Below are 115,343 nucleotides of genomic sequence, written 5' to 3' on the forward strand. Positions count from 1 at the left end.
ATGCTGTGTTTATCGCTATCCTCAGGCTCGGCAACAACAAGTACGCTGCCTGTCGGCAATGCTTCCATTAATCGTTCGAACGATGAGAACGCACGGCACCCGTATTCAGCCGCCAACTCCTGGGCATTCACTTCATCATCGTCATAAATACCGAAGATCTCTGCTTGCCCTGCTTTCAACAAATGCTGCGCATACCGCTTACTTGTTTTACCAGTCCCCACTATAGCTGCTTGTATCATATTCGGCCTCCTTAACTTGAGCCCATGCAAGCTCACACTCCACGTTCTTTATCACTTACAGGGATACAGCTTCCCCGGTATCCGACGAAAGGTAGATTGCATCAAGAATCTCCTGCACAACCAGCGCCTGCTCCGGCTTGACGACCGGTTCGCTGTCATTCAAGATCGCTTCGATCCATAGACGCGCCTCAAGCTCTGCCGGACTTTCTTCAACGGTCTTGTAGAAGGGAACTCCCGCATCCTGCAGATGGATCCGAGTCGTATACAGCTTCCCGTATTTTTCTCCATTGATAGTTAATCCGTCCCACATATCAGCACCGGCTGCTGTTCCGCATAAGGTTACTTTCCCTGCCCCTTCGTGCACAATGTTTAAAGCCCAGCTAGCCTCAAGCGTCACTGTTGCCCCGTTCTCCATCGTAATCAATGCCAATGCGGAATCTTCAACGGAAAATTTCGCTGGGTCCCATGATCCGTAAGGATTAGCTGCATGAGCCTGTTTGCCGAGCTGATGGAATGCTTTCCCCAGCACTGTCTTAGGCTTATAGTTATTCATCAGCCATAACGCCAAGTCCAGCGCATGAGTGCCGATATCGATCAGTGGTCCGCCCCCCTGTTTTTCCTTATCCAGAAAGGCGCCCCATGTCGGGACACCACGCCGGCGCAACGCATGGGCCTTGGCCATATAGATGTGTCCTAGATCTCCATTTCGGCACACCTGGTACAAATATTGAGAATCGGGCCGGTACCGGTTGTTATAGCTGATTGTAAGCTTCTTGCCCGATCGTTTAGCTGCCTCCACCATTCTCTTGGCATCTTCTGTCGTTCTGGCCATAGGCTTTTCACACATCACATGCTTGCCTGCGTCCAAGGCCGCTATAGCTATCTCTGCATGTGAATCGTTAGCGGTGCAGACGTGCACGACATCAATTGTCCGGTCCTCCAGCAGCTGACGATAATCCGTATATACTTGGGCATCCGTCGACCCGAATGCAGAAGAGGCTTGACGGGCCTTAGCTTCTGTTCGATTTGCGAATGCTGCCAGACTGACTTGAGGTAGTTTGGCCAGACTCGGCATATGTTTTGCATGCGCGATCCCGCCACAGCCAATTATGCCGACTCTCAATTCCTTCTCCATTCCCTAATCACTCCTCTGCTTCCTAAATAGGAAAGGCAACCAATTCGAATCGAATCGGTTGCTATCCCCTATTCCACTTTAATAAATCGGGGTTACAGCTTTATTTTAAGATTCCTGAATTCTACATATCCTCCGTGATCCTGAAGGCCGATATGCCCTAGACGCGGTTGATCCTTCCAGGCGTACTTAAATTTATTATCCGAACCATCCGGATTTTTACCAGGGCTAGACCATTGGTCTATATCCGCTTCAACAACCGGAACGCTGTTCAAAGTAATTTGGATATCATTACGATCACACCGGATTATTAGACGATTCCATTCCCCTGCCGGACGAACGGCATTGGAAGAAGGAGCAACCAGATCGTATAATGCGCCTGCGCTATTTCTGACCATGTTATCCTGATCGTATGTATCTAAAATCTGCACCTCAAGACCCGTGTTTACCGGATCCGTAAGATCCGACCATCGAAAAAAAACACCGCTGTTGACGTTAGGTGCTGTTCTGTATTCCAAGTCGAGAATAAAGTTCTCGAATTTTTCTAGAGTATACAAGTATCCGCTTCTTTCGCCCTTACACACTAAATTTCCGTCCTTGACAATCCATCCTGCAGTATTAAGAGTTGAAGCCCACCCATTTAGAGACTCTCCGTCAAACAATAGTCGATAACCTGCTTTACTTTCATCACTTGTTAAGGCATTCATACTGTATCTCCTCTCAAATTTTTATTGCTGCTTCATCTCAGCCATTTTTTTCTCCGCATTGCTCTGGGCCTCTCTCAGTATGGTGTTTACGTCCTTACCGCTCTGAGCCATATCCTTTGCAGCGTTTTGTATGATCTTTTTTAATTCGACATCATAATCCGTAATAGGGACGCTGGCTGCCTGCTTTAATTTAGTAACCGCTTGCGTATTTTTACCTTGAAAGCTTTTTAGATCAGCGGCAAACTGGCTTTTAATTTTATCATCGTTTAGGATAGTTAATCGGCCATTTCGATTTAGCAAGGTTTGCACTTCATCCCCCACAAGCGTATTGATCACTTGAAATACTGCATCTTTATGCGCCGTCTTTGGAGAAACCATCAGAACCGGCATATTGGCAGGCCGTCCAATGTTCGGGAACTCGGAGTAAACAGGCTGAGTGACAATATCCCAGTTAAGATTTTGTCCTTGCTGCGTCGCATCCTCCAACATTCCAACAACACCATTGCCCCAAGAGGGGAGAAGCGCAACATTTCTGTTCTTAAAGAAAGCGTTGCTGCCATATGTGTACACATTGTTGGGACCGATAAATCCGGGAACCTCATAGAACGACTTAAGTAAAGCGAATAACTTCTGGTAGCCTGGGGAATTCAGAACAGGCATATCCTGCTTATCGTTTACATAAGGAAGAGCATACTGTTCCTTCATTTGGTCGACAGGACCCGGATCTATACCTATATACTGTACTCCCTGCTCTAGTCTTGTAAGCTTCCTCCCTGTATCGAGCATTTCATTCCATGTCATCAAATCTTTCGGGTACGGCACGCCGAATTTGTCAAAAATGTCCTTATTATAAAGCGTTATGCCATAGTTGGCTGAAAGCGGGAGAGCAAAAAGCTGGTCCTTGCTGCCAAATTGCTGAATGGCTTCCATCGCGCCGGCATCAAACCGATTGAGATCCAATTTATTTTTCTTAGCTAATTCGGAAATATCCATTGTCATGCCCAAGCGGTTGAACATCCCAATGTAAATGTTGCTCACAAGCAGGAGATCGGGAAAATTGCCTGCTGCAATGAGCTGTTCCGGTGTATTGTTATCCCCATTTCTCGTGATAAGCTCCAACGAAATATTGGGATATTTCTTCTTAATGGGCTCAACAAAATACTTTTGAAATTCGGAGTCAGTCATGTTGGCGCTGTATCCATACACCTTCAAATTTATCGGTTCTTTGGAGTCCAATGAAGTTTCGGAGCTTGGCTCTTTACTCGAACAGCCTGCCAAAGTCATGATGAAAAAGCATATCAGGAGGAAAAGAACTGTAATTTTTTTCATATTAAGTTCACCTCTACTATGTTTTTTTCAATAGACTATTTCCTTGTCGATTTTTTAACAGTTAGGCCTGAAACCATAATTTTTAGTTTATTTCCGTTAGTTCCAATTCGACAGTGGCTCCGTTTTGGCATCGGATGTGCAAGGATGTCTTGTCCTTATCAGCGCTTACTTCAATTCCAGTAACATCACGTGGAAGCTCTTTTCCTTTCATGGTCCACCGTCCCTTAAGCTCCACGCACGTAATTGTTTCCATGCCCGCTGTCCATGCAGTTACATCGTCCATGCGTTGATTTTTCAACTTAGGCAGACGCAAGTCCGGATCCGCCAAGCTGAGGAGCAGGGATTGTTCACGCCTTTTTTCCATGACGATTACCGGAGCGCTCGAACTATGGAACACGCCAAAATTCATTTTCTCGGTTTCGTCAAATAGAACGTAACCAATGGACTGCAGCTTGTTATGTAGTACGACATGTGCCTTTTCATCTTTTTGCAGCACTTTGTAGTGTGGCGTAGCAGCATAGCTTCTGACCGCTTCCGGTGTCGATTGCACAAGAATGGCATATTCATAGCCGAGGCTTTGCGGTTGTATCCCATGATCGATCCATGCCGTCGTATAGAAGCCTTCCGTCTCCATCAATCCACTTGAATCCCTTGATTTCTGAGCGGCTCGTTCAATTTGAAGACCGCCCGCATCAGGCACCACATAGCCGTTACCATAGGGGTCAATCATCCAAGACGTTTCCCCGTATGAACCAATGAATAGCCACGGGAGCTCTGTAATTTGCTTATCATTTATATAGAACGGATTCGCAGCATCACTCATATGGGATTGGAACAACGTCGTTTCCACATGATTGCGCGGATCCTCGCAGCAAATGCCAGAGCCAAGCGAAATGATATCTTTGCCAAAATAAAATACGGTTTTGACAGCGCGGAAGCTAGGATCAAACACGGTGTCGTGCAGCTTCATCGCGAAGATCCCTTCCATCCCCTCGCTGGAAACGCCTCCGACAAATGTTTCATCCGTAAACGATCGTGTGCCTTCTGTAAATGAACGTGCTCCAGGTCGAGAGCCGAGCGTTTCCAGTTCTTCAAGAGAGAGATGCCGGGAAGTCGTACCTGGCCATCTGGACCAATCCCATCCACGGTTTAGTGCATAACCGCTGCCCTCTGCGCTTGGCGATTCACCGTCTGCAAATATTTGAATCGCGCCATAACTTATATATCGTCCGTAAACATTTTCTCCAGGCATAACCTTATGTACCGACATCGAAGGTTTGGCACTATGTGCTTCGAAATCGACAACGTACTGACTCCACCCTTTGGTAGAAACCATCCAATGATCCCGGCGCAGCACTGCGAGTGCCGATGAAGGCTTCATCCAAAAGCCCGTTGGACTTGTTTCCGGAGCAAAGCCTGCTTGCGACAGCTTCACCGCGAACTGCAAGCCACCGAGAGTATCCATATATTCGACGCCTTTGCTATCAGCCTGCGCGAACATCTTTCTTACGCATTTAGCTTCCGGGTCCCACAATCTCATGAATGCTCCAGCTAGTTCAATGTCTATCGTTTCTCCCGCGAAAGCTAGCAATGCTAAAGCCGGCAGCATTTCATGGGTGAACGCCCCTTTGTCCGGGAACCTTCCGCTTATTCCGGTCGGCACATCGTACTTGTTCGTCACGATTCGCATCGTTAAGAGGGCCTGTTTTAGATTGCTGACCGATTTCTCATCAAGCGCATAGGGAGTTCCATGAAGCAGATATGCCATCAACGCGCCCGTATGAAGAGCATTAGGTGCATAAGCTGACGTATATACCATGCGATGGTGAAAGCCCATATAATCGTGTTTGATCGTCCCCGCGAATCCAGGCGCAATGGCGAGAGCATTGTTCATCCACAGCAGCAGCCCCTTCATGTGCCGTACTTTCTCTGGAGAATCTTCCATACATAAGACAACAAGCAGCTTATACACAAAACGGGTACGCACTTCGTCAGCCGTCGTTTCGGTGTAGTCCTCTCCAGGAAAACCGTAGGTTTTACCGAAATTGGTAAACCAATGCATAGAGGCGTATTCTCGATCCAGTCTCCCTGTTCGTTTTAACTCCTCCCTCATCAGGAATACAGAATGAAAATACCCGTTGTTTCTGTTGGTTTCGTGATCAAGCGTTTCCAGTCCGCTGCCTGCGGCCCAGCCCTGATCGTGAAAATAATCGAATAAATCCAGCGCCTTCTGTTTGCTTTCTTCATTACCATTCAACCTATAATCAAGCACAACCGGCAGAAAAATAGTCCGGGCTACATCTTTCCCAAACTCGGGACCGTGCGACGAACGGCTGGAAAAAAGCGGTGCTCCTGTCACATAGCCGTCTTTATCTCGCTTGATGTCCAACCTCTGATACCGCTCCACACCTTCGCGGATGAAAGCTTGAAGGGATTCATAACGTATGCGAAGCGGTTCACACGCAAGATCAACCTTTTCACCCAGTACCCAATGCTCATAACGTTTGGAGATAAGCGCAAACGCAGCCGCTTGTTCCTGCGTCAGCTCTGTTTCCTCCGGCAATCTAGGCTGCAAACGACTGAAATAGTAACTGCGGTCCCATGTGCCTCCCTTTCCCCCATTTGCCTTCTGTCTTAGAGAGGGTATCTGCCAGTCCGAAGAACGTGAGGCAGGAATCGATGCAACAAATTCGATAACGTCCAGAAAGAAAGTTCCGCTCTCTTCCTCCTGCGGTGGAATGAGCTCCATCACTTCCAACTGCTCGACATCTTGGTTCTCGCGGTCGGGCTCGAACCCGCCATCCTCTCGAAAATGGATGTTAAAGCCTCTCCAGCCGGCAAACCCTACCCCAATCTCAAAGGAGCACCGGAATAGACCTTGACTTATTTCACGTTCAGATCCAAGACGGAACGTGAGCTTACCGATTAATGCCTTTTCATTATAAATCCAAAATTTGACTCCGCCGTTCATACTTTTGCATGCTTCTTCCAGATGGTCTGGCCTGGTTACTACAAGCCTTCCTCCCTGATTCCACTGCCATCTCAAAGAGTGAGATCCGTGTTTGTAATGAGCTTGGGAAAGAGCGAGCGTTCCAGCTCCAACTGTATTCCAGTGATTAGGCACCGAATTCCCTTCAAAAGATTCGGCATAGATGAAAGAGCCGTCATCTCCATAAATTTCTATCTTGGATAACCCGTCGTTCATATTTGCACCTTCCATCCAAATGAATGAATTGAAAAAAGAGTACTGCCTTAACTAAAATAAACAGGCTTGCCGGTCTCCGCCGATTTGTACAAAGCCTCCAAAATTTGCGATACGACAAGCGCCTGCTCCGGTTTGACGACCGGTTCTTTATCCGCAATAATACTATCGATCCATGTCCTCATTTCCAGATCGAGCGTCTGGCTGCGAATTTCTTTAGCAGTCATACCTGAACCATCTACTAGTATTTGCTGTTCATTCAGACTCCCTTCGCTTTCTCCGTTAATCCACAGACCGTCCCACATGTCGGCACCGCCCTTGCTTCCGCATAATGTTACCTTGTTCGTGGCTTCATGACGGACATTTAATACCCAGCTTGACTCCAGCATAACCGTAGCGCCATTCTCCATAACAATCATGCCGAAGGCGGAATCCTCTACGGTAAAGCTGCGGGGATCCCATCCCCCGGTTCTTGCCGTTTCCTCCATTTGGGACAGCATGTTATAGGCCGTACCTACAACCATGCGAGGCTTATAATTATCCATCAACCATAAAGTCAAGTCCAACGCATGCGTACCGATGTCGATAAGCGGACCTCCCCCTTGCTTTTCTTTATCGAGAAAAACTTTGCGGTTCGGAACACCGCGCCTGCGAATCGCATGAGCTTTGGCAAAATAGATGTCACCCAGGCTCCCGCTCCGGCAAATGTTATAGAGCTGCTGGCTATCTGGACGAAATCGGTTATTGTAGCCGATGGTCAGCTTTTTTCCCGTTTGCCTCGCAACCTCGAGCATGTGTACCGCTTCCTCCGCTGTCTTGGCCATAGGCTTTTCGCACATTACGTGCTTGCCCGCTCTAAGTGCTGCAATCGCAATCTCGGCATGGGTATCATTGTTCGTGCAAATATGAACGACGTCTATGGAAGGGTTCGCAAGAAGCTCCGTGAAATCCGAGTAGACGTTACTTCCAGCCTTTCCAAATTTGTCGGATGCCTTCTGAGCATTTTCTCTAAATACATCACAGAAAGCAGCTAGCTCTACGGTATCAATTTGAGACAATGCGGGCATATGCTTGTTCGTTGCATTCCCGCCGCAACCGATAATACCGACCTTTAACGTTGTAGACATTGACCTTCATCCTCTCTTCTTCTCGCGGTCATCGACCTCACTTAGTCAATTCTCCGAGTCCGCTTTACTACGAATCAAATCATCCCGTACTTCAGTCCCCCAAATAATTCACTTTGATGGTGTCTGCAGAGCCCAAGTCTCATGACCTATTATGTCGCAGAAATCGAGCAACCCCTCTGTACGTTGATAATGCTTTCAAGCCCGTAGCCGATCCCGCAATGATGGTATATCCCCCCCAATAAATAATGTTCATGACTGAATTCATTCCCTGAACGCAATCCAATGCTAAAGCTGAATTCCATGTATGCGGTTACTTTTTTCTGTTGTCCACTACGTTGATCGCTTTGGCGTCTTTGTCTTTGCGCAGCGAGGACAACCTGCCGGATTTGTTAGTTATACCTGCGTTTCGCAAGTCGCACGTGTTGAAATCACTTATCCTATGTATCCAACTATAATGCCGCCCTTATGTTTAGTCAAGATTTAAACTATCTAAATTATTTAACTATTCATATATAAGATTATCAATTGCAAAAAAACAGATATATCAAGCGTTTGTTGATGATATTTGCCTTTTGCTAATACCAATGATTATCTGAGATCATATTGTTATTACAACTAAATATAAACTAACTAAAGGAGAGCCTAAGACCGCTATCCTGCAGACACTTAGAATGCATGGCTCCATTTTGCTTATTAGTAATTACAAATAATTGAATTCGCATTCAAACGAAACTAATAAGCAGCCAGACGCCGGTTGATTCCGACGACTGGCTGCTTATTAATTTTGATCCCTATCTCACAGATTGGGGTCAGTCCTCTCATTTACCTCTTTTTTATATAAATTCTCTAAACTGTTCATACATTCCTATGGAAACGGATGCGGATAGGGGTTCAACTCCTCCAACGATAGCTTGTGATCGGCATAACCCAGCCGCATCGGTACTTCCAACACTCTATTCAGACCCGCCAAGCGGGTAAGCGTATGTCCGAACGTCATTGGCAGCATTCCCGGTATCAACACTTTGAAGCAGTATAGCTCATTGCGAAGCGTCTCGCTCGCAGACTGGTTGACTACAATAACATCCAGCTCCAAGCTGCTAAACACTGCAAGAACTTGCTTCAGATCATCCGTTAAATCGTCATTACTCACTACAGGCCCGAATTCTTCAGCAAAAGTCCGCAGAGGACGCTGTTCGTCTAACAAGAATCCTAGTCGTTCCTCCGCTTGTGGCAAACTATACAACAAGGAATGATCCTCCATAAATTGCAACAAGAAAGAATCATGAAACATAGCTTCAGCATCATCTCGACGTTCTTCCCAAAGTTCCTCAACCCTTGTTATCGTCCCGGCCAGCTCATACACGGCGCTCTTGGCTGCAAGGATAGGATCCAGATGGGCTCCCGCGGCGCACACAAGGTTCAATGTCTGATTTGCTCCCCCCTTTGCTATAGCCCATATGCTTGGAATGCCGTTTTCCATCGTCGTATTGTATAGCAGCACCTCATAACCTGTTACAGCTTTTAAACGTTCGATCATCGTCAGCAGTTCCTTGTCACCCGACGAACGGTAATCAAGCCGTGGAACGGGCAGCTTGGCGTACCAGGTCAACAAGAATGAATCACGCTCTACGATCTCCAAAATGCCGTGCAAGATTGCTTCTTCCCGACTCCCGCCTAACGCGCAGCCATTAGAAGTCTCATATACAAAGCCTCCTCCGTAGCCCAGGCTGTAATAAGCCAGCAACTCGGGAACCAGAATCGGACGTTCCTGCAGCAGTGAGTATCCCCACACCCAAGGAATTTCGGCATTAGGATCAAACGGCAGATAGGGAAAATCCGGCTGATCCATGTGCTCCTGCGCGTGGAGCCCTACCTTCGACGGATCCATGGCATCATCCTTCAAGTTAACGAAGCTGTCATGCACAACCGTTCGTTTTCCTCGGGGTGCAATCCCGCAAAATCTCTCCAATCCTTCGAGGATGGCAGCCAGCTCGCTGTCTGCAAATGAATGCGAATGACCTCCTGTCACTTCATTCCACATAGGCAAAGGAAGATTCACAACCGCACATGCAAAAGTGGACAGGAAGCTCAGCTCTCTGCCGTTGAAGAGCCCAGTCCGGCTGTCCCAATAATCCTTAATCAGAACCTTCTGTAAATCACTCATCGAGCGGCTGCGATAAATGTCCCTCTTGTGTTTCTTGCAAGATCCAAGTGTTATATGGGCCGCTTCCTTCGAATCCTCCGGCCATTGACCGCAAACCGGACAAGATTGGTCAGGAAGGATGTAGTGAATTGTGGTATTTAGATTTATCAGGTTAACTAAATAGATGTGGCTCTCGGAATACGGTTTATCTCCTTGGAGCACCTTAGCTGCTTCTGCTGAGACTATATATGCAATATGCCGCAATGCCAATGGATGTACCTCGGGAGCCTGTGCTGGGAGAGGATCGAGGGAGATGAGTCTCATGATCTGATCATCCATATTTTCACTGGTTTCCATCGACATGGAGAGCCTATTTTCCGCACACTGGGAGCATCCGGCTGTCCCGGGAAAGACTAGCGGCCCAATCACTCCTTCTCCATCGGACACATAGCAGCCCAGCCATGGAATCCTAAGCGGCCGCAGGATCTCTTCAGCTTGGAGATGAGTTGAGGAGTCCCCTCCTAGCACCAATACCAGTCCCGCGGGCGGTAAAGCCTCACCGAAAGCGGATCTGCGAACTATCGGGAATCCTAACAAATACTTGCTCACCGTATCCGCCAACAGCCCCTCACCGATAATAATGACGGTATTCATAGGGCTACCTCCTCACCGAGCAGTACAGCAACGACTTCAAGCGGCCCTTCATTCAGAGCGGGCTCGCACCGCATGTCGAAGATCTCCAGCTGTTTATGGTGCTGCCTTAAGGTATTTACCGCTGAGAGCATTCTAGATGCGTGACTTATAGAAGCTGCAGAAGTAATGGTGATGCGTTGCGGCTTATCGTCGCTCCAAATCATAGCACTATCCGGAACGATTTTCGTTTTCATCAAAGCATTTTGCAGTGCTTGGCGAAGCGCTAAGGTCTTATCAAGGCCTACGCAGCCATACCAGGAATGATCCGAGAGGACCCATATGACCGGAAATCCATACAGCGGTTCTCCGAATGCGATGAAAGTCTCTCCTTCCTTTATATTCAGAGCTTGCAAATAGTACCGGCAGTGGACATCTTCGATTTGGACAATTTCCATGCGGGAGAGAACCCTTTCTTGATAGAGGGTCCGTCTTTCCAGCTCTTTGGTCAAACAAGCGATCAGTCCTCGCCCCGTCGCTTCGGCGAACGTGAATCCGGCTCCGATGCTGATGTCCTCCTGCTGCCTAGAGGAGAGCCCAGGTATCCATAGCGGGGTCATGCGAGCGGTATAGGATTCCATTCCTGCAAGCGCGGACTCCCGCCGGGCCTCTACATGCGTCAGTGCGCTGCTGACAATGGCTGGAAGAAGCCGCGCAAAGCCTTCCGATAACGGGTCTACAGGCTGCACGAGACATTGTGCAAGCGGGAGCTGCTCCAATGCTCCTTCCTCCCAAACATGGAAAATGCCCGACACCTTGGAGGTCAGCCCATTGAACCACGAAAACCATTGTTCAGCATCAGGCTCCTGGTCGGATCCGAGGTTTAGCTCCAGGTCTGTCGCCATACGGGCCGCTTCGTGCCCCGATAAGAAAGGATGCGGAAGAACCGAATGCCAACTTCCCTCCAGAGTGAGCGGATTCAATATATAGCAATGATTGTTGCTTTTCGGCTCGCTCTCTCCAATAAACCACTTATGGCACTCATAGACGATAAGATTGGATAAGAGGGTTGCAGTTGTCCTATAGAATGGGTACGATTCCCACTCAGGTGGGAATATAGACGCGTGAACGCGCCGCCATGCACACTCCCCGCTTCCGTTTCCGTCCGGCTGAAGCAGCGGCCCAACCATGCCTATTCCTCGTAGATCCATTGCAGGAAGCAGCGGTTTCTTTTCGGCTATGCAGGCGCTCTGAAGCTTTTCAAGCTCCTCCAGACCACCATGCTGAGCAGCATACAAAATAAATGAGAACGGCTTAATCACAGTGTTCCAATTCACTTCGCCGCCCTCCGCTTCGGCAAGGATAATATCCAGAGATGTTTCCGGATTGCTCGGGAGCGCCTGTTCCCATGCCGCCTTAAGCTGCTCCGCATCTGCAAGAGATGTGTTGATTGCCAATATGGAAAGTTTCGATAAACGTGATTCATACCATGCATTAACCAGCGCGACCAAGATAGTTCCGGAACCGACGGCCAGTACCCCTGCATCTTGAGAAGACATTTGTCTACCTCCATCTATGACATAACACGGTTTGAGAACTCGCTCATGGTGATATCCGCAAACCCTAAATCTACATAAAAATATGTCTACACGCTTTGTTTTATTACGCATCAAAGCAAAACTACTTTATATGCTTAAGCAGCAAGTCCGTAAAAAGCGTGAATTCAAAAGAAGCTATAAGCAAAGATTATATACTGGGAATAAGAGCTAGACGCAACTGGTTACTGTTTAGATAACGGAATGATCTGGTGCATATGAAGATGAGGAAATTTCTGCTAAATTAGTATATGAACGGAATCGTTGGAACGACGGACGGTCCCTAATTTCGAACAATTTTCGACTTAGCCCAATCCATGATCGGCACAAACACATACAATACCTTACAACTCGGGAGGGAGGAAATCACAATGGGATTAGGAGTAGCAGGTAGTTGTGGAGGTTTGTTTACTTCTGCGGCTATTATTCTAGTGCTTTTCATTCTGCTTGTAATTATTACTCGTGGATTTCTTTACTAATTGGCACACACTAACGCCCGGCTATTAAATAGTCTGGGCGTTTTTTAAACTGACAAGTATACGATTCCAGCGAATAGTCCTGGCATTGAATAGGCCACCTCCATGCTGTATCGCACGAAGAATGCAGAGATGTCCCGCACTGCCATCTTCGACTGTTCAATAGTGTATGTGGGCAGTGGCCTATCCGTGCCTGTACGTCATAAAGCGATCGCTGCCATTTGATGGATGACGTTAACTTTCACTCATGGCTGTGCCAAGTGACGGCAATCAACAAGTCCGTAATTTCCGTGGAGTCGAGATAAAGCTTCAGCGCATCGACAGGCGATTGCGGCAGAGCTTCCTCTAGCAACGCCCCTTTCAACAACTTTCCTTGAGGCATTTCCAATTTCCCTAATTGATCGTCCACAGTCTTATCGGCGCTTCTGAAAATATTGAATGCGTCCGCCGCCCCGCCTGCCAATAGTTCAACCTTCGCCACCTTATCCAGCCGATTTTGGCACCAATAAGGATAATGCTCCTTGCGGAATGGAATGGCCAGCTCGTATCTCTTGTTTTCTACCGGTTTTTGATTTTGAAACTTCGCCCATTCCGTAGGGAACTCATGTCTGATCGAGAACAGACGAACGCAGCCTGCCGCCGCATTCGTTTTGATCTCCTCATTGATGGCCTCCTTAGCAGCAACGCGCAGCGGTTCGCCTCCCTCGCGTGCTGTGTACCGGATATGCATAATGACATCGCTGATGGTGCTGTAATCGAACTGGCACAATTCATCCTTGCTAGGGTCGGCGGGCAGCTGCAGCTGCCATTCGCTTATGACGCCGGCTTTCTCGAACGGCAAATAACGGTCGTCCCGCAAATTCACCTCGAACATCCCGCTGTCATTCTGTGCGGAACTCGTCACGATAGACTGTGTGCTGCCAAAATAATCGCTGAACCGGTCGTCATCGGCAGCCTGATCACGGACATATTGATTGTCCCGCAAGCTCGAGGATTTGCGGATGGTACTCTTCTGAAGCGTCAACGTACAATTCACGCTCGAATAGGGGCCAGTCACGCAAGGGATGCTCAGTGCCACGCTCTTGATCCGTCTGAAGTAGTGGCCGGGACCGTCCATGTCGAATAACGATTCGGGCAGCTTCACGGTACACTGTCCGGTCGTCCGCAGCTGCACTAATGCCATCGGTTTGACCATTAGTAAGCTGACATGCTTCGTCAATTCATACTCCCGCTGATTCATCTCATGATATGCCGCTTCCATCCGTTTCAAATCAAGCTGCAGCTTCTCTCCTGCGAGCAGTCCTTCCTTGCCTGACATGTATCCGTACTGCAGGAACGTTAGCTCCGGTTTGCCCAGCTCATGCTGCAGGGCGCGTTCGGCTTTCTTGGCTGCAGCGTATGCGAATTTGTAGGCTTGCGAATACAAACCGCGAATCTCCCGTTTCATCCACGTGTAGAACGACACGGTGGTCTTTTTTAACTCCTCTTCGTTTTTTTCGTTTTTCAGGAAATTCTCGATGGCGGCAGTATTGTTCATTTGTTCCATATGATGGTTATACTCTTGCTTGGCTATATACTCGCGGATTTCCGCTGCGCGGATCTGGCTGACGATTTGATTCATTTCCCCGACGGCAATATTGCTCTGGTTCTCCCATTCTTGCTGCCTCCGGTCATAGACCGCAATCTTGGCAGCCATCCCCGCTTCATAATTAAGGCGATCCGACATCGATTGGGCTAATTCGGCAGCGAACTGAAGGTTTCTGGCAAGAGCTGTACCTCCGATCGTGGCGTGCCCGCCAATTCCCCAGAAGTGAAAGTCGAAATTAAAGTCAGGAATATTGGAAGCTGCAGGTGCTGCAGTTAATGCGAGTTTGGAGAACTCATACAGCATTCTGGCAGTACTTAATTTCTCCAGCTCTTCCATCTCGCGCCGGCTGACAATCGTCCCGCCCGATTCACTCAAGTCCTCCGCATTATCAATCCGTACATCGCGCCGCCCATATTCAGGATCCTGTTCATTGCGGATATACCCTTCTTGGGTTGCCTCGATCGGCACCAATTGCGGAAGCTTCTTCTCAATATCCTCTCTCTTGTTACCCAGCAAGAGCTCCAAATAAATGTATCGTTCTTTCACGTTCTTAAGCGATACTTCCAGACTTTCGCGGTTCTTAGCTGCCTCCCGCCATTGATTAAACTTCACTTTTTCGGCCAAGCCTAGAATGCCGGACTCATGCTGGGCCCGCAGCAGCGCCAGCTTCTCATTATCTTCCTTCTCAATCGCCGCGAGCAGGTTGTTGCCAAGAGATATAACGATCTGACATATATCTAAGGCCATCTGATAGTTGATACGAAAGCATACCAACGGCAGCGGCTGATTGATTCCTGCGATAACCGAACCGACATCCAGTCCGGAAGCAGCCGCCCGCGCCAGCAGCGCAGGGTCGATCGGCGGATCGAACAGCGGCAGCTGGCAGAAGACGCCTTGCAAGTTCAAGCTATTGCGAATCTTGAACAGACGATCGGCTACAGTATCCCAGTACCCCATCAGCTTGTCATTGCGCGGAACGCAGAAATAAAGGGAAGTCCCAATACTTTGCAACGAGGCATATGAATCGCCAGCCCCGCCCGTCATTGGGAACGGTGCCAAATCGAATGGAAGCTCGCTCTCCATCTGTACCAGCGTATTGTCGAACTCATCCCACTTCCCGCGCCTGTCGGCATAGGTGAGCGGCTTAAGCGATCCTTTGCGAGGAACGGCCTGAGGCCGTACCCCTAAGATGAGAGACGCCAGTACATAGGGCTGAAGCGCTTCTGTCACTGCTTCGGCAGAATCAGCACCGCCGAACAAATAGTCGCCCCAGTCGATCAGATTATCCAGATACGCCATCACCGCCTTGTACATGTACGCCGTATGACGGTAACGCGCGACGAGATGAGGCCGGAATGGGGCATCCTTCCACGCGTTGATGTTATTGATCGTGTCCTGCTGCAGCGTATAATCGGCTCCCGACGACAGGTTGACCAAGATGTCTTCGATCTGTTTCACTTCCGTGCTTTGGAACGGCTTTACTTTCCAGAAACGTTCCGGCGTCGTGCCGTCGCTATCGTCCGTAGGGTCGAATATATAATGGAACCACCTCTGGGCTTCTTCGAACCGCTGGTTTTTGCTCAGATGAATCGCTATCGCGAGCGGAATATGATAGAACAATTCCCAGTTGTATACCGAGTAGGCGCCGCTGGAAGAGAAATCGAGATCGCGCACGGGATAGGGCTGCTCAACTAGATTCGCCGGCGAATATTGCGCCGCTGTGAATAGCTCGCGGAATAAAGTCGGTTTCGGTTTGCCGCCTAGCGGTTTAACGCTCGTCCCAATTGGCACCGTAACGGCTTGAGGCGCTGCAAGCTTGCGCACGATCCCATCCTCGCCTAGGATGATGGCCGCAGCGGGTAAAGTTACGATAGCTGCCGAAGCTAACGTGGTTTCTGTTCCGTTATCCAAGTCACGGAATAGTGTGCCGCCTTCGACTCTTACACGCGTGCCTCGATGGTCATCGCGAGCGATAACGCTGCCAGGCAGAATAGCAGCTTGGCCGCCGTCAAGATCGATCTTAACGCCATCCGGCAAAGCGACCGTTATGTTGAATGGAAGCGTAATTTCCTCATCATCTTGACCCGGTAAAGGAAGCTGCAGGACAAGTCCGGCCGGCAGCATCGCTTGAAAGCTGTTCGGCAGCGTTTCGTAGGTGCCATCGTTATTCGCACTTAATTTATAATCGGTATCAGCCGCTTGCAGACCGTGGACCGATTTCTCGATCAGCCGCGTTTTCAATTCTTCAATATAGCTGTGGAAGTGCGGGTAGAACCGGTAACGAAGCGACCGCGTCCTGGTAACGATATGGCGCTCGCCTGTTTCCTCGGCTCCATTCCTCTGCGCATCCAAACGTACGAAATCGAGATATTGAACCGAACCGTGAAATGTACTTAATGCCCAATTGCCATACTTCATTACACGCCGCCTCCTCTGCTGAAGTTCAGGTTTATTCCGCCGATTTGGGTAATAACATGGGTCACTTCTCGAACGTCACGGATGCGGCCTGCCGCGCCAATCAGGTTGCCTCCATACTGAACGGCAGTACCGGATTGGGTAAGTACGTCGGTGTTAGGCATGACAGCATAGCGGGCTGATTGATCAACCGGATCGATTCGAATCGAGCTGTCTTTGAGCCGGAATACTTCATGGTTGTACAATTTAGGCGGAATAACCGGACTAACCGCTCTCGGAAGATGCAGCAGCATATCGTCCCACTTCGGTTTCTGTGTTGACCTGGGAATCGTGTATCCTTCCCACTTATCGATGGTCGTCTCGGTAAGCGTCGGTTCCACGAAGAACGTATACAAGTCATCGGCGAATACGAATGGGCTAATAAGCGAAGCGAACTCTTCATTCGGATGTTTCATCGCATTACTCGTGGGCAACAACGTGAAGCTGCTGCCGCCATTGGATAAAATCGTTTGCGTCGCGCGTGAAGATTGATTCTTGCCATCTATCGTCTCAACCTGTTGGATGAAAGTGACGGTCAATGCGCCAGATCCTTTGAACCGGTTGTACGAGGTGCCCCCTGTGGCATAGGGAACGGCAGGACTATCCGCTGCATACGGTCCGAACTGCGGAATGCTGTTTTTGCTCACGACACGGAAGGCAAAGGTCTTGGCTGGCATGAGGTTGTGCAGTCTAATCACGATATTGCCATCTGCCTCCGGATCTGGACTTGGTTCTTTCGTTATTGTCGTAAATACGGCGCTTGGATCGAACCTCGAGGTTAGCTTCAGGTTCTCCATATCCTTAATAAATCCGCTGGATTGACGTGCTGACCATGTGCCTTGAAAATATTCTGACCAGCTTAATTCAAGGTTCAGAACTCTCGTCGATGACTTAGGCGACATTCCGTCTAATTCCGCTAATTTTGCATCGGCAAGCGATATATCTTTTTTGGCAGCGTCGACCGCTTGCTCTTTCTCTTCAGCGCTTACCGTTATTTTGATCCAGAACAAATGCAGCCGCCCCCGCCACATCACCACCGCAAAATGCTCACAGCTGCTGTCGATATCGGCATTGACGGGCTCCCACGGCGTCCACATTTGATTCGAATACTGTCGGTAGAAATATTCATGCGGACTTGAATAGGTGCGGCCGATGACATGCATGACCGGCGTTCCCCCCGCTCTCTCCTGCGCGTACATCGTCACAATCTCAAGCCGCGCCAATTTGCCCAGCTTGTCCAAGTACGTATACAATGCATCTTCTGCCAGCTGATTCGTCACATCGCCCTGCAGCAGACTGCTCTCTAGCTCCTTGTACAAATACGTTTTGTCGTCGCGCCACTCCGGTTCAAGCCAATTTTCCGGGAACAAGAAAATTTTACGGTTCGCCTCCCACACCCGATAGCTTTTCGTCCATGACCAATGCTCCTTGTTCAGCACGATAGGATGCACCCATGGCTCAAGATTTAAGAAGCAGCGTTGAATGAACGTCTGGAGCGACGAGATCGCAAGCCGCAGCCGCGACGTCTGTACGACCGGTTCAGTGCCGGGATCGATCAGAAAATATTCGAACAGCTTCTCGGTGCTGTCCAACTTCAACAGATGCATCGTATGGGCAACAAGAGCATCACGCTGCCGCTGCCGCAGCGGATCGAAAATTGGTTTGGCAACTTGCTGCCATACTTCCGGAGAGAAGCGCGACTTGATTACGCTGCGTACATGGATAGCGGCCTCATAATCCGGTTTCGGAGTGAGCCATTTCTTCATCGTATGAAGCGGCACACCGAACTTCTCCACAAGCTGCAGTGCTTTCCACAGACGTCCTACCCGTTCCACATCGGCGAAATGCGCACTCTCGCTCATATTCAGTTCTGCCGACACGCTTTCGACCGTTTCCTTCTTTCTCCGCGTCATGGCTGCGATTCGTTCCATCAGCGCCGGTGCTTGCTCATTCTTTACGTGCTCGAATAAGGCGATCAAATCATCGCTTCCGCCTGACATTTCGCGCTTGAGCCGTGCATAGTCCATCAACCGGTTGATTCCTCTGTACAGCGATGCCGCTAATTCAGAATCGTTCGATTCTCTAGCAGGCAGCTTGCGCCAATCCGCCCCGCCGAAGCCTTCGCGATTCGCGGCAATATAGCGGATCTCTCGTGCGCTTAACCCTATTCCTTGCGCCAATTGGAGCCCTTTTCTAAGCATCGTGCATGCCTGCTGAGCTGCTTCTGCCGCTGACTGCGGAATGACGATATATTGGCTGATGGCATCTTTGGCCGTCGTCTCGCCTTTGACGAGCAATTGGAAAGCGCCTTTTTGCAGGCTTGCATCGCAAGTGAATGCATACGAATTTCCCGCCTTCAACTCAATATCCGCGTACTGGACGTCGCCGTCGTCCGCTGCTGTAAATTTCAGTATAGGATCTGACAGATGATGAAACCGAAGGACGGCCTCTGCGCCCTGCTTCCCTAACACTGCATAAAAGCGGTACATGCCATTAAGAGGTACCTCCAATAAACCCGTCCACTTCCCATGCTGAAGCCTATCCGATTCCGTGACTTCCACCGTTCGGGTTACGAGCGGCGAAGCCGAAGGGGGGGAGAACTCGACCGACATGCCCGGAACCGCCAATCGCTCGAACGCCGCTAGCAGCGGCTCCGTAGTCGAATCCGGCAGAGCCAGAAAACCGCTATTCGTTAGCAGCTCTTCAACGAGCTGCGGATCGCCGCCTGACTGCGCGGTCATCGCCCTCAGAACAGCTTGGCGCACCAGCTTTGCCAGCATGAATGGCATGATTCGCTGGAGCAGCTTCATTCTTTTCTCGTCCCGGGATGCCTCTACACCTTCACCGAAGTAATCTTCAAACGTGAACAGCACGTCAAAATTGGTTCTAAAAAACGATTCAAACGCAGCTCCCGTAAGCTCAAAACCAGGCTGCTCCTGCCAAAATGCCATAAATTTCTCGACCGCATCCGGAACGAAGACAAGAGCCAGCTTCTGTCTTAGATCGTTGTCGTTCACACTGCCCGCTTGATCAGGAACCGCAAACTGAAAGGCAATCGTACGCAGCTCGGATGCCAAGGAGCGAATCCAATTCAAGTCCACACTGCCGTTCTCCTTATAAGGGCCTAGCGGATCATAATGATGGCGGATTAAATAGTCGGCATCCGCAATCGTCAGCTGGCTGCTTTGCAGCTGTTGTACGCCTTTCACAAACTCAAGGGTAAGAGCAAGCGGATATTCATTGTCGCTGTCGCCCAGAAGCACCGGCTTCAATAACTCGAATGGATTCAAACCGCTCATCGCTTTCAACGCGATCAACTCCGCAATGGAGATGCCCAGCGATTGGGCCAACAGCCCATACCGGTAAAGCAGAGAAATATTCGTCAGCGTAAGCTTCGCTTGCTGTAAGTCACGCTCCTCCTCCTTGCCGCCGTCTTGCAGGATAAGCGCAACTTCGTCCGTCGTCAAATTCAAGGCGGAGAGCAGTGTCGGCAAGTGATTGGCTATCAACACATCGTTGCTGCTAAGATAGTTGCCGAGCGGATCGTCATAGACGGCATCTTCCTTTAATACCGTGCGAGTAAGGAATAATTGCGAATAGAGCGATCGTGTTCCATTCGTTGGCATGGCGCTCCACAAGGTCAGCAGTTTGACACGTCCGTTCTTCCCAACGCGGAGCAATTCCGCAAGCTGCTGAAGATGTGCGATGTAAACCAGTGCGGTCTTCATGACGCTGCCTAAAATTTGGTCATCAATTATTCCATCTTCCGGCCATTGACAGAAAGCGCATAGGGCAAGATCGGTTTCCTCCATCGTCCAGCCCAGCTTCTTCCATAGGCGAACGAACAGATTCATCTTGATATAGTCCATGCCGCTCACCTCTTCCGTCGGCCGGCCGGCATAACCAATCGTCGTCTGGTCGAAGCTCCCTCCTGTTTTCGGGTCATTCAATATGAGTATGTGGTCGAACTCGTGCCGATTCCATGCCTCGATCAGCCACTGCTTCGCATCGAAATTCGAATGAAATTGCGTAAGCCGCTTCTCCAATTCGCTGACTTCTTCTGCAGCTAGAGGCGGGTAGTCGGGATGCTTCATGTAGCTATAGAAGTGGGAAAGCTCGATATCCAACGCACGCAGCTTCGCTAAACGATTCAGATGAGGATTGATGAAAGCTGTCATCATAAGCTCGGTGAGCTCTTTGTACGTGAGGCCCAATCGGCGGGCTGCCGTTTTGGCCGATCTCAGCTCTGCGAGCACGGCGTCTTCGGTATCCGTCGCCTCATCGTAACCGTACATGGCTGGCCAGGCGTCTGTATCAGGTTTGGTGTACAGATCAACCTCTGCGGACGTAAGTTTCAAATATTCCATCAGAACAGCCGCTCGGCCATAAGGATGAGAATCGACTGTCGGAACGAACAATTGATCACTCGGACGAAAAGTATCTAGCATTTCCCAGAACGGGGTTTTGAAATAATCGCTAAATTTCCTTACGGTTTCAAGCCACAAATCGAACGGCATCGTTAGCGGATACTGCACGGTTCGTAACGTATTATAGGCTGCTCGATACGCCGCCGTATTCATGTTGTTCGGCTCAGCCAGCAGATCGGACGATTCAGCGTCGCCGGTATCGCGCATAGCATTCTCATCCAGCCTGCCATAGGCAACATAATACTCCAGAATCTCGTTCACGAGGTCGATGTAAGGCAAAGCCGTATTCGTGTTCTCGCATGTCAGTTTCAGGTGAGGCAAATCGGGACGCCGCAGCGTCAGGGCATCGTACGGCTTCAGGTAGCCGTAATCGTCGGTATAGGATTGGCCGTTATGATTGTCCTTCCATGTATTCAGCGTATGGTTCCATTCTTCTTCGGGAGGGTCTATGAAGCGGAACAAGTCTACCACATATGCAGCAGGGCTGAGGACGGAACGGCAATGATCGCACTCGCAATAATCGAGAGAGTCGAAGAGCGATTCCATCGTCGGATAGTCCTTGAGCAGCGATTTCACTCTATTTTTTGCTTCCTCATGCTGCGCAAGCGTACCGGAGATCGCTGGCATCGGGGCGATGCTGTCGATCATTTTGCCCATGGAATAGAAGTTGAAGGTCGTCGAGGTAATTTGTGCGCTTTTATCCCATATTGTTTCCGTTGCGATGCGCGAACCGAAAGAAGGCGAATATTTCTCTATGAATTGAGCCCTCGGGATGGAAGCGACCTGCCGTGCGGATGTAAAGTTGAGCTTCAATAACGTCACCATCGCCTCGTCGTTCGGAGACATCTGGTACACGCGCGCCAGCAGCTTTAACCCTAGCTCGGCAATATGCTGCTTGTCTTCTTCGAGGCCTTCGTATACCGTATCGCGATTCTTCTTCAGGAATTGAACGACTGGCGTACTTCCGAGACGGAACCCCATGTTAGCAGCATTTTTTAACAGGATAAGAACCGGCTCTTTCACTTCCGTATGCTTCTGGCCAAGCAACAGCTCTTCTTTCTCCAGCATGCGGCAGATGACGTGAATCGGGAACGATTCACGCACTTTGGAAGCCATATTGTCGGCATAGGCGGAAGCGCGGTCGTTTACATTGTCCTGCTTGAAAGCCGAAGGGATGAGACTTGCCAACTTCGCCGAATCGACATGCTGTTCTTCATTCAGCGACATCCCTTCGAGCCGTGCAATCCACCCTTGCGCCGTATACAGATCTTGCTCGACCATCAATGGCAGCTTATCGATGGAATCAAACTCCCGCTGCAAAGCTTCCGTAAGCGGCGCATTGTTCAATGTCAGGTAGGCGAGCTTGCCTTGCAGCTTCAGATCCGCAACGGGTATGCCCTTCTTCCCTGCCTCCGTCCATAAGGTCAGATCGTCGCCTTCATGCTTCCAGAGCAGCTTCATAAATTCGTCTTTATGCCCCGGATCGATTTGTACTTTATCCAGCATCTCATTCACATTCGACAAGGTCCCAGGAACGACCGCCGTACGCCGCTTATCTAGCGCGAACGATTCGAATGCGCTGATCGCCTCGGTTGTTTGCCCGTCGGTAAGCGATATGATCCCGCCTTCATTAGCGCTTCGCAGTGCCAGTGCAAACGCCTCGGGAGGAACTAGCGACAGCGCTTCGGGGTCATGCGGCATCCCCGCACGTACCGCTCCGTATAAGGCATCGTGCCCAATGCCGGTAACATTGTGCAATTGTGCTGTTATGGCAGCCGACACGATAAGGCGTGCATCCCATTCCGTGCTTTGATGCAGCATACCAATATCTTGTTGATCCTCATTCTCCTGCGCAGCTGCAAGAGTGGCTATGTTGACGCCTTTCACTTTCGACAGGTCAGCCGTAAGCAGTGCGAATTCGTTCGCTTGCGACTTAATGGTTGACGGAGCGACCAGGTTGATCACCTCGCCGCGCTCCGCATTCATCTTCGGATTGGAAAGCCGGACTTCACGGCTCTGTTCATCGAGCGATCGAATTTCGAGATTGGCAGCTCCTTCTTCAATTTCATAGGGCAGGGCATAAAATCCCCGATCGTCCGTCTCGATTTCTCCCAATACGTCCTCATGATCGCCGAACCCCTTATTCACGATGCGCAGCTTGATCTTCGCGGCAGGCAATCCGTTCTCCAGCAGGATGCGGCCTTCGACCCTCCTTGGATTCGACGAACTGCTTACCGCGATGGAAAGCGCGTTGCGTGTCGCATCGTCGTATATACCGGTGCGGACAAGGTTATATTTGGCCTGCAGCTGGGTTATGGCAACGCGCGTGCCGACTCCGAACAGGCCGCTTTCGGTCTCATTGGAAGGCAATTCAACACCGGCTTGCGCCAACTGGACATGGAGAGCCTTCACCGTCTCTCCTCGCATATTGAAGGAGAGAAGCGGCGATTTCCGAAGCTTTTCTTCAATGCTAGCCAGATGGTCCGTGCCGATGTTAATAGCTTTAAGCATCTGCCCTTGTTCATTAAGAGCTTCAACGACCCTCGTCCAGCCCTCCTCCCCCAGCATCCCAAGCTGACGCAGGACTGAATTCATATCGTTGGAAGTGACTTCGTCAACGGTGCCTATCGACTGAACATTCAGATCTCGCTTTTTCTGAAATAGAGTGACCCCATATTTAGTCATACTCTCGAATGTTTGCTCTTTGCGCTCACGCTGCAATACTTCGATTACCGCGCGCTGCTCCTCCTCAGTTTCGCCAAAGATGATACGCCTTTCAAAGAAAAGCAGCAGCGCGTCCTGTAAATCGGCCACTTCAGGCCCTTGCTTTCCCGGTTCAACGGGGACGATCATGTTCATGGTTTTCCTCCTATCCTTGAAAAGGAAGCTCTCATCAAGAGCCAGAATGATAGCTTTGGTTTATTGCTGGAATAAATGCTTCACCGAACCCGATGCATTCGGGTCTCAACGCCTAATTCGTTCGCATCTTCAGTCAGTAGATCAAATTGCTCCGCTTGTTCATTGGTCATCGCTTCAGGCGGAATAGCCACATCAAATACTCTTTTGGTATCCGTACCGACAACCACTTTGTTGCCTCCTTTTTCCCATACGCCCTCCCCAATTGCCGCTACCTCTCCAATACGTTTCATTAAAGTGGTATATATTCTTCTTGGATTTTTAGTATAGCCTTTGGTCATAAAGTCTAGTGACTTCGTTTGACCTACCTCCGCTACTGGTGCATCCGGTCCCTCAGGTCCATAAACGGCTCTATCAAAATCATCGAAGGATCCATTGATTTTTTTGCCGGGCAACTCAAGTTCTGATTCAATGACCCGCCCTCTAGCGACACTTCCGAGTTCCCATACACCCCTCCCTTTTTCGGTTGGGGCAGTTACTTGCTGTGTTGTCGGCTTAGATGCAGGCTTTGATGTTCCGCCCTGTGGTTTTGCTCTTTTGGCGTTGGCGACGCCCGCACTGACTACAGGAAGAAGACTTTCCGCTTGATCAGCGATTGCACCAACATGATCGACTGTTTCTGGCGAAGCTCCTGCTGCATATGCTACCGTTCTGGCTACACCGCCAATTGGAGTACCGGGGTTGAAATTTTCAAGTTTTTCTGCAACTACCGTCGCCCGTTCTTGCGCATCCGTTGCTTGACGACCGCTAGGTTGTAAGTACACCGTATGATCCTGAGGAGGCAATGCTTTTGCAAGATCTTTGGGAGACATTCTCTCCATGGCATCGAAAATTTGTAAACGTCTATTCCAACCATATTTGGCGATCATATCGCCATTTTTTAAAGACATTGCATCTTTGACCTCATCAATAGTTACACCAGCCGTATTGTAAGGATCATTCGCTTGTTCTATCCGTTCCTTCTCCACTCGTTCTCTCTCATCTTCCATTAATAAGTTAAGCACGGAGTTACTGCCGGAGGTGTCTATGAATGCAACTGGATTATTCCTTCCGTACCTATAAATATTACTACCATCCCCGATTCCTATCGGATCGCAACTCACCCACCGCCCCAGCCAAGACGCATAATATCTGGCCCCGTGGTAATTAAACCCCGTCTCATCGTCCCGCTCTTTGCCTGTAAAGCCGTAGCGCTTCAAATTCACCTCCACAGCACTTCGCCCTGCGCAATAAGCGGTGCTCCCATAAGGGGTGTACTCTTCGTAGGTGATGACTGCCGCATTTTGATCCAATTCCAAGCAGGCCGAACCGAGATGGTTCCCGAGCTGATAGCGGACAAGCGGCTTGAGGGCGGCGACGGCTGACCCATCGTCGATCGTCTGGGTTTCGATCAATGCGACCCGCAGCTTATCGTCCATCACATGCAGTGATTCCCGCTCCAGCACTACAACCCCATCGCCTTCATATTCGCGATACAGCTCGAACCCGCCTAGATAGATACGCTGCTTATGAAGAGCGCCGGACTGCGTTTCCGTTACCTTGCGGACCCGCATTCCCGCGGAGTCATACACATAATACGTAGTCGAAGGCACTCGTTCGGGAATCGGATCGCCGTTCATGACCGTACCGGTTGTTGAGCTTAGTTGGTCCTTGAAGTCCCAATTCATCTGCGGCAAATGTGGCATCGACGCCATGCTGCCGTGCAGATCATATCCATATTTGGCGCTGTAATAATCAGCCTCGTCGGCATCGGCAGCTAGATACTTAGGAAGGTCAGCAGGATCGCCGGGCAAGCGGGTCGCCAGCAAGCGGTTGCTGTCCGCCGCGTATTGATAACGCCGGTTCCATAACACTTGGCCGGGCTGTTCCAGATTACGCCCGCTATGATGCAGCATCTGCATGATGTTGCCGACCTCGTCGTACAGATACGTTTCTACATAGTTCTGCAAATCGGTACAGTCATTTAGAATCGCCGATCCTCGGCGGGAGCCGTCATCCCAATCGTATTGCCCGCCATTGCCTCGATGCTCGCGGCCGGTGGCCGCAATCAGCCGGTACAGCGCGTCATAGCGGTATTCCGAACCCGGCCGTACACATTGGTTGCTGTGAAATACTCGGTCGTTCGCTTCATCGCGAATTTGCATGATGTTGCCAACCGGATCGTACGTATACCGCAAGTCCTGCACCACTTCGCCGCCACTCGCGCGAGTCGCGCGAGTCGTCCGCAACCGCCGCACACGGAACGTGCTCTCTTCATACTCATAGATCGTATCTGTTCCGTTGCCGTATTGAATACGAAGTCGCTGTCCCTTAGCGTTGTATTCCAGATTGGTCACGACATGCTGATCTGCCATATCCGGATCCAGCAGCGCCGTTGGCTCGGCAGTTTGGTTAAGCCACACATCCACCCGGTCTAGAAGACCGGCTTCATTGAATAGGGGCTGTATAGTATGAATCCGCTGCGGATTCGCCGTACTGTACGGAACGATCCATTGTGAAGGCCGATTAAGCGCGTCATACCGTGTTCGGGCAACGAAGTGCTCCGCTTCCAGCGGCGGATCGTGCGCCCAATCCGGTACGGCTTTGTAATCGGCCGTCAGCTTCTGCAGCGTATGAAGCGGGTTGCCTTTAAAGTCATAAGCATCGGTTATGACAGCTCCAGCGGTATCGTAATGCTCCATCAGCATGCCGCACAGATTGCGCTCCCTGCGCTCGTCAGCATCGGGCCACTGTTCGCCATAAATCCATTTCTCGAATTGAATCTCCCGCAATGGATCGACCGGATCCGCACCGGTGACAAAGGAACAAATCGGCCGATGCAGCTTGTCATACTGGAATCGGGTGATAAACCCTCTGCTATTCCAAGCGAACATCGGCTTGCCTGCCGCATCATTCAACATCCATCGGTCACCCGCGTCCATGCTGTGCTGATAGAGGATATTGCCTGTGATGTCGTAACTCGGCACGAAGCCTTGCAGTATGAAGTTACGTTCGTCATGGAACAAATAAGAGCCTTCCGGCTGAGCCGGTGTGACGTACTGCATCACCCGATTGCCGCGTGAATCTTGTATCCACAACGGCTTGCCCTCGGCATCGAGTCTTGTAAACGTGACATATTTCTCGTCAGCAAGCGCATCCGAAGGACCGACACGGTTGTGAACGATCGAGACGACCTCCCGCCCGAGGCTATCGAGCACAATGACCGAAGGCGTATTCGCATGATCGGTTGCCATTCGGGCTGCGCGCCGCTCCTCGACGGATGCGGTCAATGCGCTCTTGCGTTTGTACCACGCATTGCCAGTTTCTAGCACGGTATCGTTGGCATCAAATTGCTTCTGATACCACGGCGTAAATTCAGCACGGCTGTAAGCACCGTCCGGCGACTCGGTACGAATGAGCCTTCCGAGCGCATCATAGTACATGACGGGAGTTACGCCGATTTCCGCCGGTTCTTCGAATCGGTGTCCCGTCGCCGCCTGGCAAAAATAGGGCTCATACTGCTTCACCGGCTTGCCTTTGTTGTTCAGAATCGTCTTGCCGCTAGCGACCCACCGCAGTGGTCCGCCTGGATCTTCCGGCTCCGCTTGCACTTTCTTCACGATCACGCTGCCTGCGCCATCCGAATACTCCCATACACATTGCACCGGGCTGTCCGGGACATCAGCATAGTGCCTCTCCCGCACAATGCCGCAGGCGCATGGAGGATGCTGCCCCCACAGCAATTGTCCGTTTTCGTCCAGGGTCTCTCCAAAATAATACAGATGTCTAGCGCTAGCACTGCTAAGCCATTGCCTTGCAGCGGCATCGTCGTAGTCATCCTGAACGAACCAATGCTGCATGCTTTCCAAATCCGGATTGAGAAGGTTATCGTCCTCTTCAAGGCCGCTCAAGTGATCCGCTTCGGCTCCTTTGCCCATGACGGCCATCGCAGCCGGCATTCCCAGTATGTCATAGATCACTTCCGACATATTGCCGTTCGGATCTTTCATCTGCCGTGGGGTCAGCAGACGATAATCGAACTTCGTTACTTCGGTACGGTTGCCCATAACATCGGTACTGGCTTGAATGTACAAATCTCGATTGTCATAGGATAGAGTGGTCGTATAGCCAAAAGGATCGATGTAGCGCTCCGGCAAATAAAAGTGCGCAGATGCATCATCGTGAAATCCCGCAATGCCAGAGCACATCCAATACTGTCCGCTGGCTTGTATGCCGAACCGCTCATGGAGCTTATCTCCGCTCAAATATCCGCTAATGCTCATGTCCGCCAACGCCTCTTGAACGTTCGGTTTGAAGCGGTCATCGTGCACCAATTCCAATAGGACATCGGTAAGCGCCAGTTTGTAATTCTCATAAGGCAATGCCAATTCATTCATCCGTCCTAGCGGTAGAGGCTTGTCCAAGGTCGTGTCGAAGTACAACGTGCGCGTATGCTCCACAAGCCGTTTTTGAAGGGCAATACCGTCTGGCATTTGATGATAGGGAATTGCCGTAACGGCCGTTCCGCTATCCTGATAGTTCTCGCTCAGCATGTAGTCGCGCAGTTCCTTCAATGTTAAGTAGCGGAAGGATGAACCGACGCCAGCTTGGAAGTCTGCACCGGTCAGCTCATATGTCATCGCTTCGTATGGCAGCCGTAACCGATAGTTATCCTTATCGGGGCGAGCCGGATCTATTCGGGGAATATCATTGGTGTAATAGGTTTCGATATAAGACATATGCATTTCTAACTGTACTCTGCGAATCAGGTCTGTTGCATCGTCCCGCAAAAGATGATCTTCATCGGTAAACTTGCCGTGACGGGGATACACGACGGTAATGGCTTGCTGGATGTTGCCATATTGATCGGTGCTTAAGTTAAGCGTGTGTACGACGCGAGGATCGGGAGTCAGCTCATCCGGCTGCAGATCAAGCTCGTAGTGATAGGTTACCGCTTCGCTTTCCGTAACATGGAACACGGCGTGCGGATTGGCCGCTTTCGGCTGAACACGATGAATATGGCAATTGTGATTAGCGGCTGTAAATAATTTAACCGGCTTATGAATATGATCCGCCCAGCTGTCAACGTCAAGCTCATAGACTTCTTGGCGCAGCATCATGCCCTTGCAAGCGCGGAACGCTTCGCGCCACTCGTCTGCCGTAAGATCAGCAGCATCGAGATCGGGCTCCGGCAGTTCATTTTCCCGGAAAGTGCCTAGCACTCGCTTCCCCTGCCGTTCTTTCTCTAACCATGTTGGAAAATATTCGTCTTTGTAGTGGCCTAACACATCTCGCTGGTCTAGATACACGCCAGTATGAAACCAAGTGACGGTCTGGACTGGCGGCTGATAAAGCGTTAGATCATCCGTAATGTACGGACTGTCTATGTTGCCCGCCGCGAACGTACCGAACTCCTCCGTATCGATCTGGTCGACCCGGCCGAATCCGCGAAATTCACGGTCATGTCCGTCATAGTATCCGTGATGATAACGATACGTCGATGAGAAAGCGGTGTTGCGCCATTGATCACGCACCGTCACCTTCTCTACGCAGTGTACCGGGAACGGAAGCTTTGTGATCCAGGGCTTGCCTTCCTGCTTGTCCTGCAAGTAAAACTTCGTCGATGGCGCATACGTCACGGACGTCTCTAAACCTAGATGATTCGCCGTTTTGGTCAGCAGATGAGGCTTTTGTCCGCCCATCAAGTCCATATACCGCAGCGAACTCCGCGCATCGCCTGGAAGCCGTGATGACCAGACCAGACATGCGGTGCCATTGCCGAGCAGATCGAGGGCTTGTACGTCGGCAAGATGATCGAGCTTAGGGAAGGCGGAGATGATCGTCGCGTCGCTCCAGCTGTTGCCGGAATGGTTAAAATACACATGTACCCCATCATGCGACAAATACAAAATATCCGTCGTGCCCGATCCGTCGATATCGGCCAGCCGGATTCGCTTCGGATCGAACTGGTCGAAAGAATCCAACTGAAGGGCATGATCCATCGTAACCTTCGAGCCAAACCGGCCATAGCCAAGGTTAGGCCAATAGCTGACGGTGCCGCACTTCGTAATCCGTACAATATCGCTCAGTCCGTCGCCTGACATATCGGCCAAATAAATGAACTCGTCGCAATCGGCGAATACCATATGCGGCCCCTTCTCTTCGTCCCAGTGCTTGCTCACGCGCCGCGCCGAGCCAAAGCCCTCCTCTCCCAAAGACGGATACCACACGAATGCGCCATGCTCGCTGATCAGAATGTCGGCATGTCCGTCGCCGGTAACGTCAATGAATTTGAGGTTAGGGTCGCTCCAGTCGACATGTGGCAAAGCGGCAATCGGGGTAAAAGAAGTCCATTGTCCATCCGTTGTCCGTTCATAAAATCCCGGCGTCTCGCTTGCCCACTGGACCAGATCGGGACGGCCGTCGCCAGCCAGATCGAGGAATTGAGCACGGCCCGCTAACGATGCCGCAGGCTTCGACCATACAAGCTCCAATGGCGCCAGTTTCGCCGCTACATGCGTATCTTCCAATATGCCATCGCTATGAATCGGGCTGAGATTGCGTTTGTAGAACCAGGCATCGGCCTGTTCGGTCAAGACGCCAGGCAATCCTTCGCCGTCAAGATCAATCCATTGATAGAGGGCGCCATCGATACCGGTCGGCAAGTTTTCCAAGCTCTCGTCGTCCAACTCCCGTACTTCTGTCTGAATAACGGCATCACTGTAGGTGAACTGGAGCGGAGGAAATTGGCGGGAGCGATAATCTCCATTCTGTCTGCGCTCATAGACACGCTGCGCCACTTCGGCAAGCTTCGTATAAACCGGTGCGCGTCTGCTGGAAGCATCCTTCTCGTATTCATATGTCAATTCGGTCGAACGGACCAGTCCGTCGTATCCCTTCGCATCGGCAGGAGCATGCGGATCGTCCGGAAAGTGATGAAACATAAGCACACGCTGACAGAGGCGGTAATTCCGCATTTCGAATGCTGGCCGATACGTCGAGAAAGGGTCTGGCCGAGGCACCCAATGCTTGGTTTCTTCAGGCGCCGGATTGTCTTGGTCGTGCTCGCCATAGTCGAAGACGACTTCAAAATACCATTGATCATCGGCGGGCTGCTCCGGCCAAGGTTGATCCTCCACAAGCTTAGGAATCCACGGCACGTGATTTCCGTAACGGATTCGCTTGATATATCGATTCGCGGTCCGCCGGGAGTCCCCGCCATTACCGCGATTGCGCTCATGAGCTTGCTGCAAATCGACGTTCGTGCCGTCTTCTTGTTTATACTGATAGGTCATGACATTCCCTTTGCCATCATAGCTCATGCAGATCAGCCAACTGAATATTCGTGTCGGATTGTGGGGGTCAGAGCTTTCGGGGTCTATACTCTCGGGATCATAAATACGTGAATGGTTGTCTCTTCCGTACCAGGAGGTGATATTGTCTTTCGTGATCGTGCGCCAAAAAATATCGCTGGGCTTCCCGGCATTCGTCCATCGTTCGATGCGTGCGAACAGCCCTTCCACCCGCGGGCGGTACAGCTGAATATGATAGGCCGTTCCGCCAATCGTGCGAGGCTCCGAATGGTCTGACACCCACTCATTAGCCTGATTGGGGCTTAACAAGGGAACGAGTTCTTCGGCGCCTGACAGGATAAACACGTCTGATTCTTGCGCATCAACATAACGCGGCAGACCTTTATCCGTCGTCCTAGCGATTGATGGCATAGAGAGACTCCAGCCAAGACCAAAAGGTCCGTTGCCGGCGCCTGAGTCATAGGAGAGCGCCAGCTGCGGACCGAAGCCGGACCGGCCGGGACTGACAGCAATCGGCACGCTCATAGAGCCGGTGCCCGTCACCGGATTAGCCGCGAACTTCTCGCCTATTCCTCGGATGGCTCCTCCTCCCTTAGGCAGCGATATGGCAGGGCTCTTCAACAGATGCTCGCTTGGAGGTTGTCCTTCTTTCATGTCTGATGCCAATAGCCGTCACCCTTTCGACATGGAACAATATCTCAATTCAATTTCTAGTATAAGCCCCGTTCGCTGCGAAGAATGTCGATACGTTGATCCTAATAAATTATTTATATTTGATATATTTAATGATTCCATAAGGTACGACAGATGATCAATGCTGGTATCGACGTCTTGGTTGTTTATTATGTTGTCGTACCCGTTAGCGCAAGGATGTAGCTTGTTGAGAAGGCCCTCACACATAAAAAAGCACCTCCCAAGGGAGGTGTTCTATAACTTATTTATATTGAATATACCTTAATCCATTTTACTGCTGAGTTATTTTTGCCGGTTCGTTTCAATGTTTTTCGATATTTGTTCTTCCGCTTCTCTCAGTGCTGAGTTAATATCTTTCTCTCCTTTGGCGACAGGAATGATGGCATTGGACATATAACCTTCCGCGAACGAATCGTATCTGCTGACTGGAAGCGCTATTGCAGGGGTCGCTTTAAAGGCAGCTTTCACATTTTTTCCTTGCAAGTAAGGCAAGTTTTTGCCGAACTCTTGCTCAATGTTACTTGATTTCAATACCGGCAGCCGCGCGTTACGTGCTACTTCCGTTTGAACCTCGTCGGATAGAATTGTGGAGATGACTTGAAACGCTTGATCTTTGTATTTGCTCTGCGCCGTGACGTGAAGAATCCACTCATCGACCTGCATGCCGGTGTTAGGGCGTTCTTTGAATGACGGGTACTGGACCAAATCCCAGTTCAAATCCTGGGCATCCTTCAAGATCGGCAGGTTGTTATTGGAAGCCAGCATAGCGAGAGTCCGTTCTTTCATAAACTGATCCGTACCTCCGCCAGCCAAACGGGGTGTATTGTTTCCGGGAATGTCGTAGATGCTTTTGAGCAACTCGAATATTTTTTTCCAATTATCATTGTTCACGGTCGGCTTCTCCGCTACAGGATCGATAAAGCCGTATGACAGCACGGAAGCCACTCGGGTCGTTTTATCCGGCTCCAAGCCCCGATACTGCACACCGCCCTCCATGCGTGTCACTTGCTTGGCCAGCTCTCGGGCATCCTCCCACGTCATGCCGTCCTTCGGGTACGGAACGCCGAATTTGTCGAAAATATCTTTATTATAATAGAGACCACTGAAATGCATTGTCCATGGAAGACCGATTAAGTTATTTTGCCGGCTTGCCGACTTCACTGATTCTACTGCGACCGGGTTCAACCTGGAGAGGTCGAAATTGAATTTTTTGATCAGCGGTTCAATATTATCTTCCATCCCGGTTCCTACAAACCGGTAAATGAGAGGTGAGGCCGTCATCACTAAATCCGGTATGTTGCCGGCGGCCATCAGCTTATCAAAACCGTTCTCCGGCTTGGACAAATCGATGGGCTCGATCGTAATGTGCGGGTAGCGCTTTTTCACCGGCTCCTCGACATACTTCTGGAACTCTCCAGGTCCAAGCCATCCCATACTCAGCGCGAATTTAATCGTAACGGGCTCGGTCGAAACTTGAGGCGGAGCGTCAGTCTCACCGGCCGGTTTAACGTTATTTCCGCTGCTGCAAGCGGTTGCAAACAATAATAGTGAAAGTGCGGCCATTCGATTCATTTTCATATCGGTTTCCCCCATTCATTATTGTTGAGGCAAAGTTACTCGCAATAGAAATAATAGCGCTTACATTTATCGGTCCATTTAGCCACAAATCCAGTCCGTATGATGGGGAAATTAGTTCGGAAGCATCCCGGAATCACCTCCACAGTAGACTGTGACGATGTGGGATACGCAGTCCCCCTTACTTCCTCCACTAGACAATGTGCCCATGTCCCTCGAACGGATAGTCGATCGTAATACGTCCCGTCTGGCAATCGCCAATGCCGCTGTAAAGATCAGCCTTGCCGTCCGAACGCATCACAATTCCCGAAGTAAAGACGCAGTCGACCAATTGTGGAGCCTTGGCAGGTCCCGGCGGATAGCAGGTACGACTTCCGATCAAATGAAGGTCTGAAGACTCACGGGTGGTTGGATCGAAGACGAAGGCCATGTTCAGGTACACCTTCACTTCCCCGCCGTTCTCATCCTCATCCTTGTAGCAGATGTGGCCGATGACGCCAATTTTGCCGTTGTCGAGCAGATAAGCCTGATTAACACCTCCCCATTCTCCTTCCCCAAAGATGCCATAGATGTAAGGTGCGTTCTCGATGACGTCCTTAGTCAGCTCTTCCATTCTGTCAACGACCGTGAAGCCAATCATGGACTCACTCCCGTATTTGCCTCTCATCCCTGCACTGCGCGGACGAGAGAAGACGCCAATCTTGCCGTCCGACAACGGAACAAGGCGAATATCCTTCATTTTGTTAGGTCCGGTAGTGAAGTAGTATAAATTGTGGAGATCGGTCCCCCGATAGAAATAACCGAAAAACGTGCTGTATTTTCCGGACTGATATTGTACATGGGTCCCGCCCATGACAAGCTCATCACCGATCTCCGTGATGTAAGGGTCTTCCAGCGTATAAATCATGCTATCCTTCACCACGGTCCATTCATCCTGTCCCGTCTCCTCGAACAGTCTGACCCAAGAGCGGGCCCATTCCTCTCGACGCTCTATCCGCCCGAACAAATACCGCTTCCCATCCCGTATGAACGGGATCGAAACATTGTAGACATCAAAACCGTCCACACCATGAAACACCAATGTCACACTCTCATAAATTTTTTTTGTCTGTTCAAATTCAATTCTTTGCATCTTCCGGTTCAACGTTTTCCCTCCTGATATAAGCACTCACTTTCTTAATTTATGGTAAAATAAATGAAGAATAAAAGCCTAACGCGTTTTTCGATAATTATCCCATTTTTTCTGAGGGGACTGCTATGATGTCACAATTCCCAAGATATTTAAAAGACTATTCTACTAAGGACAGCCCGTTCCAGTTCGAGCTCCTAATTAATAGGCTGAAGAAAGGCTACCCTTCCCACCGGCAGGATTACCTGGAATTTTCTTACGTCAAGAGCGGGACCGGCTGGGAAACGATCAATGGGGTCAAGCATCGGATGGAGGCGGGGACGTTTTCTTTTTTGCTGCCGTATCAAATTCATGAATTGTTTACCGATCAGGGATCGGAGCTAATTCTGTACAATTGTCGATTCAGTATGGAATTGCTCATGGAATCGAATCAAGAAGACTTGATGAACGGCATGGTCAATGGTTCCGAAGGGATGCCTTCTTTCGTTCAGTTCGAGGGGAAAGAGAAAACGCGGACGGACAATCTGCTTGAGGAGATGATGGAGGAATACTCCGGCAGCGACCTATGGCGGAACAGCTATTTGCAGGTTAAGCTGAAGGAGCTTCTCATTCGGTTCGACCGCTATCGGAGGAAGAATGGAATAACACCGAACGGGGAGCCTGCCTCGGTCAAATCAGCAGGAGCCGTCTGGCCGATCATCCACTATATAAACAGCAACTATCAGGAGGGATTGACGCTAGGCGGAATTGCCAAGCAGTTCTCATTGAGCATCTCCCGGGTCAGTGAAATAATCAAACAAGCTACAGGCCAATCGTACGTTCATTTCCTTCAGGATCTTCGCATCCGGCATGCGTGCAGCCTTCTCGTTTCAACCGAGATGAGCGTATCCGAAATCGCACTGGAAGTCGGCTACGGATCGTATAATACGTTCTCACGGATTTTCCGGGACATCAAGGGGATATCACCGTCTGAATATCGTAAAATGAAGACGCTAAAGTCAGAAACGGCACCTTAAATCACCTCGTATGCTCGCGATCCGTCTTGTGTAGAGGACGCACCAATATAAGGGGCGTCCGGCAGCTCTGTTGTTTCACTTGACTTCCTTGTAAGCTTTCTCAGGGATCGGCTCCGCCCACATTTGGTCAACTACTTTTCAAAGTGTTCCCATCGGCTTTTTCAAAATGGCTTAACGACCATAAGCACCAATATGGCAATCATCAGCAGCTGTGCTGCCGTCTCGATTGGTACGATTTTTTTGATCAACAGTCCGAACTCGGCGGGTATTTCATTACTCTGGTCTTGACTTTCAGATATGATCTTTATGATCTTTTTCATACGCGGTTCGATCCATCCGTCGATCATGACGACCATGAGCAGCGATAAAAGGATGGATATATTCAGCCACATTTGAGATAACCCCATCTTGGTTATGATCATAAGCCAAACCCCGGTTAAAACAAGTACGGCTCCGCCAATTTTAGGCATTATGGCAAGCTTGGTCGTTATACCAAAAGCAAAGTGCAGCTGACCGACGGATCTAGCGGATCTTCGAATGATGGGTAACACGAAAGCGGGGCCAATTATGGAGATCGAAGCCAATATATGCAAAACGAGCAGTAATCCTAACAAACTTATTCTCCCCCTTCTCCTCAGCGCACCGTAATATTGCTTTGATAGGCTAGACCGACCCTTTTTCTTTTAAACGCTCCTCCGAGCTCAAGATGGTCCAACATACATATTGCGACATCGTCATAAGTAACATTCAGCTCTTGAAGTCTGCTGAACAAGTGACCGGCTATATCTGCCTCGGAGTATTCCTTGATCGTCTCCGGAACCGAAACGGGCAAGGTTTCCGTTGTTACATGTAGATGAACCGGATCTGGATGCTCTCTCGAATCGATCATTGTTCCCGGACACATAATGGACCAATCGAGTTGAGTCTGTTGTAGCCTTTCGAAATTCCGGTTGTGATTTCTATACTCCGGCGGGAAACCGGGTAAATTGTTGCCGATAAGATCCGTATATGGAATGTCCAGCAGGCCGGCTCCTCCCATTATCCATACCCGCCCAGAGAAACTAGGCTGAAGTTCACATTGGCTTATAATGTTATCGACGAGACGTACAAACTCTTCTCCTTGGCCCGCATGGCCGGCTGCAATAATAGCGGCATCTTGATCCGCGAGCGCCTCACCAACGCTAACCGGGTCCATAATATCGTCCACGATCACCTTCACATGCTTTGCGGAATGCTCACCTAATTGATCATAAAGCTTCTCAGAATTTCGCACAAATGCGGTCATTTCATGTCCCATTTTTATCCCTTGTACCAGCACTCTTTTCCCTGTATTCCCCGTAGCTCCAAAAACGATAATTTTCATTGTTCTTTCCTCCTCTTAATTAGACACTAATATTTGGTTAACTCAAGCTTAGCATCGCTTCAAAATTATGTTAAGAACCCACTTTAAAGTAGGGTACTTACTTAAAAGTAAGCATGACAGAAAGGGATACCATAATTATTTGTGGAGGTCGGGAGGACAGGTGGAAAATTCTAAAGATAGATTTGGGGACATTTCTACATGATAAGGAGTGTTACTATCTCAACCCCGATAATGAGTTCTATCAGGAGTGGGACTGTGGATAAACAAAAGCTGCCCGGAATCCCGTGGCAGCTTTTGCTTTGAGTTGATTGAATTAGTGTATTAGTTCATTGAACCAGCTTTATGACGCTGACTCTTCATGTTTCCGCTTGTTATGATTTTCTCCCCAAGCACACATGACTTCTGCTACAGGAATCAATGTTCTGCCATATTCACTAAGAGAATATTCTACTTTGGGAGGGATAGCAGGGTAAACCGTTCTATCGACTATGCCTTCTCGTTCCAAGTCTCGGAGATGTTGTGAAAGCATTTTTTGTGAAACATCAGGTATAAGCTTTTCCAAATCGTTGAATCTCTTTTTGGATTCAATCAAATGCCATAAAATCATCGGCTTCCATTTGCCGCCTAAAACATGAATGAGTGTCTCAATTGGACATTCAAGCTGATGAATCATTGATAGATCATCCCCTTACTTTTAAGCAAGTGCATTACCTAAAATTAACATAACAAAATTTTACGATAGCGCTACAATCAAGTCAATCATTGAAACTAAAAAGGATAAACCGCACCTAATGGGCGGACCCTTCAATTTCCATTTGTTCCTCATCGTTTGGCTTATAATAATACCAAAACAACGCTACTGAAGCAATGCAGATGAAGGAGCTGACCATAAACCCTGAACGGATGCCGAACCAGCCGGCGTACAGTCCGCCTAACAGTGAACCCACTGTGCGGCTGATGGCGTTCATCGTCAAAGAATTCATCATTTGGCCGCTTGCTTTCAACTCTTTTGGCACATGGGTGCTCACGTACTCGGCGAGACATAAGTAAAACAGCATGAACGTCCCGCCGTGCAATACCCACGTTGCCAAATAGACGGCCGGGCTTAGGGAGACGCTGAACAGCATCCACCGTACGGCAAGGATAATCCCGGAGCAGAGCAAAATCTTAAAGATCCCGAACCTTCGGTAAAGGGGTTGAAAAAACAGCATGAACGGAAACTGGCTGACCGAACCTATACTGACCCCAAGGCCGATCAGCGCCGTGCTCAGCCCCTGCTCCTTACTGTAGACGGCTTGAAACGTCGTAAAAAAGCCCAGTGTACAGTTTACCACCAGCGTGTACAAGTAGATCAGAACCAGCTTTCTGCTGGTGAACAGCTGTTTCAGCTCCACCTTCGCCTTGTGCTGATGGCCTTCCACCTTAGGGATGCCCCAAGCCAGCAAGAAGGCGACGAACACGAGCCCAGAGAACAACGGGAACATATAATGCAGGTTACGGTCCAGCAGCCAGCCGGCAATAACCGCCATCAAAGCATAACCTATGGATCCTGCTGTGCGGATGCGTGAAAAGTTAAATCCTGACTTGCGGGAAATCTCCAGCGTAATCGTGTCGCCGAGCGGGTTGATTACGCATTGGACGGCGCCGAACACAATTGTGCACGCGAATAGTAACCAAAATTGATTGCCTGCCGCAGGCAGCGTCCAGACGAGGACAGAGGTCAGCAGCAGGGCCACAAGAAGCAGATGGTTTTTCGATGCCGCTCTGTCGGCGGCCAATCCCCAGCGTGGCTGAGCGATCATCGCGGTAATCGCTCCTGCGGTCGAGAGCAGACCAATCTGGAAATGGTCGAGCCGGATGTCGTTGTAATAGATCGGAATATAGTTACTGAAGGCGCCTAGCGCCATAAATACCAGCGAATAATACACGGACATGTACACGTACGTTGATTTTCCGGCCATCGGATTTTTCGCCTTCCCCTGATTTAGTCGGTAATGCCATTACACGAAATTTACCGTGCTTTTATAGTAGCATCTTACATATTCAAACGCGTACCACGCAGCTGCTTCATAAATCATTTTATTTGGTATTTCCTCTTCCTGAAACACTAGATTCATATGATTGTCCAGGGTGTCCCTAATTCCGCTAATAATTTCATGGATGGAGTCTATATAGGGCAAATAATCAATTAACAATTCTTGCGCTTTTTCATTACCTTCATGAATAACTACCATCGCCTCGTCTTCTGTTATCTGATAGCATTCTTTCAGAATATCTTTGATTCCATCCAATAACTCGGTGTATTCGTCCTCTTTTAGAGTCGCTAAAACGAAAGTCATTCTATGCCCACCTCCAAAGGTATGTGATCCTTATTCTTTGCAAGCAACATTGTCACCAATAATTACTACATCGTATAATTAGAGGGTATCGACATTATTATCATAGCTTATTTTTTGGTCAAAAAAGTTATATTCTTCAGTCACAAAATATCACTCAAATGATAATTTAGAATAGATGGCTGGATGGTGATCGTCATTGAAACACACAAATCAAATGGATGAACGTGCACAAGTATTTCATGTTCTAAATAACCGGGGGATACGACTTAAATATAGGGCGGTGTCCTCAGAGTGTCCCCCTATTACTTACCATTATCATAAAGGGATTGAGGTCTTATTTGTCCATCAAGGAAAAGGAACCCTGACCCTCAACCGCAAGATTTATAAATTAGAGGCTGGATGCGTAGTGATTTTACAACCCTTCCAGCTTCACCGTATTCAATTTGATGCCAATCCTCAAAATCCATATGTACGAACGGTTTTAACCTTTGAGCCCTCTATCGTTGCACCTCATCTCAAAAACTTTTCTGTGCTTTCTCGTTTTTTTGAGCAGGTATGGAAGGAGCAAATGTCCAATCAGGTGTTCCGTGATGAGCGCGACTCGACTTATATGTTAGGCGTTCTTGAACGATTTAATGAATTGGTTTCGGGGTGGAACGAAAAGGATGAAGACCACGAGACTGCGTCCATGTTGATTCTCAACATTCTAGACTATCTAATCTCACTACATATTGGGGGATTTGGAGGAGTCGCACGTCCGGATAGCCATGCTGAAAAAATAATGAATTGGGTGGAAGAGCATTATTCGGAACCTTTTGACTTGATTGAATTAGCAAAGGAACTCCATCTTTCCAAGAATCATGTCTCTCGGTTATTTCGGGCCGAAACAGGGGGAAGCATCACCGAATATGTGATCGCTCGAAGAATAAGACAAGCTTGCTGGTTGTTAAAAACAGAATCAAAATCTATAGAACAGATCGGTTCTTTGGTTGGAATACCTAATTTCCCTTACTTTTGTAGGATTTTTAAAAAGATAACAGGCTTTACTCCCATTCAATATCGTAAAAGCCAGTTAAATTAATCAGATTCTTCACACGGGAAGTTGGCCCCATTCATTCAAGGTAATGGCGGAGATGATTGACGGTATTTCTTGCGATAGGCAAGCGGCGTCCACCCCACCTCACGTTTGAACTGACTTATGAAATGCGTGACGCTTTCAATGCCAGCCCGTTCAGATATCTCCGTAATGGACAGATCCGAGTCCTTCAGCATTCGCTTTGTTTCTCTGATCCGTACATGAATGACATACTTGTTAGGCGCAAACCCGGTGTATTTCTTGAATTCATGAGCGAGGTGATATTTGCTGACAGCGAAAAGTTTGGACAATTGGGCGAGCGTAATCCCCTCTGTATAATGGGTGTCGATATAATCAACCGCACGACGGATATACATAGGCATCATCCCGGGGGCTGTGGCTTCTTCCAGCTCACCGCTTAGGAGCAGGAGCTCCGTCAATATATGTGTAATCAGGTGAGAGCTGACCGCCTCTGTCCTGCTGTCTTCTTGCCTTTGCTGCTCCAGCAGCTGTTCCATAATAAGCGGTATCGGAGAACGGTTCTCAATGCGATGCACCGGTCCCTCGCCTTTCGTGATGTGATCGAAGTAGCTTGAGCTGGAGCAGCCGTTAAAGCGGAACCAGATCGCATGCCACTGCTCGTACCGGTTCGAGAAGCTGAAGAGTGTGCTCGTGCAGTCAATGAACAATACGTGCCCCGGCAGAAGCGTGTATTCGATCCCACGGTAAGTCACCGCACCATGACCCGAGTAGGTGTATAGAATCATAAATGAAGGTATAGGGCATTGGTTAAGCGAGGGATCGGGTCTTTGGTGAAAGCTTCCGATTTCATGCATATAATAGAACATCGTCTTGGCTCTGGCGCTTGGCGATACTACCAAGCGGATCGCTGATGTATCATTATTGCGATTGCGTCCAAGATACTCCATCGTCCGATCCCCCTCCAGCTTATTAGCTTTGGCGATACTGCCGACTTGCCATTGTCCTTAGACTACGGTCACCCCGTCTGGAACGACTAGATGAATATTTTCATTGTCATACTCAAAGTGGATTTCTCCTGCAGGAATTCTAAAGCTGAGTTTGATTTGCGTTAGGGAGCCGGGCAAATGCGGAGTAAAGCTAATCTTCGTCCAGCCCGGCTCGGCCGGCTTCAGACCGATGATTTCCTCGATCAACAGAGGAATCGGTGCGCTTGCCCACGGATGGCATAAGCTTGTGTTCCACTTCAGCTCCTTCGACCAGGCTTCAAAGCAGGTTGTAGCGCCCTCTTTGACCATATTGCCCCACGAATGCAGATCCTCGGAGACGATCAGCTCATACAACAGCTCATAAGCGCCGGCGGCTGCCAAGGCTTCCAGAACGAAGTAAGCCATATAGACGCCGCAGCTTAACCGCTTCTCGGCAATGAGCCGCACGATCTGCTCCTTCGACTGCTCCGGCGCGAGACCGAACAGCAGCGGCAGTACATTCGCATGCAGCGAGGTGTGTGCGGATCCTTCTGCGTCGACGAACAGCCTCTTCTCCGGATCATGGAATACGCGCAGGAACGCCTCGCGAAATGATGCCGAATCGTCCTCAGCGGGCAGCTGCAGCGCCTCCCGGATGTCCTTCATAGCCTGCATCGCGCCGTAATAGTAGGCGTTGATGACATTATGGCAGCCAACTATGCTGCCCTTTTTGAGGGGAAAATCATACCCGTCCCGCAGGTTCTCCGGCCAGTCCACGAGGTTCCATTTGTCGTTGACCGAATCGAGCAGACCGTCCTCTCTTTGATATTGTGCAAAATGCAGCATCAATCGTTCGGCTGCAGGATACATTGCCTGCAAAAACGGCCTGTCTCCGCTTTGCTTGTAATATTGAAGCAGCTGCATGGGCCATTGTAGAGAGAAGTCTGCTATCTCTTGCATCAGGTGCCCCGGAGCTACCGCCATGAATCCCGGACAGACGGCCGCGGACAAAATCGCAAAGTCCTGAATCGCCTTGCGGAACATGGCCAAGTCTCCGGATAAATAGGCATGTGCATGGGTGATGATCGTGTTGTCACCCAAATACTGGCCTTTTTCCCTGGAAGGGCAATCCACGTAATTTTCCTGAGTGCCGTATTTTACCCCGTTCTTGCATATCGCCCAGATTGAATTGAGCAGCGGATCGGACGATTCGAACCTGCATGCCTCTTCATCCAGCGGGTAATGGCGAACGACAGCGGCCATAGAGTCCGGTAGTGTTGCCACACTCGGCTCCGCCAGCACTTCGACGTAACGAAACGCTTTGTAATCGTACTGCTCCAGCTCATCTACTTCTCCCGATAACGTCCAGGTCTCGTTATAAGTGCAGTTGCACCTCATCTTGTAGCGCACTCTCGAATCGGTCAGCTCCTCGCCGCAGCGTATTTCTACTGTCTGGCCAGCACTTCCCTGTGCTCTCATCGTAAACTGACCGGTAATTTCGGTGCCGAAATCAAGCAGCACTCCGCCTTCGACAGGCTGAATCATCACCGGCGCTTTCTTGTATACGCTTAATACTGGCGTTGGCTGCAGGACGAGCCTATGGTCATCGTCTTCACGAACGCTGACGCCTAACCACGCGGAATCGTCGAAGCCGCGCTCGCGCCAGCCCTTCGCCTGAAGGCGGCTGTCTATATTTTCAAGAAATTGCGTATTGTACCCGATCACACTTGTCGGGCCATATTCCTCCGCCAGCCGGTATCGCCAAGAGGCGTCCGTCTGCACTGCAAGCTCCCCATCGACGCGGACCTCCGCAATAAGTCCCTGCCGGTAGTCTCCGCTGTTGTAGGAGCGACTAATCAGTCCGTGATAATATACATGAACCGCAATGACATTCTCCCCTTGCTGAAGATAAGGTGCGATATCAAAGCGATTGTAGAAATAGTGATAATAGTTTCCTTGGGCAGGTCCTTGGCCTACAAAGTGCCCGTTGACATACAATTTGTAATAATCGTCGGCTGTCAGATCGATATAGCATTCCCCGGCGCATTCATCCAGCTCGAGGGTTTTTCTAACCAGCATATGTACATTCTGCAGCTCCGCCAGATGAACATATCCTGGATTGTCAACGTTTTCCTTGTGATACACGTTAAGCGGACTTAGCTCTTGAAACCGCTGGTCCATTATCCAATGGGCAACCCAATGCTTTTCCAATTCCAATTCCATCATCCCTCTCCCAGGAGCTTGCCGATTATTCCTGACTTCATCTTAGCCGATTCGCGAAACAAATTCTTGGGCTATTTTTCTAAAGTTAGAGGGAAATTGACGCCGATCTGCCGCTCCATCTACAATAAAGTTGGATGCTGTATGAAGGGGGTTGCCCGAAATGTTTTTATATTCAAAAGAGCAGTTTTTGGAATGCGAGGAATTTCCATTCGCGATTCTGCCGTTCCTGACCATGCCGACGAGGGCTTTACAGCCTCACTATCATGATTTTATAGAGCTCGTGTATGTAGCCGAGGGGCATGGAGAGCACCTGTACAAAGGGAATTCCTATCCCCTCTCCAAGGGCGATACGTTCGTCATTGCTCCCGGAGTTGAGCACGACTATCGAGTCATCGGCAATGTCCCGCTGAAGGTGTACAATATCATGTTTATGCCGTCCTTCCTGACGTCGGAGCTGGAAGCGCTGTCAGCGGTCACTCCCTTCCTCGATTTCTTTTATGTCGAGCCGTTTCTCCGGGAAAACCTCGATTTCGATTCCCACTTGAAGCTCTCGCTTCTGGAAGGGCATGAAATGAAGCAGCGCATAGACCGGATCTTCAAAGAATACGACGAGAAAGCGCTCGGCTACCGGATCTCCATCAAAGCGCAGCTGATTGACTTGCTCATATACCTCAGCCGCTGCTACGACCAGAGAGTCGTCAAGCCGGTGTTCCATAACAATGAATCCAAAGCGATCCGCCAGCTGTGTGAATTTCTGGAGCTGCACTATGCCCAGCCGATCCAGCTGGAGCAGGTATGCCGGATGTGCGGTATGAGCCAGACGACTTTCACAAGCAAATTCAAGCAGATGGTCGGCAAAACATTCACCGAGTACCGCAACGAAGTGCGGATTCGTGCCTCGCTGAAACCGCTCCGCGAGACCGAAGAGAAAATCATCGAGATCGCCGAAAGCGTAGGCATCCGCGACGTAAGCCACTTCAATCACCTGTTCAAGCAGCACTTGCTGATGACCCCGCGAGAATACCGGATCAAGCACCGGACATAAATGGTCCCCTCGATGCCTTGGATGGTCGAGGGGACATTTTGCTTGCTCTTTATTTTTTCAGCTTCGCTTCTTCGATAGCTTTATTGCCCTTCTCTTGTGCCGTGCGGAATGCCGTATTCAGATCGATCTCTCCAAAAATAACTCTAATCACCTCGCCGTTAAGCGCATTGATGACCCGGTCGTCGTATAACGACTTCTCATGCGGAACGGCGAATTGGTTATGATATACGGCATTCTTCATATTTTTATTTTTGAAAGCCGACTCCTGTCCGAACACTTTCTTGACCTCTTCACTTTTCAGCACCGGAATATTGCCCTTCTTCGACTCGATGACGGCATGCTCATCCGATGTTACATATTTCAGCACTTCCATAGCGGCGTCCTTATTCTTGCTGGAGGAGGTGATAAAGAAATAGTTCGGGTAAGGCTGCGAGCCTATTCCGGGCTTGTCGCTGAAGGTGGGCAGAGCGGCCATATCCCAGTTCAATGTCTCGAATTCCTTCACCGCATACTGCAGTCCGAAGTTCATGACATACATTGCCAGATTCTGCTCCTTGGCAAAATCGTTTGTAGACAGCATTCCTTTCTTCTGCGCTACAAATTCTTTATAGGAAGGGTCTTGCACGATAGGATCGATAATGATTGTTTGTATGTAAGGCTTCCATATCGAGTTATCGATGGCTGCTTGCTCCGTCTTCTTGTCAATGATATTTAACGATAGAGAGTTCATCCGCATCGAGTGTGTTACGGTGGCCGCGAAGCCGGCATACTGCTTGCCGTTATCGTTCTTGGTCACTTGCTTGGAGAGAGACAGCAGTTGATCCCACGTCATCCCGTCCTTCGGGTAGGGAACGCCGAACTTATCGAATATATCCTTATTATAATAAAGGACCAGTCCCCCGCCGTTGACCGGAAGACCGTACAGACCGCCCAACTGCTTGGCCGCATCGATAAAAGTTGGCTCGAAACGGTTCAAATCGACATTATGCTTTTTGACGAGCTCGGAAATGTCGTAATGGAAATTATTTTGAACAAGGTTGCCGGGCGCTCCGCCAATTGAATCGAAAATGATATCAATCGGCTGGCCTGCCGTGATCAGCTCGGGAAGAGAACTTCCCTTTTGATTCATAATATATTGAATTTGGTAATTGGGGAATTTCTTCCTGATGTAGTCGCCCCATCGGTTGTTAAACTCCTCTTCGGTATTCCCGGCGGCTCCGTAAATGACCAGTTCTGCCTTGTCGTTGCTGCTATCCGCCTTGGGGGTATCTTGCTTTGGTTCGCGTTCACCAGCATTTGTACCGGTACCGTTACTGCAAGCGGACAAGATGACAGTCAGCGCCATCGCGCCCAGCAAGGGAAGTGTGTATCTCTTCATAACCTATGACCTCCTTAAAAATAAACGAATGAAAGGGTTTTCATTACTGGATAGGGATAGTTCGTTTTTCCATTGTATGTTAAAGAAGGAGAAAAAAATTATGCAATCTTGTGTAATAATTACCTGAATTTGCTGAGTTTTCTGATAAGCGAGTTATAGAGAAATTTATCTCTTTTCCGCTGATGCCTAATAATGCTGAGAAATGGTTACAGATCGGGGTGGGAATGATGATTCGCGGATATCGCTCTTTTCGCCGTGCAATATCTGTGGCATCCTCACATGATGGGGCATGCCCATCGGAATGGGATCAAGTTCTTGTCATTGCATTTTGATAAGAACTTGTTCCCATAAAACACAAAAGCCGCGATTTACGCGGCAATTAATGAGATATTGTTCTTGTCAGTCGACACTCTCTCTTTGGTGCTTGGTTGTAACATCCAATCCTTTTAGCCTACTATCAGGCGAAAAGCGCCGACCGCCCCCAGCAGCAGGATGATCATTTGAAACCACTTCTGAGGGATGAGCGGTACGAGTTTAATCCCTAGGTATGCCCCGGCCGCGATTGCCGGAATGACCCATACAGCGACAGAGGCGGAGCTCCAAGTGATCATGCCTAGCTGAATATAAAATGGAGTTTTAATTAGATTGACAGCTAGAAAAAACCAAGCCCCTGTCCCGACAATCTCCTGCTTCGACAATTTCTTGACCATGAGATATATCGCCATCACAACCCCTGAGACGTTACCGATCATGGTAGCAAAGCCGGCAACCGCACCCATCAGGGCAGTAAACCACACCGATCGGGGCAGACTTTCTTCCCACCTGAAGCCCCACTTGTCTCTAAACAGCTGCAGTAGAATAAGAGCACCAATGATAGTGCCAAGCAGTACCTGAAGATGACGGTCCGTCGTAAACAATAAGACCACATACCCTGCTCCAAGCCCTACCAGCACCCAAGGCGCCAGCGAGAGCATCAGCCTCCACTTGACGTCCCTGCGATAATAGGTAACTGCTATGATATCCGCCAGTATCAAGATCGGCAGCAATAAACCGACGGCATCCTTGGCCGGTAGCACCTGGCTCATAAGCATCACGTTCAAGATGTTCATTGTGGACACTCCGGTTTTCGCGAATCCTGCGCAGATACCGACCGTGATCAACAGCGCAATCATTCCGCCATTTAGCGCAAGCACTCCTGCTCCCCGCCCTTCCCGTCACCCTGTCTGCAGACGCAACGGCACCTGTGACTTACAAGCTTTTGAACTTGCGCACCTGCTCCGTAATGGCAATTTCGGTAGGCAGCCGCTCGATGCTGGAAGCGCCGAAGAAACCGGACACACCGCGGGTCCGCTTAAGCACATACCCGGCATCCTCCGGCTCGGAAATCGGCCCGCCGTGACAGATCACCAAGATATCCGGCTTTACCGATTTCCCCGCATCATGAATTCGCTGTACGAGGTCGACGGATTCATCCAGCGTAAGTGCAGTAGCAGCTCCGATGCTTCCTTTCGTTGTCAGGCCGACGTGCGCCACGAGGACGTCCGCCCCGGCTTCGGCCATCTTGATGGCCTCCTCTTCATTAAAGACATAAGGAGTTGTCAGCAGATCCAGCTCATGCGCTTTTCGTATCATTTCGACCTCGAGGTCATAGCCCATGCCGGTTTCCTCGAGATTTTGACGGAAGACACCATCCATCAATCCGACAGTTGGAAAGTTTTGGACCCCGGAGAAGCCCATAGCCTTCAATTGCATTAAATACACATCCATGATTCTGAATGGATCTGTTCCGCATACACCGGCCAGCACCGGAGTATCACGCACGATCGGCAGCACCTCGGCCCCCATATCAACCACGATTTGATTGGCATCCCCGTATGGCAGCAGACCGGCCAGAGAGCCTCTGCCTGCCATTCGGTACCTTCCCGAGTTATAAATAATAATTAAATCGACTCCGCCGGCCTCGGCGCACTTTGCCGATAAACCGGTTCCTGCACCGGCACCTACAATAAATCGCCCTTGCTCCACTTGGGAACGCAGTCGCTTCAATATGTCCTGTCTTGCAATGGCCATCGTCTAATCCCCTTCTGATCCTAATTAATTATTTGCTCAAGATCCTTTAACAGGCTGCTGCATCAATTGCAGCAGCTGGTCCGCTATGATATCGGCTACAGCCGGATGGTTGATATCGTGCTCCAGTTCTATCAGCAGGATGTCGCTTCGTAAATTTTGTTTAATGCCATCATATAAGGCTTGGCGTTGTTCCTTTCCCTCAAAAGGCTTGGAGTCCATATCCAATAATGAAACGCCTGCCTTTGGAAAAACAACGACTGTAGGCGCACTGCCTGCATTCAGCTTGGTTGCAAGAATACGCCCCAGCTCCGAGTTCTCCGAAACCGTAGTTCTCATCAAAGTCGTCGTAGGATTATGCTGATAAAATAACCGGTCCTTGAACCGATCCGGTACCGTCTCCGGAGGACCAAAATTAACCATATCAAGAGCACCCACAGATACTACCTGTGGTATTCCTGCAGCACCAGACGCTTCTAACCGATTCGGTCCTGCTGTAAAGATACCTCCGACCAGTTCGTCGGCCAGCTCGGTAGTCGTGATATCTGCGACTCCTTGAATATAGCCGGCCTTGACCAGTTCCTCCATGGCTTGACCCCCGGTTCCCGTGGCATGGAAAACAAGCAGATCAAAGCCATTCGCCTCCAGCTTCTCCCTGACGCGGGTTGCACAAGGCGTCGTTACACCGAACATCGTGATTCCAATGGTTGTCTTATTCTCGCTTTCCGCCAGCTCCTGTTCCGACTCCTGCTGCTGAATCATTCCGGCCAGCGCATAAGCCGCATTGCTCAAGATACGGCGAGACAATCGATTCATACCGGCAATATCGATTACAGAATACATCATCATAATATCCTTCACGCCTACGTAGGGTCTTGTATTCCCAGAAGCGACCGTCGAAACCAGCAGTTTGGGTACACCGATAGGCAGCGCCTGCATCGCCGAAGCCGCAACCGTCGTACCTGCTGTCCCGCCCATTCCGAAGATGCCGCCTACAAGCCCCTGAGCCTCTAGAGCGGTAACGACTTCGGCGGCTCCGCGCGTCATCACTGCAACTGCCGTCCCCCGGTCATTCAGACGGCGAAGCTCCTCAATCGAGGCTCCGCCTGCTCTAGCTACTTCGTTGGCCGTTACATCCGGCTGGAACAACAATGGTTCGCCAAGAATCCCGGTGTCCACCACATAGGTTGCTACACCACAAGCTTCCAACGTCGTTTTGACAAAAAGGTACTCCTGTCCCTTCGTATCCAGGGCTCCGATCAGAATCGCTTTTTTCCTCATATCCTCAGCTCCTTATGGCTCTGTTATTGCGAGGTCAAGCGCTCGGTCAGCTTACCGCTTGCCGCAAGCCATTCCTGATAAAGGCGCAGCATGCCTGCATCCCTTCCATCACTTCTCCGCCGCTTTCCTCATCTGCAGAGATCCAACCGTTATAACCAATATTATTTATTGCTTCGAAGATCGGCGAGAAATCTATAGCGCCTTGACCTAATACACGCCATTCCCCTTGCTCAAAATCCTTTAAATGAAAGTTATCGATGATGTGCCCGAAGCTGCGGATCACCTCCGCCACATCATGAATGCCGGACTTCACCAGATGGGCCGTATCCACGGTCAGCCCTACCGATTGATCGCGTGCTTGCTCAAAAAAGACATCCAAATCTTCCCGGTGCATGACCGGGTTATCATAGTGGTGATGAAGCGACAGCTTCACTCCATACTGCTGCTGTGATTCCAATCCGAGCTCAGACAAAATATCGGCATACCTCCGGATATCATCCGCTGTAACGGCTGCTCTGGAGAGCCCATGGCAGTAAACAATCCGCTCCGTACCGATCTTGGAGGCAAATCGGAAAATGCTGCGAAGCTGGTCAATTCCGGACGCATCCAGACGTCCGCCGGTTATGAGTGCAGAGCCGAGTCCAGACGGATTTCCCCACATTTCCTTAAATACCTCCGGCTGCTCCAAATACGCCGCATACTGTCCACCCTTTAGCTGAAGTCCATCATAGCCTGCTGCGCCATAGTTCCGAATCAGCAGTGTCTGTTCCTCGATGGAGGCTGTAGGTCTTGAAAACGCTAATTTGATTGCCATGGTTTTCCTCCCTTTCTGAAATGAACCCGAGAAAGCGTTGAACTTCCTCGGGTGACAATCTTCCTTATTCTCCGATGGTTTGACGGTCAGGAGCGGAGTAAGTAATAATCATTCGGCATGGCTCCCAGCTGGTGGTCGTCGCATTGTGAGGTACATTGCGGGGGATCCGCAGCATCATGCCCGGCTCCAAATGGTAAGTCTCATCCCCTAAAGTGTGGTCGCATTCACCGGAGAGGACAAAGATGATTTCCTCACAATTCGGATGCACGTGCCTCGGGTTGGATTGACCGGCATTAATGTACACCATGCCAAAGGTCATTTCGCTGGCAGGATCTATTTCCTGGCCGCACAGCCATTGAATCTTGCCCCAGCTTTCATTCAGTAATCGTTCCGCTTGCTGCTTTCTTAAATCGGATATGGTTGCCATTCACTCATTCTCCTTTTTTTATGTTTACTTAGCTGCTAAACGCTCTTTGTATGCGGCGTTCATCTCTTGGATAATTTTCTGGTAGTTAGGATCCTGCTTCAAATCCGCGACGAACTTATCCCAAGCATCGATACCCGCCTTACCCATAATTACCTGAATTTTTAAATCGGCAATTTTTTTGTTATAGTCGGCGCCCAGCTTGTTATTTGTTTCCGACACAAGACCGATATCGCGAATAGGTACGCTGATTTTGGATTTGGCATCGATAATTTTCTTGTTTTTCTCGAAAATTTCTTTAGGCATCCCGGGCGCATACGCATACATGTATGGGTCGTGCTTCATAAACAGCTTACCGAACGATCCTGTTCCCAGGTTATCTTTGACCGCTTGCTCATTAGTCACGAAGAAGCCGTCTTCATTCTTATAGTGGACGCCTTCGATGCCATATTGGGATAAAGTGCTGCCTTCCGCGGAGGCACCATAATCAAGCAAGGACAGAAGCTTGCGCATCTTAGCCTCGGGAACCTTCTTCGGTATGGCGAAGACTCCGATAAATCCGCTGTTCTGCTGCTGGAAGGGTCCTGCTCCCGCTTCCAAGGAAACAATCGGCTCCCAGTTCACCTTCGGATCCCGCTTCCATTGATCATAGGTCCAGCGCCACATGGCTTCGATCGTTTCCGTCGTTACGCCAACTCGGCCGGATGTTGCCAGATCAACCCACTGTTCGTTTTTCATGACTGAAAAATCGGGCGGTATCAGCTTTTCGTCGAACAGCTTTTTCCGGAATAGTATCGATTCTCTCATCTCAGGTGTAAAGGTAATATCGATAAGCCCGCCGTCCTTCTCCTTCCACTTGCTGCTGGAGCCTGTATAAATGAACTCGATCTGGTCGTGAGTCCTCATCGTATAACCGAACGTATCCTTCTTCCCGTCCGGCTCCTTCTCTTTGAACACCTTCATTACCTGATATAACTCGTCAAGCGTGGTTGGCATTTTCAATCCCAGCTTCTCCACCCAGTCTTTACGGATGAAAAATGTGGTACCTCCCTCCAAGGGACGCACAATGGGCACTACATAGTTCTTGCCGCCGATTTTTTGGTTATCCCACATGCTTTTTGGTGAATCCATAAGGTTCTTATAGTCTTTCAAATAAGGGGTCAGATCCCAGAATGCCCCTTGCTTCACCATCGTCTGAAATTGGGCTTGATTGATACTTGGTAAACGGATCATATCCGGGAGATCGCCTGAAGCCAATAGGACATTAAGCTTATCATCAAACACCGTATCCGATACCCAAGTGATGTTCAGCTTCGTATTGGTTCGTTTCTCAAATTCCTTCGTGACGGGGTTCTCCGGCGACGGCGGCTGAGCGATCGAAAAGTTACTGAAAATGTTCAGCTCCATCGGCGCTTCCGTCTTACCGTCACCCGGCCGAGGCTCACTTCCTGTACCTCCATCCGAGCATGCCGTTGCAAGCAAAGTCATTACAGACAGCGTGGCAATGAGTCCATGCTTCTTTGACCCTGTGTTCATTTCATGACCCCCTAGTTAATAATAACCGCGGTCAGCCTTTGACCGAGCCAAGCATAACGCCTTTAGCGAAATGCTTTTGTAAAAACGGATATACTGCCAGAATGGGGAGCGTCGCGATGACAACGGCAGCCATTTTAATGGTTTGCTTGGGAAGCTGATTCTCCGACACCATTTCAGCTGCAGCCGCCCCGCCTGTGGATGTTTCGGAATCGACGATCATCATCCTCAAAACCACTTGAAGAGGTGCCTTGGTGTAATCATTAATAAACAAGATGGCGTTGAAAAACGTATTCCAATAGCCGACGGCATAAAACAAGCCGAAAGCCGCCAAGGCCGGCGCTGACAGCGGGAGCACGATACGGAAAAAGGTGCTTAGATCGTTGCAGCCGTCAATCATCGCCGCATCCTCCAGCTCGGCGGGAATGCTATCAAAAAAGCTTTTCATTAATATCACATTCCACCCGCTGACCAGCACTGGAATAATCAGCGACCACACGCTGTTGATCATACCCAGATCACGGACAATTAAGTAATTGGGAATAATGCCCGGATTGAACAGAATGGTCAATAAGATCATCAGCATCATGAGTTTTCTGCCCCGCAGCCGTTTGCGGGACATGCCGAAAGCCATGGCGGAAGTAAAGATCAAGCTAAGCCCGGTTCCGACAGAAGCCAGGAATAAGTTGACCAGTGTGGCGTTTTTGAACATATCGGTATCCAATAAATACTTGTAGGCTGCGAGCGACCAGCTTTCCGGAAACAGCACAAACCCGCTTTTCTGCATATATTCTATTGGATCCGTGAACGAAACGATAAACACATAATAGAGAGGAAAGATCGTGAGTAAGCCTATGATAAGGAGCACAGCGGTATTCAAGCCGTTAAAGATCCGATCCCCCAAGCTTAGCTTCATTAGTAGACACCTTCCTCGCCCATACGTTTAGCCAATCGATTCGCCAAAATGACCAACACCAGTCCAACTACGGATTTGAATAAGCCGACTGCGGTACTATAGCTAAACTGGCCGCTCTGGATCCCATTCCGGTACACATAAGTTTCGAATACATCCGCATACTGGGATACCGCCCCGTTATTCATCAGAAACACCTGCTCGAAGCCTACATCCATAATATGACCCAGTCTTAAGATCAGCAGAACCAGGATGACACTCCGGATTCCCGGTAAGGTGACATGCCAAACCTGCAGCCACCGGTTTGCCCCATCTATCTTGGCTGCTTCGTACAGCTGTGGATCCACAGCAGTGATTGCCGCTAAAATGATGATCGTACCCCAGCCGGTTTCTTTCCAAATATTTTGAGCGACCAGCACACCCCAGAACGTATCGGTATTGGTGAGAAAGTCGTATTTGGGAAAGCCCATCCAGTTGAAAATCATATTGACGACCCCGGAAGTCTGCGACAGCAGCAGAAACGAAATCCCCACAATAATAACCCACGACAAAAAGTGCGGCAGATATACGATGGATTGAATAACCCCTTTAAACACCCGATTACTCACTTCGTTAAGCATTAAAGACAAGATGATCGGTAACGGAAAGAAGAAGACAAGGTTCAATAAGCTGATGACCATCGTATTGCGAAATAAGATAATAAAGTCCGGATTGGAGAAAAAACGAACGAAATGCTCAAGCCCGACCCATTCGCTTTTCCATATCCCCGCGTAGGGAGAATATTCCTGGAAGGCGATAACAATCCCCCACATGGGTAAATACTTAAAAATCAGGAAAAAGATAATTCCGGGAAGCACCAGCAAATACAAGTACTTATCGCGCTTGATATCCGATAAAATCGTCCGCGGTTTTCTTTTCTGATCAACATTGATAGATGATTGCAAAGCAGTAGATTGTGAGTGTGTATCCATATGCACTACCTTCCACTTTACTTATTTAGATCATGCTTGATAGCGTCATACTTGAACGCTTTGCTTCTGATTCAGGTAGACAATCCGCTGTTCATTAGCTGATACGTAAGCGGCATCGAGAACGGTAATCGTCTTCAGGTTGTCTCTCGAGCTGTTCGGTGCTTCCGTGCCGGTCTCGATGGACACAAGTAATTGGTTCAGCCCCTCATAGGTCGCCACCTCGCGAGATACATGATTTTCCCATGTCACTTCAGGTGTCTTCTCCCCCTTGCGGTATAAACTCGCGGAAGTATGTCCGGCGACAATCGTTCCGGTTTCACCGATGACGATCAGCTCGCCTCGATTGAAGGCTGAAGAAAAGCTCTGAACATAGGTCGCCACCGCACCATTCTCATATACGACTTGAACCGTCGCATCCGTCTCCCCCTTGCATTGAACGGCTGAAGAGGAACGGTTCTGGCACACGACCGATAAGGCATCACTGCCCAAAATTTTCCGGAAGCCATCAAACCAATGGATCCCCATAACCGACATGGCATGTCGTTCACAATCCAGGCGCCAGCCTGCATCCTGTCTGAAGAATAGGTTCGTAAACAAGAGCGATGTCACATTACCGATAAGTCCATCCGCAATCTTTCCTTGAAGCAGCTCAAACGGAAAGTGACGTCTGAAGTTTTGGTTGACGGAAATGGGCACGCCATGCTTCTCCGCCTTCTCTGTAATTTCCTTTGCTTCCTCAAGCGTATCGGAGAACGGTTTTTCTACAAATACCGGTAAGCCAGCCTCAATCAGAGGAAATAGAATTTGTTTGCGGATCGATGTCGGCGTGCACACCACGGCTACGTCAATCCCGCTGTTCTCGATAAAGTCCTGTACCTCTGTAAATCGCTGCGGCACTCCGTATTTATCCGCTTTGGCGTGAAGCGCTTCTTCGTTTGGATCGCAAAGCGCTGTAATTTCAATGCGCTCAGGATGTTCCTTATACCCTACGAAATGAAGTTCAGTGACGCCGCCCGCTCCGATAATTCCCACTTTGTACTTTTTCATCTTCACATTTCGCTCCTTTAGTTTCTTGGATTATGTTCACAACTAAAAAAACAAATAACGTGGTTGTAACCGCTGTCATATTTATCCTAGAAATCTCAAAAGCATCATCCCTTCCTTACACACAGAATCCTGTTCAACAATATTTCTTTAACTTAAACTAGGTGATTATTATTCAACGTTGTTGAATAAAAGTTTACATCAGCTTAACCTATTTTGCAATTCATTTTTTTTGAAAAGAACAACAAAAAAAGCGGAACAGTATCACCTGCTCCACCTCAATGTAAATGTTCTACTCATTAATAATTTAATCCCTAGCCGTTATTAGATCTAGATTGAGTAAATACAGCAATGTATTTGACCTCTTCTGTCATAGGAAACAATGCGTGCTTCTCAATGGAATCAAAATAGAGGCTGTCTCCCGGCTTCAAGCTATATTCTACATTGCCTACCTTATACTTCATCTCACCTTCTAAGATAAAAATAAACTCTTCACCGTTGTGACTATAAACGTTTTTATTGTCTTGCTCCGACTTTCGGGAAACGAATAAAAACGGCTGCATCAGCTTTTCGCTGCGTTCAACGGCAAATGTAAAAAAGGAGTAGCCCTTATCGGTTTTGACAAGCTTGGAATGGCTCATTTCCTTGGGGGTGTATATAGTGCCCGTCCGCTCCTGATCATCCAGTAATATGGATACTCTCGTTCCAAGTGCTTCAGCTATTTTCACTAACGTGGAGATGGGGGGAATCGTTTTGCCATTTTCGATTTTAGACAACAAGCTTTTTGAAAATCCGCAGGCATTAGCAATATCTAATAGACTTCTATTTTGTTCAATACGAAGCTTTTTAATTTTACTTCCAAGGTCCATCATATGCCTTTTCTCCTAGGTTAATATAATTCAACTTCGTTTATCATAACTACATCCTATTGAATAAGTCAAGAAATTAACCTGCCTGGTCTTTATTATCCTTCCAAATCATCCACGGCAACGTCCGATTAAAACTGTTGTCAAAACGAATACAGTTATGATATGTTGATACAAAATAGAGAGAAGAGTTCCGGATATGGAATGAAGAATAGGAGAAACTGATACGATGACTAGCAAGAATAGCCAGACTACCGTTAGATTAGCTCTGCTGCTTGGTTTATTTTCAACACTCGGGCCTTTTACCATCGACATGTATTTGCCCGCTTTTCCTCAAATTGTTGAGCGTTTCGGTACGACAGCTTCCCTCGTCCAGCTCAGCTTAACAGCCTGTTTATTGGGACTAGGCATCGGCCAACTGGTCATGGGTTCGCTTAGCGACGTCTATGGAAGGCGCAAGCCGCTGCTCATTTCCATGGTAATCTATGTTGTGGCAGCTTTAGCTTGTGCGATCTCACCGAATATTTGGCTGCTGATCCTGTCTCGACTCGTGCAGGGGTTTGTTGCGTCGGCGGGTATCGTCATCTCCCGTGCAATTGCTCGCGATTTGTTTAGTGGTCACGAGCTCACCAAATTTTTCTCGCTTCTCTTGCTTGTCGGGAATTTGGGCCCGCTTGTGGCACCGGTAACGGGAAGCGGTGTTCTAGCGCTCACAAGCTGGGTCGGTGTATTTATCGCTTTGGCGCTGCTGGGAACTTACCTCCTTGCCATGACCAAATGGAGTCTCCAAGAGACGCTGCCTATCGAGCGCCGCAGTCCCAGCGATTTTACTCAGCAACTGCGAAACTATGGATCGCTTTTGCGTGATCGCTCATTTACGGGCTATATGCTCGCGCAGGGGATCATGATCGCGGGGGTATTCGCGTACGTTTCCGGAACTCCTTTTATTTATCAAAATATTTACGGAGTTTCCCCTACGGTATTTGCTCTGTTGTTCGGATCAAATGGCATCTCCCTGATTATCGGCTCGCAGTTGGTCGGTCGAATGGCTTCCCGCGTGTCAGAACAGACCTTCCTGCTGTTCGGTCTATGGCTTGCCGGCGCTGCCAGCATCGCTGTCTTATTGGTTGCGATGTTCCACGGGCCGCTGTACGCACTCGTAATTCCGCTCGTTTTCTTCGTAGCGGCCATCGGGATTACATCCACGGCAGCTTTTCCACTTGCGATGAGAGCCAGGGCCATATGGCTGGTAGTGCGGCTGCACTGATGGGCGTTATCCCCTTTTTGCTTGGTGCGGTCGTTTCTCCGCTAGTCGGCATTGCCGGGGAAAACACGGCTGTTCCGCTCGGTGTCATTATTTTGACAACAAGTGCAGCAGCGATGCTGTCCTACTTCCTTTTAGTTAAACGAAGTTCGAATAAAAAGCAGAATGCTATGAGTAAAGATGTAGTGGAGCAATTCTGAAACAATGATAAATGAACCGAAACAGCCAAACCTTGAAGCGAGGTGTTTGGCTGTTTTTGTACATAGGTCCAAGAATCAAGCCGATTTCTCACAGCCACAACCGACAGATGTGAATTCGCCAGGGACAATGTTTATACGTCCGACATCAGATATAACATTTAAGAAAACTTCTCTGCAGCTTATGCTCATAAAAAACCCGGCCTGATGAGCAGACCGGGTTATTCTTGTTCTCAAGTTATTTGCTCACCTTAACAGTCAGCTTGGCACTGGTTGTAACGCCTGAGGCATTTAGAAGCTCAACGTAATACACATATTCGCCTGGCGTACGGCCTGACAATTCTGTCACGGCACTCTGTGCATTCGGCGTCGCTTCTTTCAGCTTTTTCGTGTCGATCAGGTTTCCGTTCTCATAGAGGCGGTACTCGGAGCCGTTCGTTCCCCACCACATATTCATCGTAATCTTGTAGTTCCCGTCGTTATCCCAGTTGTCATGGGACAATACCGGCTTGCCCGGCATAGCGTCGGTCACTTTGACTACTAGCGGTTGGCAGGACGTTTTGCCAAAAGAGTTTATCAGCTCGCACGTATACGTATAAGTGCCGTTCGATTTTCCGGAAATATCCGTCCTGACCGTTTGTGCGCCTGGGGAAGCATCGGTTAAAGTTGTGCTGTTAATTATAACGCCGTTCTCATACAGCTTGAACTCGGTGCCGTTATTTCCCCACCACATGTTCATTGTGACGGAATAACTGCCGTCCTTCAATCCGTTGTCCTGCCCGTTGTTGTCGGACAATACCGGCGCCCCTGGAGCTCCGTTCGAAAGCGGCTTGGTTACCGTGATCGTCACTGAATTGGAGCCGACCGTCTTCCCGTCAAGCGTCACGCTCGCTTTCACTTGCGCCCGTCCTTCTTGCACAGCCCTGATACTGCCTTGCTCATCTACGGAAACAGATGCGTTATCGCTCGAATAGACGACAATCGCTTTGGTCAAATCGGCTGGCGCGCCGCTGCTCATAAGGCCGCTGATTTGGGAAGTTGTTGTTTCGGCAGGATTCAGCGTCGTTTTGTATACGGCAAGCGTGACCTGGCTTAGTGACGCGCTGGCGTTGACTTTGAACGTATCGCTGTTCTCCGCGCTGTTACCGGCGGCATCCGTGACGCTATACTGAACCGTATGAACGCCTACGCCAAGGTCCGCCGCTTTCACAGGCTGACCAATAGCAATTTCCTTTCCATCCAACAGCAGCTTCTGAACCGCAACTCCGGACAGAGCATCCGTACTGGTCAAGGCAAAAAGAAGGGTATCGGTTTCTATCACATCTTTAACCGGTTGGCCGGATTGCGTCAGTACGACGGAAGGTGCCGTTTTATCCAATTTCACTTGGATCGACTTGCTGGCCTCCGCATTGCCCGCAGCATCGGTGGAAAAATAGGAGATTGTATTGAGTCCTTCCGTCTGGACGGCAACAGGCTCCGTATAAACGGTTGCAGCCCCGCTGTTCGTGGAATATTGCGTCACAATCGTGCCCGGACGATCATCCAATGCCGTCAGCGTTACCGTTACATCCTGATTATGCCAGCCGGTTGCGTTCGGAGCGGCGGACAGCGAAGCCGTCGTTATGGGCGGCGTAGTGTCGGCAAGCTGCGAAAAGTCGCTTAGTCCTCTCGGCTTCAGTTGGTAGACGCCTTTGAAAATAGCTGCAACGCCTTTAATATGAACGGTCTGGCCGTCTTGATAAGGAAAGTCTTCCAGCTTGATGCCAGTGCGAACGTCAACCCGCACATGGTTGCTTACCCCATCCTTCACCGCATCAAATTCGAAAGAGCCTGCGGGTGCCGCGCTCACAATATTGCGAATCGTGACATCTCGCAGCTCGATCAATTGCCCTTGATTCGCATCGTTCACCGCGGATGTCTGTACAGGAGCGGGAAGCGGCGCCGTTCCCCTCTTCTCGATCGCCACAGGATCAGTCAGCTCCAGCTCGGAGTTATACAAGGCCAAGGGCGCAGTTATTTTAATCGTATCGCCTTGATGGAAGCCGCTCAGGCTCTGGAACACATAGATGCCGCCGGTTTGATCCTGCAAATAAAACGCCTGGCCGCCGAAAGCACCCGGCTCCGTCGTCACGACGCCCTCAATTGTGACTACGGTGCCTGCCGCTTTGCCGCGTGCTTCCGCGATCGAAATTCTCGCAGGGATCGGATCTTCTTCGCTCGGCAGCGGCTCTGCCGGAACATTCGCGAGCGATACGGTTTTGGTGATAAGATTGTTGCCGTTTTGTCTCAATCTGAGGTTAGCCGAACCGCTTGTTCCCGGCTTGATTCGAACTGTCAAATCTTTGTAAGCATGGCCTTTGCTGTTCGCAGTCAAACTGAACGTTTGACTGTAGCCGTATGCGGTAGGCCATGTGCCGTCGGCGTTTTGTACCATGGCCACCTGAGTGCCGCCCGTCAGGTAAATGCCTGCGCTAAAGCCGGTTACCGTCGCATTGGCCGGGAGATTATCCGCAACGGCGCGGATCTGGAACTCCTGTACATTCGGAAGCTGCGCTTGATGTACGAAGCTGTAAATCGCGTTAGCGCTCGTTGTCGGACCTCCGTACGAGCCTGGCTTGAAAGTCGAGCTGTCCCACCATTTGTAGCCGGCTGCAGGCGCCGCCCACGGCTCCGGCTGAGGTTCCGTCGACAACTCCGGCTTTTCGAATGGAAGCAGCGCCGTAGGCTGGTCAAGGTGCAGCCCGCTCACCTGATCCAGGCTTGTGTAGCTTTCCTTTTTGGATAGCCAGTTCACGATATTCACTAGCAGTATCGCATCGTCCTGCTCTTTAAACCCGTCGTAGGTCGTTTTCTTCGCGCCGTTTTCCTCGCGCAAATATTTAGGCGTGGCGTCCTCAACCGGCGAGGAATCGCCGATAAACGCAGCTTTGCCCAGACCCAGCTTGGATACGGCGGCATAAGGTCCTTCGGCAACGCCTCCGCCGTTATATACGCCCTGATCCACAGCGTTAGGCCACGCTTCCTGAGTAGTCGGCAAATATACGATCCCTTTGGCTTTGGCAGGATCGATAATGGCCAGCGTCGAGCCCGCATGCATGGCTACGTTCGAAACGCCGGTCGTAATGCCGAATGCCTGGTCAGGAGCTACGATTTGGTTGGCCGTAATATCGCCCAGCGCATTGTAGCGGAAGCGAATGCCGAACTTCTCGCCTAGCCAGTCGGAGCTGACAATGCCTTGCATTGCCGCGGAGCTTTTTTCCTCAGTGCTCATGCTTTTGGCCGGATCTTCCCAAGCTCCGCGCCGATAGCCGTTTATCGCTTCGCTGCCGTCCCAGCGGTTCTTATTACGGTCCGCATTGTAGTGGTCGCCAATGAAAAATAAGCTTCCCCCGTCCTTCACGTATTGCTCCATAGCCGCTTGCTCGGTTTGCTTGAAAGGAATATTCGGTTCCGCAATGACAAAAACATCATAGGGCTTCAAATCATCGTAGGTGAACGGCGCCGCTTTGCGCAGCTCCTTCACATAATAGCCGTTGTTGGCCAGAGCATTGCCGAAATCGGAAAATCCTCCGTCAATGACCCAGTCTGCCGCACCCGCTGTCTGAGCATGAGTGTTGTCGAAAAGCACTTTTTTGCCGGCATTCTCGTTTACGACCTTCGCATCGATGAAAGGGGCCGGATCCGACGGTCCCTCGGCTAACGCAACAGGTCCGTTTCCGAACCATCCAGCTTGCACGGGGAGCACCAATGACAATACAAGCGCCGATTTCAACACGACAGATTTAAATATCTTTAAATTTCCCACAAAATACCTCCTGTGCATGTAATATACAATCGCATAACTATTTCATCATATCATTTTCATCTTTCGAGAAATGATAGTTTTTTGTAAAAAATAGGCATTTAGTAGGGATTACGCGAAAAAATGGTGCTAAAGGAGCGTGCTGCCTTAACCGCGGCTGATTTCAACGTCTAATGATAGATAGGAAGTGTAGTCTCCAGGTCCGGGTATCCCGCAAATTGAAAAAACCCCGAAAGGCGCGGCGAAATGACGGACCATTGCTCTAGCAAAAAAAAAACACGCCTCATTCAGCGTGTTGAACCTTCTTTTCACTATCAAAGAGCTGTGCCTCTTGTAGGCACAAACAGCCCCGACATATCGGCACCCTCCAATTCAAGCAATTTCACCTTTTTATGAACACCCCCGGCGTATCCCGTCAAGCTGCCGTTTGAACCTACAACTCGATGGCAGGGAATGATGATTGAAATCGGATTATGCCCCACTGCTCCACCTACTGCTTGGCTTGACATGCTTTCCTTGTTCAACTTTGCCGCCATTTTTTTTGCAATGTCGCCATAGGTAATCACCTCGCCGTAAGGTATTTCACATAGAATGCTCCATACCTCTTGACGGAACCCGCTGCCAATGGGACAGAGCGGCAATTCTGAAATGTCGGGCTTCTCGCCCGCAAAGTATTTGTCGAGCCATTTTTTTACGGTATCGAATAACGGCATGTCGCCACGCTCTATCATATCTTCAGGTATAGTAGCCCCGTGATACTTTTGCCCCTCAATCCATGCGCCAACAAGAACACTTCCATCAGCTGCAAGTGTAATGATTCCTACGGGTGACGGATAGGTTGTCTGATAATACATGTTCCTGCCTCCTTAAAGCGTGTTCCAAAGGTTGATGGTGGCATAACTGCGCCACGGCCGCCATGCTTCCGCCATTTTCAGTAATTCCTTTGATGTGTAGGGCTGTAATGCTTTTTTGACGCCCGCATCGGTTTCAAGGAAAGCGTCCGGCCATTCCATAGCCCGCATAGCAATGTACTGCGCTGTCCAGCTTCCGATGCCGCGAATCGCCATCAGCTTTTTCATCTCTTCCTCCGGCTGGGCCGGGAGGTCAAAATCAATTTCCCCCTGCACGAATGCTCGTGCCAGTTCATAAATCGTATTTGACCGTACAGCGGTAACACCTAACACTCCGAAGCAATCTTCAATCGCTCCGCCTAAAGACAATAGATCTTCGGGTAAAGGAAAGATATGGGTCAAGCCCTCAATCGCGGTTTGTATAGGCGCGCCGTAAGTTTGGACAATCCTTGACGCCAATGTGCTTGCCGATTTCACTGTAATTTGCTGTCCCAGCACCGCCCGTACTGCCATTTCGAACGCATTGAAGCACCCCGGCAGACGGGCTCCCAAAACACAAAGACCGGGTCGAATATCGTTCATTACCCGAAGTGTTTCATACACCGCACCCGGGTCGCAATATAAGTCAAACAGATGTCGTATCCGTGCTAATACTTGCGGCAGTACCGGCAGTAATGTTTCACTCACGGTAACGCTTAATGCATACTTTTTAGGATCATGCCCCACCCGCACCCAACCATACACAGGCTTTCCATCTGCGTTTACCACATGCACGGTACGCATGTATTCACCGTTTTTTACAACTTCAATTCCTGCTATTGTGCGTCCGGCCAGAAAATGCAGCATTTCGTCCCAAGAATAAGGCGGACGGTAGCTCAATGATAAAGTAATGTTGTCTTTATGCTTTTTTTCTTCAGCAGTCCGTTTTCGTAAGGCCGTGGGCGAAAGCTTGTACTGTTTCTTAAAAAGGCCGTTGAAACGACGCAAGCTGCCAAAGCCCGCCGCCATCGCAACTTCCAGTACCGGCAAATCTGTGTCTGTTAGCAGGTTTTTGGCAAGGAGCAATCTGCATGTTTGCAAATACTGAACCGGCGACACATGGTACTCTGCTGTAAAAACGCGCCGCAAATGTCGGTCCGTACAACCAAGTCGCCCGGCTATTTCTTCTAAACTTTGCCCGCTTCCGCTGCATTCTTCTAACATTCTTGCTGCTCGATAAACTAAATTAGCGGTAGCGTCGGTGATTGAAGTGCCAGGAGCAAGCTCCGGCCTGCATATAAGGCATGGGCGGTATCCCGCTTGCTCCGCTGCCGCTGCGGTGGCATAAAAAGTGCAGTTTTCCGGCTTTGGTTGCTTAGCCCGGCACACAGGACGGCAATAAATTCCCGTAGACGATACGCCTACAAAAAAGCGTCCGTCGAACCGTGCGTCTTTTGCCTTGAACGCTGCATACAGAGCATCTTTGTTATCTGTCACCTGGTCCCTCCTTTCCTGACCTGGTTTTATTATATCATGTTGTACGAAAAGGTCTGGCCATTTTCGGACATGGTTTTTGAGGTGACAGATTGACGATAACGCCCCGATGAGTTCTGTTTATTAAGCATAAGTGTCAGAGGTTTAGTTGGCATTTTGGAAGAGACAAATCCCCGCTGACCCTAGAGGCTGGCGGGGATATTAATTATCCGATGAATGAAGAAGATATTGACAATATTCAAGAGGTTTCAAAAAAATGGCTGCATCTGTGTCTGCAGCCTCAATCGAGCTATCGTATCTTTTTGACTAGAACTAAACTTCATCGGATACTTATTTGTCGGGGTACATTGACAGATGACACTATTCTAAGTCATTTCGGGGATGCGCATGAATCGGCGGATATAAGAATTGATTCTCTTTTATCGGATCATGATCATCAGGGTTTTCGCTTTCAACTGGCATCTCAGCCGCAGTCATATCCGACGTAGCTTCAAAGCTCGCGAAGTCTTCGACTTCATCAAACTGGTTGTTTTCAGTCATTTCAAGCCTCCTTAAGGTTGATTTCATTACTAGGCAATTATTCGTTTTATATTGACTTTTTATTCAGGAATTTATGGAAGTAATGTCCCGCATCCAGATGGACCGAGGAAGACCTATGTTGGCAACCTTTGGATCGGTTTTCGCGTCATCTGTCCAATCCCAAACCTGAAGGTTCGTTGAGATAAGCAATTCTATTCCAAGAAAAAGCAAACCAGAATCCTTAAGTTCCTACATTGTAAATTTTTGCTGAGAGCTGCATAATAGGACTCGTCGAACCAAGGAAATGCTGCGCGATCCATGTAATAAGGTGGCCGACGTCGCCAGACGGGAAGGCTATCAGAAAGTACGTCATAATTCGCAAATTATTTCGCAAAAAGTATGACCTGACGCAAACGGATTATCGCAGCAGCAGGAGCACAAAGACTGTTGAGATTTCTCGCATCGGGCACAAATTTTGAAGGTGGGGATGCTGTGTCCATTGTACAATCTCGTATTTACTGTTGTGAATGTTGCAGAATTGTACCTGAAGACAATGTGATGTACTTTTTTAAAACAGATTACAAGCGCATTTCAGGTTATGTTTATCATGTAGGTGCATGTTCGAGTTGTTGCGGAAAGAAGCTAAATAATCCAATAAAAGATGTTACAAAAACTACTGTAGAGCTAAGTGTATAATTCACTCCAGAACAGCTTGAAGTTTCCCTTGAAACGGACCTGATAGAAGTCGCCCGAAATATTGGACTCGACGTATTGGAGAACGTCCCATCGCCCCTAAATTATTGTTAGACAATCAAATTGTCGAAGTATGATATACATCTTTGAAGCGTATATTACGAGGTGATCCAATGTACTATTGCATCCAGTGTAAAGAACTCCACTTGCGTTCTGAATCAGAACAAATCCTAATTTTTAATTCAGGGTTCCATTACATTGATTCAACTCTTTATAATGCAGGAGTTTGTAATCTTGAAAGAAAGTGTACCTGTAATGTTTTCGAAAAGGAATTAGCTACAGCTTAAGTTCAAATTGGATCGTTTAAACCAAAGAAACCACTTCATTGTCAGGAGTGGTTTCTTCTTCATATACTTGGTCAAACTGTACTTTGTGTTTAGTTACATTATGGAGGACTTGTACCCTTTAAATCTCAGTCTAATGGTTTATTTTCTTTTAACACTTATATATGTCCGCCCTTCAGCTTGCGGTTGCCTATACAGCATTCGACAATTTTAACCGCTTACAAATTACAAGTAAATACATTAAACTAGTAAATAAGTGAAAAAAAGGTGTCCATTAGTTTATTCACAATTTGGCCCAAGAAGCAAGAGTTGTCGATATTTGCACTGAGCTGCATGCCGTGGAACGTTGATGTTCATTTCGGGGACGAGATGCATCCATCAAGGCGATGTGACAAGCGGACTTGTCAAGCAGCGGTTTGAGGTTTATGTTCAGCTTGCTGTTCGCTGTGCTCAACACTTAAAAGGAGGGATTTTTTTGAACCGAATTAGGATCACCTCAAAAGGAATTGAGAAAACGCTTCGCAAGTTTAATTATCTTCGAGCGATTTCCGAATACATATGGAACGGATTTGATGCACGCGCGACGTCTGTAGATGTTCAGCTTCAAAAGAACCTAATGGGCGGTATCGACCAAATCACTATTGCGGATAACGGATATGGTATAGATCGTGATGCGCTGGAGCGCAAGTTTACTCCTTTTTACGAATCGGAGAAGCAGTTCGATCCCGGCAAACGTCTTCGCGTAACCTCAGCCATGCATGGAAAAAACGGCATCGGCCGTTTAACGTTTCATCGTTTCGCTTCCGATGCTTTGTGGAGCACTACGTATGAGGACGGGGCTTCCTACAAGACGTACACGATTCATGTTCGTTCGGACCGTATGGATTCTTATGAGGCTACTGGGGCAGTTCCGGCGAATGATGTTCAAGGCACAGGGACAACCGTAACCTTCCACAACATCATAAAAGAATTCGTTTACGAAGAGCTGATAGCTTATTTGTGCAGAGAGTTCGGGTGGTTCCTTGAGTTGAATTCGGACAAGGGCTTCGATTTAAAAGTGGACGGAAGCCCGCTGGACTATTCCAGCCTTATTAGAGAAAAGGAATGGCGCGAAATCGTGCATAAACCGACCCAAACGGTATTTCATCTGAAATATATTCAGTGGAATGACCGAATCAATCACGAGCATTCCAAAATCTATTTCATAGATTCGACGCTGACAGAAAAACATAAGCAGCCAACAACCTTTAATAATAAAAGTGACTCCTTTTATCACAGCGTTTATATTCAAAGTTCGTTTTTTGACCATTTTGATTTTGATACCGAGCCGGACAGCGAACAGCTGGAATTCGGTTTCGGCGCAAACAAACGAAGTGAAGAGTATTTGTTCATGATCGATGAGGTTAGTGCATTGATTAAGCAAAAAAGGAAGCCGTATCTGAAGACATATTCCGATGTCGTTATTCAGGATTTTGCTGAAGCCGATGCGTTTCCTCCCTTTTTGGATATACCGGAGGATCGGCTCAAAAAAGAAGAGCTCGAATCCGTGATCCGCGAGATGTATCAAGCGGCACCAAAGATATTCATCGACTTGAACCGGGAACAGAAAAAGATGGTGGTCCATCTCATTCACATGGCTCTAGACTCCAATGATCGTCAGCAATTGTTGAATGTCCTTTAATATCTGAAACGCTGAAGGAGAAAATGAGGATGTACTTGATCGGACTCGACATCGGTACGACGAGCATTGGCGGTGTTCTTGTGGATGGAAACAGCGGCGATATCGCAAAATCGATGATAAAAGATAATCAATCTGAGTGTAATACGGCAAATTCATGGGAGCACTGTCAAAATCCCGATTGGATTTGGCATACGGTTCGTGAGGTGCTTGCCGAATTGAGCAGCGATGATCTGGAGATCTGCGGCATCGGCATTACAGGGCAGATGCATGGAATTCTGTATGTTGACGTACAGGGGAACCCAATTTCGCCGCTCTACACGTGGCTGGACAAGAGAGGATCACTACCGTTCGACGGAAGCACCTCCTACGCAGAGCATTTATCTCTGCTGACTACCTGTCCCGTTTCCCCCGGGTTCGGTATGGTTACGCATTACTACAATACGGTACAAGGGAATATACCGGAGAAGGCCGTGAAGCTGTGCACAATAGCTGACTTTATTGCAATGAAGCTGTGCGGTGCCAAGGAACCCATTATCGATCCTACGCTAGCGGCCAGCTTGGGATGCTTTGATCTGAAGACTGGGCAGTTCGATCAGGCAGCATTGCGAGCTGCTCGAATAGCCCCTTCCATTCTTCCTCTCATAAAGCCGACGGGTACCGTGATCGGTCAAACGGAACATGGAGTGCCTGTTGCTTGCGCGGCAGGCGACAATCAGGCCAGCTTCCTGGGGGCCGTTCGGGATATTGAGCATTCCATCCTCGTGAACATAGGTACAGGCTCGCAAATTTCCGTATTTTCCAATCAACTTCTCCAGCTGGAGGGCTTGGAAACCCGTCCTTTCCCGGGAGGCGGGTATATTCTCGTCGGTGCGCCGCTTGGTGGCGGGAAGTCCTATGCGCTCCTAGAGCGTTTTTTTAGGGAGGTATGCACTGTATTTGCCGGCTCCGAGGAAAGTCTGTACGAAAGAATGAACGCATTGGCATTGGCAGCGGCAAAGATTCCGCCTGGCGAGGGACTGCAAGTGCATACACAATTTTTTGGAACGAGGGAGGATCCGGCTCAGCGTGGAGCGATCAACCGGATCTCAGCCGATAATTTCTTGCCGCAGCATCTTGTAGCCGGTTTCTTGGAGGGAATGACCGCGGAATTGTTTGAGTATTATTTGAAGCTCCCGGAATCGTTGAAACAAAGCCGCAAAGTCTTGGTCGGTTCCGGTAACGGCGTACGGCAAAACGAAGCATTGCGCAGCAGGCTGGCACAAGCTTTTATGCTGCCCCTTGAGCTGCCGAAGTACGCGGAAGAAGCCTCCTATGGGGCTGCGATCTGTGCAGGAGTTGGGATCGGTCTATATAAAGACTTCACGTCTTCTCCGGGCAGATCGTAGCATGAATGGGAAACCACAGGGCGGAATCAACGCGGTTAATTAATGCTAAATCCCAAACACCGTTTCCCCCGTGCACCCATTTTTACCACAGTAATACAGATGCCAAGTTATAAAATAAAGCTTATAGTAGCTAATCTGACCGTTACCCCAAGGGAGCAGCTGCCGCGGCGATCTGCTCCCTTCTCTCGTTTAACTATCTTACTCGCTTAAGCGCAATGCTGTTAAGGCTTTATCGTCCCAAGCTTGTACTGCTATGTATCGCTCTGGTCCATTTTTACCCCTACGGCGATCATAAATTCTTGTCAATTTCGGGAATGAGATCTAGCTCTTGTCACCCGACAATTGGACAAGAACCCACTGTACTGACGTTCGCATCTCTTTACGAGTTTTTAATCGGCCCTCTGTTGGATCAGCACGATTACGAATTCCGCGGGTATCAGCGGCGCAAAGCCAACCACGACAGATGCTCGAAAGTAAAACAAATGCCTATCGTTGTCGCCTTCTTAATGATATGACCAGCAAGATGAATAATGTTAGAGAAATTGCTAGAACTAAAACTATGACGGATCGGTTATCTTCATGAGGGTTTGTTATCTTAGAGGGTTCATATCCTGTCCCCAATGCTTTAAGCTCTCCCTGTGCGGAAGCAATAGTCTTAGTTCCTTCACAAAGTCCTGTTTCAAGTCGATCTGGCTCACCGTAAGCAAAAACGATATATTCTTCATTTACTTCGAATCCCTCATATCCACAGCTTGCCGAACTCAATGCTGTGTAAACAGTCGTTTGAGAACTCAATTCTCCCTTCCATACCGTTTTCACTTCGAATTGAGCCTTTACAGGATCTGCTGAAGACCAAATCATCCCATTAACAGGTTTTGTCAAACTCAATACTTTGCCCTTAAAAATGGCTGTTTTTCGATTCAATTGATCTCCAATGCTTGGGGGTCCAGCACAAGAGCATGCATTGACAGTGAAAGGCTCGACCACAAGCCACGTACCGAATATAAACAAATAAATCATTAAAAGCATAGTTGTCCTTTTCCACACTTTTATCACCTCATCAGAATGGTAGACATCCCCATGTGTAATTAGACGAAACTAGCTTAGTATTGTTGCACAAGTACCGCTCCCAAACTTGTGTTGTTTGCAGTAATTTTCCCACTTTTGATTTTCTTGGGAAGAGCAACACAATACGCTAAGTGCATACTAATAAAAATTTGCAAATAAAATATACGAAGTTTATTCCAAAAAGAGACCCACAGCAATGGGCTGAGGGTCTGAGTTATATTTTAAAAGGGGGTCAGATTTTATTATAGTATTGAATGATTAATACCGCGTGAAAATAAGATTTCAATTATGTAACATTTAATTACCGGTGAAAGTACCCGTCATTTTTTATGTACTTAATTTGTTATAATAATCTTTTAAAAGTCATGATTCCATACTTGTGCTTCAATATAAGGAATGGCACCTCCAGGGAATGTTGTCCTCTCCACGTCAGCCAAAAATCCCTTGTTAAAAACAGTCCTTGCTTGTGTAATTTATCGAATGTTCTTCTATCGACTTTTTTCAACCATTCCTCTACTTTTCTTCTATTATCCATATATTCATTAGGTTTATTAAACCTTGAGTATATAGGAGATTCATCGCGTATTTCATTCATTACTTTTAAAGATTCAGATCTTGTTAATGCTGATAAGGTCTGAAAAGGTACTGAATCTTTTTTATAATAATGCGTCAAATAATCAAACATATAGTTTCCCCCAGTTTTAGTTTTAGTACTGACCTGTCACGCATCATCCGCCGAATTCAATTGCTTATAATTTTCAGATCAGGAAGTGGTACCGTAAAGACTTTCTTACCACTTATAAATTACATATAATGGGATTATAGTCAACGATTATTTATAGCACTTGTGATTCTGAATATTGAGCTATCGTACTCCTTTTATGAGTTAAATAGAACCTCTATTCGAGGTCTATAGGGTAAAATCCTATTTTTGCTCGGATACTTGAACTACAACGCTGCCAAAAAGCTTTTCTTCAATGTAAGCATCTAATCGCCAAATCCCAGCAGAAGGCAGAGACAACATTGTTGGCGCTTTAGCAACGTTATCGCTATTCGGGATAGGTGGTTGGACATTAGGATTTGGAATTCCAACTCCACCCTTAACAAGACTTATTTCTTTACCTGTTTGCTTGCTGACTCCTCTAATTTCCATTTTCTTTCCGAACAATTGTTTCGTCTCTTCTAGCGTACTACCCCAAAAGTGCCACATATATTTCTGAGAGTTCCCTGCAACAATTGGATGTCCGCCAGTAAGAAAACCTATCTTTCCTTCTGTTCCAACTAGAATATATTCGCCCTTTGTTTTATCACCAAATGTAACGGGAATAGTAAATGTTGGACTTATTTCCCATCCTTTTGACTGAGTATTTACAGTTAGAGAAGTATTTTTTTCATTCATTTCATTTTCGGGCAATGTCTGAGTTGAACAGCCTGTTAGGACAAATGCGAATATTAAAAGAGAAATGAGATAATAAGAACATTTTTTTGTCATTCATAAACCTCCGAATTGATTTTTATAATGTTTAGACGTTCTAAAGTTTCAATCTGTTTCTTTTTTTCTACCCAATCGCTATATAAAAACAAGGAGCAGCTGTCGTGGCAAAGGCTCCTTGGTTTTCGTTCAGCTATCTCGTTCCCGTTAGATCCGTAGGGCTAAGTCAGCAGAACGTTACTCCATATCTGGATAACGTCCGCCGAATGCTTATGGACTCATGTCGCCGCTCAAAGATTCAAATGATTTCCAACGACTTTTTGTGTGTCAATACTTTATTATTCACAAGTTCTTCTCGCATTGCATTCCATTTATCAACCTGTCTGTAATAACAAAAGGACGCTCCAACGCTTTCGCTTAGGCTGCGTCCTCCTGAGGCCTGTCCATTTTGATATAGGCACCCAAGAGATCTGCATAATAGTTATGTGAAACAGCAAGAGCAATGAGTTGCTATTCTATAGAAAAAAGCCTTTCTGGACCGGGTGGTCAAGACCCCAAATAGCGGACATTGAAAAAAGCCCTAGGCTGCATGCTGACGTCGGTACTCTATCGGCGTCAGCTTGTTTAGCTTTCTTTGCGCTCTTTCTTCGTTATAAAAATGAATGAATTCTTCTATTCGCCTTTGTGCTTCCTCGATGTTTCGGATATCATAAGGATAGAGGGCTTCCACTTTCAAATGTGAAAAGAAGCTCTCCATTGAGGCATTATCATAACAATTGCCTCGCCTGGACATGCTGATTTGGGCGCCAACCTTTGGCAGCATGTCGTGGTATGCATGAGACGTGTACTGGCTTCCCTGATCGCTGTGAACGATCAGTCCAGTCACGTCTTTATGCGTTTCAAATGCCTTCGTAAACGTCTCTAATACAAGAGGATTGTCATTACGGTTGCTCATATGGTAGGCTACAATTTCCCCATTCCAAAGGTCCTTGATTGCGGATAAGTAAATGCGATCATCAAATACTCGATATTGCGTCACATCCGTTACCCATTTTTGATTCGGTTCTGTCGCATTAAAATCTCTCTGCAGTAGATTCTCCGCGATCCTTCCATCAGATTTAGCTGCTTCACGCGTCGAACGATGAACATATTTGCGACGAATGATTGCCTGAATCTCTAAATCTCGCATAAGCCGTAGTACCTTCTTATGGTTCACACACAGGCTGTACTGTCGGTACAATTCGTCCTGTATCCGCCGATATCCAACCGTCTTCTTACGTTGATCATAAATAGCAAGAATCTTCTCCTTTAAATCAGCGTCAGGAGCTGCGTATTTGCGTTTCAAGTAGGCGTAGTAGCTGCTCCTAGCGACATTAAGCATGCTGCACAGCTCCACGACTGGATAATGCCCAGCGGCAGCTTCAATGATTCTATACTTTCCGTTCACACCCCCTGTTTCCAAATTTGCAAACACTTTTTTAGAACGTCATTCTCCCGTTTGAGCTTCGCTACATACCGATCTTGATCTAAGTACTCCTCACGACGTCCTCGTTGATCCAGGAGTCCAAACTCACCTAATTGCTTATACCTCCGCATCCACTTCTTGACCCGATCTTTGTCATGAATCTCTAAATGCTCCGTAATCTGCCGATACGACCACTTCTCCTCCATATGAAGGCGAATAGCTTCTTTCTTCAATTCCTCTGAATACGTTTTAAACTTCTGACCTCTTACTACCATAAAAAATACACCCCCTAGAATTCATCGGATTAACCTAGGGGTTTTTCCAATGTCTATTCTAAGGGGTGCACTTTAGGGTCCAAAAAGGCTTTTTTCATTTTGAGCCGACTGTTGCGGGAGTCGCAGCATGGAAACGATTAGCTCAGCGTGGAAAGAGCTTCGCGCGTGAACGGCTGCAGCTCTTCGATGCGGCCATCGCGGATCTTAGCTGCCCAGGCCGGGTCGGTTAACAGTGCGCGTCCGACGGCGACGAGATCGAATTCACCACGCTCAAGTCGTTCGATCAAGTTGTCGATGCCGGCGGGTTGGCCGCCCTTGCCTTCCTCGAATAGGCTGGTGAATTCGGAATCCAGGCCAACGGAACCGACGGTAATAGCTGGCTTGCCGGTCAGCTTGTGCGTCCAGCCAGCTAAGTTGAGGTCGGAACCCTCGAACTCCGGCTCCCAAAAGCGGCGTGTAGAGGCATGGAAGATATCGACGCCTGCCAGTGACAGCGGCGCAAGGAAACGCTCTAGTTCTTCCGGATTTACAGCCAGCTTGGCTCCGTAGTTAACCGGCTTCCATTGGGAGAAGCGGAAGATAATCGGGAAGTCGGGGCCGACAGCCGCACGTACCGCTTCAATTATCTCTACTGCGAATCGTGTCCTTCCTACCAGGTCGCCGCCGTACTCATCCGTGCGCTTGTTGGTGACGTCCCAGAAAAACTGGTCGATGAGGTAGCCGTGTGCGCCGTGAATTTCCACGGCATCAAAGCCGATGCGTTTCGCGTCAGCAGCAGCCTGGGCATAAGCCTGCACGAGACCGCGAATTTCCTCGACCGTCAACGGCTCCGATACCGCTGTACCGGTCAGACTTAGGCCTGACGGCCCAACCGGGTCAACGTTCGAATCCGGGAACTTAGAACGTTCTCTGGCCGTGCCCGTATGCCAGATCTGCGGAGCAATCTTTCCGCCGGCTTCATGCACCTCGCGAACGACGCTCGCCCATCCTTCCAATGCTTCATCACCGTAAAAATGCGGAATGCCATGGTCAGCCGCAGCTGCTGGATGGTTAATGACGGTACCTTCAGTTATGATGAGGCCGACTCCGTTCTCCGCTCTTCTGCGGTAATATCCGGCCACGTCGGGGCCTGGAACGCCTGCAGGTGAAAAGGAACGGGTCATCGGTGCCATGACTATTCGATTAGCAAGCTTCAGTCGACCACCTTCAAAAGGCTTGAACAGAGCTGCTGCGGTTGTGGATAGGGTCATTGTAATCTCTCCTCCTGTATAAAAAAAAAGGGTTTGAATTCATCTACAAATATAAATATATAGATTAATAGATGAAAAAGCAAATCCTTTCTGAGAAGGTTTTGGCGCTACTGCTTCTTTGCTCGCAGACCGGCCGCGAAGTTTTCCAAAAAAGCGGCAATCGCTTCTTCATTGCGCCTGTAATAGGTCCATTGGCCATAGCGGCGGGATTCCAGGAGTCCGGCTTTCTGCATGGAGGCCAAGTACGAGGAGATAACCGATTGGGTTAGACCGGATTTTTCCTGAATGCTGCCTACGCAGACACCGCCGGGGAATTCTTCTTTGATAACGTTCGGCAAGTTCTCGTTCATCGCATCAGGCTCCCGCAGCCAGCAGAGGATGTTGAGACGGGTCTCATTAGACAGAGCCTTCAATACTGCAAGCATATCTTCGTGGTTCATTACTCGACACCCATTTCTAGTTGGATTGATCCTAGTATACCAAAAGTTACGCTTTATGAGAAAATGAATTACTACGATTATGATCTCCTCGGCCGTAGATTACGCATCTTGCAATGGTTCCCCTCTAAAATACATTATTACCATACTAACACTATTTGGAAATTCAACCAGATCACACAACCGTACCCGTGGTGTTTTCTGGAAACCCATTGTCAACTTGCTCGAAGCGGAGGAAATCGAATTTCTTGTTGTGAATGCCCAACACATGAAGTCTGTTCCCGGACGGAAAACAGATGTGAAAGATGCCGAATGGATTGCATAGTTATTAATACATCACCGTACTATACGGTGTTACTGGAAATAATTTGATCTACTGTTCGTAAAGCAGAAGAGATCGCACCTTCAATCCAACCGGGAAAAAGACTTGTATTATCGCCTGCAAAGTAAATTCTACCTTGTGCCGCAGACAGTGTTGGGAGCATTCTAATCATCTGTTTCGGCTTATACCAAGCATACGCACCTCGGGAGTAAGGATTATGATCCCAAGAAAAGACCGTCCCGCCTTCATAGTTATACGACAATTCAGGAAGCACCTGTTTGATTTCTGATACAGCTGAATTATAATTACCGGCTCTAGATAATTCTCGCGCCGATTCACCGGAGGAGTATGAACAAATTAACCCCCTCCTTGATGTCGTTTGAGTGAAGGTAGCATCAAGCAACCATCCAATGTTCAGATCTGTGTTTACTGCAGTAAAGGAACTTAAGTTGTGCCAGAATCTAGTTCTGCTTTGGATGACGGTACGCGTAACGGATGTAGAAAGTTGATTTTGAATGACATCATTTTTTTCTTTGCTAAGTGGCGGAGAAAAATGAATTGTACGCAGGACTGTAGAGGGAATGGCCACAATGACCCGATCACAGCACATAGTGTAAGCTTCGCCAGAATGATTGAAATGGATAGTTACTTCTTTATTACTATGCTCAATATGTGTCACAGTACATCCATAACTGATATTAGAGCCAATGGTAATGGCAAGCCTTTTCGGTAATTGATCCATTCCACCTACTATAGTCTGTGTATTTCTTTCGGAACTGACCATTGTTAAGTCAAGCAGTCGATGTAATGCAGATACTTTGCGAATACCATCACCTAACATCTGCATATATCCCATTTCAAACAGCTTAATCGCGCCTGAAGATGCTCCTTGACCTTTAAGATATTCTTCCATTGTCATTGAATCGAGCTGTATCGCATGTTTTGTTGGCCAGCCCGGCAAAAAAGGATTTCCCGCTGCTTTCAGCCCCGGCTTAAGATACTTTTCCAACATTCCCGCGTATCCTAAAATTCTTTCCTCGGCGGTAAGTGAAACAGGCCATACTGCAGGTTCATCTGGAGAATCTATGATTAATCTCCCGTTGATATATGACAAACTTCTATTAGGGACTGGTAAATTGATTAATTGAACCCCGACTTGCTGGGCATAACTCAATGTGAGAAAATGATGTGCTCCAATGAAGGCGGCTCCCATTTCACAAAACATTCCGTCGGCAAATTGATCCCGCATTGTGTATATGCGACCACCCGGCCGACTACTTGCCTCTAATAAACGCACGTTATATCCTTGTTTCATAAGCTCCAATGCGCATACCACCCCCGCCATCCCTGCCCCAATAACAACAATACGCTCAGGAACACGACCTATCCCCATAAAGTCCGATTCCTCCAAATATTACTTTTATTACATCATGCGTTGTATAATTCTTTAGTTTATTGGCACTTCTTATTATCCTATGCCGTCCGTCAGTTCAATAAAACAATAGAGGAGCTGCATGAAGCAAGCTCCCCCACTATTAGGAGTATTATCGTCGATGACTTACCAATCTCTTCCCCCATGGTTTTAGATATGAGATCCCAGTTAAAAAGATTAATATTGCCAAAACGATTACGCTTCCGGTCAATATCATTTTTTGACTATGTAGGTATTCAGGATTGTACATGGGTTCAAGCTCTTTAAGAGAAAGCGCATCTAGTGCCTTTTCAATCCATGTACCAATAAAAATACTGCCAAAGAAAATCGTCATCAAATTGCCGGCCCACTTCGCAATAATCCAATAATGTGTGGTGATCCCCCACGCCCCAAGAGCTAGCCATAGACCCGTTGCCAGACTTCCTAAAGCCCCTGGAATGATTAAGTACCAGTCGAAATATTTGATGAAATAATGAGCTGCATAAATTAATTCACCATCTTTTAAATTGAGTGTAAAAAGTGTTAATACAAAGTTACCTAACACTCCTGTAAAATACATAATCACAAAGAGAACATGGAAGATTACCCACCATTTTTTACGTTTTGCATCTAATCTGACAGCCTTCCATTTGCCAATCGAGATGACTAATCCCGCAATTAATGCAACCAATAATGATGTCCACAAAAAAGCAATCATGAAATTTGGCCCCTCACCCATAAATTTTTTACTTACAACGCTCTACAAGTTCCATCTTACAGGCGGAAAACTGACAGCTATATGTCAGTGTTAAAAAACAATCTCAATAATAGTATCCTGCCAGTTCTGGGAGATGAATTCATGCAACTCTTTGTTGTTGTGTTATGATATTCATATATTTAAAAGTAAGTCATTAAGGAGAGCGTAAATTATGAATCAAAATATCCAACAGTTTAAGGCTGATTTTTTTAAAGCGCTGGCACATCCCATGCGAATTCGAATCCTTGAGGTTCTGAGTGAAGGAGATAAGAACGTAAATGAAATACAGAGTATTTTAGGCTCCGAAGGTTCAGCCGTTTCGCAGCAGCTGTCGGTATTGCGCAGTAAGAATGTGGTTACAAGCTTAAAAGACGGAACTTCCGTTATATATTCCTTACGTGACCCGCTGATTAAAGATTTACTCGCGGTCGCAAAGCAGATTTTTGATAATCATCTCGTTGATGCCATTTCACTTCTGGAAGTCATTCGAAATGAATCATAAATAAAATAAACCAAGGGCATTCTTGAGTAACATCAGGGATACCTTTGGTTTTTCATTTATTAAGTTAGAAGATGCTGACCCGCAGGATTTTTACGATTGACAATATTCTTTGACAGGAGTAACATTTTACATATATTCAAATATTCAAATATATGAAGAATGGAAGCGATTGTGGATGAGATGGACGGGAAGATTTGAAGGATACCATGCAGACGCATTCCGTAAGGATCTCATTTCAGGTCTTATCGTTGGCATTATCGCCATTCCTTTAGGGATGGCGTTTGCTATTGCTGCCGGTGTCAAACCGGAATATGGCATTTATACTACCATCGTTGCCGGTATATGTATTTCTTTGTTCGGAGGCTCCAGATTTCAAATTGGCGGCCCAACCGGCGCATTTGTTCCGATCCTCTTCGCGATTGTTATTCAATATGGATACGAAAATTTATTGATTGCAGGATTTTTAGCGGGAATTATCCTTGTTATGATGGGGGTATTTAGGCTAGGCGCATTAATTAAGTTTATCCCTCGTCCTGTAACCGTCGGTTTTACGGCAGGAATTGCAGTGATTATCTTCAGCGGACAAATTTCTAATTTTTTAGGCTTGAGCGGTCTCGAAACACACGAGAACTTTTTTCTAAATATGAAGGAAATTGTGACGCATTTGACAACGACGAATTTTTATAGCGTTATCACAGCGCTTGTCTGTTTGATCGTCATTCTCTATATGCCAAGATTTCTTCCGAGGGTTCCAGGTTCCATTGTAGGTCTTGTCTTATCTACTGTAGTTGCGACTATATGTTTTAAGGGAGATGTAGCAACGATTGGATCGTCATTTGGAGCGATTCCAAGTACACTACCCTATTTTCATTTTCCTGAGATAACTTGGGATCGCGTTAAGACTTTAATTCAACCTGCTTTTATTATTGCCATGCTAGGAGGCATCGAATCCTTGTTATCGGCTGTTGTTGCCGATGGCATGACAGGCGGCCGTCATAACAGCAATCGTGAGCTGGTCGGGCAAGGTATTGCCAACATGATTACCCCTCTCTTTGGGGGGATTCCAGCGACAGGAGCCATTGCACGAACAGCAACCAACATCAAAAATGGTGCAGTTTCACCTTTGTCCGGTATCATCCATGGGATTGTTGTTTTACTAGTGCTCATTTTGTTCGCACCTTATGCGTCTGAGATCCCACTTGCCAGTATGGCACCTATACTGATGCTTGTTGCTTGGAATATGAGTGAACGCAAAGAATTCGCTCACGTCTTAAAATCCAAAACGAGCGATTCTGTTATCCTCCTCATTACCTTTTTGTTAACGGTTTTTACAAATTTAACGACAGCCGTTGAAGTCGGACTCATCTTGGCCGTTCTTTTGTTTGTGAAGCGAATGAGCGACGGCATGTTAGTTTCCAAGGTATTGCCCGACCCTACAGCTAAACATGAAAAAGTGAAAGCCCATATGGTAACCGAGGGCCATGATTGCCCGCAAATCGGGATTTATACCATAGATGGCCCCCTATTCTTTGGCGCGGCGAGCATGTTTGAAAAGTCCATCATGGATACGATTCATTTGAGGCCAAAAGTGTTACTCCTGCGCATGGGAAAAGTGCCTTTTATGGATACAACAGGCGAATCCAATCTGGCTCATTTGGTAAAGCATTTCGAAAAGTTTGGAGGGGTCATTCTAATAACGGGAATTCAATCTCAACCTTTGGAAGTAATGAAGAGAACAGGATTGTATAACGTGATCGGAGCCGAACATTTTTTTGGGCGTACCGGTGAGGCGCTAAATTTCGCACTTACACAACTTGATTTGAATCAATGTCAGGGTTGTAAACATTTCGCATTTCGTGAGTGCACCTCATTATCGAACATTGAGTTACAAAAAGAAGTGTAACACAGGATCTGCCCCTTATTTTCAAGTCGGCGTCATGTACAGTCTAAGGCCGACGCTATGACTAAAAAGGGTCGACAGGGCACATCCCCTGATCAACCCTTTTTGAGTTTCATTTAGAAAAGACTTAGATAATCCATTCGACTACTTGCTCCACAGAACGCCTTGTTTTGCCGCGTGGCTCATTCACGCGGTACCCGAATGCAACCATGCAGGAAACTCCGAAATGCTCGGGGTCTATGATCCCCTCTTCCGTCAGAATGCGCTCGATCGGTGCCTTCTCAAACCCTTCTATCGGGCAGGAATCGATTCCGATTTGTGCGGCGGCTGTCATCATATTGCCCAAAGCGATATAAGCTTGCCGGCTAGCCCATTCAAACATCGCCCGGCTATTGCCCCAAAGGTCAAAGTCGGAAGTCAGGAATTTTTCATAAGCTTTACCTTTTCCTTCCACAACTTCATCCGGCAGCTGCTGCACGTTCTTCATGATGCCTTGAATGTAACCGGATTCTGCGGCCATATCCTGCTGCAATCGGGACAGAATCAGCACGAAATGACTCGCGGTCGGCAATTGTTTTCTTGCTCCCCAAGCGTGCTGACGGAGTTTTTCACGAAGATCGGGATTTTGCACTACTACAAATTTCCAGGGCTCAAAGCCAAACGAGCTCGGTGACAAGCGGCCGGTTTCCAAAATAAACTCAAAATCGCTATCCGTAATCTTCCGACTGCCGTCAAATTCTTTTGTCGCGTGCCGGAAGCGGTACGCTGATAAAATGTCCTGTTGTTTATCTGTAAAATTTGTCATATCCATAACACTCCTTTTTTTGAATGAATTCTTGTTGACGGGCGCCCTGCTCTACTCCTAATATTAAGAGACTACATCCATTTTTAAAAGTACGCACATTAATGTTGCATACTTACAAAAATGATACTTAGAGAGAGGCGATCGCATGCGAGACCGTAAAGGCGGGTTTGGAGTATGTCACGAAGGGAACGACGAAGGATGTCCCGTCGAATATACGCTGGATGTTATCGGAGGGAAATGGAAAGGTGTCCTTTTATATCATTTGATGGACGGCACCAAGCGGTTTAACGAATTCAGGCGCATCTGTCCGGGCATCACCCAGCGTATGCTGACGCTTCAGCTGCGCGAGCTGGAGGAGGATGGGGTTATTTGCCGCACGGTGTATCCTCAGGTCCCCCCCAAGGTAGAATATTCGCTCAGCGATTTCGGAAAGACGCTGATTCCCATCATTCTATTGATGAGAGACTGGGGACAAGAATATATGAAAAACGCTAGCAAGGCTTTACAAAAATGAGAGATTGCTCAAAAAGGGCTGTTCCCGCAAGGTCATCTACTTCAATGACTTTGGGACACAGCCCTTTCTTATGATGCTGGAACATTTACCCAGCGCTACTCCTTCATTTTATACTAATACAATTCTGTTGATCGGCGCCGTAACACTAATGTATTGACTTATAACGTAGAAGCCTTGCGGCTTAAAAATTGTCGAACAGAAACATCTGTGCTGAGGCCAACAGCACGACTATAAGCAGAACGGGCATCATCTTCTCGATTCATCCGCTTGTACAAATGGCCAGCTAGCGCCCAATAGGGCTGATAATTAACCACTTCTGCAGATGGTATAGCTTCCAGTAAAGTAACACCGCTTTCCGGTCCATAAGCCTCCGCGACTGCAGCGGCTCGACCGATTAATGCGCCCAGTGTGGGGTGTAGACGAATGAGGCCCTCGTATAACTGGACAATCGCTGCCCACTCGATACGTCCTGTCGATAAACGCTGTGCATGCACCGATTGAATCGCAGCCATGAGTTGAAAGCGACCGATTCCGCCGGCATGTGAGGCGGTGTGCAGGTAACGTTCCGCCTCCATGATCAATGCCTGATTCCATCGTGCACATTCCTGCTCAGAGAGGGGAACATAGTTCCCCCCTGCATCATGTCGAGCCTCGCGACGCGCCTCGCAGTGCAGCATGAGCGCCAGCAGACCGTAAACCTCCGGCTCGCGGGGAGCGAATGGGAGCAGCAGCCTTCCCAAATAGAGGGCCTCCTCCGCCAATTTCTTGCGAGGTGAATCGACGATAGCCGCCTCGTCCCACCCGCTGCCGTAGGCAGCATAAATGGCTTCCAAAACGGAATCGAGACGATCCGGAATTTCTTCCTCATCAGGCATTTCAAAGGTGAGGCGTTCGGTGCGGATTTTTGCTTTTATCCGAGTAAGACGCTGGCTCATGGTGGAGGGCTTGATGATGAATGCAGACGCGATTCGAGCTGCATCGATTCCAAGCACCGTCTGCAGCATAAGTGGCGTACGCATCACAGGATCAATTGCCGGATGAGTACAAAGAAACATCATTTTCAGTCGTTCGTCCGGAAAAGCAGCGTTTGAAGAAGCGAGACGCTGTGTATCCTCGGACATGGCAAGGAGTGTCGGCAGCGCACTTTCGGAAATACGGACACGTCGGGCTCGGTCGATAAGCCGCCTACGGGCGGCCGTAATAAGCCATGCTTCAGGCTTATCCGGAACGCCGACCTTCGGCCAAGTCTCTAGCGCGGCAAGAAAAGCGTCTCCAATGGCATCCTCAACAACCTGCAGATCCCGCCAATTTACGACCAGATAGGAGAGCAATCGGCCATAAGCCTCGCGTGCCGTTTCTTCAATGACTCGATGAGTTTCCATAGAATGACTACTTCAACGGGGGAATGTTCGGTCTGACCTCAACCGTATCGACAGGCCCTCGAGCAGCCCACTCTAATGCGGTGTCTAGGTCTGGCACATCAATCACGAAGATCCCGCCGAGCTGCTCTTTCGTCTCCGGAAACGGTCCGTCCTGAACTACCATCTCTCCGCCGCGGCGCTTCATCGTGGCAGCTGTTTCCGGCGCATAAAGACCCGAGCCGAAAACCACGATTCCAGCTTCCCGCAGAGCATGTACATAGTGTGTCCAGCCTCCTAAGTATTCTTGTTGCCTTGCTGGATCCGTTCTTGCCGCAAAGTCCTCCTGACTTTCGTAAAACATTAATGTGTAATTCATACTGAAACTCCTCCCTTTTTAAACCGTATGAAATTCGGTTTCGTTATAATGACGTTTCAAAGGTTCCGATTTCTACATTACAATTCATTTTTTTATCAAAAAACTTGCCGTTACTTATGGTACGGTTCACCCCGAACGATCTAGCTTCGTCCTGATTTTAGCTATAGTATTCGTTAGCTCAATAGCAAATGAAATACAACTCGTTATTTCTCCCAAAGCTCGATCAGTCGACCATCAGGATCTTCAATCCAAATAAACTTTCCAAATTCACTACTCTCTTTTTTCTTTGCTAGAGGTACACCAATATGCTCAAGATGCTTAATAGTCTCGTTTAGATTATGTACTTGGAAATTTAACATCACTTGTTGTTCTGTTGGAAAATAACTGTCATTCTCGGTAAAGAAAGAAAAGATAGTCTCATTTCCTAATTGGGGTTTTATCACAGTCCCATTCCAATTTTCTATTTCAATCTTCAACACTTCACTGTACCATTTCTTTATCACTTCGAGATTCTTAGTTCTCCAAAATATTCCTCCAAAACCTTTTATCATCGTAATTAGCTCCTGTCTATCATCAAATTTTTGGCTATCCGATCATGATTTACGGTACATACGTGGAGCCATCCCAACTTCTCTTGCAAAAAGTCTGGTGAAATAAAGCGGATCTTGATAGCCCACATCTCTCGCTATTTTCGAAATGGGCTCACTGGTTGACCGGAGCAGCTGCTTCGCTTTATCCAGCCTGACCTTGTTAATAAATTCGATCGGCGTGTAACCGGAATATTTTTTGAACAGAATCGAATAGTAGCTAGACGATAGTGACGCCATATTGGCGAGCTTATCGCGTTCTAAAGAGGATTGATAATGATCCTGAATGTACTTCATGGAATCAGCTATGAGCCTAGCCGTTTCGTCTTCATGGTGAAGCTTATAGCTCAGCACTTCGCTCACCCATTTAAGCAGTGTCAAGAAGTGAAGTCTGACGGTCCATTCCGTGCTCGTGCTCTTATCGTTCCACAGCTCATATAGCTGCTTAAGCCGCCTTTCCAGTTCTGGCAGATCCGCATAGAACGGAAAGACACGATCGAATGGCAATGGAGCACCGTACTGGCCCAGCTTGACCTGGTTCCCTTCCCATTCTATGGGATAATAAAGAAAATGGACGCTATAATACGTCAAAGGATCTTCCTGCGAGCTAGACAACACGATATGCTCATCAGGAGCCATATGAAGAATCGTACCGGGATTCAAGGTCCATTCGGTGCCATTCATTTCAAATGTGCCCTTCCCTCCAATGACGCAAACAAAATTGTAAATGCTGGTTTGTTTAAGCTCAAACCTGTACTTTCTTTGTTTCCAAAATGACTCCCCCCGAAGAAGCACCTCAATCATTTTTGGGAAAAATCGCTCAAAATACTGATCATGCACCTTTCTCATCTCCCAAGATGAAGCAAGTTTATTACAGCTATCATAACATAGAACAGCATCCCCCCACATAGCAGGGAAATGCTGTTCTTGTTAGATGCTTTACGTGCCGGCTTACTTCGCTTTCTCGGAAGCAATCGCCTTGTTGATCACCTCTTCGGCGCTGCGCAGCACGGTATTCAAATCTTTGTTTTCCACGATGGCCTTTTGCAGCTCTTTCATGAACATGTTCTCGGCCTTGACATTCGTTAATCCCGGTTTGCGGCCAGGCATTGCCGGTCCCACTTTATTAAAGGAGGCTGCTTTTATATTTTTGTCCTTATACATCGGATCGTTTTTCATGAACATTTTTTTGATTTCATCGTTTTTCAGGACCGGAAATACTGCCAAATCCGCAGCAAGCTTGGCCTGCATCTCGTCTGAAGCAAGCCATGCCGCAACCTGAAATGCAGCATCCTTATTTTTACTGCTGCTCGTTACATAGATATTGCGGTAATCGGATAACCGCCCAATTCCCGGCAGCTCCTTGTATGTAGGCATGCTGACGATATCCCACTTGAAGTCCCAATCCATAAAATTCCTGGATACAAACGTCGTCATCGCTGAGTGACCATTTATAAACTCTTTCCAATCCACATCTTTACTAATTGTTGTGGAATCGAATTTCAGACCAGGGAGAGTATAAAACCGCTTCCAGTTCTCGCCGATTTTTTTCCATGCTTCCGTATTCACCGCCGCCTTATCTTCCGTCAAACTGAGAATAGGCTCGCCAAACGGATTCTGGGTGAAAAAGGTTTCCATCCAGCGATCGGAAAATCCGCGATATTGAACGCCTCCTTCGGCTCGGGTCATGAGCTTGGCAAGCTCGTAAACCTCATCCCAAGTCATTCCGTCCTTAGGATAAGGAATGCCGAACTTATCGAACAGATCCTTATTGTAATGCATCATCCCTCCGCTCGTGCCGCTAAGCGGTATCCCTGCAACAATGCCTCCTGTCTCATTCTTCATCATTTCAAATGCCATAGGATCGATGCGCGACGTATCGAAATTGTATTTCTTTATCAGCCCGCTTACATCATAAAGCAAGCCGGTCCTTTGCAGATCCGGAGTAGCTACCCCGCGTCCGACGAACAAATCCGGCATCTCTCCAGAAGCAACTAGCGTATCGATGGTGACACCGCCTGTTCCCGTGCTTGCAACCGCTTTCAATGTGTAATTAGGAAATTTGCTCTTGGCTTGCTGGGCAATATAATCAAATTCGCTCTGTGACATAGACCACATGTAAAAGCTTATTTCGGCAGGCGTATTCACTATCTGCGCTAAGTCTGCCTGTGTCCCCTCTTGCTTATTATCGGCTTGTGTTCCCCCACTTGCACACGCCGTAAGCATCAACGCGACTGCCGAGAAAGCAATGATCATTTTGTTATTCATCGTAGCCCCCTATAAAAACGTTTTTAAAAACCCACCGATGTCTTCTCCTGCTGCTTTAGATTTGCTTTAAATTTCTGAAACATATACGATTAGTTAATTCATACTTAAATTATAGAATCTCTATTTATGAATGTAAATGGATATCGGTTTAACAGATATGGATTATTAGTAGATGATAGTTTATTTGTAAAGATAGCATGTGCACAGCCAATTGGCTGAATTCCAAAGCAAAGTAAAAACCAGCACTATCGACCCGGGAGGCGATAATGCTGGATGAATGGAGACAATCCGTGTTCTTAACTTGGGATGGTCATCAGCCAGAACGACCAGTCTTTGGGAGGCCGTAAAGCAGTCAAATGCTCCGATACCTCAATCAGCCTCGGAGATGAGTATACCTTTTCCGCTCTTCTGGTAAGCTGGACGGCCAGTCCGTTGATCTCGTTGTCAATATTTTGCCAAGCCCAGGGCGTTTCCTCAGCCAAGTAAGGAGCCAAAAACTGAAACCCAAGCTCAATTCCCCTGCCATCCTCAGTCCGATAACGCCATAAATCGACTCCTAGCACATCGCCGCACCTAGCCAGGCTTACAAAAGCGCTCAATCCATATAATGAGTAAAATAGAGCACGATTTCGTTTCAACTCGCGATGAAGTCCTCCATCCGGTGTGAATTGGACATCGATTTGCCACTTGGCACGTTCCATCATTTGCCGCGCTCTTTCCAAGTTGCCGCTGTAGATGGAAAAAGCCGCCACTTGTGCCGTATACCAGGACCCATGATTATCGGTAGCGCGATACTCTTCTTTGCCTGCAGGACTCTCCAACAACCAGTCGCAATAAGCGGCAAACCATTGCTGTAACGCCTCATTATCGGCCTCGGACCAGCTTATCGATTGCGCCAGCAGCTTGACCGAGTCCAGGAGTCCGATTAGCTGGACTCCTTCTATAATGCCGATGGCCATTCCATCATTAACTCCTGGCAGTGAGGCGGCATACTTGAAATTCGGATTCATTCGGGTTTCTGGATTCAGGAACCAAACTCGCAGCAGCTCGGCTGCTTTTGCAGCGTAGGCACTTGAGCCCGAATAAAAATACGCCAGCGTCAAAGTGTTAACCCTGATGCGCATATTGAAATAAGGTCCCAAGTCGTACTCGTCACTAGCTGCCGCCGGATTCGTATACCCGTCGCGACGGATGAATGGCATCCCGTCAGGCGTATCCGGATTGCGCCAAGCGTATTTTCCAATAGCGAAAAAATCATGTTTATCTCCGGATGGGGGGATATTTCCCTTGTTGACTACGGAAGCAGGAGTTTTTTGAAGGTAGGAATCCGCCTCATGGAGTAATGCAGAATAAGCTGGCATCAGGCTCGGTTCATTTGCTTTCACCCTATCACGGATACGAACCAATTCCTCATAGTCAAGTTGAATTAGCGTTGGTGCCGTCGTTTGTTTCATGACTGATATTTCCTCCTCTTTGGGCGTTTCACTTAGTCGCTTTAAGCGGACCACGATACTGAAGAACCATTAAGGTCTACTCAACCAAGGGCTTAAAAGCAATGACCGTGACGGAATAAGGATCAAGCGACAAGCTGGCCGCTCCCGCTTCATACTGGATTGGATCGATTTGAGCCAGAGCAGGATTCGTATCGGCTGCGCCCGTTCCCTTCAATACCCATGTTTCGATATCGGCGCTATTTGTATAGTTTTGCACGTTCAGTTGGACCGGTACCGGATCGGCGTTCGAGTTAATGAAAAAAACGGATAACTCCCTGCTTGACGGCGAATAGCTGGCAAAGGCGGAAATATCCGTCGCCCCGGTCGCCGATACCATCTGATCTCTTAGAAACTTGTTCCACACTTGAATCGCCTTACCCATAGGCAGCAGATTGCCATTCTCATCGATAGCTGATCTTTCATCCCGCGGATTGTTGTTGAGTCCTTTGCGAGTGACCCAGAAATGGACGTAATCGACTTTGTCATACTGCAATATTTTACCGATCTTCGTAGCGAATAACGCGGCTCGGCTCATATTGTTAGGCATTTGGGCACCCGAAGAATACGTGCTTGTCTCCGTTATCGAAATCTGAATCTGACTCCTGTCTTCCGGCTTGAAATACGTATTGATATGGTTAACGATCGTATTCAGCGGACTGACATTGGCGCTCCCATACAAATGAACAATAACGAAATCAGCTTTGGATGACACAGCAGGCATCACCGTACTATTCCATGTGAAGGAATCATAGACAGGTACGCCTACATGAATTGTGGGGTCGACTGCCTTCATTGCCGTGGCGAACTCATTGAACACATCGGCGTACTCCTGAGGACTCCATATGTAGCCGGATTGTGACGAATAGAACGGTTCATTTCCGATTTCCCAATATTTAACACCCCATCCGTTAATGACATTAGCATAACGGACCCATTCCACTGCAGCCTCCTTTAACTGCTCCTTCGTCTTGAACCAATCCGCATCCGTCGCTTTCATCGCATCAAGACCGACAATAACGAATGGCTGTACGCCGGTTTCATTCACAACGCCCATGAACTCATTGAAATCCTGAGTCTCTTTGTACGTTCCATCCGGATTAATCAGCGCTTTCTCGGCATTAGTCAAAGGACGCTCGGTCGAATAATAGTACGATAGCTGCGGTTGAAGCACACTGTTGGCTGTTGTCGGATAAGGTGATCCTGTCCACAGGTATCTGTCGCTGGCTTCGCCTTCCCCGAATCGAACCGTCCCCGCACCGAGCGCTTGCAGCGATTGGGAAAGTGTTTGTTGCCGGTTCGGATGATACAAGTCGGAGTCGAACAAATGGTTGGATACGACACCGATAGGCGAATGGCTTACATCGTTGAGTACGGAATACACGTTAACCGTAACGTTCTGATTCGACGGGGGACCCGAACTGTTCTCGTCCGGAATTGCCGTCACTTTCACGTTGTCAATGCCGATAGCCCCCCTCCCTGCCGATATGGAAATAAACCGTAGCGATGCGACACTGCTTGCTTCTGCGACTTGAAACCCTTCGTAATCGACGGTTCCGAGGAGTATAGTGCCCGTCTGATCATAGGTATAGCCCTTCACCTTCTTCTGGGCAAAATCAACCTCCAGCTTAATCTTGTACCAGTCCCCATCTACATAGAAGCTTGCGGGCATCATATTGGTGGAGACGTTTTGGCCAGCTTCGTTTTTTTGCAGCATTTTGTACACATAGCCGTTAGCGGCCGTACTGTTCTGAACCTGGGTAATGTTTTCGTTCTGGTCGCTAAGCAGCGTCGCGCCGAAATAGTCATGCTTGTAGCTCGGATCCGCGTCCGCTGTCGTCTTCATATCGAATTCAAGATAAGCAAAGCCGCCTTTGAGCTTCGGAAAATTGACTTTGGCATAAGCGGAGCTCGTACCCGAGTCGGTGATAAGGATATATTTATTACTCGGGTTTGACGGATGCGGTTCAAGCGTGACGGTGGTCGTTGCCGGTGCGCTGAACTGCCACCATATGGGCTGTGTTGATGAGGCCGGCATCTCGCTTCTGCTTGCATAAGCATCGAAATTATCTTCATAGACGAGCTCTTCAGTCCCTCCTGTCGCTTCAACCGAAGCTTGATAATGCACGAACACCGCACTTAGCATTACAAAAACAAGCATTACCTTCACAAAGGATTTCTTGACTACACTGGTTGATGGATACACCATAATCCTCCTTTATTCATGGAATAAACGGGAAGAATGTCCCGCATTTGAAACCCCTTTCACTTTTAATGTAAACACAAAGCTGTGACATGTACATAGACGATAAACAAAAAAATATGGAGAATTAATTGATCCTGCATTGGGATTTTTTCTAATCAGATATAAGCAAACGTCATAGCTGTACACACGCCATAAATTTAAACATTAATCCATAAATATTAAAAATACGTCCATTTACTCTAAGAAATCTAAACATATAATGGGGATATGCTTTTAATTAATTATCCATTCATTATTTGGTATTGTGAAAATGAAGGAAAAGAGGGATAGGATATGACAGCTGAAGCAGCCCATTATCAGCTGCTCGTTTGCGGAGCAACCTTTGCCGGACTAGGCGCAGCATTAGCTGCTAAACTACCCGTCATTGTAGTGGAAAGATCGGCAGGTGTCGGACAGGAGTTTATCGAGACATTTAATCCAGGCAGCTTCGAAGCTATGGATGATCTTCGGTTTAGTCCATTGGAACAATCGCTGCATGCAGAGCTGATTGAAAGGAATTTGATGGAGCCCGAGGGAGGCCCCGTCCATTTGCCAGGCGTTCATTCCGTGCTGTGCAAACGCGTTCAAGACGCCGGCTTGAAGGTGCTTTTTTTAACCGAGATTATTGAAGTAACCGCTACCGGGGAAGGCTTCGAGGTGACACTATACAACGTCTCCGGCTTTCAAACGATACGGGTGGACCGTATTCTAGATACGACCAGCCGCCGATTTTCGCAGCCCGACCCATCTTATGCGACGGTTAACCGTAAAATCATAAGAGCGCATTTGTCAGCCGGGATATCCGGTAACGAAACCGCACCAATCGTTCAGCCGTTAGATGAACAGGCACAAATCCTCCCAGGCAGATTTCCTTCAGAACGCATCCTGGCACTTGCCGTGGATGCCCGTGCAGATTGGCCGGCCGCCCGGCACAGCTTGCAGGAATATTGGCGGGCACGTCCTGCCAGTCTTGCCTTTTGGACGATTGCAGCCGTTGCCAGTACATTCGGCCTGCAGGTTCCGCAAGGACCGATAGAGCTTGCAGTGCAGTGGATATGGCTTCCATCGGAATCCAGCCCTCACCCATTGCAATCGTTCCGCCAAGGCTACCGGTTTCTTCAGCTTCAGTCGGAGGAGGTCGTTAACGATGGATATCGCAAGAATATATAACGGACAGGCTGTACGTAAGCCATTTACCGGACAGACCGACTTCCAATTTGACTGCATAGTAGTAGGATTGGGAACAGCAGGTGCTGTAGCCGCTATCGCCGCAGCGCAAAAAGGATTGCGGGTGCTAGGAATCGAGAAACTAACCTGCATGGGCGGTACGGGTACAGCGGGGGCCGTTCTGGGCTATTACTTCGGTAATAAGGGCGGACTGTTCGAATCGATAGATGACAGGTCGTTAGCTTTGGAAAAGCAGCATATCTATACACCCTCCCGAGGCATTAACGCCGAGGCCAAAAAGTATGTGCTTGAACAAGAAGCATTGGAAGCCGGAGCCGTTCTTCGCTATGATAGTACAGTGACCGGCGTGCTGCTTGAGGGGATGACGCTGCGGGGCATTGAGTGGTTCTCTCCGGAAGGCAGGTTCACGGCAGGATGCTCTGTTCTCATTGATGCGACCGGCGATGCAGATGTATGCGCAATGGCCGGCTGCGAGCTTCGGGGCGGTCGTGATTTTGACAGCCAGGCTCAGCCCTACTCGAATGTTTATGTCTATTTGGATCAAGGCAAGGTCAACTTCCGATATACCGATTCAGGTTATGTAGATCCGAGAGATGCTGCCAGCATATCAGAGGCTGTAGTTTCATCGGCTACCCTGCATACACACTTAAGACCAATCTATGAGGAAGACAACCGGATGCTGCGGATTGCCCCCTTACTCGGGATCAGAGAAGGCCGATTTATAGATGGAGAAGAAACCGTAACGCTGGAGAACTTCCTGAATCAACGTTATTCAAGTGAGCCTGTGTTTTTTGCATACTCGAATGCGGATAACCATAGTAAAGACCTTGCTTTCGAAAGTGAGTTCCAACAGCGCTGGACCGTTGCCTCCAGCATGTGGGGCTACAATTTTACCGTTCCGATTCCACTAGGAGCGCTAATTCCTGAAGGCTATGACGGACTGCTAGTTGCAGGGCGCTGCCTGTCCGTTGATCATGATATGGCCGCATGCGTGCGAATGAAGCGCGATATGCAGAAATGTGGAGAAGCCGCTGCCAATGCTGCGTATTTATCAATACGTTTGCAGCTTCCTTTGAGGGACATCCCCTACTCCGAATTAGCTGCTGCGTTACACGAAACCGGCTGCTTGTCAGCAAAGGATGAGATTCGATTCAAGGAAACGTTATCCGTTCATGACGAAACCAATCCTATTGTTCATTGGCTGACGAATCCCGAACAAATAAAGCGTGGTTTAGCCGGGAATAAGCCGGGTCTTGCGATATGGTCCTCCTTCCTGTTAAGAGACAGCATTCGAGCACAGCTCACGAAATGGAGTACTTCAATGGAGAATGAGCATCTTCGCAAGCATGCCGCCTTTGCATTGGCCTTGCTTGGGGATGAAGCTGCCTCTCCAGTCCTTAGAGAGATTGTGCGGGAGAAGGATCCGTTTGTACCGAAAACGAGCCGTAAATACAATCAAGTTAGGGGCTATACGGCGATCTTCCTGCTTGGCTTGTTGGCAGATCGTGAGATTGTGCCGGATTTGACTTCAATTCTGATGGATGAGCCCGGACAATGGACGTATGAGGATGAGAATAAAGAGTTTCTGGCGGATAGCTATGAGCTTTATTTCCAGTATGTTTCCTTCTCGATTATGGCATTAGCAAGAATTGGTGACTCCCATCCGGACTGCCGCCAAGAGATTATGGAAGGCTTTCATACCTTGCTTGGCCGGAGCAGCTTGAAATTATCCGTTACTTTCAAAGGCAGTACAGACATTAAATGTGATATGAACGATAAAATCCGCAAAGTCATTAAGGAGACGCTGCAGAGATGGAATGCGAAAGTTAGTTGAGATGCAAAAACGAAGCCCGGCGTCTTAAATGCAGACAAGTAGACATAAGCCCCGCTTCACGATTTGTGAAGCGGGGTTTGCTAATGTCGACATACATACAGTTGTTGTTTCTCTAAATTTGATGGCCGGCTTACAGTAACTGTGATGCAATGAATGCACGCTGCACGATAGAAACTTTTTAAAGACAGCTTTACTTTTTAAGCTCAGTCTGTTCCTTATTGTAAATAGCTGTCGCCTGCTCAATCCATAGGCCTCCACCCTCGGCCAAGTACTTTTTCTTGAAATCGTCGTACATTTTATCCAGATTACCGCCTTTTGAAACTATGGCAGCGGTCCTGAACTCAATTTCCAAATCATCAAGCACTTTCTTCTTCTCTTTCTCGATCTCCGGCACTCCGAAAATATAAGCATCCGGAATAGGGCTATTAACCGATAGTTCGATCGCTTTGCGAGTCTGCTCGTTCATGAGCTGGATTTCCATTCCATCCAAACGCTGACTGATCCCGTTATACGCAAATCCCCCAACGTTCCTTAATTGAACGGCATCATCAAAAGGTTTAATCCATTCAAATTTTCCGTCCTTCCTAGTGTATTGCTGCCCTTCGACACCCGCCCACGTCAGCCGGTCGCCATCTTCACTTATCAAGAAATCAAGTACTTTCATTGCTGATTCCGGATCCTTGGATTTGCTGGATATGTGTGTCCATGGCCCCCGGTCCTCACGTACAAATCGAGTATTGCCCCCTATGCCAGCAGGTCCTTTAACGATTGTATATACAAATGTCGGCTTGGGGTTCTCTATATACCGGGTCAGCCAGTTTTGCGTCGTTCCGGGAGGATTAAACTGAAAGGCTCCCATCTTGCCATTCCAGAGCTTTTCGAATTCTTGCAAATTAGGCACCGTTGCGAAATCAGGTTCGATCAAGCCCTCGTTGTACATCAGATTGATGTGCTTGACGGCATCCAAATACCCCGGGGCGAGCATCCAAGGCGTCACCTTGCCGTTTATCATCACTCCGGTTTTCATGGGTACACCATATGCGGAGAATAGATGATCGAATGTTTGGTCGGCCGAGATAATTAAGCCAAGCGGGATCGTATCCTTCTTCCCATTCCCGTCCGGGTCTTTGTTGGCAAACGCCCGAAGCACATTATCGTACTCATCCAAAGTCGTCGGCACCCTGAGTCCCAGCTTGTCGAGCCAATCCTTCCGGAGTGCAAGACCATTGCCCAGTACATAAGCGTTGGGGATAGCATACGTCTTCCCGTCGATGTAACCAGCCCCCTTCAGATACTTCCCTTTATTGTCCATGACATTCTTTCCGTTCTTCGCGAGGAGATCGTCAAGCGGGAGAATCACTTTGTTATCGACCAGCTCCTTAATTTTGGCCTTCGAAGCACTACGGAAAATATCCGGCGGACTTCCTGAAGCGATCATAGTGTTAAGCTTATTTTCGTAATCTGGGGAATCCACCGCAATAACTTGAACGTTCACACCGGTCCGTTTGCGGATTTCTTGAATGACCAGATTATCCTCCGGGAAGTTAGTCGACTTGCTCATCAGTACCGTAATGATTGATGGCTCCTTCTGCCCCGCTGTCTGATTCTGTCCATTTCCGCTGCAAGCGCTTAACAAAACGGCTGCGCCAAGCCCCAAGCTTAACCCCTGTATATAATATCGCTTCATTTCCTTCCCCCCATTCGTATTCATCCTTTAACGGAGCCGATCATAACACCCTTTACGTAATACTTTTGCAGAAACGGATACAAAAGCAGCATGGGCAACACGGATGAGATAATCGTAGCCATCTTCACCGACTCCTCTGTCACCATCCCGATATTTGTCGCAAAATTCTCCGAGCCCTGCACCTGCTGCAGAGAGCTCCCGTTCAGCATCGTTCGCAAAAACACCTGTAAAACTTGCTCTTTTTGCGAGTTAATATAGAGAATGGCATCAAAATATGAATTCCAATGGACAACGCCGTAAAAAAGAGCTATTGCCGCGATCACAGGCATGGATACTGGCAAGATGACGGAAAACAACACGCGTATAGGCGAAGCCCCGTCCATGTTTGCCGATTCCTCCAGCTCGGGAGGAATACTCTGAAAGTAGTTTTTCAATATGAGCAAGTTCCATGCACTGATTGCAGTCGGTATTATTAGAGCCCAAATTGAATCGAGCAAGCCCAATTCTTTTACAAGCAAATAGGTAGGAATCATTCCTCCGCTAAACAACATTGTGAAGAAAATCATCAATGTGATGACATGACGTCCAATAAAGCGTTTAAGAGATAACGGATAGGCCAGCATCGCCGTTAATAACAAATTAATAAGAGTACCTAACACCAGTCTGACGATGGAGTTCCAATAAGCGACGAAAATCCCTTTGCTTCCGAACAAAATCTCAAAGGATGCACCGGAAAAACCGCGAGGAACAATAAAAATCCCTCCGCCCATGGCAAGTTTGGGGTCGCTCAACGAATACATGAGCACGTGCCAGAACGGGTATAGCGTACAGAGTGAAATGAGTAATAGCAGTACGTTAACAAGGAAGCTCCCGAATCTCTCGCCAAATGTTTCTTTCATATGTACCCTCCTTCATTGTCAGATCAATCCGCTGTCGCGGTCGATTTTTTTGGCGATGTAGTTGGTGGCTAGAACCAGAATCAGCCCGATAATCGACTTAAACACCCCAGTAGCCGTAGAAAGATCATACTTGGCTTCCTCGAAGGCCAGCTTATATACAAAGGTATCCAGGATTTCAGCCACTTCGTATACCTGCGGATTGTAAAGCGCATAAACTTGATCGAGTCCAGCGCTTAAGATCTGTCCGACGCGGAGGATTAACAAGATAACAATAGTAGTACGCAGACCTGGCAGCGTGATATGCCATATTTGTCTAAGCTTTCTTGCACCATCGACCTTGGCCGCTTCGTATAACTGGGGATCGATTGCCGTAATCGTCGCCAAGTAAAGCACGGTGCCGAAGCCCGCTTCCTTCCAAATATTCGATACAACGAGCAATCCCCGGAAATACTCCTTGCTGCTCAAAAAGTTAATGACAGCGCCTTCATAACCGAACAACGAAGCTATCTCCCGAATCACTCCTGTGGATGGTGAAAAAAAGGCATACAAGATGCCCGCAATGACAACCCAAGAAACAAAATGCGGCAGATAGATAACAGTCTGGACAAAACGCTTATACAATACGTTTTTTACCTCATTCAGGATAAGGGCTAAAATAATCGGTGCCGGAAATGCAAAAATGAGCTGATAGGCGCTGATAACTATCGTATTCTTAAGTGCTCGGGTAAACCCGCTCATAGCGAAGAGCTTTGTGAAATTATCCAACCCTACCCAAGGGCTGCCGGAGAAGCCCTGGTACAGGTTGTATTTTTTAAAGGCGATCAGGATTCCATACAAAGGAACGTAATGAAACACGATGAAGAATAAAATGCCCGGCACGGCCATCAAGTAAATCAATTTGTCCTTTCTTAGCATCGATAGTGTGTGTCTAATAGTTCCTCACCGCCTCATTATGATTACACATGAACGAAAATACTTTCCTCGTCGACGGATACGTTATATTTCTCCACGGTGACGTCATATACTTTGGTCCTCGTCTTGGGTTCCACCATCATCTGACCCGTTTTGATATCGAATTCCCAGAAGTGCCAAGGACAACGTACTATCTCTCCCTCCCGCTCGAAGCAAAAATCCCCAGGCTGACTCGACGTGATGAATGAAGTGGTAATCCCTGAGCAAAGCGCTGCACTTTGATGGGGACAAAGGTTCCGGATTGCATAAAACGCTCCGTTAATATTGTACACTCCGATGCTGCGTCCCCCCGCCTCGACGATTTTCTTGGATCCTGGTGGAATCTCCGTCACCGCACCAACTAAATAGCGACTCATGCCAAAGCCTCCTTTTGATCGGATTCCCTTGGCGGTAAATGGTACAGATCAGCCGCATTCTGATAAAAGATACGTTCTCTCATCTTTGCAGGCAGTTTTGGAAACGCATGCATTGGGGAATCGAAATCCCAGTGAGGGTAGTCGCTGGCGAACAACAAATTCGTCTCCGCCGAAATGGCTTCCATCAACGGATGGAACATTTCCATTTTCTCAGGTAGCTCGATCGGCTGCGAAGTAACACGGAAATGCTTGCGATAATATTCACTAGGTGGTGTCTTTACCCAAGGGGTTTGATGGCGAAGCGCCTTCCAATCCTGATCCAGCCTCCAAATTAAGGGAGCAATCCATAGCATCCCGGCTTCCATCATCACCACCTTTAATGTGGGAAACTTCTCGAACACCCCCTCGAAAATAAAGCTGGCCATGTGAGCCATCATAATCTGAGCCCGTGCGGCTCGGTATTCGATATAGCTAGTGACATGCCCTGCACCGGTCGGCGGATTGTTAATGCCGATACCCTCCATACTGACATGGATCGTAAATGGCAGGTTATGACGTACACACGCCTCATAAATGGGGTGATAGAACTTTTGGCCGTATGGTTTTTGGGCACCGTTCGAGACGATAACCTGAACGATATCGGGATGATCGCCAATTCGGTCGATTTCCTTTGCCGCAAGGACCGGATCCTGCTTCGGAATCAGAATCGAGCCTTTCAGACGCTTCTCCCGGGATAAGTAGCGCTCGATATAATAGTCGTTGTGGGCTGAGCATACCGCAGCAGCAAAATCGATATCTGTCGCTGCGTGGACCTCATATCCGCCGCCTGTTAATATCCCGTACTCCAGATTGTAACGGTCCAAATGATTTGTACGCAGATGATTAAGATAACTGTCCTCCGTTCCGTCATTCACATGCACCTCGTCTTGCATGGAACCATTCGTGCCGCCGTTAAGGAACATGCCTCCTTGCGTAGGCAGACGCCAGCCGAATGTGGAAACCTGCTCCCGATAAATTCTCGGCATATAGTCGAGCATCCCGTCTCTCGGGGCGCTTGCATGGATATCCGTGTCTATAATGGTTCGTTTCTTCGTGCTCATAAGGTTCACCGCTCCCTATTGTTTAATCCTACCGGGCCGGATCATGCATGAATCCGTTTTGCGCGCGCTTAACCTGTGATCTTGATCACATCTTCATCATACACTCACAAACTTTAAATAGAAATGCACGGATTTTATATATTTTCTGTACTTTTTTTAAAGTTTTCTATCCAGCTAAGACAATCGCTATGTTAGACTTGAATAAGGAGGTGGAGCCGTTGTTTACTCCCGTTTACGAATTAAACCAGTATGTATATGCCGGTCCCCAGCCGGGGTTTATTAAACCGGAGGAGGTCTACAAGCAGCACGTCATCCTCGGTATGGAAGCCGGCTCCTTTGAGTACGGCGTAGGCAAACATTCCGGTAAGGCTTCCTTCGGAGATTTGCTCTTCGTGCCCCCTGGCGTTCTTTTTAAACGAAAATCGTTTGGAGAAATTACGTTTCACCTGCTCACCTTCAGTCTGATGTTTGAGCCCGATCCTGTCTTCGATTCGCTTCCTGTCGGCAAAGTAACGATCGGCGATGTAAATCGGCTCTCCTCTACTTACTCTTATCTAAGAAAGACATGGACTGAGCACGGACTTCAATCGAGCACGACTAAGCTTGCCAATCATATGCTGATGGATTTATTGCATTTGGGGGATATGGAGCAGCAATATATACGGAAACGTAAAAGAAAAACGGATCCGCAAATGCAGCAGGCTGCGGGGTACATTCACAGAAATTTATTCGATGGCCTGAATTTGCATCATATAGCGGAAAGGCTTGGAATTCAGCCGTCGGAATTGACCAGACGATTTCGGCTGGAATACGGTACATCACCTATGGATTACGCCACGCATTTAAAGCTGCAAGAGGTCAAAAAGCTTCTGCTTGAAACGAACTATACCTTAGATGCCATCGCTTCGATGTGCGGTTACGAAAACGGCTCGTACCTTAGCCGAGTCTTTCGATCCAAAATGGGGATGAACGCATCGGAATTTCGTAAAAACAACCAAATTTAGACGTCTGTTGAAATAAAAACGTACCCTCAGGTCATTTCGACCCAAGAGTACGCATCAATCACTCCCCAGTGACGTAGAGCGGCTCCTTGATAGGTTTATAAGAAATAAAACTCTGACTTGTCTTTGCCTCGCAAGTTGTATCTGCGATAATGCTGATAATGCGCGTTGTAGAGCTGTCCGTTTTTGGATGGCGAATACGTGAGGAACAGCTGTTTACGGCTGTGATCGGACAGGTTCGGGCCAGACTGGTGCGGTGTGAAGGAGTGGAACAAAATCATGTCTCCCGGATGCGTCACGACGATCTCCCCTTTGGCCGCATCGATCTCGGCGATCTCCTCTGCGTTCATGTTGCGCAGCTCTCCTGGCGTTGAACGGAGCCGGTCATGATAGCCTGGAAACAATTCCAGACCGCCGTTCTCCGAAGTCGCTCCATCAATGGCAACCATCACGGAGATCAACCCTTCGATCGGGAAGCCCTGCCACCAAGCGGCATCTTGATGCATAGTGTAACCGTTTGCACCTGGCAGCTTGAAAATCAGCTTATCCTTAAACAGCAACGGCTCATCTAAATAAATGTCGCGCAGCGGGGCCAAAATCCGTTCGTCGCGGACCAGGTCTGCGAACACCGGCGAAATGTCGTGTACGGGATCTAGGCGTTCAATTTTCACTTCGCCATTGGCATACGATTTGTGGCCTGCGCGGATATTGCTTTCCTCCGTATATTGCTCTAATGTCAGCAACCTGTCGCACTCCACCTGCAGTACCTTGGCATCCTGCTCGGTCAAAGCTCCCCTGATCACCAGGTATCCTTGCTCGTTGTACGTCTGAATGTCCTCGAAGCTCAAAATATTTAGAGATTGTTTCATGGAATTCCCCTCTCATTCACTTTTTTGCCATTCTTCTGGAGTGATCACTTCCTTAGAATCAATATTACAAAAGAAGTTGCATCGGTTCCATGCATTGGATTATTATTTTATATATACTTTTTTTCGCATAAAGGTCTTTGTAATGGAGGGGTTCCTAATGTCCATCTCATTAGAGCTCATGAGGTATTATTTCAGTCTGGAGAGAGACCAGTTTACGCTCGACGAGGATTGCTATGAAGGGTGGGTATTGCTTGCCGTACAACAGGGAACCTTTGAATTTCATGTGGAGGATGTGTCGGGAGATTGGGAAACTGCAGGCTTTGGTGACGTAATCTTGTGTCCTCCCGGAAAAAGACTGCGGCGGAAAGCGCTCGAACGTATTACGTTTCACTTCGCAGAATGGCGTTTGCCAGAGGGCAGCACACTTCCTACCGGTAAGCTGCACATCCACGATCTGGCCCGCCTGAGCTCCACCTTCGCATATTTACGCGAATGGCATGAGCAGCGTACCGACAAAGACGTTGCTGATGCACAGCATCTTGTAAGCGATCTCGTCTACATTGCTCGCCGCGAGCGTCTAAACTCAGAGCATCGCGTTGCTTCCAAATCCGATCTGCTCATGAGGGAGGCGGCTACCCACATCGAACGGCACGCCGGGCTTGGTGAGATATCACTACAAATACTGGCGGAGCAGCTTGGCTTGAGCGGGCCGCAGCTGACGAGACGCTTTCAAGCCGCCTACGGAATTTCACCCGTGCGGTATGCTACCGCCTTGCGCTTAACGAAGGCACGCCGACTGCTTGTGGAAACGGAGGATACGCTCGAGGCCGTTGCCGAGCTATGCGGCTACCAGAATGCGTTTTATTTTAGCCGTGTATTTACTCAGCACATGAAGATGAGCCCTTCTGTATATCGTAAGAAGTACCAGATATGATGAGGACTGCTGGAGCTAGGCAAATAGTTTACGGTTTAATTCGGCGGCTATACGGCAAAAAAGGACTGTAGAGGGCAGTTACACCTTCAATCAGTCCCCTAGCTATCTTTATTGATGCTGCCTAACGATTCTCGTCTTTGATATAGATATCACCATCTTTAAGGAGCATCTTTGTTTTTGCATTAGTTTTATATATGTCGTAAGCTATTTCATCCGAACTGAAATTGTAGTCCGGTAGTTCTTTCTTCAAAGCATATGAACCGTCTTTCGTAATTATCTTATCAGGGTGCTTAGAGTCCTCTAACAAAACATCAGGCAGCCTCTCGGAAGAGTCCCCTAAAGTTTGACTCTTAGTTGTAGTAGTACCAACTTGAACGTTAGTTGTAATAGCTTCAGTAAGAACAGCAGCACCGATTGCTAAAACAGCTGCCCCCCAAATAATTGTTTTATTAGCTACCAATTAAAATCCTCCTTTCTTTTAGTTATAATTTCTTTGTGAGTTTGGATGAAGTAAACGAATCACCAGACAAGTAATAGATGCAGACTATGGAATAGGTTAACCAGTGAGTTAGCCAATTACATTAAAGATGCCTTCCGATATGTCCATATCTTGTCCGCCTTATTTGTCGCCGTGACCAAAGTTTTACTCTCGAACCATTACAGCGTAGAACTAATCGGTCTGCACGCGGAAAACTTACGACCCCTCGTGGCCGACTATCAGCATTGCTCATGACCATGGCCTCAAGCCGCCACTACAATTGCTTCGACAAAATATGAACTACGTTTTCCAGATGTTTAATCCAGTCCGCGTCCCCATCCCACAACTCATAAAGCTCCCGTTCTCCACCTTTGTTTTCCAGCACCTGCTGAACCAACTGCTTCAACTCAAGCAGATCCTCTGTTTCCCAAGCAATCTCCATCAAACCGCTTAATTTTTCGTATTTCGTCTTGCCGTTTTCGATATAGTCGCATACGATTTCTGCCAGAGCAATGGCCGTATTATCGTACAGGAAATCCTCTTCATCCGGATCCTCCGAGAGAAACCCCAACTCTCTGTAATGTGACAGCAGGTCCTTCAACTTAATAGATTTGGAGTCTGCCGCATATTTTATTAGCGCGTCAAGCACATCCAACCCTTCGTCGCTTTCCAGCGCCATTTTCCCCCAAGCTCCCATTGCTTTCCACGTCCTTCTCTTATTGTTAATCCCTACATCTTACCACATCTTGGGAAATATATGTAATTGATGATTTCCTCCGGATGCCGCTTCAGGTCAAGTATTGGAAACATCAAAAAAGAAAAAGCCCATGATATCATGGACTTTTTTCGTTAAGCGAATGATTTATTTTTTTAATTTTTCATCAATCGCTTTGTTCGCCTTTTCTTCCGTTTCCCGTAAGACTGTATTAACATCTTTCCCGGCTGCCAATTCTTTGGACGCAGCATCGAGCGCCGAACGAACTAAAGCGTCATATTCAGTAAGGGGGTCGTTTATTTTGCGTGTTTTTGACTTAAATATGCCGCTGATGTTTTTTCCTTGGATAAAAGGTACATTTGCGCCATACTGCGTTTGAAAATCTGCTTTGGCTAAAGCGGAAATTTTTCCACTTTTGCTCATTTCTGCTTGCACCTCATCGGAGGTAAAGATAGACATCACTTGAAAAGCCTCATTCTTATATTTGCTTTGCTTATTCAGCATGATCGTATGTGGGGTGATGATGCGGCCAGTACCTATGGCTTCAGAGTAGTTGGGAAGCGAGACGAAATCCCATTGAAATTTATCCGTGATACTTGGATCAACGCTTGCTATCATATCGGGAACCCAGGCGGTCAGCATGGCTATATTCCCGTTCTTAAAGAAATCATTGGTACCATAAGTGAGTTTCTTATCCTCTCCAAGAAATCCTGGAATATCGATCATTTCTTTCATTGTGGTAAGAACTTTTTTCCAATTATCGTTATTAATTGTCGTTTTGTTCGTTGCCGGATTAACGTAAGGTAAAGAAAGTCCATACCCTAAACGGGAAACCGTATCGGGACTGAGTCCAATGTATCTGACCCCGTTTTCTGTTTTGGTTAATTTACGGGCTAACTGGATGATCTCATCCCAGTTCATCCCGTCTTTCGGATACGGGACGGCGAATTTATCAAAGATATCTTTATTATACAGAAGCCCTGCGATGTTTTGCGCGACAGGTAAAGCGTACATGGCACCATTTCCACCACTGTAAACTTTAACTGCGTCTATGGCATTAGAATCGAAACGGTTCAAATCTAAGTTGTTGCTCTTAATCAGAGTGCTCAGGTCTTCAGGCACATCAAGTTCTCGCCAAAGAGGAGTATTCGCATCTGTCGTATAGATCAGATCCGGAACGATGCCCGCGGCCACTAGTTCCTCCGGATTGGTGCCTGTCCCTTTACGTACAATATTAAACGAAATGTTAGGATATTTTTTTTGTACAGGCTGAACTATAAATTTGTCGATTTCCTCGTTGCTAATCGCCGCGTGCTGGTAGAGAGTAAGAGTTATCGGTTCGTTTGTAACTTTTGGTTGAACACTCACTACTTTGTCATCCTTTGCACCTGTTCCTTGGCTGCAACCCGCAAGTGCTGTGATCAATACAATGGAAGAAGCAAATCTAATTAAATTCATCTTTTTCCCCTCCTAATTGTGTCACTGACTAAACGAAAACTTAAGTAAGCGGTTACAAAAATCGTGATAATTATAGGCTTGTATGTTAGAGTACAAGCCATACTCACTCCCTAATCGATTGCTATCTTTCATATTACTAGCAGGAAATGTGTTTGTCTTTGTGGAAAGCGCTTACCATTTGTCATTTTTTCCAGCAATATTCTGCCCTTCCCTTTAATGATTGTAGGTAAGCGTAACTGTCTCCCTTAGAATCAGAAAAATTATTATCAGCACTGAGCAGACAACCCGTTATACCTAAAAATGCTTTTCGGCTGTATGAATTGCCTAATATTCACAGCATATGCAAAATGCTGCTCTTTAATTGAACGAAATATGATCGACACGTATCGTCTGTTTGCTTGAGCGAAATTTGCCTGGGGATATACCTGTCGACTTGCGGAACACTTTATTAAAGTAATTCTCGTCCGAATACCCGGTACGCCGTGCAATTTCACCCAAATTGAGTTTGGTTTGGCGAAGCAGCTCCATCGCTTTTTCTATGCGGATTTTTGTTAAATACTGCATAGCGGTCATACCGCATGTTGCGTGAAACAATCTCGAGAATTTGTACTTCGAGATACCAAGCGACAAGCTTAGTTCCTCAATGCTGTTGATGACAGCGTAATTCTCATGAATCAGCTTTAGCGCTTTTATAACAGCTTCGGGCCAAGTATCCGGCGAAGCCTGATTATACTTAATGGACTGGTAAACCTCCATTACAAACTGGGCTGCTAATCCCGATGCTTTGTAGCCATTGGTGATGTGCTTTTTGCTCGCTTCTAGGTAAACGTGTTCCAGTGTGCGAATCACCGGCGAATCGGGTGAAAAACGAACCACGGGGCCAGAATGATTTTGAACAGTGGACCAGCATTCCAAGGATTCCGGCCCAATTAAGGTAATAAAGATAAATTCCCAAAATTCGCTGTCTTTAGGAAGGTAATATCGGTGGTCGGTTCCAGTTACGACTAGAAAGGCAGAATGTTGTTCGAGCGGGTATGTTTGGGTCCCGATGCGAATTTCCCCCCTTCCGGCAAGCGTATATTGGAAAATGCATTGATTGTTGGTAGCCCTCTGTAGCCCATCCCAATCGTAGATCCTATTCCGCTTTTCCCAGCCTACATAAACGATTTCAGAAAATGCAGTAGACGGACCGTCTTTGAATTGAAAACCGTAAACGCTCATATCGCATCCCCTTGCAATTTTTTACCTATTCATGATAATTCATTACCATTGAGGTCCATATGAATCTATTATAATATTCAATTTGTACAACACAATACATAATGGAAATCTTTAAACTTCACTGCAATTTTCTCCACTTTATTAAAGTTTTGTAAAACTTGATTGAAGGGATTTGAAGCGAATGATAGCGAAGTTGAAAGTGGGACCTGCATTATCGGTTGTTCTTGTAACTAGTCTGTTGGCGGGTTGCAGCTCAGGCAGCTCGGATTCCGGCGCTTCTCCGGTCCCCAGTGCAGGGAAAACCGAAGAACATCATGAACCTGTGACGTTAAAGCTGCACCCGGGCCAAATGATCACACCGGAAGACTTAGAGCTTATGATTAATGAACCGCTCCACCGAAAATATCCTTATATTACCGTTGAGTTGATAGACAGGACCAAAAATGATTTGCAAAATCATGTAGCTTCAGGAAGTCAGTTGGATCTGATCACAACCTGGAACGGCAGCATGTCTGCGGCAATGGACCTGAAAGTATTCGAGGATCTGACGCCGCTGGCGAAAGCAAATAGTTTTGACCTAAGCCGGTTCGACCAGCAAGCGCTCGAAACCATCAAAAACATTTCCAACGACGGGACGCTGTACGGCCTGCCTTACAACCGGCAGTTTAACGCTCTTTACTACAATAAGGACATTTTTGATAAATTCGGAGTCGAATATCCGAAGGACGGCATGACCTGGGAAGATGTGATCCAGCTGTCCAAAAAGTTAACAAGGACGGAAAACGGCGTTGCTTATCGTGGACTGGATCCAGAAAGCATTCAAAGAATGAGTTTTCCTTTGTCCTTAAATATAGTGGACGCCAATACCCATAAAACAACCATAAGCGCTAACTACGAAACTTATAAAAAGCTGTTTGAATTGGGCAAGGACGTATACGCTTTACCAGAGAACAAACCGCCTAAATGGGGAACCAGCACATATGACTCTTTTATCAAAGACAAAACCGTCGCCATGACCGCAACCGTCAATATGTTCCCTTACATCGCGCAAGTCCCCGAATACAATTGGGATGTTGTCCAGTATCCGAGCTACAAGGATAAACCTAATGTTGCCGGGATGTACGACTTACATATCATGTCTATCAGCAAAACAAGCCAACACAAAGAAGAGGCGATGAAAGTACTCGAAGTTCTGTTCTCGGATGAAGTGCAAATGATCGCTACGAAAAAGACCGGGCGCATTTCGCTGCTGAACGATCCGAAATTCCAGCAGGCTTACGGTGCGGATATGCCTATTTTGAAAGGAAAACATCTGGAGGGGATCTTCAAGAGTAAGCCTGCGTCTGCGCCAAGGCTATCCATCTACTATTCCAAAGCTGTAAGTATTCTGGAAAGTCACTTCAGGCAATATGTTGACGGAGCAAAAGATACGAATACGGCGCTTCGTGAAGCCGAGGAGGAAATTAATAATTACGTTCGTTCGCAAACCGGAAGCTAATCGAGCGCGACTACCCGCGCTTCCTATCCTCGGGAACATTTCCCGGGGATTTTTTCTAGTTTAAGTATGAATCTCGAACCTTGTGAGAATCTTTGTGAAAATAAAAAAGCTTAGAAGGACCGAATGAGGTCCTGATCTAAGCGCACTAATGCTATTAATGAATGTAGGAGTCGTTGGTTACCCAGGCCCCTCCTTCGTCGGTACTCCTGTAGAACATCGTTGCCGATCGAAGGGCCCCTTCTACCGCAGCTTCTACAGTAGAAAAGCGGTTTTCCTCGGAAAACTCCGGGTCAGCCTGGTCCGCTCCCCGATAATAGTGGCTGAGCTCAAAAAAGTAATTGTCCATCCGGTTTCTTAGAATTCGAATTCCAATTTGTTTACCGTCAATGCGAGCTTTAAACGATGAGACGATTTCGTGCACCGCTTGGATATCCGCATGAATATGCTCAAGCTTTGATAAATCGAACATTAAGGTTTCCCTCCTCTTTCGCTGCCATAATCAGCTTACATTATTCCTTCATCTATAAGCTTTTATACTTTAGAGACCGCCTCTAGCGCCCCATTATCAGGTTGCCAACTGCATCCCTCATGGATCACTCTTGCGCCAAGCGTTCGAAAAACGAGCGTAGCGGGCTGTTCTGTCCAGAAAGAGATTGAAAACGTTGCTGTATCGCGCGAAAATCAGTGTTGTCGCTTATTTGATCGATGCCGCCGAACCGAAAGACGGCAAGTTTGCGCAGCGTAGGGTTTTCGACCTTACTCATTAATGCTTTCGCAAATCGGTCGCCGCCGATTACTGTAAACGGTCGTTCGAAGAAAAGCTTCGTCTCCTCCTCAAGCGTATCGGTCAGCTGCAATTCGTTATGCATCCGTGAGACAATCCGATAAGCATGCGCCAACGCTTGCTCACGTTCTTTCCACTCTTTTGCATGTTGTCCCGCTATCAGGTGGGGCATCATTTCGGGCGCACAAGCGAGCTGTCGAAAAGCTGTTCCGAACCATTTGGGATAAGGGGCGTAACGCCGCTCTATTAGGAAACATAAATACATGATATCTCGTATTAAACGGGATGCGATTAGTCCTGACCCAAGCTCATCTCCCACGAAGCCTGCTCGCGGCATCAAATGCTCTTCTTGTCCGATCCGGTTCCATACTGATGCCATGAGGAACAGCCATACATCCTGCGGATAAAAACGCAGCCCTTCCCGAGCGACCGTCAACTCGCCGATATCGTCCCGGTAGACGGCTCCGCTGGTTAGCTCCGCCAATGTCTGCGAAGGGATCGTCAGCCAGTCAATCAGATCCAAACCTTCGAACTTTCCGATGAGTTTGATACCGAGTCGACTGCCCAAATAAGCGGGTACGGTTGTAACGATCGTTTTTCCGATATCGACAGAATAACCTAAAAACGACGCTGGAGCTTCGTGTTGAAGAGCTGCAACAATAGCTTCCCGCTGTGATATGTCAGACTCACGTATAAAGATCAGCACACGTGGTCCCCAGTCGTGGTCTCGGGACATCGGTGTATCAAATCCAAGCACTTCGCTGCCGGGACCGATTAGCGCAGAAGCGAACGAAAGCGCCGGTATCCTCGAAGAAAGACGTGGCTCGATATAATTTTCATGGAAACAGCGGCTTAACTGGACTCCAGGAATATGGTCATTCATGGATGAGTCTCCTCTCTATTAGAGGCTGACATCAAGCGAACAGGTCGGAGAGCATGCCCCTGTACACACCCTTGCCAGCCAAATGGATCCTGGTTATACAACAATGCTACAAATTATTCTAAAACGTTATACACTAAAGACAAAGCAAAAGTTTTGAACATTTCCTATTCCCCATTAATTCACCCCAGGGTTTGTACGGAATCCGTGGTCCTCATATACATCGGATAATTAGGAATATTTTGTATCCTTGTACCATATGTTGAATTGCAATCTCTTTCAAATCCTTGAGGAGGCAATAAACATGGAAACTGTCCGGTTTATTATGATAGGTGTCGGTGGCATGGGTAGAGAGCATATACGTCGGCTATTACAAATACCCGAAGCAGAAATCGTTGGGCTCGCGGATCCGTCTGCAGCGGCGGTAGAAGAAACGAAGAAGCGTTTTCCTGGATTGGCGGATGTTCCCGTCTATACGGATTATCAGGAAGCGATTGAGCGGGCGAACGCCGATGCGGCTGTAATCGTCTCGCCGCACAGCATGCATTTTGACCAAGGAATGGCCTGCTTGAACGGAGGACTGCACGTATTGATGGAGAAGCCGTTCGTAGCCGGATCCAAAAATGCAGAGCGCATTATCGAACATGCGGAAACAGTGAACAAACATCTTGCTGTCGCCTACCAACGTCACTTGGCTGGCCCGTATATATACATTCGAAACCTTATCCAGAGTGGAGAATTAGGAAAAATCAATTATATATGCGCCTATCAGGCACAGAGCTGGCTCATGGGCACAACGGGTACTTGGAGGCAAAATCCGGCTCTCTCCTGCGGAGGTCAATTAAACGATTCGGGCAGCCATTTGCTCGATATTGTTTTGTGGGCGACAGCTCTTGAACCGGAAAGCGTGTCTGCTTTTATTCACAACCGCGGATCTCAAGTGGATATTGACTCGGCTGTAACCGTCCGCTTCCGGGAAGGCGCTATTGCTACATTTAACATCGTCGGAAGCGCTAGCATCAGCTGGTGTGAAGATGTCTCCTTTCTCGGGGAGAAAGGGACCGTCTTATATCGCAACAATCGAATATTGGTCGCTAAGGAAGGACAAAGAGAAGCCGTTGAGGTGCCTGCTAACGAGCTGCCGGCGTCCAGTGATCCCAACCGGGATTTTGTTGATCTGCTCCTTGGTAAAGTCACCGAAGCGGCTGCACCGGCGAGCTGCGGTTTAAACATCGCGCGTTTGACTGAAGCAGCTTGGGAAAGTGCGGCTAACGGTAGTCAAATAGTCCGGATTTAAATCCGGATACATACAAACCCTCTAAACACCTCATGCTCTGACGTGTTAGAGGGTTTTCATTCTGAGCATTTGTCTTGTTTATTTGGCCAAGTACTGGTATAAAGCGATGTTACCACTCAGCTTTCATACGTTCCCGAAAAAAACCACCATTAGGACCGTGTTCATCGAGTGTAGCTAGCCAAACGGCAGTATCTGCTCCTTCTGCGACAGTAAGGGGAGCATCTGCCCCTCCCATATCCGTCTGTACACTGCCAGGACAAGCCGCATTCACTTTTATACCCTTGTCTGCCACATCGTGTGCTACTAAACAGGTTAATGCATTGATCATCGTTTTTGAGATGCGATAAGCGGATGAGCTTCCCTTTAAATCTAGCAAGCCTTGATGAACTTGAAAAGCTCCCAATCCCGACGATACATTAACAATTCGTCCAAAATGATGTTCAATCATCAATGGTACGACAGCCTGAATTAGATTCAGAACTCCAAAGTAATTGGTCTCAAATGTTTTTTTCATTACGCTTTCCTTAACGTTTAAGATGGAAGTTCCTCTATCGAGAATGACCCCTGCATTATTCACAAGGATATCAAGACGGCCGTATTTTTCTTTCACACGCTTCATCATTTGGAGAATGCTGTCGTGACTACTCACATCTACTACTTCTAACTCAACCGACACCCCGCTCTTGCTCAATTGTTCTACCGCATTTCTTCCCTTATCTTCATTCCGGCATCCGATCAATACGTTTATGCCTTTCAAGGAAAGCTGGCGAGCGATTTCCATTCCGATTCCTCGGTTCCCTCCAGTAACTAATGCAATTCGTGGGTTAACTTTATTCATGTTGGTTCCTCCGTTCGGCTGATCAATTGTTTCCACCTAAATAAACTGTCTTCTAATTGAGACTCGGCTTTGCGTAAAAGCTCGATTTGACTTTTCATTTCAGCTAATTTTCTTTCACCGATTTCTATAGCATTAGGGAGGCATTGTTGTTTCTCTCCGTTTTGGAATAAGCAGTCAAAGAAATCCATGATTTCTTTCGCCCTGAGTCCAAGGCTAAAGTAAAGTTGGATAAATTGGACTTTTTCAATATCCGATTCAGCATAATCCCGATACCCATTCTCCAGGCGAGTGGGAATTAATAATTTCCTCTCTTCGTAATATCTCAAAGAACGCATACTCACGCCTGTCCTTTTTGACAGCTCACTAATATGTATAATGATCACTCCCATATTGATTTTATAGTCATTCTAAACCATCACATCATGTGAAGGTCAATAGTAGTGTGGTTATGAATCCTTATATCTGATAACGCTCCCAGCAATAAAGTCATACAAAGTACGTCTATTCTTATTCATTAACGGGCTTATCAAATAAATAAATCCCAGACCATAAACAATGGAAAATAATGAATAAATGACAGTATCCGAATACCCGGTTGGGATGACGATATGCCATATGGTAAAATGGGCAAGCTCCCATGGGAAGAATTTCACGGCAGAGCGCAAAAGAGAGTTTCCAAGTCCGATGGGTTGACCTCGCATGTCCGCAACCAGAATTCCCATTTTTCGTTTTCCCCATGTCGCTTGAGATTTAGACCCTTCACTTATTGCAAAATAAAGAAATACAGGCAACGTTATCAATACAAATCCTGTGACCTCTGCTGACAAAGGGCTTGCCGTAAATAGAGGAATGAGTAACGGGTTGAATAAAAAAGATACTCCGGTCAGCAGGAAGAGATAACCCAGAATAATAATATAATCCCATAAAAAGGCGTATAAGCGGGTGCTGACCGATACACTTTTTAGATGTTCATGGCTTCGTACCATTTTAGCCTCCAGACCTCATCTCTGTTGTTAAACTAATCCTTCCTCTGTCCAACTATACTGGATTCATAACTAATCAGTTGTCATTTTGCACGTTGAACTTTAAAGATTTTGACCAAAAATACATTCCCATACCGAATAAAGTCATTATACCGCCTAAGAACTGAAACAAGGATATGGTTTCTCCTAATAATAAGTACGCAAGAATAATGGCAAGTACAGGTTCTCCAATAATACCGACGGAGACCGTTGTTGCTCCAATTGATTTTAATAATAGATTAAATATATACTGTCCGAATATAGTCGGGATGACTGCTAGCAGCAAAAAGTAAGTCCAGTCGGATGAATGGTATTCAATGAAAGAGTAATGATTTATCAGATTATAGATGAGCATAACGGTGCCGCCAATTAAAAAAACGAAGATGCTGTACACATTTGCATCGATTTTACGGCTTACTTTCTGTCCCGCCAATAGATAGGCAGAAACGAAGAATGTGCCTAGTAACGATAAACCGTCTCCAATCAGCGCTTCTTTCGAAACCACTATGTCTCCCCAGGCTATAAGGATTGACCCCAATAGAGCAACGATCAAGCAAAAAACGGTGAGCAGACTGACTTGTTCCTTGAACAAAAAGTAGGAACCGATCATTACAAATAGCGGCTGTAACGACAAGATGACCATCGAGCTTGCAACTGAGGTATACACTAATGATTCCATCCAGAATAAAAAGTGCAGCCCCAGAAAAAGACCGGCTAAAAGAACGGTACTCCAATCTTTTATATCCATCTTTAAAGAGCGTAGCATCTTCCAAGGTACAAAAACGAGCATGATGATAACCGAAATAAACAATCTGTACATACCGGCCACGGAAGTAGGTGTATCTGAAAATTTTATCATGATGGAAGACATAGAAACGGACAATATACTGATACATAACAAAATAAACGGATGAGAAAGTATAGACGCCTTATTTAATTTAGCCATCGTTCCTCCAAGCGGTTATACAATTACCTGTGCACAGAATTGTAATGATATGTCGAAGCTGGATATAATAATATCATCATCAACGTCTACATTGTGCAACTATATCTTTAATTTATATCGAATTATCGTCAAATAAAGGAGCCTGTTACTTTTGAAAAAACAATTGCACGAAGCCATTCAGTATCCTGACGAGGCTTTTCCATATATCATGTACACTCATACTAATCATGGATCTATTCCTGTAGGCAGAGGCGTTAACGATCTGCATTGGCACGAAGAATTACAAATCACTTTGGTGACCAAAGGGAAACTGACGATACAAATCAACGGAATCGATTATGATTTAGAATCGGGACAAGCCGTTTTTATCAATAAGAGTGTCCTTCACGTTGTTACGCATCTAACTCATGATGGTGAATATGTGAGCTTTAATTTTCCGGAGAAGCTGCTTGCCTTTTATTCAGATAGTGCCATGGAAAAAAACTATGTACTTCCTTTTACCAATTCTTTTTTATTATCACTAGAAATGAAAGGAGATACGGAATGGCAAAAACAAATCCTGCAAACACTTTGGGAAATGAAGAAGGAATTTGAAGTAAAAAAAACCTGGGGATGGCAGTATGAGATTTCCATCAAGACGGTTCAATTGTGGTTGCTTCTCATATCTAATATTTCCTTATCTTCCGAGGAATCATCTAAATACAACAGACTTCAACAAGAGAGACTGCAGCTGATGCTTAGCTTTATCCACCAGAACTATACCGATAACATAACGTTGAAGGAAATTGCTGACGTAGCACATTTGAGTGTTTCGGAGTGCACCCGCAGCTTTAAAAAAAGCATTCATATGACTCCATACTATTACTTAGTTAAGTACCGTATTAAAAAGAGCTGCGAGCTGTTAGAATCTACGGAATATACGATTACCGAAATTGCCCAGAGAGTTGGTTTCAATCGTGTAAATCATTTTATTCAAGCATTTAAAAAGCAACGTGACATTACACCTAAGGAATTCCGTAAAATTAGGAATAATAAATAAAAAGGCCCGCTCAAAAGTGTCTTGCTTTATTAATTAATTTCTCGTTGCTCTGTCTAGTGATCCAAGGGGGATCGTACGGTTCTCCGTTTGTTAGTGCAACGCGGCTGCCGATCGATGCCGGCAGCCGCGTATTAGTTTCCTATTTTATCTTAACGAACCTTGAAGTCACAATTAGTTTTTAAGTACTTACCGCCATTTATGATTACGGCATCCTCCGAATGAGATTCAATAACACCTCCATGGTCAATGATTCTACCATTCTGCCATACAGCTACAAGAAATCGAAAATATCGCGCGTTATCAAAATCAATCTTATGCTTTAAAATACTCCCCTTTATCCCCATATATTTGTTCAACCCTTTACACTAATAATGTGTTTCATTATTAGTGATAATACTCGAAATACAATGTCGATTGCTTCAGAAATGTGGAGCAAATGATGACTATTATTGTCGACCCAACAACTATTTACATAAAATTACCGCCGGATCTGCATCTGCTGTCGCCTATGGAGCAATCCGTAAGTACAGTTGTACATCTTCATAAAGACGAACAGCCCCCATAACCGCTCATGGCTTGGAGGCTTTTCATGCTTATAGCAAGCTACTTCAAATTGATTATTCTAATTTTCTCCATATCAATCTTCGGTTCCCGATTAATAGTGAGTAAGCCATTAACCTCCTGCTGTACGTCGGTCAACTGCGTGTAGCAGAAGCCGCTGACGTAATCCAAATTTTTGATTGCTTGGGTGATTCCCTCATAACGCGCCAAGAACTCTTCTTCGTTCTTCACCTGGTTGCCGTAGCCCCAGCCTTCCTCGCTCTTGAATGCGATACCGCCATATTCACTGATGATTACCGGCTGGCCATTATAGGTGTATCCATCGGCGAACGGGAATCGGTGTTTATCATGACAAACCTCGTTGCTGAGCAGCACGTCCTTATCCTTATACCTAGCTTCCAATGCTGCGCCGAACTCCTCGTAGTCATGCAGTGTAATGATATCCGAAACGGTGTGCTCCCAACCATCGTTAACGATGACAGGCCTCATTTGGTCATACGACTTGGTCAAATTATAGATCGATTCGGTGAACTGTTGTTGCCTCCGGTCCCTTGCGACGTTTCCGATGCCCCATGATTCATTAAACGGAACCCATGTAACAATGCTCGGATGGTTGTAATGCTGACGAACAACTTCCATCCACTCTTTCGTGAACCGTTGTACCGCGTCATCCCCGAACTCATACGTGGCCGCAATTTCCGACCAGACGAGCAATCCCTTTCGGTCCGCCCAGTACAAGAATCTTGGATCCTCCAGCTTCTGATGCTTGCGCACGCCGTTAAAGCCGAGCGCCAACGTTTTCTCGATATCTTCAATGATTGCTTCTTCAGAAGGAGGCGTCAGATGCGTATCTTCCCAATATCCTTGATCGAGCAGAAGACGCTGATAAATGGGGTGGTTGTTGAGCAAGATGCGATCACCTTTGATTTGAATGCGGCGCATACCGAAATAGGTATGCACGGTATCAATCGGCTGACCATCTTTTTTAAGAATAACCTTCACATCGTACAAATTCGGATGATTCGGATGCCAGGTGTGAACCTTCCATTCGCCGACATCGTTCATGACGCTTAAATCCACCTTCAGGAGTGTCCGGTCTACATTCGTTTCAGTAGAACGGATCAGCTTCCCGTCGAATTGAATCATGGTCTGCAGCGTCAAGCCGTCAAAGGAACGAACGGTGCTTCCTAGCTCGTATTCGAAGGAAACCGACGCTTCGGCCAGATTCGGGGTAATCTTCGCTCTGCTTACATGGAGAGCATCGACATATTCCAACCATACGGACTGCCAGATACCCGTTGTCTGAACGTACCAGCAACCGTAGTTTTTATCGATCCAGCGCTGCTTGCCTCGCGGCTGCATCGTGCTGTTGCTATCCTCGACCCGGACCGTGATACGGTTGTCTCCGCCAAGCTGTACAGCGTCCGTAATATCAAACGAAAACGCGGAATATCCGCCTTCGTGCGAGCCGATATAAACGCCGTTCACCCATAGCTTGGCTAAATAATCAACGGCTTGGAAATGGAGAATCACGTGCTTGTCTTCCATTTCTACCGGTATAGATACATTCCGTTCGTACCAGACGCATGGATGAAACTTCTCTTCACCGATGCCGCTTGCCTTCGTCTCGTACGTGAACGGAACTTGAATCGTCTGGTCCGTATCAAGCTTACTGTACCACTTGTTCCGCTCGCCTTCGAACGAATCATCAAAGCGGAAGCTCCACTCTCCGTTCAACAATTGCCATTCGTCGCGCACCCATTGCGGCCGGGGATAGTCCTTCAAATACTTGTGCGTGCTGCTCATGATCGATCCGCTCTCCTTTTGATTCACTATTTTGGTTACCGACACAACGAACAATTATTGGGCGGCTGCTTGTTCCTTGATATACAGGTTTAGTTTTTCCTGCGCATTCCGCAGAGCGGTATTCACATCGCTCCCTTTCAATATCATCTCATTGCCCGCTTCTACAATTAAGCTTCTGCCTTTCGTATCAAATTTCGTATGTTCATGTACTCCCTGCTGGAGGGTGAAGAACGCATTCGTATTTTTCCCCTTCAGGAACTCCAAGTCAGCGCCAAACTCTTTCTTCAATTCTTCCGTTTTCTTCAGAATCGGTATTCTTCCGCTCTTATTGATTATCTTCTGTACCTCTTCTCCGGCGACATAGGACAATACTTGAAAAGCTTGGTCCTTATGTTTACTTGTCGTGGTCACAAACATATTATGCGTTTCCGCCTGCCACGCATTGCCCTTGCCCTTCTCAAACGTGGGGAGCGTTACCATATCCCAATGAATCTCCTGACCGCTCCTTGTCAGTTTATCGATTTCACCGATGACATCTGTACCCCAATAGCCGGCCATAGCAACTTTTTGGTCTTTAACAAACACGGTGTGCGAGTTGCTTGTAAGTTTACCGTCCGTTACATATCCCGGAATGTCATACATCATTTTGTGCAGATTCAGTACCTTGGCCCAGCTATCCGTTGTCAATACGGCTTCGTTCGTCTGCTTATTCACATAAGGTAATGTAAGCCCCATTGCAAAGCGGTCCACCCCACCCGCGTAAAGCCCCAAATACTGAACACCCCCGTCATTACGTGTCAGCTTGCGCGCCAAATCGATTGTCTCATCCCATGTCATGCCTTCCTTAGGATAAGCGATTCCGAATCGATCAAATATGTCTTTGTTATAGAAGAGAGCAGGGATGTTCATTCGAAATGGTAGCGCAACCATTTCACCTTTTGCTCCAAACTTCTTGATGGATTCAATCGAGACCGGATCAAACTTGGACAGGTCCATTCCGAATTTTTTGATATATGGATTTAGATCCTCAATGATTTGCAATTCCTGTAAAGCAGTAATCCCAGGTAACCCGCCGATTAAAATATCGGGCACCTCACCCGAAGTTATCATATCCTGCAGCTTGCCGCTAACCATTTCCAATGTGATATGCGGATATTTCTTTTTAATCTGCTCAACAAAATAGGACTCAAAATCTTCTTGCGCGAAAAAGCCATGGGCAACCATTAACTTTAAAGTAACGGGTTCCGTACTGACTTCGGATATATCCGTGCTTTTTCCGCCAGACTCTTTTTGACTTTGGCAGCCGATATTCAGGAGCAGCGCTAAGACTGTG

General features: G+C 47.7%; 87 protein-coding genes and 2 pseudogenes (2 of these 89 cut by a window edge). 19 read left to right on the plus strand and 70 right to left on the minus strand.

Going from position 1 to position 115,343, the window contains the following annotated elements:
* From DVH26_RS20970 to DVH26_RS21005, 8 genes are all read right to left on the minus strand, one after another.
* Nucleotides 1-239 carry the start of a Gfo/Idh/MocA family protein gene (locus tag DVH26_RS20970; RefSeq protein ID WP_239624962.1) on the minus strand. 763 nt of this gene lie to the left of the window's left edge, so only the first 239 of its 1,002 coding nucleotides appear in the window; it begins with the start codon at nucleotides 237-239; its stop codon lies off the left edge, out of view.
* A gap of 55 nt (nucleotides 240-294) precedes the next feature.
* Nucleotides 295-1,374: a Gfo/Idh/MocA family protein gene (locus DVH26_RS20975; RefSeq protein WP_239624964.1), complete on the minus strand. Its 1,080-nt coding sequence runs from the start codon at nucleotides 1,372-1,374 to the stop codon at nucleotides 295-297.
* A 92-nt stretch (nucleotides 1,375-1,466) separates the two neighbouring features.
* Nucleotides 1,467-2,078, minus strand: coding sequence for a 3-keto-disaccharide hydrolase (locus tag DVH26_RS20980; RefSeq protein ID WP_239624966.1), 612 nt, complete (start codon nucleotides 2,076-2,078; stop codon nucleotides 1,467-1,469).
* A gap of 21 nt (nucleotides 2,079-2,099) precedes the next feature.
* On the minus strand, nucleotides 2,100-3,407 hold the full coding sequence (locus tag DVH26_RS20985) for an ABC transporter substrate-binding protein (RefSeq protein ID WP_239624968.1): 1,308 nt from the start codon (nucleotides 3,405-3,407) through the stop codon (nucleotides 2,100-2,102).
* Between the two features lie 82 nt (nucleotides 3,408-3,489).
* The gene (locus DVH26_RS20990; protein ID WP_239624970.1) at nucleotides 3,490-6,612 is read right to left on the minus strand and encodes a chondroitinase family polysaccharide lyase; all 3,123 of its coding nucleotides are present in this window, start codon (nucleotides 6,610-6,612) and stop codon (nucleotides 3,490-3,492) included.
* Nucleotides 6,613-6,659: 47 nt separating this feature from the next.
* Nucleotides 6,660-7,736, minus strand: coding sequence for a Gfo/Idh/MocA family protein (locus DVH26_RS20995; protein WP_239624972.1), 1,077 nt, complete (start codon nucleotides 7,734-7,736; stop codon nucleotides 6,660-6,662).
* Between the two features lie 865 nt (nucleotides 7,737-8,601).
* Complete coding sequence (locus tag DVH26_RS21000; RefSeq protein ID WP_239624974.1) at nucleotides 8,602-10,533, minus strand: TOMM precursor leader peptide-binding protein; 1,932 nt, start codon at nucleotides 10,531-10,533, stop codon at nucleotides 8,602-8,604.
* The gene (locus tag DVH26_RS21005) at nucleotides 10,530-12,068 is read right to left on the minus strand and encodes a hypothetical protein (protein ID WP_239624976.1); all 1,539 of its coding nucleotides are present in this window, start codon (nucleotides 12,066-12,068) and stop codon (nucleotides 10,530-10,532) included. The genes DVH26_RS21000 and DVH26_RS21005 overlap by 4 nt, the downstream gene beginning before the upstream one ends.
* 407 nt (nucleotides 12,069-12,475) lie before the next feature.
* Between DVH26_RS21005 and DVH26_RS21010 the strand changes: the two genes are divergently transcribed.
* Nucleotides 12,476-12,583 (plus strand): dihydroorotate dehydrogenase, encoded by a 108-nt coding sequence (locus DVH26_RS21010; protein ID WP_239624978.1) that lies wholly within the window; start codon nucleotides 12,476-12,478, stop codon nucleotides 12,581-12,583.
* Nucleotides 12,584-12,821: 238 nt separating this feature from the next.
* On the opposite strand, the gene DVH26_RS21015 is transcribed toward DVH26_RS21010, so the two are convergent.
* The 5 genes from DVH26_RS21015 to DVH26_RS21035 form a co-directional block, all read right to left on the minus strand.
* The gene (locus DVH26_RS21015; protein WP_239624980.1) at nucleotides 12,822-16,586 is read right to left on the minus strand and encodes a Tc toxin subunit A-related protein; all 3,765 of its coding nucleotides are present in this window, start codon (nucleotides 16,584-16,586) and stop codon (nucleotides 12,822-12,824) included.
* Entirely contained in the window at nucleotides 16,586-23,908 is a 7,323-nt protein-coding gene (locus DVH26_RS21020; protein ID WP_239624982.1) for a neuraminidase-like domain-containing protein, read from the minus strand. The genes DVH26_RS21015 and DVH26_RS21020 overlap by 1 nt, the downstream gene beginning before the upstream one ends.
* An 80-nt stretch (nucleotides 23,909-23,988) precedes the next feature.
* Nucleotides 23,989-31,923: a SpvB/TcaC N-terminal domain-containing protein gene (locus DVH26_RS21025; RefSeq protein WP_239624984.1), complete on the minus strand. Its 7,935-nt coding sequence runs from the start codon at nucleotides 31,921-31,923 to the stop codon at nucleotides 23,989-23,991.
* Between the two features lie 309 nt (nucleotides 31,924-32,232).
* Entirely contained in the window at nucleotides 32,233-33,528 is a 1,296-nt protein-coding gene (locus tag DVH26_RS21030) for an ABC transporter substrate-binding protein (RefSeq protein ID WP_239624986.1), read from the minus strand.
* Between the two features lie 190 nt (nucleotides 33,529-33,718).
* Nucleotides 33,719-34,669, minus strand: a complete 951-nt coding sequence (locus DVH26_RS21035; protein ID WP_239624988.1) for a DUF1861 family protein — start codon at nucleotides 34,667-34,669, stop codon at nucleotides 33,719-33,721.
* A gap of 113 nt (nucleotides 34,670-34,782) precedes the next feature.
* Here DVH26_RS21035 and DVH26_RS21040 point away from each other — a divergent pair, with 113 nt between their 5' ends.
* A complete protein-coding gene (locus DVH26_RS21040; RefSeq protein ID WP_239624990.1) occupies nucleotides 34,783-35,670 on the plus strand; it encodes an AraC family transcriptional regulator in 888 nt (295 codons plus the stop codon).
* Between the two features lie 161 nt (nucleotides 35,671-35,831).
* On the opposite strand, the gene DVH26_RS21045 is transcribed toward DVH26_RS21040, so the two are convergent.
* The 5 genes from DVH26_RS21045 to DVH26_RS21065 form a co-directional block, all read right to left on the minus strand.
* Nucleotides 35,832-36,290: a DUF2269 family protein gene (locus tag DVH26_RS21045; RefSeq protein ID WP_239635448.1), complete on the minus strand. Its 459-nt coding sequence runs from the start codon at nucleotides 36,288-36,290 to the stop codon at nucleotides 35,832-35,834.
* Nucleotides 36,291-36,304: 14 nt separating this feature from the next.
* A complete protein-coding gene (locus DVH26_RS21050) occupies nucleotides 36,305-37,033 on the minus strand; it encodes an NAD(P)-dependent oxidoreductase (protein WP_239624993.1) in 729 nt (242 codons plus the stop codon).
* A gap of 340 nt (nucleotides 37,034-37,373) precedes the next feature.
* Nucleotides 37,374-37,706, minus strand: a complete 333-nt coding sequence (locus DVH26_RS21055) for a winged helix-turn-helix transcriptional regulator (protein ID WP_239625019.1) — start codon at nucleotides 37,704-37,706, stop codon at nucleotides 37,374-37,376.
* A gap of 115 nt (nucleotides 37,707-37,821) precedes the next feature.
* Nucleotides 37,822-38,994 (minus strand): MFS transporter, encoded by a 1,173-nt coding sequence (locus DVH26_RS21060; RefSeq protein WP_239625021.1) that lies wholly within the window; start codon nucleotides 38,992-38,994, stop codon nucleotides 37,822-37,824.
* A 39-nt stretch (nucleotides 38,995-39,033) separates the two neighbouring features.
* Nucleotides 39,034-39,372 carry a hypothetical protein gene (locus DVH26_RS21065; RefSeq protein WP_239625023.1) on the minus strand — a complete coding sequence of 113 codons (339 nt, stop codon included), beginning with the start codon at nucleotides 39,370-39,372 and terminating at the stop codon, nucleotides 39,034-39,036.
* Nucleotides 39,373-39,568: 196 nt separating this feature from the next.
* On the opposite strand from DVH26_RS21065, the gene DVH26_RS21070 reads away from it, so the two are divergent.
* On the plus strand, nucleotides 39,569-40,453 hold the full coding sequence (locus DVH26_RS21070; protein WP_239625025.1) for an AraC family transcriptional regulator: 885 nt from the start codon (nucleotides 39,569-39,571) through the stop codon (nucleotides 40,451-40,453).
* A 35-nt stretch (nucleotides 40,454-40,488) separates the two neighbouring features.
* Here DVH26_RS21070 and DVH26_RS21075 read toward each other — a convergent pair whose 3' ends face one another.
* Both DVH26_RS21075 and DVH26_RS21080 read right to left on the minus strand, forming a co-directional pair.
* Nucleotides 40,489-41,376 (minus strand): AraC family transcriptional regulator, encoded by an 888-nt coding sequence (locus DVH26_RS21075; protein ID WP_239625027.1) that lies wholly within the window; start codon nucleotides 41,374-41,376, stop codon nucleotides 40,489-40,491.
* 57 nt (nucleotides 41,377-41,433) lie between these two features.
* A complete protein-coding gene (locus tag DVH26_RS21080; RefSeq protein ID WP_239625029.1) occupies nucleotides 41,434-43,620 on the minus strand; it encodes a family 78 glycoside hydrolase catalytic domain in 2,187 nt (728 codons plus the stop codon).
* Between the two features lie 157 nt (nucleotides 43,621-43,777).
* On the opposite strand from DVH26_RS21080, the gene DVH26_RS21085 reads away from it, so the two are divergent.
* On the plus strand, nucleotides 43,778-44,662 hold the full coding sequence (locus DVH26_RS21085; RefSeq protein ID WP_239625031.1) for an AraC family transcriptional regulator: 885 nt from the start codon (nucleotides 43,778-43,780) through the stop codon (nucleotides 44,660-44,662).
* 49 nt (nucleotides 44,663-44,711) lie between these two features.
* Here the strand turns inward: DVH26_RS21085 and DVH26_RS21090 are convergent, their stop codons facing one another.
* From DVH26_RS21090 to DVH26_RS21140, 11 genes are all read right to left on the minus strand, one after another.
* Nucleotides 44,712-46,040 (minus strand): ABC transporter substrate-binding protein, encoded by a 1,329-nt coding sequence (locus DVH26_RS21090; protein WP_239625034.1) that lies wholly within the window; start codon nucleotides 46,038-46,040, stop codon nucleotides 44,712-44,714.
* Between the two features lie 446 nt (nucleotides 46,041-46,486).
* Nucleotides 46,487-47,233, minus strand: a complete 747-nt coding sequence (locus DVH26_RS21095) for a sulfite exporter TauE/SafE family protein (RefSeq protein ID WP_239625036.1) — start codon at nucleotides 47,231-47,233, stop codon at nucleotides 46,487-46,489.
* 55 nt (nucleotides 47,234-47,288) lie between these two features.
* Entirely contained in the window at nucleotides 47,289-48,110 is an 822-nt protein-coding gene (locus DVH26_RS21100; RefSeq protein ID WP_239625038.1) for a phosphoenolpyruvate hydrolase family protein, read from the minus strand.
* 36 nt (nucleotides 48,111-48,146) lie between these two features.
* On the minus strand, nucleotides 48,147-49,388 hold the full coding sequence (locus DVH26_RS21105; RefSeq protein WP_239625040.1) for a Tm-1-like ATP-binding domain-containing protein: 1,242 nt from the start codon (nucleotides 49,386-49,388) through the stop codon (nucleotides 48,147-48,149).
* A gap of 46 nt (nucleotides 49,389-49,434) precedes the next feature.
* Nucleotides 49,435-50,202, minus strand: a complete 768-nt coding sequence (locus tag DVH26_RS21110) for a sugar phosphate isomerase/epimerase family protein (RefSeq protein ID WP_239625042.1) — start codon at nucleotides 50,200-50,202, stop codon at nucleotides 49,435-49,437.
* Between the two features lie 64 nt (nucleotides 50,203-50,266).
* Complete coding sequence (locus tag DVH26_RS21115) at nucleotides 50,267-50,629, minus strand: cupin domain-containing protein (protein ID WP_239625044.1); 363 nt, start codon at nucleotides 50,627-50,629, stop codon at nucleotides 50,267-50,269.
* Between the two features lie 24 nt (nucleotides 50,630-50,653).
* Nucleotides 50,654-52,162 (minus strand): extracellular solute-binding protein, encoded by a 1,509-nt coding sequence (locus DVH26_RS21120; RefSeq protein WP_239625046.1) that lies wholly within the window; start codon nucleotides 52,160-52,162, stop codon nucleotides 50,654-50,656.
* 31 nt (nucleotides 52,163-52,193) lie between these two features.
* A complete protein-coding gene (locus DVH26_RS21125) occupies nucleotides 52,194-53,075 on the minus strand; it encodes a carbohydrate ABC transporter permease (RefSeq protein WP_239625048.1) in 882 nt (293 codons plus the stop codon).
* Nucleotides 53,075-54,043 carry an ABC transporter permease gene (locus DVH26_RS21130; RefSeq protein ID WP_239625050.1) on the minus strand — a complete coding sequence of 323 codons (969 nt, stop codon included), beginning with the start codon at nucleotides 54,041-54,043 and terminating at the stop codon, nucleotides 53,075-53,077. The genes DVH26_RS21125 and DVH26_RS21130 overlap by 1 nt, the downstream gene beginning before the upstream one ends.
* A 45-nt stretch (nucleotides 54,044-54,088) precedes the next feature.
* Nucleotides 54,089-55,090, minus strand: coding sequence for a Gfo/Idh/MocA family protein (locus tag DVH26_RS21135; protein ID WP_239625052.1), 1,002 nt, complete (start codon nucleotides 55,088-55,090; stop codon nucleotides 54,089-54,091).
* A gap of 311 nt (nucleotides 55,091-55,401) precedes the next feature.
* Nucleotides 55,402-55,959: a helix-turn-helix domain-containing protein gene (locus tag DVH26_RS21140; RefSeq protein WP_239625053.1), complete on the minus strand. Its 558-nt coding sequence runs from the start codon at nucleotides 55,957-55,959 to the stop codon at nucleotides 55,402-55,404.
* Nucleotides 55,960-56,182: 223 nt separating this feature from the next.
* On the opposite strand from DVH26_RS21140, the pseudogene DVH26_RS21145 reads away from it, so the two are divergent.
* Nucleotides 56,183-57,417, plus strand: a pseudogene (locus DVH26_RS21145) (multidrug effflux MFS transporter).
* A gap of 235 nt (nucleotides 57,418-57,652) precedes the next feature.
* Here DVH26_RS21145 and DVH26_RS21150 read toward each other — a convergent pair.
* From DVH26_RS21150 to DVH26_RS21165, 4 genes are all read right to left on the minus strand, one after another.
* Nucleotides 57,653-61,159: an OmpL47-type beta-barrel domain-containing protein gene (locus DVH26_RS21150; RefSeq protein ID WP_345774073.1), complete on the minus strand. Its 3,507-nt coding sequence runs from the start codon at nucleotides 61,157-61,159 to the stop codon at nucleotides 57,653-57,655.
* 371 nt (nucleotides 61,160-61,530) lie between these two features.
* Nucleotides 61,531-62,070 (minus strand): methylated-DNA--[protein]-cysteine S-methyltransferase, encoded by a 540-nt coding sequence (locus DVH26_RS21155; protein ID WP_239625055.1) that lies wholly within the window; start codon nucleotides 62,068-62,070, stop codon nucleotides 61,531-61,533.
* A gap of 12 nt (nucleotides 62,071-62,082) precedes the next feature.
* Nucleotides 62,083-63,543 carry a DNA-3-methyladenine glycosylase 2 family protein gene (locus DVH26_RS21160; RefSeq protein WP_239625057.1) on the minus strand — a complete coding sequence of 487 codons (1,461 nt, stop codon included), beginning with the start codon at nucleotides 63,541-63,543 and terminating at the stop codon, nucleotides 62,083-62,085.
* 357 nt (nucleotides 63,544-63,900) lie between these two features.
* Nucleotides 63,901-64,080 carry a hypothetical protein gene (locus DVH26_RS21165; RefSeq protein WP_239625059.1) on the minus strand — a complete coding sequence of 60 codons (180 nt, stop codon included), beginning with the start codon at nucleotides 64,078-64,080 and terminating at the stop codon, nucleotides 63,901-63,903.
* Between the two features lie 845 nt (nucleotides 64,081-64,925).
* Between DVH26_RS21165 and DVH26_RS37360 the strand changes: the two genes are divergently transcribed.
* The 3 genes from DVH26_RS37360 (at nucleotide 64,926) to DVH26_RS21175 (ending at nucleotide 68,162) form a co-directional block, all read left to right on the plus strand.
* On the plus strand, nucleotides 64,926-65,099 hold the full coding sequence (locus DVH26_RS37360) for a DUF3973 domain-containing protein (protein ID WP_481857531.1): 174 nt from the start codon (nucleotides 64,926-64,928) through the stop codon (nucleotides 65,097-65,099).
* 472 nt (nucleotides 65,100-65,571) lie between these two features.
* Entirely contained in the window at nucleotides 65,572-66,777 is a 1,206-nt protein-coding gene (locus tag DVH26_RS21170; RefSeq protein ID WP_239625061.1) for an ATP-binding protein, read from the plus strand.
* Between the two features lie 29 nt (nucleotides 66,778-66,806).
* Nucleotides 66,807-68,162 carry a sedoheptulokinase gene (locus tag DVH26_RS21175; protein ID WP_239625063.1) on the plus strand — a complete coding sequence of 452 codons (1,356 nt, stop codon included), beginning with the start codon at nucleotides 66,807-66,809 and terminating at the stop codon, nucleotides 68,160-68,162.
* Between the two features lie 486 nt (nucleotides 68,163-68,648).
* Here the strand turns inward: DVH26_RS21175 and DVH26_RS21180 are convergent, their stop codons facing one another.
* The 7 genes from DVH26_RS21180 to DVH26_RS21210 form a co-directional block, all read right to left on the minus strand.
* Nucleotides 68,649-69,086, minus strand: a complete 438-nt coding sequence (locus DVH26_RS21180) for a hypothetical protein (protein ID WP_239625065.1) — start codon at nucleotides 69,084-69,086, stop codon at nucleotides 68,649-68,651.
* A gap of 487 nt (nucleotides 69,087-69,573) precedes the next feature.
* The gene (locus DVH26_RS21185; protein WP_239625067.1) at nucleotides 69,574-69,915 is read right to left on the minus strand and encodes a hypothetical protein; all 342 of its coding nucleotides are present in this window, start codon (nucleotides 69,913-69,915) and stop codon (nucleotides 69,574-69,576) included.
* A 240-nt stretch (nucleotides 69,916-70,155) separates the two neighbouring features.
* Nucleotides 70,156-70,722: a DUF4871 domain-containing protein gene (locus DVH26_RS21190; RefSeq protein ID WP_239625069.1), complete on the minus strand. Its 567-nt coding sequence runs from the start codon at nucleotides 70,720-70,722 to the stop codon at nucleotides 70,156-70,158.
* 520 nt (nucleotides 70,723-71,242) lie between these two features.
* Nucleotides 71,243-72,109, minus strand: a complete 867-nt coding sequence (locus DVH26_RS21195) for an IS3 family transposase (protein ID WP_239625072.1) — start codon at nucleotides 72,107-72,109, stop codon at nucleotides 71,243-71,245.
* Complete coding sequence (locus DVH26_RS21200; protein ID WP_239625074.1) at nucleotides 72,106-72,402, minus strand: helix-turn-helix domain-containing protein; 297 nt, start codon at nucleotides 72,400-72,402, stop codon at nucleotides 72,106-72,108. The genes DVH26_RS21195 and DVH26_RS21200 overlap by 4 nt, the downstream gene beginning before the upstream one ends.
* A gap of 137 nt (nucleotides 72,403-72,539) precedes the next feature.
* Entirely contained in the window at nucleotides 72,540-73,652 is a 1,113-nt protein-coding gene (locus DVH26_RS21205) for an NADH:flavin oxidoreductase (protein WP_239625076.1), read from the minus strand.
* Between the two features lie 107 nt (nucleotides 73,653-73,759).
* A complete protein-coding gene (locus DVH26_RS21210; RefSeq protein ID WP_239625079.1) occupies nucleotides 73,760-74,092 on the minus strand; it encodes an ArsR/SmtB family transcription factor in 333 nt (110 codons plus the stop codon).
* 190 nt (nucleotides 74,093-74,282) lie between these two features.
* Here DVH26_RS21210 and DVH26_RS21215 point away from each other — a divergent pair.
* Nucleotides 74,283-74,411: pseudogene (locus DVH26_RS21215) on the plus strand (IS110 family transposase); the annotation flags it as partial.
* Nucleotides 74,412-74,433: 22 nt separating this feature from the next.
* Here the strand turns inward: DVH26_RS21215 and DVH26_RS21220 are convergent.
* Together DVH26_RS21220 and DVH26_RS21225 are read right to left on the minus strand one after the other, a co-directional pair.
* Nucleotides 74,434-75,804: a flavin monoamine oxidase family protein gene (locus tag DVH26_RS21220; protein ID WP_239625081.1), complete on the minus strand. Its 1,371-nt coding sequence runs from the start codon at nucleotides 75,802-75,804 to the stop codon at nucleotides 74,434-74,436.
* A 151-nt stretch (nucleotides 75,805-75,955) separates the two neighbouring features.
* A complete protein-coding gene (locus DVH26_RS21225; protein WP_239625083.1) occupies nucleotides 75,956-76,540 on the minus strand; it encodes a DUF2269 domain-containing protein in 585 nt (194 codons plus the stop codon).
* Between the two features lie 211 nt (nucleotides 76,541-76,751).
* Here DVH26_RS21225 and DVH26_RS21230 point away from each other — a divergent pair, with 211 nt between their 5' ends.
* Together DVH26_RS21230 and DVH26_RS21235 are read left to right on the plus strand one after the other, a co-directional pair.
* On the plus strand, nucleotides 76,752-77,081 hold the full coding sequence (locus tag DVH26_RS21230) for an ArsR/SmtB family transcription factor (RefSeq protein WP_239625085.1): 330 nt from the start codon (nucleotides 76,752-76,754) through the stop codon (nucleotides 77,079-77,081).
* A 175-nt stretch (nucleotides 77,082-77,256) separates the two neighbouring features.
* A complete protein-coding gene (locus DVH26_RS21235; protein WP_239625088.1) occupies nucleotides 77,257-78,984 on the plus strand; it encodes a SulP family inorganic anion transporter in 1,728 nt (575 codons plus the stop codon).
* A gap of 124 nt (nucleotides 78,985-79,108) precedes the next feature.
* On the opposite strand, the gene DVH26_RS21240 is transcribed toward DVH26_RS21235, so the two are convergent.
* A complete protein-coding gene (locus DVH26_RS21240) occupies nucleotides 79,109-79,786 on the minus strand; it encodes an NAD(P)H-dependent oxidoreductase (protein WP_239625090.1) in 678 nt (225 codons plus the stop codon).
* Between the two features lie 145 nt (nucleotides 79,787-79,931).
* Between DVH26_RS21240 and DVH26_RS21245 the strand changes: the two genes are divergently transcribed.
* Nucleotides 79,932-80,300, plus strand: coding sequence for a winged helix-turn-helix transcriptional regulator (locus DVH26_RS21245; protein ID WP_239625092.1), 369 nt, complete (start codon nucleotides 79,932-79,934; stop codon nucleotides 80,298-80,300).
* Nucleotides 80,301-80,458: 158 nt separating this feature from the next.
* Here DVH26_RS21245 and DVH26_RS21250 read toward each other — a convergent pair whose 3' ends face one another.
* From DVH26_RS21250 to DVH26_RS21280, 7 genes are all read right to left on the minus strand, one after another.
* Nucleotides 80,459-81,682: an RNA polymerase sigma factor gene (locus DVH26_RS21250; protein WP_239625094.1), complete on the minus strand. Its 1,224-nt coding sequence runs from the start codon at nucleotides 81,680-81,682 to the stop codon at nucleotides 80,459-80,461.
* Nucleotides 81,683-81,689: 7 nt separating this feature from the next.
* Nucleotides 81,690-82,037 carry a YciI family protein gene (locus tag DVH26_RS21255; RefSeq protein ID WP_239625096.1) on the minus strand — a complete coding sequence of 116 codons (348 nt, stop codon included), beginning with the start codon at nucleotides 82,035-82,037 and terminating at the stop codon, nucleotides 81,690-81,692.
* A gap of 203 nt (nucleotides 82,038-82,240) precedes the next feature.
* Complete coding sequence (locus DVH26_RS21260; protein ID WP_239625098.1) at nucleotides 82,241-82,588, minus strand: VOC family protein; 348 nt, start codon at nucleotides 82,586-82,588, stop codon at nucleotides 82,241-82,243.
* Nucleotides 82,589-82,630: 42 nt separating this feature from the next.
* A complete protein-coding gene (locus DVH26_RS21265) occupies nucleotides 82,631-83,533 on the minus strand; it encodes an AraC family transcriptional regulator (RefSeq protein ID WP_345774008.1) in 903 nt (300 codons plus the stop codon).
* A 42-nt stretch (nucleotides 83,534-83,575) separates the two neighbouring features.
* Entirely contained in the window at nucleotides 83,576-84,892 is a 1,317-nt protein-coding gene (locus DVH26_RS21270; RefSeq protein ID WP_239625100.1) for an ABC transporter substrate-binding protein, read from the minus strand.
* 296 nt (nucleotides 84,893-85,188) lie between these two features.
* Nucleotides 85,189-86,346 (minus strand): alginate lyase family protein, encoded by a 1,158-nt coding sequence (locus tag DVH26_RS21275; RefSeq protein WP_239625104.1) that lies wholly within the window; start codon nucleotides 86,344-86,346, stop codon nucleotides 85,189-85,191.
* 76 nt (nucleotides 86,347-86,422) lie between these two features.
* The gene (locus DVH26_RS21280) at nucleotides 86,423-88,591 is read right to left on the minus strand and encodes a hypothetical protein (protein ID WP_239625106.1); all 2,169 of its coding nucleotides are present in this window, start codon (nucleotides 88,589-88,591) and stop codon (nucleotides 86,423-86,425) included.
* Between the two features lie 330 nt (nucleotides 88,592-88,921).
* Between DVH26_RS21280 and DVH26_RS21285 the strand changes: the two genes are divergently transcribed.
* Together DVH26_RS21285 and DVH26_RS21290 are read left to right on the plus strand one after the other, a co-directional pair.
* Nucleotides 88,922-89,797, plus strand: coding sequence for a hypothetical protein (locus DVH26_RS21285; protein WP_239625108.1), 876 nt, complete (start codon nucleotides 88,922-88,924; stop codon nucleotides 89,795-89,797).
* Nucleotides 89,775-91,649, plus strand: a complete 1,875-nt coding sequence (locus tag DVH26_RS21290; protein ID WP_239625110.1) for an FAD-dependent oxidoreductase — start codon at nucleotides 89,775-89,777, stop codon at nucleotides 91,647-91,649. The genes DVH26_RS21285 and DVH26_RS21290 overlap by 23 nt, the downstream gene beginning before the upstream one ends.
* Nucleotides 91,650-91,839: 190 nt before the next feature.
* Here the strand turns inward: DVH26_RS21290 and DVH26_RS21295 are convergent, their stop codons facing one another.
* The 5 genes from DVH26_RS21295 to DVH26_RS21315 are packed head-to-tail and all read right to left on the minus strand — an operon-like array spanning nucleotide 91,840 to nucleotide 96,663.
* A complete protein-coding gene (locus DVH26_RS21295; protein ID WP_239625112.1) occupies nucleotides 91,840-93,336 on the minus strand; it encodes an extracellular solute-binding protein in 1,497 nt (498 codons plus the stop codon).
* A 20-nt stretch (nucleotides 93,337-93,356) separates the two neighbouring features.
* Nucleotides 93,357-94,235 (minus strand): carbohydrate ABC transporter permease, encoded by an 879-nt coding sequence (locus DVH26_RS21300; protein WP_239625114.1) that lies wholly within the window; start codon nucleotides 94,233-94,235, stop codon nucleotides 93,357-93,359.
* A gap of 18 nt (nucleotides 94,236-94,253) precedes the next feature.
* On the minus strand, nucleotides 94,254-95,132 hold the full coding sequence (locus DVH26_RS21305; RefSeq protein WP_239625116.1) for an ABC transporter permease: 879 nt from the start codon (nucleotides 95,130-95,132) through the stop codon (nucleotides 94,254-94,256).
* Between the two features lie 59 nt (nucleotides 95,133-95,191).
* Nucleotides 95,192-95,563 carry a Rieske (2Fe-2S) protein gene (locus DVH26_RS21310; protein WP_239625118.1) on the minus strand — a complete coding sequence of 124 codons (372 nt, stop codon included), beginning with the start codon at nucleotides 95,561-95,563 and terminating at the stop codon, nucleotides 95,192-95,194.
* Entirely contained in the window at nucleotides 95,560-96,663 is a 1,104-nt protein-coding gene (locus tag DVH26_RS21315; protein ID WP_239625120.1) for an amidohydrolase family protein, read from the minus strand. The genes DVH26_RS21310 and DVH26_RS21315 overlap by 4 nt, the downstream gene beginning before the upstream one ends.
* Nucleotides 96,664-96,881: 218 nt before the next feature.
* Here DVH26_RS21315 and DVH26_RS21320 point away from each other — a divergent pair, with 218 nt between their 5' ends.
* Nucleotides 96,882-97,667 (plus strand): helix-turn-helix domain-containing protein, encoded by a 786-nt coding sequence (locus tag DVH26_RS21320; RefSeq protein ID WP_239625121.1) that lies wholly within the window; start codon nucleotides 96,882-96,884, stop codon nucleotides 97,665-97,667.
* Nucleotides 97,668-97,762: 95 nt separating this feature from the next.
* On the opposite strand, the gene DVH26_RS21325 is transcribed toward DVH26_RS21320, so the two are convergent.
* Nucleotides 97,763-98,533: a phytanoyl-CoA dioxygenase family protein gene (locus DVH26_RS21325; protein WP_239625122.1), complete on the minus strand. Its 771-nt coding sequence runs from the start codon at nucleotides 98,531-98,533 to the stop codon at nucleotides 97,763-97,765.
* A gap of 157 nt (nucleotides 98,534-98,690) precedes the next feature.
* On the opposite strand from DVH26_RS21325, the gene DVH26_RS21330 reads away from it, so the two are divergent.
* The gene (locus tag DVH26_RS21330; protein ID WP_239625124.1) at nucleotides 98,691-99,467 is read left to right on the plus strand and encodes a helix-turn-helix domain-containing protein; all 777 of its coding nucleotides are present in this window, start codon (nucleotides 98,691-98,693) and stop codon (nucleotides 99,465-99,467) included.
* 121 nt (nucleotides 99,468-99,588) lie between these two features.
* Here the strand turns inward: DVH26_RS21330 and DVH26_RS21335 are convergent, their stop codons facing one another.
* The 4 genes from DVH26_RS21335 to DVH26_RS21350 form a co-directional block, all read right to left on the minus strand.
* Nucleotides 99,589-99,927 carry a hypothetical protein gene (locus tag DVH26_RS21335; protein ID WP_239625126.1) on the minus strand — a complete coding sequence of 113 codons (339 nt, stop codon included), beginning with the start codon at nucleotides 99,925-99,927 and terminating at the stop codon, nucleotides 99,589-99,591.
* Between the two features lie 292 nt (nucleotides 99,928-100,219).
* Nucleotides 100,220-100,624 carry a DUF4259 domain-containing protein gene (locus DVH26_RS21340; protein WP_239625128.1) on the minus strand — a complete coding sequence of 135 codons (405 nt, stop codon included), beginning with the start codon at nucleotides 100,622-100,624 and terminating at the stop codon, nucleotides 100,220-100,222.
* Between the two features lie 183 nt (nucleotides 100,625-100,807).
* Nucleotides 100,808-102,118 carry an ABC transporter substrate-binding protein gene (locus tag DVH26_RS21345; protein ID WP_239625131.1) on the minus strand — a complete coding sequence of 437 codons (1,311 nt, stop codon included), beginning with the start codon at nucleotides 102,116-102,118 and terminating at the stop codon, nucleotides 100,808-100,810.
* A 357-nt stretch (nucleotides 102,119-102,475) separates the two neighbouring features.
* A complete protein-coding gene (locus DVH26_RS21350) occupies nucleotides 102,476-103,339 on the minus strand; it encodes a helix-turn-helix domain-containing protein (RefSeq protein WP_239625133.1) in 864 nt (287 codons plus the stop codon).
* 181 nt (nucleotides 103,340-103,520) lie between these two features.
* Here DVH26_RS21350 and DVH26_RS21355 point away from each other — a divergent pair, with 181 nt between their 5' ends.
* Nucleotides 103,521-104,837: an ABC transporter substrate-binding protein gene (locus DVH26_RS21355; protein WP_239625136.1), complete on the plus strand. Its 1,317-nt coding sequence runs from the start codon at nucleotides 103,521-103,523 to the stop codon at nucleotides 104,835-104,837.
* A 154-nt stretch (nucleotides 104,838-104,991) separates the two neighbouring features.
* On the opposite strand, the gene DVH26_RS21360 is transcribed toward DVH26_RS21355, so the two are convergent.
* The gene (locus DVH26_RS21360) at nucleotides 104,992-105,306 is read right to left on the minus strand and encodes a hypothetical protein (RefSeq protein WP_239625138.1); all 315 of its coding nucleotides are present in this window, start codon (nucleotides 105,304-105,306) and stop codon (nucleotides 104,992-104,994) included.
* Between the two features lie 124 nt (nucleotides 105,307-105,430).
* Nucleotides 105,431-106,504, minus strand: coding sequence for a DUF4037 domain-containing protein (locus tag DVH26_RS21365; RefSeq protein ID WP_239625140.1), 1,074 nt, complete (start codon nucleotides 106,502-106,504; stop codon nucleotides 105,431-105,433).
* Between the two features lie 301 nt (nucleotides 106,505-106,805).
* On the opposite strand from DVH26_RS21365, the gene DVH26_RS21370 reads away from it, so the two are divergent.
* Nucleotides 106,806-107,798, plus strand: coding sequence for a Gfo/Idh/MocA family protein (locus DVH26_RS21370; RefSeq protein ID WP_239625142.1), 993 nt, complete (start codon nucleotides 106,806-106,808; stop codon nucleotides 107,796-107,798).
* A 109-nt stretch (nucleotides 107,799-107,907) separates the two neighbouring features.
* Here the strand turns inward: DVH26_RS21370 and DVH26_RS21375 are convergent, their stop codons facing one another.
* The 4 genes from DVH26_RS21375 to DVH26_RS21390 all read right to left on the minus strand — a co-directional run bounded on the left by DVH26_RS21375 (nucleotide 107,908) and on the right by DVH26_RS21390 (nucleotide 110,604).
* Complete coding sequence (locus DVH26_RS21375; RefSeq protein ID WP_239625144.1) at nucleotides 107,908-108,636, minus strand: SDR family oxidoreductase; 729 nt, start codon at nucleotides 108,634-108,636, stop codon at nucleotides 107,908-107,910.
* Nucleotides 108,633-108,971 carry a MerR family transcriptional regulator gene (locus DVH26_RS21380; RefSeq protein ID WP_239625147.1) on the minus strand — a complete coding sequence of 113 codons (339 nt, stop codon included), beginning with the start codon at nucleotides 108,969-108,971 and terminating at the stop codon, nucleotides 108,633-108,635. The genes DVH26_RS21375 and DVH26_RS21380 overlap by 4 nt, the downstream gene beginning before the upstream one ends.
* 111 nt (nucleotides 108,972-109,082) lie before the next feature.
* Nucleotides 109,083-109,622 carry an RDD family protein gene (locus tag DVH26_RS21385; protein ID WP_239625149.1) on the minus strand — a complete coding sequence of 180 codons (540 nt, stop codon included), beginning with the start codon at nucleotides 109,620-109,622 and terminating at the stop codon, nucleotides 109,083-109,085.
* 73 nt (nucleotides 109,623-109,695) lie between these two features.
* Nucleotides 109,696-110,604 carry a DMT family transporter gene (locus DVH26_RS21390; protein ID WP_239625151.1) on the minus strand — a complete coding sequence of 303 codons (909 nt, stop codon included), beginning with the start codon at nucleotides 110,602-110,604 and terminating at the stop codon, nucleotides 109,696-109,698.
* A gap of 151 nt (nucleotides 110,605-110,755) precedes the next feature.
* Between DVH26_RS21390 and DVH26_RS21395 the strand changes: the two genes are divergently transcribed.
* The gene (locus DVH26_RS21395) at nucleotides 110,756-111,643 is read left to right on the plus strand and encodes an AraC family transcriptional regulator (protein WP_239625153.1); all 888 of its coding nucleotides are present in this window, start codon (nucleotides 110,756-110,758) and stop codon (nucleotides 111,641-111,643) included.
* A 603-nt stretch (nucleotides 111,644-112,246) separates the two neighbouring features.
* On the opposite strand, the gene DVH26_RS21400 is transcribed toward DVH26_RS21395, so the two are convergent.
* Both DVH26_RS21400 and DVH26_RS21405 read right to left on the minus strand, forming a co-directional pair.
* Nucleotides 112,247-114,010: a glycoside hydrolase family 2 protein gene (locus DVH26_RS21400; RefSeq protein WP_239625155.1), complete on the minus strand. Its 1,764-nt coding sequence runs from the start codon at nucleotides 114,008-114,010 to the stop codon at nucleotides 112,247-112,249.
* A gap of 54 nt (nucleotides 114,011-114,064) precedes the next feature.
* Nucleotides 114,065-115,343 carry the 3' portion of an ABC transporter substrate-binding protein gene (locus tag DVH26_RS21405; RefSeq protein WP_239625158.1) on the minus strand. Its footprint extends 26 nt past the window's final position, so the window shows 1,279 of its 1,305 coding nt (coding positions 27-1,305); the start codon falls outside the window, past its right edge; the stop codon is at nucleotides 114,065-114,067.

The organism is Paenibacillus sp. H1-7, from assembly GCF_022354825.1.
Taxonomy (GTDB): Bacteria; Bacillota; Bacilli; order Paenibacillales; family NBRC-103111; genus Paenibacillus_S.

Bases quoted from the DNA above. Each gene is read 5' to 3' on its own strand.
- DVH26_RS20975 (WP_239624964.1), bottom strand. From the start codon at position 1,374: ATGGAGAAGGAATTGAGAGTCGGCATAATTGGCTGTGGCGGGATCGCG.
- DVH26_RS20980 (WP_239624966.1), bottom strand. From the start codon at position 2,078: ATGAATGCCTTAACAAGTGATGAAAGTAAAGCAGGTTATCGACTATTG.
- DVH26_RS20985 (WP_239624968.1), bottom strand. From the start codon at position 3,407: ATGAAAAAAATTACAGTTCTTTTCCTCCTGATATGCTTTTTCATCATG.
- DVH26_RS20990 (WP_239624970.1), bottom strand. From the start codon at position 6,612: ATGAACGACGGGTTATCCAAGATAGAAATTTATGGAGATGACGGCTCT.
- DVH26_RS20995 (WP_239624972.1), bottom strand. From the start codon at position 7,736: ATGTCTACAACGTTAAAGGTCGGTATTATCGGTTGCGGCGGGAATGCA.
- DVH26_RS21000 (WP_239624974.1), bottom strand. From the start codon at position 10,533: ATGAATACCGTCATTATTATCGGTGAGGGGCTGTTGGCGGATACGGTG.
- DVH26_RS21005 (WP_239624976.1), bottom strand. From the start codon at position 12,068: ATGTCTTCTCAAGATGCAGGGGTACTGGCCGTCGGTTCCGGAACTATC.
- DVH26_RS21010 (WP_239624978.1), top strand. From the start codon at position 12,476: ATGGGATTAGGAGTAGCAGGTAGTTGTGGAGGTTTGTTTACTTCTGCG.
- DVH26_RS21015 (WP_239624980.1), bottom strand. From the start codon at position 16,586: ATGAAGTATGGCAATTGGGCATTAAGTACATTTCACGGTTCGGTTCAA.
- DVH26_RS21020 (WP_239624982.1), bottom strand. From the start codon at position 23,908: ATGAACATGATCGTCCCCGTTGAACCGGGAAAGCAAGGGCCTGAAGTG.
- DVH26_RS21030 (WP_239624986.1), bottom strand. From the start codon at position 33,528: ATGAAAATGAATCGAATGGCCGCACTTTCACTATTATTGTTTGCAACC.
- DVH26_RS21040 (WP_239624990.1), top strand. From the start codon at position 34,783: ATGATGTCACAATTCCCAAGATATTTAAAAGACTATTCTACTAAGGAC.
- DVH26_RS21050 (WP_239624993.1), bottom strand. From the start codon at position 37,033: ATGAAAATTATCGTTTTTGGAGCTACGGGGAATACAGGGAAAAGAGTG.
- DVH26_RS21055 (WP_239625019.1), bottom strand. From the start codon at position 37,706: ATGATTCATCAGCTTGAATGTCCAATTGAGACACTCATTCATGTTTTA.
- DVH26_RS21060 (WP_239625021.1), bottom strand. From the start codon at position 38,994: ATGGCCGGAAAATCAACGTACGTGTACATGTCCGTGTATTATTCGCTG.
- DVH26_RS21065 (WP_239625023.1), bottom strand. From the start codon at position 39,372: ATGACTTTCGTTTTAGCGACTCTAAAAGAGGACGAATACACCGAGTTA.
- DVH26_RS21075 (WP_239625027.1), bottom strand. From the start codon at position 41,376: ATGGAGTATCTTGGACGCAATCGCAATAATGATACATCAGCGATCCGC.
- DVH26_RS21080 (WP_239625029.1), bottom strand. From the start codon at position 43,620: ATGATGGAATTGGAATTGGAAAAGCATTGGGTTGCCCATTGGATAATG.
- DVH26_RS21085 (WP_239625031.1), top strand. From the start codon at position 43,778: ATGTTTTTATATTCAAAAGAGCAGTTTTTGGAATGCGAGGAATTTCCA.
- DVH26_RS21090 (WP_239625034.1), bottom strand. From the start codon at position 46,040: ATGAAGAGATACACACTTCCCTTGCTGGGCGCGATGGCGCTGACTGTC.
- DVH26_RS21100 (WP_239625038.1), bottom strand. From the start codon at position 48,110: ATGGCCATTGCAAGACAGGACATATTGAAGCGACTGCGTTCCCAAGTG.
- DVH26_RS21105 (WP_239625040.1), bottom strand. From the start codon at position 49,388: ATGAGGAAAAAAGCGATTCTGATCGGAGCCCTGGATACGAAGGGACAG.
- DVH26_RS21110 (WP_239625042.1), bottom strand. From the start codon at position 50,202: ATGGCAATCAAATTAGCGTTTTCAAGACCTACAGCCTCCATCGAGGAA.
- DVH26_RS21115 (WP_239625044.1), bottom strand. From the start codon at position 50,629: ATGGCAACCATATCCGATTTAAGAAAGCAGCAAGCGGAACGATTACTG.
- DVH26_RS21120 (WP_239625046.1), bottom strand. From the start codon at position 52,162: ATGAACACAGGGTCAAAGAAGCATGGACTCATTGCCACGCTGTCTGTA.
- DVH26_RS21125 (WP_239625048.1), bottom strand. From the start codon at position 53,075: ATGAAGCTAAGCTTGGGGGATCGGATCTTTAACGGCTTGAATACCGCT.
- DVH26_RS21130 (WP_239625050.1), bottom strand. From the start codon at position 54,043: ATGGATACACACTCACAATCTACTGCTTTGCAATCATCTATCAATGTT.
- DVH26_RS21135 (WP_239625052.1), bottom strand. From the start codon at position 55,090: ATGAAAAAGTACAAAGTGGGAATTATCGGAGCGGGCGGCGTCACTGAA.
- DVH26_RS21140 (WP_239625053.1), bottom strand. From the start codon at position 55,959: ATGATGGACCTTGGAAGTAAAATTAAAAAGCTTCGTATTGAACAAAAT.
- DVH26_RS21155 (WP_239625055.1), bottom strand. From the start codon at position 62,070: ATGTATTATCAGACAACCTATCCGTCACCCGTAGGAATCATTACACTT.
- DVH26_RS21165 (WP_239625059.1), bottom strand. From the start codon at position 64,080: ATGACTGAAAACAACCAGTTTGATGAAGTCGAAGACTTCGCGAGCTTT.
- DVH26_RS37360 (WP_481857531.1), top strand. From the start codon at position 64,926: ATGTACTATTGCATCCAGTGTAAAGAACTCCACTTGCGTTCTGAATCA.
- DVH26_RS21175 (WP_239625063.1), top strand. From the start codon at position 66,807: ATGTACTTGATCGGACTCGACATCGGTACGACGAGCATTGGCGGTGTT.
- DVH26_RS21185 (WP_239625067.1), bottom strand. From the start codon at position 69,915: ATGTTTGATTATTTGACGCATTATTATAAAAAAGATTCAGTACCTTTT.
- DVH26_RS21190 (WP_239625069.1), bottom strand. From the start codon at position 70,722: ATGACAAAAAAATGTTCTTATTATCTCATTTCTCTTTTAATATTCGCA.
- DVH26_RS21200 (WP_239625074.1), bottom strand. From the start codon at position 72,402: ATGGTAGTAAGAGGTCAGAAGTTTAAAACGTATTCAGAGGAATTGAAG.
- DVH26_RS21205 (WP_239625076.1), bottom strand. From the start codon at position 73,652: ATGACCCTATCCACAACCGCAGCAGCTCTGTTCAAGCCTTTTGAAGGT.
- DVH26_RS21210 (WP_239625079.1), bottom strand. From the start codon at position 74,092: ATGAACCACGAAGATATGCTTGCAGTATTGAAGGCTCTGTCTAATGAG.
- DVH26_RS21220 (WP_239625081.1), bottom strand. From the start codon at position 75,804: ATGGGGATAGGTCGTGTTCCTGAGCGTATTGTTGTTATTGGGGCAGGG.
- DVH26_RS21225 (WP_239625083.1), bottom strand. From the start codon at position 76,540: ATGATTGCTTTTTTGTGGACATCATTATTGGTTGCATTAATTGCGGGA.
- DVH26_RS21230 (WP_239625085.1), top strand. From the start codon at position 76,752: ATGAATCAAAATATCCAACAGTTTAAGGCTGATTTTTTTAAAGCGCTG.
- DVH26_RS21235 (WP_239625088.1), top strand. From the start codon at position 77,257: ATGAGATGGACGGGAAGATTTGAAGGATACCATGCAGACGCATTCCGT.
- DVH26_RS21240 (WP_239625090.1), bottom strand. From the start codon at position 79,786: ATGACAAATTTTACAGATAAACAACAGGACATTTTATCAGCGTACCGC.
- DVH26_RS21245 (WP_239625092.1), top strand. From the start codon at position 79,932: ATGCGAGACCGTAAAGGCGGGTTTGGAGTATGTCACGAAGGGAACGAC.
- DVH26_RS21250 (WP_239625094.1), bottom strand. From the start codon at position 81,682: ATGGAAACTCATCGAGTCATTGAAGAAACGGCACGCGAGGCTTATGGC.
- DVH26_RS21255 (WP_239625096.1), bottom strand. From the start codon at position 82,037: ATGAATTACACATTAATGTTTTACGAAAGTCAGGAGGACTTTGCGGCA.
- DVH26_RS21260 (WP_239625098.1), bottom strand. From the start codon at position 82,588: ATGATAAAAGGTTTTGGAGGAATATTTTGGAGAACTAAGAATCTCGAA.
- DVH26_RS21265 (WP_345774008.1), bottom strand. From the start codon at position 83,533: ATGTGGGGGGATGCTGTTCTATGTTATGATAGCTGTAATAAACTTGCT.
- DVH26_RS21270 (WP_239625100.1), bottom strand. From the start codon at position 84,892: ATGAATAACAAAATGATCATTGCTTTCTCGGCAGTCGCGTTGATGCTT.
- DVH26_RS21275 (WP_239625104.1), bottom strand. From the start codon at position 86,346: ATGAAACAAACGACGGCACCAACGCTAATTCAACTTGACTATGAGGAA.
- DVH26_RS21280 (WP_239625106.1), bottom strand. From the start codon at position 88,591: ATGGTGTATCCATCAACCAGTGTAGTCAAGAAATCCTTTGTGAAGGTA.
- DVH26_RS21285 (WP_239625108.1), top strand. From the start codon at position 88,922: ATGACAGCTGAAGCAGCCCATTATCAGCTGCTCGTTTGCGGAGCAACC.
- DVH26_RS21290 (WP_239625110.1), top strand. From the start codon at position 89,775: ATGGATATCGCAAGAATATATAACGGACAGGCTGTACGTAAGCCATTT.
- DVH26_RS21295 (WP_239625112.1), bottom strand. From the start codon at position 93,336: ATGAAGCGATATTATATACAGGGGTTAAGCTTGGGGCTTGGCGCAGCC.
- DVH26_RS21300 (WP_239625114.1), bottom strand. From the start codon at position 94,235: ATGAAAGAAACATTTGGCGAGAGATTCGGGAGCTTCCTTGTTAACGTA.
- DVH26_RS21310 (WP_239625118.1), bottom strand. From the start codon at position 95,563: ATGAGTCGCTATTTAGTTGGTGCGGTGACGGAGATTCCACCAGGATCC.
- DVH26_RS21315 (WP_239625120.1), bottom strand. From the start codon at position 96,663: ATGAGCACGAAGAAACGAACCATTATAGACACGGATATCCATGCAAGC.
- DVH26_RS21325 (WP_239625122.1), bottom strand. From the start codon at position 98,533: ATGAAACAATCTCTAAATATTTTGAGCTTCGAGGACATTCAGACGTAC.
- DVH26_RS21330 (WP_239625124.1), top strand. From the start codon at position 98,691: ATGTCCATCTCATTAGAGCTCATGAGGTATTATTTCAGTCTGGAGAGA.
- DVH26_RS21340 (WP_239625128.1), bottom strand. From the start codon at position 100,624: ATGGCGCTGGAAAGCGACGAAGGGTTGGATGTGCTTGACGCGCTAATA.
- DVH26_RS21345 (WP_239625131.1), bottom strand. From the start codon at position 102,118: ATGAATTTAATTAGATTTGCTTCTTCCATTGTATTGATCACAGCACTT.
- DVH26_RS21350 (WP_239625133.1), bottom strand. From the start codon at position 103,339: ATGAGCGTTTACGGTTTTCAATTCAAAGACGGTCCGTCTACTGCATTT.
- DVH26_RS21355 (WP_239625136.1), top strand. From the start codon at position 103,521: ATGATAGCGAAGTTGAAAGTGGGACCTGCATTATCGGTTGTTCTTGTA.
- DVH26_RS21360 (WP_239625138.1), bottom strand. From the start codon at position 105,306: ATGTTCGATTTATCAAAGCTTGAGCATATTCATGCGGATATCCAAGCG.
- DVH26_RS21365 (WP_239625140.1), bottom strand. From the start codon at position 106,504: ATGAATGACCATATTCCTGGAGTCCAGTTAAGCCGCTGTTTCCATGAA.
- DVH26_RS21370 (WP_239625142.1), top strand. From the start codon at position 106,806: ATGGAAACTGTCCGGTTTATTATGATAGGTGTCGGTGGCATGGGTAGA.
- DVH26_RS21375 (WP_239625144.1), bottom strand. From the start codon at position 108,636: ATGAATAAAGTTAACCCACGAATTGCATTAGTTACTGGAGGGAACCGA.
- DVH26_RS21380 (WP_239625147.1), bottom strand. From the start codon at position 108,971: ATGCGTTCTTTGAGATATTACGAAGAGAGGAAATTATTAATTCCCACT.
- DVH26_RS21385 (WP_239625149.1), bottom strand. From the start codon at position 109,622: ATGGTACGAAGCCATGAACATCTAAAAAGTGTATCGGTCAGCACCCGC.
- DVH26_RS21390 (WP_239625151.1), bottom strand. From the start codon at position 110,604: ATGGCTAAATTAAATAAGGCGTCTATACTTTCTCATCCGTTTATTTTG.
- DVH26_RS21400 (WP_239625155.1), bottom strand. From the start codon at position 114,010: ATGAGCAGCACGCACAAGTATTTGAAGGACTATCCCCGGCCGCAATGG.